Origin of the sequence: Pseudomonas paralactis (assembly GCF_001439735.1) — a bacterium.
GTDB lineage: Bacteria > Pseudomonadota > Gammaproteobacteria > Pseudomonadales > Pseudomonadaceae > Aquipseudomonas > Aquipseudomonas paralactis.
Genome location: NZ_JYLN01000012.1, coordinates 1 through 103,705, shown reverse-complemented (window position 1 = coordinate 103,705; position 103,705 = coordinate 1). Strand labels below are relative to the sequence as shown.

Annotated in this window: 87 protein-coding genes, 1 rRNA gene and 6 pseudogenes; 43 read left to right on the top strand and 51 right to left on the bottom strand. The window is 60.2% G+C overall.

The genetic code is table 11. The annotated features are described in order from the left end of the window. Positions 1–78: 78 nt before the first annotated feature. Together rrf and mrdA are read left to right on the top strand one after the other, a co-directional pair. Positions 79–194: ribosomal RNA gene (gene rrf / locus TX23_RS24195) — 5S ribosomal RNA — on the top strand. Positions 195–415: 221 nt separating this feature from the next. Then, the gene (gene mrdA, locus TX23_RS24190; RefSeq protein ID WP_057704377.1) at positions 416–2,308 is read left to right on the top strand and encodes a penicillin-binding protein 2; all 1,893 of its coding nucleotides are present in this window, start codon (positions 416–418) and stop codon (positions 2,306–2,308) included. 1 nt (position 2,309) lies between these two features. Here mrdA and TX23_RS24185 read toward each other — a convergent pair whose 3' ends face one another. Next, positions 2,310–2,711, bottom strand: coding sequence for a GFA family protein (locus TX23_RS24185; RefSeq protein WP_057704376.1), 402 nt, complete (start codon positions 2,709–2,711; stop codon positions 2,310–2,312). Positions 2,712–2,810: 99 nt separating this feature from the next. Here TX23_RS24185 and TX23_RS24180 point away from each other — a divergent pair, with 99 nt between their 5' ends. After that, the gene (locus TX23_RS24180) at positions 2,811–3,278 is read left to right on the top strand and encodes an SRPBCC family protein (protein WP_003190189.1); all 468 of its coding nucleotides are present in this window, start codon (positions 2,811–2,813) and stop codon (positions 3,276–3,278) included. Positions 3,279–3,546: 268 nt separating this feature from the next. On the opposite strand, the pseudogene TX23_RS28890 reads toward TX23_RS24180, so the two are convergent. Next, positions 3,547–4,179 (bottom strand): annotated as a pseudogene (locus TX23_RS28890) (TonB-dependent receptor plug domain-containing protein); the annotation flags it as partial. Positions 4,180–4,200: 21 nt separating this feature from the next. Here TX23_RS28890 and TX23_RS24170 point away from each other — a divergent pair. From TX23_RS24170 to TX23_RS24160, 3 genes are all read left to right on the top strand, one after another. Further along, entirely contained in the window at positions 4,201–6,558 is a 2,358-nt protein-coding gene (locus TX23_RS24170; RefSeq protein ID WP_057704375.1) for a DNA polymerase II, read from the top strand. A gap of 47 nt (positions 6,559–6,605) precedes the next feature. Beyond that, on the top strand, positions 6,606–7,238 hold the full coding sequence (locus tag TX23_RS24165) for a glutathione S-transferase N-terminal domain-containing protein (protein WP_057704374.1): 633 nt from the start codon (positions 6,606–6,608) through the stop codon (positions 7,236–7,238). A gap of 152 nt (positions 7,239–7,390) precedes the next feature. Further along, positions 7,391–7,966: a DUF4174 domain-containing protein gene (locus TX23_RS24160; RefSeq protein WP_057704373.1), complete on the top strand. Its 576-nt coding sequence runs from the start codon at positions 7,391–7,393 to the stop codon at positions 7,964–7,966. Between the two features lie 59 nt (positions 7,967–8,025). Here TX23_RS24160 and TX23_RS24155 read toward each other — a convergent pair whose 3' ends face one another. The 15 genes from TX23_RS24155 to TX23_RS24085 all read right to left on the bottom strand — a co-directional run bounded on the left by TX23_RS24155 (position 8,026) and on the right by TX23_RS24085 (position 27,709). Next, positions 8,026–9,432 (bottom strand): lipid II flippase MurJ, encoded by a 1,407-nt coding sequence (locus TX23_RS24155; RefSeq protein ID WP_057704372.1) that lies wholly within the window; start codon positions 9,430–9,432, stop codon positions 8,026–8,028. Continuing rightward, the gene (locus TX23_RS24150) at positions 9,432–10,253 is read right to left on the bottom strand and encodes an acyltransferase (RefSeq protein ID WP_057704371.1); all 822 of its coding nucleotides are present in this window, start codon (positions 10,251–10,253) and stop codon (positions 9,432–9,434) included. The genes TX23_RS24155 and TX23_RS24150 overlap by 1 nt, the downstream gene beginning before the upstream one ends. Further along, a complete protein-coding gene (locus TX23_RS24145) occupies positions 10,250–11,653 on the bottom strand; it encodes an O-antigen ligase family protein (protein ID WP_057704370.1) in 1,404 nt (467 codons plus the stop codon). The genes TX23_RS24150 and TX23_RS24145 overlap by 4 nt, the downstream gene beginning before the upstream one ends. Then, entirely contained in the window at positions 11,653–12,756 is a 1,104-nt protein-coding gene (locus TX23_RS24140; RefSeq protein ID WP_057704369.1) for a glycosyltransferase family 4 protein, read from the bottom strand. Before TX23_RS24140 ends, TX23_RS24145 begins: the two co-directional genes overlap by 1 nt. Continuing rightward, positions 12,747–13,961 (bottom strand): glycosyltransferase family 4 protein, encoded by a 1,215-nt coding sequence (locus TX23_RS24135; RefSeq protein WP_057704368.1) that lies wholly within the window; start codon positions 13,959–13,961, stop codon positions 12,747–12,749. Before TX23_RS24135 ends, TX23_RS24140 begins: the two co-directional genes overlap by 10 nt. Before the next feature lie 22 nt (positions 13,962–13,983). Further along, positions 13,984–15,324: a glycoside hydrolase 5 family protein gene (locus TX23_RS24130; RefSeq protein WP_057704367.1), complete on the bottom strand. Its 1,341-nt coding sequence runs from the start codon at positions 15,322–15,324 to the stop codon at positions 13,984–13,986. Next, a complete protein-coding gene (locus TX23_RS24125) occupies positions 15,321–16,502 on the bottom strand; it encodes a glycosyltransferase (protein ID WP_057704366.1) in 1,182 nt (393 codons plus the stop codon). Before TX23_RS24125 ends, TX23_RS24130 begins: the two co-directional genes overlap by 4 nt. Then, a complete protein-coding gene (locus TX23_RS24120) occupies positions 16,502–18,481 on the bottom strand; it encodes a GumC family protein (RefSeq protein ID WP_057704365.1) in 1,980 nt (659 codons plus the stop codon). The genes TX23_RS24125 and TX23_RS24120 overlap by 1 nt, the downstream gene beginning before the upstream one ends. 64 nt (positions 18,482–18,545) lie before the next feature. After that, entirely contained in the window at positions 18,546–19,361 is an 816-nt protein-coding gene (locus tag TX23_RS24115; RefSeq protein ID WP_057704364.1) for a polysaccharide biosynthesis/export family protein, read from the bottom strand. A 6-nt stretch (positions 19,362–19,367) separates the two neighbouring features. Continuing rightward, the gene (locus TX23_RS24110; protein WP_057704363.1) at positions 19,368–20,279 is read right to left on the bottom strand and encodes a glycosyltransferase family 2 protein; all 912 of its coding nucleotides are present in this window, start codon (positions 20,277–20,279) and stop codon (positions 19,368–19,370) included. Continuing rightward, entirely contained in the window at positions 20,279–21,739 is a 1,461-nt protein-coding gene (locus TX23_RS24105) for a mannose-1-phosphate guanylyltransferase/mannose-6-phosphate isomerase (RefSeq protein WP_057704362.1), read from the bottom strand. The genes TX23_RS24110 and TX23_RS24105 overlap by 1 nt, the downstream gene beginning before the upstream one ends. After that, complete coding sequence (locus tag TX23_RS24100; RefSeq protein ID WP_057704361.1) at positions 21,739–23,178, bottom strand: undecaprenyl-phosphate glucose phosphotransferase; 1,440 nt, start codon at positions 23,176–23,178, stop codon at positions 21,739–21,741. The genes TX23_RS24105 and TX23_RS24100 overlap by 1 nt, the downstream gene beginning before the upstream one ends. 486 nt (positions 23,179–23,664) lie before the next feature. Beyond that, a complete protein-coding gene (locus TX23_RS24095; protein ID WP_057704360.1) occupies positions 23,665–26,151 on the bottom strand; it encodes a TonB-dependent siderophore receptor in 2,487 nt (828 codons plus the stop codon). 105 nt (positions 26,152–26,256) lie between these two features. Further along, a complete protein-coding gene (locus TX23_RS24090) occupies positions 26,257–27,207 on the bottom strand; it encodes a FecR domain-containing protein (protein ID WP_057704359.1) in 951 nt (316 codons plus the stop codon). Next, the gene (locus TX23_RS24085; RefSeq protein WP_057704358.1) at positions 27,194–27,709 is read right to left on the bottom strand and encodes a sigma-70 family RNA polymerase sigma factor; all 516 of its coding nucleotides are present in this window, start codon (positions 27,707–27,709) and stop codon (positions 27,194–27,196) included. The genes TX23_RS24090 and TX23_RS24085 overlap by 14 nt, the downstream gene beginning before the upstream one ends. Positions 27,710–27,840: 131 nt before the next feature. Between TX23_RS24085 and TX23_RS24080 the strand changes: the two are divergent. After that, a pseudogene (locus TX23_RS24080) lies at positions 27,841–28,011 on the top strand (LysE family translocator); the annotation flags it as partial. Between the two features lie 922 nt (positions 28,012–28,933). After that, on the top strand, positions 28,934–29,188 hold the full coding sequence (locus tag TX23_RS24075) for a DUF6124 family protein (RefSeq protein WP_057704356.1): 255 nt from the start codon (positions 28,934–28,936) through the stop codon (positions 29,186–29,188). A gap of 183 nt (positions 29,189–29,371) precedes the next feature. On the opposite strand, the gene inhA is transcribed toward TX23_RS24075, so the two are convergent. Then, positions 29,372–30,052 carry an isonitrile hydratase gene (gene inhA, locus TX23_RS24070; RefSeq protein WP_057704355.1) on the bottom strand — a complete coding sequence of 227 codons (681 nt, stop codon included), beginning with the start codon at positions 30,050–30,052 and terminating at the stop codon, positions 29,372–29,374. Positions 30,053–30,140: 88 nt separating this feature from the next. Between inhA and TX23_RS24065 the strand changes: the two genes are divergently transcribed. Then, the gene (locus tag TX23_RS24065) at positions 30,141–31,109 is read left to right on the top strand and encodes a GlxA family transcriptional regulator (RefSeq protein ID WP_057704354.1); all 969 of its coding nucleotides are present in this window, start codon (positions 30,141–30,143) and stop codon (positions 31,107–31,109) included. Here the strand turns inward: TX23_RS24065 and TX23_RS24060 are convergent. The 3 genes from TX23_RS24060 to TX23_RS24050 are packed head-to-tail and all read right to left on the bottom strand — an operon-like array spanning position 31,095 to position 34,613. Then, the gene (locus TX23_RS24060; protein WP_057704353.1) at positions 31,095–32,006 is read right to left on the bottom strand and encodes an alpha/beta fold hydrolase; all 912 of its coding nucleotides are present in this window, start codon (positions 32,004–32,006) and stop codon (positions 31,095–31,097) included. The two genes, TX23_RS24065 and TX23_RS24060, sit on opposite strands and share 15 nt — an antisense overlap. Next, positions 31,994–33,820 (bottom strand): glycoside hydrolase family 15 protein, encoded by a 1,827-nt coding sequence (locus TX23_RS24055; RefSeq protein ID WP_057704352.1) that lies wholly within the window; start codon positions 33,818–33,820, stop codon positions 31,994–31,996. The genes TX23_RS24060 and TX23_RS24055 overlap by 13 nt, the downstream gene beginning before the upstream one ends. After that, a complete protein-coding gene (locus tag TX23_RS24050; protein WP_057704351.1) occupies positions 33,813–34,613 on the bottom strand; it encodes a glucose 1-dehydrogenase in 801 nt (266 codons plus the stop codon). Before TX23_RS24050 ends, TX23_RS24055 begins: the two co-directional genes overlap by 8 nt. A 197-nt stretch (positions 34,614–34,810) precedes the next feature. Here TX23_RS24050 and TX23_RS24045 point away from each other — a divergent pair, with 197 nt between their 5' ends. The 7 genes from TX23_RS24045 to TX23_RS28260 all read left to right on the top strand — a co-directional run bounded on the left by TX23_RS24045 (position 34,811) and on the right by TX23_RS28260 (position 42,046). Next, complete coding sequence (locus TX23_RS24045; protein WP_087149518.1) at positions 34,811–35,185, top strand: c-type cytochrome; 375 nt, start codon at positions 34,811–34,813, stop codon at positions 35,183–35,185. Positions 35,186–35,283: 98 nt separating this feature from the next. After that, positions 35,284–35,781 carry a sigma-70 family RNA polymerase sigma factor gene (locus tag TX23_RS24040; protein ID WP_057704349.1) on the top strand — a complete coding sequence of 166 codons (498 nt, stop codon included), beginning with the start codon at positions 35,284–35,286 and terminating at the stop codon, positions 35,779–35,781. 26 nt (positions 35,782–35,807) lie between these two features. Next, a complete protein-coding gene (locus TX23_RS24035; RefSeq protein ID WP_057704348.1) occupies positions 35,808–36,758 on the top strand; it encodes a FecR family protein in 951 nt (316 codons plus the stop codon). Positions 36,759–36,855: 97 nt separating this feature from the next. After that, positions 36,856–39,261 (top strand): TonB-dependent siderophore receptor, encoded by a 2,406-nt coding sequence (locus TX23_RS24030; protein WP_057704347.1) that lies wholly within the window; start codon positions 36,856–36,858, stop codon positions 39,259–39,261. A 161-nt stretch (positions 39,262–39,422) separates the two neighbouring features. Next, positions 39,423–40,505, top strand: coding sequence for a type III secretion effector protein (locus TX23_RS28265; RefSeq protein ID WP_244885983.1), 1,083 nt, complete (start codon positions 39,423–39,425; stop codon positions 40,503–40,505). A 140-nt stretch (positions 40,506–40,645) separates the two neighbouring features. Then, complete coding sequence (locus tag TX23_RS24020) at positions 40,646–40,963, top strand: hypothetical protein (RefSeq protein WP_057704345.1); 318 nt, start codon at positions 40,646–40,648, stop codon at positions 40,961–40,963. Between the two features lie 177 nt (positions 40,964–41,140). Then, positions 41,141–42,046, top strand: a complete 906-nt coding sequence (locus TX23_RS28260) for a type III secretion protein (protein ID WP_186562008.1) — start codon at positions 41,141–41,143, stop codon at positions 42,044–42,046. Between the two features lie 9 nt (positions 42,047–42,055). Here the strand turns inward: TX23_RS28260 and TX23_RS24010 are convergent, their stop codons facing one another. Further along, a complete protein-coding gene (locus TX23_RS24010) occupies positions 42,056–43,207 on the bottom strand; it encodes an MFS transporter (protein WP_057704344.1) in 1,152 nt (383 codons plus the stop codon). Positions 43,208–43,569: 362 nt separating this feature from the next. Here TX23_RS24010 and TX23_RS24005 point away from each other — a divergent pair, with 362 nt between their 5' ends. The 5 genes from TX23_RS24005 (at position 43,570) to TX23_RS23985 (ending at position 50,638) form a co-directional block, all read left to right on the top strand. Continuing rightward, positions 43,570–44,556 carry a hypothetical protein gene (locus tag TX23_RS24005; protein WP_057704343.1) on the top strand — a complete coding sequence of 329 codons (987 nt, stop codon included), beginning with the start codon at positions 43,570–43,572 and terminating at the stop codon, positions 44,554–44,556. Positions 44,557–44,855: 299 nt separating this feature from the next. Then, positions 44,856–46,871, top strand: coding sequence for a type VI secretion system tip protein TssI/VgrG (gene tssI / locus TX23_RS24000; RefSeq protein WP_057704342.1), 2,016 nt, complete (start codon positions 44,856–44,858; stop codon positions 46,869–46,871). Next, positions 46,871–47,707: a DUF4123 domain-containing protein gene (locus TX23_RS23995; protein ID WP_057704341.1), complete on the top strand. Its 837-nt coding sequence runs from the start codon at positions 46,871–46,873 to the stop codon at positions 47,705–47,707. Before tssI ends, TX23_RS23995 begins: the two co-directional genes overlap by 1 nt. Positions 47,708–47,711: 4 nt before the next feature. After that, positions 47,712–48,479 carry a hypothetical protein gene (locus tag TX23_RS23990; RefSeq protein ID WP_244885982.1) on the top strand — a complete coding sequence of 256 codons (768 nt, stop codon included), beginning with the start codon at positions 47,712–47,714 and terminating at the stop codon, positions 48,477–48,479. Between the two features lie 14 nt (positions 48,480–48,493). Further along, on the top strand, positions 48,494–50,638 hold the full coding sequence (locus TX23_RS23985; RefSeq protein ID WP_057704339.1) for a lipase family protein: 2,145 nt from the start codon (positions 48,494–48,496) through the stop codon (positions 50,636–50,638). Positions 50,639–50,646: 8 nt separating this feature from the next. On the opposite strand, the gene codA is transcribed toward TX23_RS23985, so the two are convergent. From codA to TX23_RS23965, 4 genes are all read right to left on the bottom strand, one after another. Next, positions 50,647–51,882 (bottom strand): cytosine deaminase, encoded by a 1,236-nt coding sequence (gene codA / locus TX23_RS23980; RefSeq protein WP_057704338.1) that lies wholly within the window; start codon positions 51,880–51,882, stop codon positions 50,647–50,649. A gap of 50 nt (positions 51,883–51,932) precedes the next feature. Next, on the bottom strand, positions 51,933–53,201 hold the full coding sequence (codB, locus tag TX23_RS23975; RefSeq protein WP_057704337.1) for a cytosine permease: 1,269 nt from the start codon (positions 53,199–53,201) through the stop codon (positions 51,933–51,935). Between the two features lie 209 nt (positions 53,202–53,410). Further along, the gene (queD, locus tag TX23_RS23970; RefSeq protein WP_003190259.1) at positions 53,411–53,767 is read right to left on the bottom strand and encodes a 6-carboxytetrahydropterin synthase QueD; all 357 of its coding nucleotides are present in this window, start codon (positions 53,765–53,767) and stop codon (positions 53,411–53,413) included. Positions 53,768–53,877: 110 nt separating this feature from the next. Next, a complete protein-coding gene (locus TX23_RS23965) occupies positions 53,878–54,957 on the bottom strand; it encodes a patatin-like phospholipase domain-containing protein (RefSeq protein ID WP_057704336.1) in 1,080 nt (359 codons plus the stop codon). 159 nt (positions 54,958–55,116) lie between these two features. On the opposite strand from TX23_RS23965, the gene TX23_RS23960 reads away from it, so the two are divergent. Genes TX23_RS23960 through TX23_RS23945 form a run of 4 tightly spaced genes read left to right on the top strand, consistent with a single transcriptional unit; the run spans position 55,117 to position 57,708 of the window. Beyond that, positions 55,117–55,419 (top strand): PepSY domain-containing protein, encoded by a 303-nt coding sequence (locus TX23_RS23960; RefSeq protein ID WP_057704335.1) that lies wholly within the window; start codon positions 55,117–55,119, stop codon positions 55,417–55,419. Continuing rightward, the gene (locus tag TX23_RS23955) at positions 55,419–55,730 is read left to right on the top strand and encodes a PepSY domain-containing protein (RefSeq protein ID WP_057704334.1); all 312 of its coding nucleotides are present in this window, start codon (positions 55,419–55,421) and stop codon (positions 55,728–55,730) included. Before TX23_RS23960 ends, TX23_RS23955 begins: the two co-directional genes overlap by 1 nt. Continuing rightward, positions 55,730–56,398 (top strand): response regulator transcription factor, encoded by a 669-nt coding sequence (locus TX23_RS23950; protein ID WP_057704333.1) that lies wholly within the window; start codon positions 55,730–55,732, stop codon positions 56,396–56,398. The genes TX23_RS23955 and TX23_RS23950 overlap by 1 nt, the downstream gene beginning before the upstream one ends. Next, positions 56,395–57,708, top strand: a complete 1,314-nt coding sequence (locus tag TX23_RS23945; protein ID WP_057704332.1) for a sensor histidine kinase — start codon at positions 56,395–56,397, stop codon at positions 57,706–57,708. The genes TX23_RS23950 and TX23_RS23945 overlap by 4 nt, the downstream gene beginning before the upstream one ends. Positions 57,709–57,836: 128 nt before the next feature. On the opposite strand, the pseudogene TX23_RS28885 reads toward TX23_RS23945, so the two are convergent. Further along, positions 57,837–58,352, bottom strand: a pseudogene (locus tag TX23_RS28885) (methyl-accepting chemotaxis protein); the annotation flags it as partial. Positions 58,353–58,694: 342 nt separating this feature from the next. Next, positions 58,695–59,765: pseudogene (locus TX23_RS28880) on the bottom strand (HAMP domain-containing protein); the annotation flags it as partial. Positions 59,766–60,212: 447 nt separating this feature from the next. Here TX23_RS28880 and TX23_RS23935 point away from each other — a divergent pair. The 4 genes and pseudogenes from TX23_RS23935 to TX23_RS28870 all read left to right on the top strand — a co-directional run bounded on the left by TX23_RS23935 (position 60,213) and on the right by TX23_RS28870 (position 63,378). Then, positions 60,213–61,532, top strand: coding sequence for a Na+/H+ antiporter family protein (locus TX23_RS23935; RefSeq protein WP_167346953.1), 1,320 nt, complete (start codon positions 60,213–60,215; stop codon positions 61,530–61,532). A gap of 22 nt (positions 61,533–61,554) precedes the next feature. Continuing rightward, a pseudogene (locus tag TX23_RS28555) lies at positions 61,555–61,644 on the top strand (outer membrane lipoprotein carrier protein LolA); the annotation flags it as partial. Positions 61,645–61,698: 54 nt separating this feature from the next. Further along, positions 61,699–62,520: pseudogene (locus TX23_RS28875) on the top strand (cache domain-containing protein); the annotation flags it as partial. Positions 62,521–62,556: 36 nt separating this feature from the next. Then, the gene (locus TX23_RS28870) at positions 62,557–63,378 is read left to right on the top strand and encodes a methyl-accepting chemotaxis protein (RefSeq protein WP_407071393.1); all 822 of its coding nucleotides are present in this window, start codon (positions 62,557–62,559) and stop codon (positions 63,376–63,378) included. Here TX23_RS28870 and trhP read toward each other — a convergent pair. Next, the gene (gene trhP, locus TX23_RS23925; RefSeq protein WP_057704328.1) at positions 63,368–64,699 is read right to left on the bottom strand and encodes a prephenate-dependent tRNA uridine(34) hydroxylase TrhP; all 1,332 of its coding nucleotides are present in this window, start codon (positions 64,697–64,699) and stop codon (positions 63,368–63,370) included. The two genes, TX23_RS28870 and trhP, sit on opposite strands and share 11 nt — an antisense overlap. 171 nt (positions 64,700–64,870) lie before the next feature. Between trhP and TX23_RS23920 the strand changes: the two genes are divergently transcribed. After that, positions 64,871–65,938 (top strand): AI-2E family transporter, encoded by a 1,068-nt coding sequence (locus TX23_RS23920; RefSeq protein WP_057704327.1) that lies wholly within the window; start codon positions 64,871–64,873, stop codon positions 65,936–65,938. On the opposite strand, the gene TX23_RS23915 is transcribed toward TX23_RS23920, so the two are convergent. The 3 genes from TX23_RS23915 to TX23_RS23905 form a co-directional block, all read right to left on the bottom strand. Further along, on the bottom strand, positions 65,935–66,117 hold the full coding sequence (locus tag TX23_RS23915; protein ID WP_057704326.1) for a hypothetical protein: 183 nt from the start codon (positions 66,115–66,117) through the stop codon (positions 65,935–65,937). The two genes, TX23_RS23920 and TX23_RS23915, sit on opposite strands and share 4 nt — an antisense overlap. A gap of 91 nt (positions 66,118–66,208) precedes the next feature. Then, positions 66,209–66,403, bottom strand: coding sequence for a hypothetical protein (locus tag TX23_RS23910; RefSeq protein WP_003190284.1), 195 nt, complete (start codon positions 66,401–66,403; stop codon positions 66,209–66,211). Between the two features lie 219 nt (positions 66,404–66,622). Continuing rightward, positions 66,623–66,997 carry a hypothetical protein gene (locus tag TX23_RS23905; protein WP_078820851.1) on the bottom strand — a complete coding sequence of 125 codons (375 nt, stop codon included), beginning with the start codon at positions 66,995–66,997 and terminating at the stop codon, positions 66,623–66,625. A 156-nt stretch (positions 66,998–67,153) separates the two neighbouring features. Between TX23_RS23905 and TX23_RS23900 the strand changes: the two genes are divergently transcribed. Continuing rightward, positions 67,154–67,972 carry a shikimate 5-dehydrogenase gene (locus tag TX23_RS23900; RefSeq protein ID WP_057704325.1) on the top strand — a complete coding sequence of 273 codons (819 nt, stop codon included), beginning with the start codon at positions 67,154–67,156 and terminating at the stop codon, positions 67,970–67,972. Positions 67,973–68,115: 143 nt separating this feature from the next. Here TX23_RS23900 and TX23_RS23895 read toward each other — a convergent pair whose 3' ends face one another. After that, positions 68,116–68,766 carry a YceH family protein gene (locus TX23_RS23895; protein WP_057704324.1) on the bottom strand — a complete coding sequence of 217 codons (651 nt, stop codon included), beginning with the start codon at positions 68,764–68,766 and terminating at the stop codon, positions 68,116–68,118. A 116-nt stretch (positions 68,767–68,882) separates the two neighbouring features. Between TX23_RS23895 and TX23_RS23890 the strand changes: the two genes are divergently transcribed. Further along, positions 68,883–69,392, top strand: coding sequence for a DUF1993 domain-containing protein (locus TX23_RS23890; RefSeq protein WP_044273114.1), 510 nt, complete (start codon positions 68,883–68,885; stop codon positions 69,390–69,392). Positions 69,393–69,460: 68 nt separating this feature from the next. On the opposite strand, the gene sstT is transcribed toward TX23_RS23890, so the two are convergent. Further along, positions 69,461–70,681 carry a serine/threonine transporter SstT gene (gene sstT / locus TX23_RS23885; RefSeq protein ID WP_057704323.1) on the bottom strand — a complete coding sequence of 407 codons (1,221 nt, stop codon included), beginning with the start codon at positions 70,679–70,681 and terminating at the stop codon, positions 69,461–69,463. A 242-nt stretch (positions 70,682–70,923) separates the two neighbouring features. Between sstT and TX23_RS23880 the strand changes: the two genes are divergently transcribed. Further along, positions 70,924–72,078 carry an MFS transporter gene (locus tag TX23_RS23880; protein WP_057704322.1) on the top strand — a complete coding sequence of 385 codons (1,155 nt, stop codon included), beginning with the start codon at positions 70,924–70,926 and terminating at the stop codon, positions 72,076–72,078. Between the two features lie 25 nt (positions 72,079–72,103). Here the strand turns inward: TX23_RS23880 and nhaR are convergent, their stop codons facing one another. Beyond that, complete coding sequence (gene nhaR, locus TX23_RS23875; RefSeq protein WP_057704321.1) at positions 72,104–73,006, bottom strand: transcriptional activator NhaR; 903 nt, start codon at positions 73,004–73,006, stop codon at positions 72,104–72,106. 134 nt (positions 73,007–73,140) lie between these two features. Here nhaR and TX23_RS23870 point away from each other — a divergent pair, with 134 nt between their 5' ends. The 4 genes from TX23_RS23870 (at position 73,141) to mnmH (ending at position 76,405) form a co-directional block, all read left to right on the top strand. Further along, positions 73,141–73,392 (top strand): hypothetical protein, encoded by a 252-nt coding sequence (locus TX23_RS23870; protein WP_057704320.1) that lies wholly within the window; start codon positions 73,141–73,143, stop codon positions 73,390–73,392. Positions 73,393–73,423: 31 nt separating this feature from the next. Then, positions 73,424–74,173: a TerC family protein gene (locus TX23_RS23865; protein WP_057704319.1), complete on the top strand. Its 750-nt coding sequence runs from the start codon at positions 73,424–73,426 to the stop codon at positions 74,171–74,173. A 94-nt stretch (positions 74,174–74,267) separates the two neighbouring features. Beyond that, positions 74,268–75,302, top strand: coding sequence for a selenide, water dikinase SelD (selD, locus tag TX23_RS23860; protein WP_057704318.1), 1,035 nt, complete (start codon positions 74,268–74,270; stop codon positions 75,300–75,302). Next, entirely contained in the window at positions 75,302–76,405 is a 1,104-nt protein-coding gene (gene mnmH, locus TX23_RS23855; RefSeq protein ID WP_057704317.1) for a tRNA 2-selenouridine(34) synthase MnmH, read from the top strand. Before selD ends, mnmH begins: the two co-directional genes overlap by 1 nt. A 427-nt stretch (positions 76,406–76,832) precedes the next feature. Here the strand turns inward: mnmH and TX23_RS23850 are convergent, their stop codons facing one another. After that, positions 76,833–77,888, bottom strand: a complete 1,056-nt coding sequence (locus TX23_RS23850) for a permease (RefSeq protein ID WP_057704316.1) — start codon at positions 77,886–77,888, stop codon at positions 76,833–76,835. 58 nt (positions 77,889–77,946) lie between these two features. Next, positions 77,947–78,648 carry a hypothetical protein gene (locus TX23_RS23845; RefSeq protein WP_057704315.1) on the bottom strand — a complete coding sequence of 234 codons (702 nt, stop codon included), beginning with the start codon at positions 78,646–78,648 and terminating at the stop codon, positions 77,947–77,949. Positions 78,649–78,900: 252 nt separating this feature from the next. Between TX23_RS23845 and TX23_RS23840 the strand changes: the two genes are divergently transcribed. From TX23_RS23840 to hemB, 3 genes are all read left to right on the top strand, one after another. Beyond that, positions 78,901–79,599 carry a glutathione S-transferase N-terminal domain-containing protein gene (locus tag TX23_RS23840; protein WP_057704314.1) on the top strand — a complete coding sequence of 233 codons (699 nt, stop codon included), beginning with the start codon at positions 78,901–78,903 and terminating at the stop codon, positions 79,597–79,599. Between the two features lie 3 nt (positions 79,600–79,602). Then, a complete protein-coding gene (locus tag TX23_RS23835; protein ID WP_057704313.1) occupies positions 79,603–80,445 on the top strand; it encodes a PhzF family phenazine biosynthesis protein in 843 nt (280 codons plus the stop codon). A 116-nt stretch (positions 80,446–80,561) separates the two neighbouring features. Then, entirely contained in the window at positions 80,562–81,536 is a 975-nt protein-coding gene (hemB, locus tag TX23_RS23830) for a porphobilinogen synthase (protein ID WP_016977356.1), read from the top strand. Between the two features lie 49 nt (positions 81,537–81,585). Here the strand turns inward: hemB and TX23_RS23825 are convergent, their stop codons facing one another. The 4 genes from TX23_RS23825 to TX23_RS23810 form a co-directional block, all read right to left on the bottom strand. Further along, positions 81,586–81,972: a hypothetical protein gene (locus TX23_RS23825; protein WP_057704312.1), complete on the bottom strand. Its 387-nt coding sequence runs from the start codon at positions 81,970–81,972 to the stop codon at positions 81,586–81,588. Positions 81,973–82,269: 297 nt separating this feature from the next. Further along, the gene (locus TX23_RS23820) at positions 82,270–82,680 is read right to left on the bottom strand and encodes a hypothetical protein (RefSeq protein WP_057704311.1); all 411 of its coding nucleotides are present in this window, start codon (positions 82,678–82,680) and stop codon (positions 82,270–82,272) included. Between the two features lie 48 nt (positions 82,681–82,728). Then, on the bottom strand, positions 82,729–83,172 hold the full coding sequence (locus TX23_RS23815; protein WP_057704310.1) for a hypothetical protein: 444 nt from the start codon (positions 83,170–83,172) through the stop codon (positions 82,729–82,731). Further along, positions 83,169–87,911: an RHS repeat-associated core domain-containing protein gene (locus TX23_RS23810; RefSeq protein ID WP_057704309.1), complete on the bottom strand. Its 4,743-nt coding sequence runs from the start codon at positions 87,909–87,911 to the stop codon at positions 83,169–83,171. The genes TX23_RS23815 and TX23_RS23810 overlap by 4 nt, the downstream gene beginning before the upstream one ends. 273 nt (positions 87,912–88,184) lie before the next feature. Here TX23_RS23810 and TX23_RS23805 point away from each other — a divergent pair, with 273 nt between their 5' ends. Further along, entirely contained in the window at positions 88,185–89,270 is a 1,086-nt protein-coding gene (locus tag TX23_RS23805; RefSeq protein WP_057704308.1) for a DUF1615 domain-containing protein, read from the top strand. On the opposite strand, the gene TX23_RS23800 is transcribed toward TX23_RS23805, so the two are convergent. From TX23_RS23800 to TX23_RS23785, 4 genes are all read right to left on the bottom strand, one after another. Continuing rightward, positions 89,271–90,065, bottom strand: a complete 795-nt coding sequence (locus TX23_RS23800; RefSeq protein ID WP_057704307.1) for a DUF4349 domain-containing protein — start codon at positions 90,063–90,065, stop codon at positions 89,271–89,273. Positions 90,066–90,498: 433 nt separating this feature from the next. After that, the gene (locus TX23_RS23795; protein WP_057704306.1) at positions 90,499–91,680 is read right to left on the bottom strand and encodes an acetyl-CoA C-acetyltransferase; all 1,182 of its coding nucleotides are present in this window, start codon (positions 91,678–91,680) and stop codon (positions 90,499–90,501) included. Between the two features lie 11 nt (positions 91,681–91,691). Continuing rightward, a complete protein-coding gene (locus TX23_RS23790; RefSeq protein ID WP_057704305.1) occupies positions 91,692–92,351 on the bottom strand; it encodes a CoA transferase subunit B in 660 nt (219 codons plus the stop codon). A gap of 31 nt (positions 92,352–92,382) precedes the next feature. Then, positions 92,383–93,081, bottom strand: a complete 699-nt coding sequence (locus TX23_RS23785; RefSeq protein ID WP_010211319.1) for a CoA transferase subunit A — start codon at positions 93,079–93,081, stop codon at positions 92,383–92,385. Positions 93,082–93,214: 133 nt separating this feature from the next. Here TX23_RS23785 and TX23_RS23780 point away from each other — a divergent pair, with 133 nt between their 5' ends. Next, positions 93,215–94,117, top strand: coding sequence for a LysR family transcriptional regulator (locus TX23_RS23780; protein WP_057704304.1), 903 nt, complete (start codon positions 93,215–93,217; stop codon positions 94,115–94,117). 55 nt (positions 94,118–94,172) lie between these two features. Here the strand turns inward: TX23_RS23780 and TX23_RS23775 are convergent, their stop codons facing one another. From TX23_RS23775 to TX23_RS23750, 6 genes are all read right to left on the bottom strand, one after another. Continuing rightward, positions 94,173–94,502, bottom strand: a complete 330-nt coding sequence (locus tag TX23_RS23775; RefSeq protein WP_003190335.1) for a hypothetical protein — start codon at positions 94,500–94,502, stop codon at positions 94,173–94,175. Positions 94,503–95,077: 575 nt separating this feature from the next. Next, positions 95,078–95,929: an NAD-dependent protein deacetylase gene (locus TX23_RS23770; RefSeq protein ID WP_057704303.1), complete on the bottom strand. Its 852-nt coding sequence runs from the start codon at positions 95,927–95,929 to the stop codon at positions 95,078–95,080. Between the two features lie 8 nt (positions 95,930–95,937). Further along, the gene (locus TX23_RS23765; protein WP_057704302.1) at positions 95,938–96,378 is read right to left on the bottom strand and encodes a CBS domain-containing protein; all 441 of its coding nucleotides are present in this window, start codon (positions 96,376–96,378) and stop codon (positions 95,938–95,940) included. Between the two features lie 121 nt (positions 96,379–96,499). After that, positions 96,500–98,458 (bottom strand): DNA topoisomerase III, encoded by a 1,959-nt coding sequence (locus tag TX23_RS23760; RefSeq protein WP_057704378.1) that lies wholly within the window; start codon positions 98,456–98,458, stop codon positions 96,500–96,502. A 217-nt stretch (positions 98,459–98,675) separates the two neighbouring features. Further along, positions 98,676–100,298, bottom strand: coding sequence for an MFS transporter (locus TX23_RS23755; protein ID WP_057704301.1), 1,623 nt, complete (start codon positions 100,296–100,298; stop codon positions 98,676–98,678). Positions 100,299–100,389: 91 nt separating this feature from the next. Continuing rightward, on the bottom strand, positions 100,390–102,057 hold the full coding sequence (locus tag TX23_RS23750) for a GMC family oxidoreductase (RefSeq protein WP_057704300.1): 1,668 nt from the start codon (positions 102,055–102,057) through the stop codon (positions 100,390–100,392). A 128-nt stretch (positions 102,058–102,185) separates the two neighbouring features. Here TX23_RS23750 and TX23_RS23745 point away from each other — a divergent pair, with 128 nt between their 5' ends. Next, positions 102,186–103,079, top strand: a complete 894-nt coding sequence (locus TX23_RS23745) for a LysR family transcriptional regulator (RefSeq protein WP_057704299.1) — start codon at positions 102,186–102,188, stop codon at positions 103,077–103,079. The last annotated feature ends 626 nt before the right edge of the window (positions 103,080–103,705 follow it).

Sequence of the window (103,705 nt, the reverse complement as noted above, 5' to 3'; positions counted from 1 at the left end):
CTCACAAAACACCGAAAGCTATCACATACCCAATTTGCTGAAGCGAGACCAACTGGTCACGACTCAGTACCCGAATTTCTTGACGACCATAGAGCATTGGAACCACCTGATCCCATCCCGAACTCAGCAGTGAAACGATGCATCGCCGATGGTAGTGTGGGGTTTCCCCATGTGAGAGTAGGTCATCGTCAAGATTAAATTCCAAAACCCCTGTTTGCTAACGCAAACAGGGGTTTTGTTTTGGGCGGTCGAAAAGCTGGCAACCTCTGGCACTCTCGCCTAAATCGGCGTGCCGCTGGGGAAATCAATGCAAAGTGTTTCTGCATTTTTTTGGTATGGTGCAGCACATTTTCATAAGGACTGATCGTTACCCGCAGGAGGCGGCGTCGCCATTTTCCAACGAGATGCTGTAGAAATGCCTGAACCGATACCTATCAAAGATCATGAAAAAGAAAACCGCCTGGTCAACAAGCGCTTGCTGGCCTGTGCGCTATTAGTGGTAGGCATCACCTGTGCCCTGGTGGGGCGTATGTATTTTTTGCAAGTGGTGCAGTATGACTACCACTCCACTATCTCGGAAAACAACCGGGTCCATGTATTGCCTATCACGCCGACTCGCGGCTTGATCTATGACCGTAACGGCGTGGTCCTGGCTGATAACCGTCCGAGCTACAACCTGACTATTACTCGTGAACGCACCACCGATCTCAAGGGTGAGCTGGACGCAATCGTCAGTCTGCTGCATTTGCCTGCCGAAGACCGTGCCATGTTCGATAAGGCACTCAAGCAGGCCCGTCACCCGTTTGTTCCGGTCACGTTGTTCTACGAGCTGAACGAAGAACAGATCGCCGTTTTGGCCGTCAACGAGTTCCGTTTACCAGGGGTGGACGTCGAGCCGCAATTTGTACGCCACTATCCGCTGGGTGCGCACTTTGCCCACTCCATTGGCTACGTCGGCCGCATCAATGAAAAAGAATCCAAGACCCTTGATTCCGTGGAGTACCGCGGTACCCAATCCATCGGCAAAACCGGGATTGAGCGTTTTTACGAGGCCGAGCTGCACGGCCATGTCGGTTATGAGGAGGTTGAGACCAATGCCCAGGGCCGCGTATTGCGCGTGCTCAAGCACACCGATCCGATCCCCGGCAAAAATATCGTCCTGAGTCTCGACGTCAAGCTCCAGGAAGCCGCCGAAGAGGCCCTGGGCGACCGGCGCGGTTCGGTCGTGGCTCTGGACCCGCAAACCGGCGAAGTGCTGGCCATGGTCAGCAAACCGAGTTTCGATCCGAACCTGTTCGTCACCGGTATCAGCTTCAAGGAGTACGCCGCGCTGCACGATTCGATTGATCGGCCGCTGTTCAACCGCGTGCTACGTGGGCTCTATGCGCCTGGCTCAACCATCAAGCCGGAAGTGGCCATCGCCGGTCTCGACAGTGGCGTTGTGACCCCCCAAACCCGTGTGTTCGACCCCGGCTATTACCAACTGCCGGACTTTGACCACAAATACCGCAACTGGAACCACAGTGGCGACGGTTGGGTGGACATGGACGCCGCCATCATGCGTTCCAACGACACGTACTTCTACGACCTGGCCCACAAGCTGGGCATCGATCGCCTGCATGACTACCTCGCCGAGTTCGGCCTCGGTCAGAAGGTATCACTGGACATGTTCGAAGAGTCCGCGGGGCTCATGCCCTCTCAGGCCTGGAAGCGTGCGACCCGTCGCCAGCCCTGGTTCCCAGGCGAAACCGTGATCCTCGGCATCGGCCAGGGCTATATGCAAGTGACGCCGCTGCAACTGGCCCAAGCCACCGCATTGATCGCCAACAAAGGCATATGGAACCGTCCGCACCTGGCCAAGACCATCAATGGCGTGCCTCCCGTGGACGAGAACCCCATGCCTAACGTGGTGCTAAAAAATCCGCGTGATTGGGAGCAGGTCAACCACGGTATGCAACTGGTGATGCACGACCCACGCGGTATCGCCCGGGCGGCAGCGCAAGGTGCCCAATACCGCATCGCCGGCAAGAGTGGTACCGCCCAGGTGGTGGCGATCAAGCAGGGTGAGCGCTACAACCGTAACAAGACGTTGGAGCGTCATCGCGATAACGCCTTGTTCGTCGGTTTTGCGCCGGCCGAACATCCGAAGATCGTGATTTCCGTCATGATCGAAAACGGTGAGGCCGGTGGTCGTGTGGCCGGGCCGGTTGTGCGGCAGATCATGGATGCCTGGTTGCTTGACCAGGAAGGTCATCTCAAGCCGCAGTATGCGACACCTGCCAAAGCGCCAGGTGACCCACGCGTCTGACTCAGACCTGCCACTCGGCCCAGCGCTCTACGCCGTCATAGGCCAGCCATGGCACCTCATGGGCCATCCAGATATGCGAGGTGGGCCTGACGCCGGGATCATCGTCCAGCGTCGCCACCCGCACGATCACGTGGGGCTGATGCCCCCGTTCGGCAATCAGATGTGAGCCGCAGCGCGAGCAGAAGCGTCGGAGTTTCCCCGGCGAGGATTCAAAGGATGCCAAAAGCTCTTCACCGTGCGTCCAGCGAAAATGCTCGCGCATCACCCCGGCAGTGGCAACAAACGCAGCTGCGTGTGCCTTGCGACAGCTGTCGCAATGGCAGTGGCTGATGGGCATGTCCAGGCTGTCCACCTGATAGCGCACGGCTTTGCACAAGCAACTTCCATTCAATGGGTCAGTCATAACCTATGGCCAGGTCAAGGAGGGGGTCATCATCATCGCGCACAACGCAAGGTTGCGCATTGGTCGATGTCGCCTACTGTTCAAAGAAGGAGGTGACTCATGCACGTATTAGATCGAATCGAACGCAAAGTCCTGCTCAATGCATCGCGTAAACAGGTTTGGGAGGCTCTCACGGATGCCGAGCAATTTGGCAGCTGGTTCGGTATCGCGCTCAAGGGCAAAACCTTTGTAGCCGGGCAAACTATCGAAGCGCCAATTACTTACCCAGGCTACGAACATGTAGTCTGGAAGGCCAGGATCGAACGCGTCCTGCCGCAAACGCTGTTCTCTTTCTGGTGGCACCCCTTCGCGGTAGAGGAGGGCGTCGACTACGACAACGAAACACCGACCCTGGTGGAGTTCACCATCGAGGATCGCGCCCCAGGTATCCTGCTGCGGGTTGTCGAATCCGGTTTCGACCAGGTTCCCGAAGCGCGGCGCCAGAAGGCGTTCAAGATGAACTCCCGTGGTTGGGATGAGCAGATGGGCAATATCGAAACCTATCTGAGCGAAACCCGACCAGTATGATGGTGGGCAAGGGGGGAGATCAGCCCCCCAACGTAATCACGTTCTAGAAATCAATCGACGCCGACAACTTCGCCGCTCGCGGATCCCCCTGGCTCAGGAACCCGCCCTGGGCCGACTCCCAGTATTTCTGGTTGGCGACGTTCTCTACCGTGGCACCCAATGTCACCTCGCGCTTGTCCACGGCGAAGGTGTAGCGCGCACCCAAGTCGAAGCGGTTCCAGGCCGGCAGGCTCAGGTTGTTGGCCGCGTCGGCGTACTGCCCGCCGGTGCGCAGCATCCCCAACGTGTCTTCAAGGTTGGTACTGCTCCAGCTTGGCGCGTAGTTGGTGCCTGCCGACGGCGCATCCGGTACCTGGGTGATGGTGCCAAGGAACACCGAGTTACGCCCACCGTTGATACGCTGCTTCTGATACACAAAATCACCGGACAGCCGCAACGCATCGCCGCGGTAATCAAGGCCGACGGCAAACAGCTTCGAACGCTGGTTTTCATCATCAATCCCGGTATCGCCTTCGCGCTGGGACAGGTTGACCCGTGCGCCAAACCGGTTGTCTTCGCCGAAGCGCTGGCCAATATCCAGGTGCTCGCCAATCCGGCCATCACTGCTGATGTCGGTGCTGAAACGACGCAGCGGCACATCATCGGCGCGCTTGGGTTGCAGGTTCACACCGCCACCAATACCCGAACCGGTGGGAGTGACGCCATTGATGAAAGCATTGGGGCCCTTGAACACTTCCACTCGCTCCAGGGCATCGGTGGAGATGATCTGGCGAGGCAGGACGCCGTACAAACCGTTATAGGAAATGTCGTCGCCATTCAGCGGCAAGCCACGGATTGCGCTCCGCGTGCGCGTTAACCTGCCGCGTTTGTACGGATGCCGAGTAGAATCACGCCCTGAAAGCGATTCCTGAGGTGCGGTACGGTGGATTTACAGCAGGGTTTTGTCCTGACCCGGCATTGGCGCGATACCCCGGCGGGCACGGAGGTCAGTTTCTGGCTGGCCACCGACCATGGGCCTCGGTGTATTCGACTACCCGTGCAAACTTCGGTGATGTTCATTCCCGAGGTCCATCGAAAGCCGCTTGATTGGCTGCTCAAGGGCGAGCGCGATCTGGAGTTGCGTGCGCTGCAACTGTGCGACTTCCACCATCGCCCGGTCCTTGGCCTCTATGCCCGTCAGCACCGCCAGTTGATGGACATCGAAAAGCGCCTGCGCAGCGCCGGGGTGGATGTCTACGAAGGCGACGTACGACCGCCCGAGCGCTACATGATGGAACGCTTTATCACCGCCCCGGTGTGGTTCGGCGGCACGGCGGATGCCGGCGGTGTCTTGCTTGACGCGCAGATGAAGCCCGCGCCCGACTACCGCCCGCGATTGAAATTGGTGTCGCTGGACATCGAGACCACCGCCCAGGGTGATCTGTATTCCATCGCTCTCGAAGGCTGCGGCGAGCGCCAGGTGTACATGCTCGGCCCGCCAAATAAAACCGACGCCGTGGACTTCAAGCTCGACTATTGCGACACCCGCGCACAATTGCTCGAACGCCTCAACCAATGGCTGGCCACCTTTGATCCCGACGCGATCATCGGCTGGAATGTGGTGCAGTTCGATCTGCGCGTCCTGCATGAACACGCCCAGCGCCTGAACGTGCCACTGTTGCTGGGGCGTGGCGGTGAAGCCATGACCTGGCGCGAGCACGGCAGCCGCAATCATTACTTCGCAGCGGCGGCGGGGCGCTTGATCATCGATGGGATCGAAGCGCTGCGCTCGGCGACCTGGAGCTTTGAATCCTTCAGCCTGGAAAACGTCGCGCAAACCCTGCTCGGCGAAGGCAAAGACATCTGCACCCCATATCAACGCATGGATGAGATCAACCGCATGTTCGCCGAGGACAAGCCCGCCCTGGCGCGCTACAACCTCAAGGACTGCGAGCTGGTCACGCGGATTTTCGAAAAGACCGAGCTACTCAAATTCCTGCTCGAACGCGCCAGCGTCACCGGTTTGCCGGCCGACCGTAACGGCGGCTCGGTGGCCGCCTTCACCCACCTGTACATGCCGTTGATGCACCGCCAGGGTTTCGTCGCGCCGAACCTGGGCGACAAACCGCCCCAGGCCAGCCCTGGCGGGTTTGTCATGGACTCCCGCCCGGGCCTCTACGAATCGGTGCTGGTGCTGGACTACAAAAGCCTTTACCCGTCGATCATCCGCAGTTTCCTGATCGACCCGGTGGGCTTGATCGAAGGCCTCAAGCATCCCGACGACAGCGACTCGGTAGAGGGCTTTCGCGGCGCGCGTTTCTCCCGCACCCGGCACTGCCTGCCGTCCATCGTCACGCGCGTATCCGAAGGCCGTGAAGAGGCCAAGCGCGAGCACAATGCGCCGCTGTCCCAAGCCCTGAAAATCATCATGAATGCTTTCTACGGCGTGCTCGGCTCCAGTGGCTGCCGGTTCTTCGATACGCGGTTGGCATCGTCAATCACCCTGCGTGGGCACCAGATCATGCGCCAGACCCGCGAGCTGGTGGAGGCCCAGGGCTACGAAGTGATCTACGGCGACACCGACTCCACCTTCGTCTGGCTCGGCAGCGCCCATTCCCCGCAGGACGCCAATCGTATCGGCCTGGCGCTGGTGCAGCACGTCAACGACTGGTGGCGCACGCACCTGAGCACTGAATACGGCCTGCAAAGTGCACTGGAGCTGCAATACGAAACCCACTTCAGCCGCTTCCTGATGCCGACCATCCGTGGCGCGGAGGAGGGCAGCAAGAAGCGCTACGCCGGTTTGGTCGTACGCGACGATGGCAGCGAAGAGATGATCTACAAGGGCCTGGAAACCGTGCGCAGCGACTGGTCGCCCCTGGCCCGGCAATTTCAGCAGGAACTCTACCAGCGCATCTTCCATCGTCAGCCCCATCAGGACTACATACGCGATTACGTGCGCCGTACCCTGAGCGGCGAATTCGACGAGTTGCTGATCTACCGCAAGCGCCTGCGCCGGCCCTTGCACGACTACGAACGCAACGTGCCGCCCCATGTACGCGCGGCACGCCTGGCGGACGAATACAACGACCGCCTGGGGCGCCCGCGCCAGTACCAGCGCGGTGGCTGGATCAGCTATGTGATCAGCGTCAATGGCCCCGAACCCCTGGAAGTGCGGCAAGCGCCCATCGACTACGACCACTACGTGACTCGCCAACTGCAGCCCGTTGCAGACGCCATACTGCCATTCGTCAATGATGATTTCGGCACCCTGGTGGGCGGGCAGATGGGGCTATTCTAGGTTCTGGACCACTGTCCCTATCGCCCATCGCTCAGGAGGAAACGCCCATGTACACACTTTATGGCACCGACGAATCCGGTTCCTGCATGATCGAAATCGCGCTGCAGCGCTGCGCAGTGCCATGGCATCGCGTGGACGCCAGTTCCTGGCAGGACGGCGAGGGCAGCGACGCCCTTGCACGTATCAATCCACTCAAGCAGATCCCCACCCTGGTCACCCCCAATGGCCAGGTACTGACCGAAAGCGCCGCGATCCTGATCCACCTGGGCCTGGAGTATCCCAAGGCCCAGTTACTGGCCGGCGATCGTGCGCAGATCCTGCGCGGCTTGTTGTACATCGCCGCCAATTGCTATTCGGCGATCGGCATCATCGACTACCCGCAACGCTGGTTGGGGAATGCCGATGAAGCGCAGCAAGCGCAACTGGTCAGCGGCACACGGCGCTACCTGCACCAGGCTTGGGTCGTGTTTGCCGATCAGTTTGCCGGCCAGCTGTTTACCCCGAGCAACGCGCCGAATGCACTGGGCATCATGGCGGCGGCAGTGTCGCGTTGGGATGAGGCGCGCGAGGTGCTCGGCAACCTGGCGCCGGGCTTTGCGCAGAGCCTGGAGCAGGTAGACGCTGACCCTGTCGTGGCCCCCGTATTTGCCCGGCATTGGCCGCAGTGGAAGGTCTCGTAACCGGAAGAAACAATGGCCAGGCGACTGTCCAAGCCCTTGCGTAGCGGGCGTCCTGACCTACTCTTCTCAAAGTGATGTAGGAATCATCCTTGAATTTGACTGTCGCAGACATGAAACTCAAGAACCCTGCATGGAATTCAAAGGAGGTGCGCATGCTCATCCGGTCGCTGACCCTGGCTACCTTGATGGCTTTTACGGGGCCGTTGTTGGCCGCTGATGATATCAACCCGCTCAAGCAAGACCTGGGCAAGGCCCGGCCGCTGGTCGTGGTGGAGCTGGACTCCGGCAACGACACCTTGGCGACCGTCAAGAAGCAGTTGGACGAGCCGGCCACCAAACAGTCCTTTGAAGAACGCAGCATGGTGTTCTACACCGTGAAGTTCGGCAGCATCGGCGCCGAAGGGGAGAAGTTCGCCAAGGACCCCAAGGACAACAAGAAGCTCACGCCACCGGAAACCAACGCGCTGATCCGTGCCCTCAAACTTGGAGCGGGCAGCGGCACCAAGGTGATTCTGATCGGCAAGGATGGCGATAAAAAACTGGAGAAAACCGTACCGCCGGATACCCTCGATCTGAAGGAGTTTTTCAGCGCCATTGACCAGATGCCGATGGCCGAGAAAGAAGCGGCGGCGCCGGTTGCGCCAGAACCTGTACCTGCTCCGGGCAAGAACGCTCCCAAAGCGGGTAAGGCAGCCAAACCGGCGGCGCCGCAAACGCTGGATGACTGAGTCTGTGCAGGAGCTGGCTTACCAGCTCCTGCGCAGGCCGTTGCGGCGCGGGCTCCAGTTCACTGTTTCCACGGTTTGAACCATCCAGCCAACCCTCCCAATACCAGGGCCGCCGTCACGGTACTCAAGCCCAGTTGCCAGCCGTCGTTTTGCAGTGGGTGCAAGATAACGGCTGCAAAGCCCAGTGATACCGCACTCAGCCCCCATTGCAGCGGCCAGCCCAGTTGGCCAAGCAATTGCTGGCGTTGCATCAGCAGCAGGTTGGTGACGATAACCCCGCCCAGCGCCGCCAGGGCGATACCGGGCAAACCCAAAAAGTACGGCAGCAGCACCAGCAGCAAAGCGTTGACCCCGCTGCCCAGCAGTTCGCAGCGCAAGGGCAGGCGCGTGTCGCCGCTGGCATAGGCGTAGCGGGCGAGCATGGCGTTCCAGGCGCCGAACACCAAGGGCGTTGCGAACCAGGCCAGCAGCGCGGGCAATGGGCCGTCGGCGCTTTGGGTGGGCATCAGCAGATGAATCAGTACCGGGCTGGCGCCGATCAGGCCGAGGGCGGCGGGCAGGCTGAGCAGGGTCGCCGCATCCAGGCCCCGACGCAGCAGGGCCAGGCGTTGCTGGCCTTGTTCGCCGCTCATCATGCCCAGCAGGACCTGGTTAAGGCTCATCAGCGCGATCAATGGCAGGTTGATCAACTTGCGGGCGAGGTTGACCCAAGTGACGGCGCCTTCCCCCAGATAACTGGCGATCAAACGTTCGAGCAGCGCCAGACCCTGGCTGGCGACATTGCTGGCCAACAACGGCCCGATGCGCCCCAGCAGTTCGCGGCCCGCCAGCTTGTCGCCAGTGACTTGCCATGGCCGCCAGCCGAACGACCACACCGGCGCCAGCAGCGGCAGGCACATCAAGACACTGCCGGCAAAAAAGCTCATGGCCAGCTCGCCGCTGTCGCTTGCGCTGCCACGGATGAAAAGGTACAGCACCGGCGGCAGGTTAAAAAGCAAAGAGCCCAGCCCTGGCAGCACAAAACGTTGACGTGCCTGCAAGGGAATACTGAACAACCCATGCATCACCAGGCCCGGCGCGCAGGCCGCCAGCCAGCGCAAGTTGGCCGCGGCTTCGGCATGGGCCGCAGCGTCCAGGCCAGGGCCGATCAGGCGCACCCACAGCGGCGCGCCCAGTGCCAGGATGGCAAACAGGGCCAGGCCCACCCCCAGCAGGCGTGGGGACAAGCTGGCCAGCCAGGCTTGCTGGCGTTGTGGGTCGCGTTGTTGATACAGGGGCAGGGCCGCCGCCGCGAGCAACCCGGCGGCCAGGGTCATGCGCAACGCTTCGGGCAGAAACACCGCCACCAGAAACCCGTCGCTGCGACTGCCCGCGCCCCAGGCCGCTACCAACAACCATTCGCGGGCAAAACCGGCGACCAGCCCGGCAAGCGTCGCTACGGTCAGCCACAGTGTGCTGCCGAACATCAGTGGAACAGGGTGAACAAGCCTTTGCCACCCACCTTATAGTTCAGATCATGGCAACGCTCGCCCATGATTTTGGCCCCGGAACCGCCAATGATTTTGTAGGGGGCTACTGCCTTGGCCACCACGGTATTGGCGCTGATCACCGAACCATGGCCCAGGTGCGTGCCGTAGCCGATCAACGCTCGGCTGCCGATCCACACGTAGTCGTCGATGTAGATTGGCCCGGAAATCGACCAGAACTCCGGCGCCTGCAAATCATGACTGCCGGCAATGATCAGCACATGGGAGGCAATCGCCACGTGGTTGCCGATCACCAGCCCGGCGCGGGCATCCACCTGGCAATGCCAGCCGATCACCGTATCGTCACCGACTCTCAAATTGTGGATGCCCAACACTTCGGTGTTGCGCCACAAGCTGGAGCCTTTACCGATCTTCGCGCCGCCCAGGCGCAGCCAGGCGATGCGCACATGGTGGCTGGGGATCTTGTTGATCAGAATGTTGTAGGCCATGTCCCAGGCGTTGCGCCAGCGATCCTTGATCGTTGCCCAGTTTTTGCCGTAGCGCGGCAACAGCTGGCCCGGCAGGTCCTGTTTCATACGACGGAACAAAAGGCGGGCCACCGGCTGCTCAAGGACAGGTTCCAGGTCAATGGAATTTATCCAGAAACGCTTGTTGTCTCCTTCGCCCTCTTCAAACACCACGTCGTTGGCCAGGCACCAGTCCAGCGCCGCTTCCAGGTCCGGCAGGCTCACGCCTATTTCAGCGGCCAGTGTGGGGAGGCGGTCGCGCAAATCGGTGGAGTGAATCATCCGGTGCTTCATGGTTGGTTATCCTTTGGCGCAATAGCAGCAACAGGAGCGGTAATGGAGGGGCGCAGACGCACCTGTTGCAGGCTCATGCCCATCAACAGCCAGAACAGCGCGATCAGTACAAAGGTGAAGCTGAAATAGTGGTCGAAAATCCCGGTCAGCAGCGCCGCCATCACGCCGCAGATGCACCCCAGCCACAGGGCGTTGTCGGCGGTGACCTTGCGCACCTGGCCCAGGGGCCGCACTTCGCGCCACCACAACAGGGTGACGGTGATAAACAGCAGCATCCCCGGAATGCCGACCTTGTAGATGAAGTTCAGCCACAAGTTGGAGATGCCCAACAGGTTGGTGCCGGGCACCGGCGGGTCGATCTTGAAGCCGATCCCCAGGGGGTACGTCGACATCGCTTCGGGGAATCTTGCGTACTCATCGAAGCGGATTTCGGTACTGGCGTTGGTGGACGAGAAGATGGTCAGCAAGCGCTCCTGCAACGGTGGATAGAACATCACCAGCGCAACCCCAAATGCCACGCCGATCCCGATGATGCGCCCGCTGTTGGGCACGCGCTTGTAGGTCAGCCAGATCAGCACCAGCGCCAGGGCCACGATGGCGCCACGGGAAATACTCAGCAGCAGGCCGGCACAACCCAGCACCGCCACCGCCAGGCCCAGCGCCCGCCGCCAGCCGCTGCGGGTCCAGCCGTAGAACAGCGCCAGGGGGATAAACAGCACCAGCACGCCACCGGTCAGGTTGGGGTGTACCCAGGGCGAGGCCATACGCGTGTAGTTGGCGGAGAAAATATCCTTCACCGCTTCGGGGTGGGCGTACTTGAGGTCGGTAAGCACCTGGATCATCGACATCGCATTGCGCGTCTTCAGGAACATGAAGATCGACAGCAGCAGCATTGCCAGGTTGCCCAGCAGCAGGGCGACCACCACCTTGTCGCGGTCGGCGTCGGTGCGCAGCAGCAACGGCACGATAAACAGCAACGACAGGTTCATCAGCCAGCGTACCCAGTTCACCGGCCCGTTGCCTTCGGCATGGATGATGACCATGCCCCAGATAAACGGAATAGCGCTGAACAGCATCAGCCACATCAGCGCGCGCTCGGTCGGACGCCACAGGATCAAGCCGCGGGTCTTGCCGATAAACGATTGCCAGAACACCCCGACCCAGGTCAGCCCCAACACCGCTTCGCTGATGGTGGTGCGGACCCCCAGCTCCAGCGTGGTGTAGGGAATGCTGGTGGCCAACACCGCGAAAATCAGCAAGCCCCACAGGGGAAAGCGGATCAGGGTCAAGGCCACAGCTGCGCCGACCACGACCAGCAAGGCCTTGATCGGCGACAGGGCCAGCAGCAAAATGCCGAAGACCAGACCCAGGAGCAGGCTGATGAATTTTCCTGGCAGCATTAGCGGTCCAATTCCTTGAGCAAAGTATCCAGGCGCGAGCGATAGGCCGGTTCGGCAAATTGCCGGGCCCAGGCGCGCTGCGTTTCGGCGTCTGCCGGGGTCTTCGCGGCAGCCAGTTGCTGCATGACGGTCTGCAATTGCCTGGCGTCGTGTGGGTCGAAGCGCGGGGCGTCGGGCGGCGCGACTTCGTCCAGGGCGGAACCGTATGCCACCGCCACTGGGGTGCCGACACTCAAGGCTTCCACCACCGGCAACCCAAAGCCCTCGGCAAAAGACGGCTGCCACAGGCAGGCGGCATGACGGTAGAGGGCTTGCAGTTGGCCGTCGGATAAACCGCTGCACCAATGCAGGCCCGGCAGTTCGCCAAGGGCTGGCGGCACATCGCTGGCGTGGCCTACCAGCACCAGGTCCGGTACCTCAGGGTTCGCCGCACGGCAGGCCTGCCATTGGCGCAGGAAAAACACCATGTTCTTGCGCGGCTCCCGTGTGCCCACCACCAGCCAGTAACGCGCCGGCAGGTTGTCTGGCAGCGGCTCTGGCGCGGCATTCAATTCTGGTACCAGGTTGCTCAATACCCGGAACTTGGCCCGCGCCCAGGGGAATACGCGGGCGGCTTCGTTGCAAGAAAACTGCGAAGGGCACCACACTCGGTCAGCCTGCCACACCGACCAGGCAATCGAGGCGCCGTCGATCAAGCGATAGGCCAGGGCCTTGAGCCGGGAGCGATGGAAGTTACGCTGAGTCAGCTGAAACAGGTCATGCAGCACCAGGACATAGCGGGTGCCGGCGGGTTTGCGGCACAGTGGCAAGCCCATATTGGCCGTGGCGATGTGCAGGTCGATCTGCTGCTCGTGCAAGGCTCTGGGCAAAAACTTGCGCTCAAATCGAAAGCGCACCTGCGGCCGCTGCAGGCCATCGAGCGGGCTGGCCCAGGGTGGGCAAGTGGCGGTCGTGCGTTGCAGGTGGTCCAGGGGCGCTTCAGTGAACAGCACCACCTCGGTGTTGCCTCGTGCGCGCAGGGCATCTTCCAGCGCCAGGACCTGGCGGGCGATGCCCGACGAGGGCGCAACCGTGGCGGGGCGATAGTCCAGGGCTACGCGCATGGCTGAGACTCCTTGGAAGTGAGCAAGGTGTGGTAGATGTGCTCCAGTTCGTCACCGGCCACCGCCCAGTCGTGATAGTGCCGCGCATAGTCGCGTGCTGCATCGGCCAGTTGCCGGGCCAGCGGCGGTTCATCCAGCAGGCGCACGATGGCGTCGGCCAGGGCCTCAGCGCTTTCGCCCGCCAGGTAATGCGCCTGTGGCTGCACCGCCAACCCGGAAACTCCCTGGGCCGTGCTGACCAGCGGCAAGCCGGCGGCCATCGCCTCCAATACCTTGAGCTTGGAGCCGCCGCCATGGCGCAACGCGGCGACAAAACCGGTGCAGCGCCGTTGCAGGTCGCACAGATCGGGAACAAACCCCAGCCACTCGACACGTTCATCCGGCCAGCGGTCGCGCCAGTGTTCGGGCAAGCCGTAACCGGCCACCGCCAGGCGCGCGGTCGGGCACCGCAGCCAGACTCGGGGGAAGATCTCTTCAAGCAGCCACTGCACGGCGTCCAGGTTGGGGGCGTATTCGTAGTTGCCGACAAACAACAGACGCTGGCTTAGCGCATCGGCACTGACCTGGGCGAAGGCACGGCTGTCGACCCCATTGACCACCACGCTCACCGGCGTTGCAGACAACGGTCGCATGGCCTGGGCATCGGCCTCGGTCACCGCGATCACATGGGCGGCGGCATCGAACGCCTTGCGCTCCCATTGCCGGCAGCGCCATTGGTCATACTGCACAAAAGGCGCGGCCCACCTGGGAAAACGGTCATAAGTGGCGCCGCCCAAGCTCGATTCCAGGTTGTGCTCGGTCAGCACAAACGCGCGCTGGCGTTGCTGCAAGGTGCGCAGAAACGGTTGCAGGCTGTAGCTGTGTTCCACTTGAATCACGTCCCAGTGTTCGTTCAACAGTTGCGCAAATTGGGCCTGCAACGGCGCCGACAGGCCATTGACCGTGGTCAACAGCGGCCAGGGTGCGAATACGCCCGCGAGCAGAGTCATCGGGTGTTTCAGTGGCCGGCGCGGCACCACGATCAGGCGTTCGAGCAACGGTTCAAGGGCGGCGTACACCGCGTCATCGGCCGGTGTCTTCGATTGCGCCAGCAGCGTGATGCGATGTCCGCGTTCACTCAAGGTGCGCAGCAAATGGTACTGGCGGGTCTTGCCGCCGCTGGTGGTTGGCCACGGCAGGTAGGGCACAATCCATAGGATTCTCATGTACAGCTCTCCATACCCGGGGCTACCACACCAGTATCTGCAAACTCGGCTTCACCGCTGGGCGAATACCGTTGTCGTCGCTCAGGGTTTGCCGGGCTCCGGTCAGCGGGTCCAGCAGTTCTGCGCGCTTGATGTTCGGCAGGCTGATGGTGTTGCCTTTGGCACTCCAATACATCAGCAGGTGTTTTCCGTCAGAGCGGGTCCAGGCCACGCTGTAGAAACTGTCCGGCACATCCTCAAGCTGCGGCGTGGTGCCGGGTTTAAGGGAGGGGCCGGTGATGTCCAGGAAGCGGGCGAGGGCGGTGTACACCGGCTTCGGTTCGCCGTCCAGGTTCAGCAGGCCGTAGTGCTGGTCGCGTGGCGAGGCGCGTTGGTCGAGGTCGGACAGCGCGAACAGGAAAATCTTCTGATAGTCCTGGGACGCCATCAACGCCAGGCGGCGCAAGGTGTAGTCGGCCTGCCCGTCGATACCGATCAGGTCCTGCATTTCCTTGGGGCCGGCGTAGCTGGACCAGCCCCACTCGGTGGCCCATACGTTCTTGATCCCGGCGCCGTGCAGCATTGAGTTGAGTTGATCACCGCGCAGCAGCACTTCGTTCTTGCCCGGCTCATCGGTTTCCGGGGTCATCGAATAAGGGTGATAGGCCGCGACCATGCCCAGGTTTTGCACACCCAGCGCGCCGAGTGCTTCGAACATCAGGGTTTTGCCACGCGGCGGCATTTGGCTGTAGTACGCCATGCCGCCCATGACCTGCAGTTTGCCGGGCGCGGCAAGGTTCAGGGCCTGGTGACTGGCCAATAACAATTGCCCGTACTCCTTGGCGTCGACTTTGGGGCGCCAGTTGTTCGGCAGGTTCTGCTCGTTCCACACCTGCCAGGCATCAATATTGGGGTAGCGCTTGGCCAGGAGTGCCAGGCGCAGCGCGTAGATTTCGGGGTCCCGCGGGCGATACTGGTCCTGGAACTTCGCGCCCTTGGGGGCGGTGGTGATAAAGGGCGCCGAGCCCACCAGGTAAAACACCGAGCGAATTTTTTCAGCGGTCAGGGTGCGCTCCAGTTCATCGAAGGTGCTGAGCTGATAACCGTCTTCTTCGGGCTCCAGGCGATCCCAGTGCAGGTCGACCCGCACCCATTGCAACCCAAGCTTCTTGTATTGCTTGATCTGCTGGCGGTACTGCTCGGGCGTGAACCACAGAAAGTGCGCGTTCACGCCAAGGAAATCCTTCCAGACTACGCCGCGCTCCGGGGCCAGGTTCACCGGCTGTGCATCGACTTTTTCACTCGACAGCAGAGCGCCACCGACGGCGATTGCCAGCACCAGCGGCAGATAGCGCCACATCGGGCGAACAGATGAAATACTCATCGCAACGGCTCCTCACAAGCATCCCGAAATAATTCGGCAAAACGTTGGGCCGTAGTGGCCCACTGGCGTTGGTGGCCGATTTCCCCGGCCCGTGCAGCCCATTGCCGGGCCTGTTGCGGGTCGAGAATCAAGCGGTTCAAGGCGCTGCTCAAGGAATCGATGTCGCCCTGCTGATAGGTGATGCCATTGCCGCCGGCCACCTCTTCAGCAAAGGCACGGGCATTGGAGGTAATCACCCCGCGCCCGCAAGCATTGGCCCACGACAGCGCGCCGCTGGTGCCCCGCATCTGTCCCAGGAAACCGAGTTTTTTCGACTCGCGGTAGGGCAGCACCATCACATGGTGCCCCTGGATCGTCGCGGCGATCTGCGCCGAGGGCAGGTCCAGCTGCCAGTCCACCACATCCTCCAGGTGCAGCGCGCTGATCTGCTGGCGCAGGCCGTCGAGGTAGTTGCCGGCCGGGTCGAAGGTCATTTCCGGGGCGGTGCCACCGGCCAGGGTCAGGCGCACCTGGCCTCGGCATTGCGGGTGGGCGGCCAGTGACTGGGCCAGGGCCTGGAGCAGGTCCTCAATGCCCTTGCCGCGATAGATAAAACCGAAATACAGCAGACGCAGCGGCGCAAGCGGCGGCATGTCCTGGGGGGCGATGGGCAGGTTGCCGTGGGCAATCACCGCCACTTGTTGCGGGCGCAGACCCATGCGTTGGCGCAGGCAGTCGCCGCCCAGGCGGGTGAGGGTGATCAGCCGGCGCATACCTTTGGCCAGGCGCCGTTCTTCGTGCAAGGTCAGCGGGTCGGCCAACAGCGCGGCAGCCTGCGGCAGCGGGTGGGGCAGGCGTTCGAGCAGGGTCAAGGGGAAAAACAGCTTGGCCCGGCGCCAGATCAAGCGTTCCGGGTCATGCACGGTGGCGGTCAAAGGCAGTTGCGGTTGCGCTCGACGCAGGTAGTTGAGCGCCTGGAACTCACCGAAGCGCCCACCCCCCAGTTCGGCATGGACCAGGTCCACACTGCGCCAGTCAAAGGCTTGCAAGCGTTGCAACTGTTCAGCCAGGTCCTGGCAGCCCGCGAGGGGGGTCACCACCTCAAGGCCCAGTTCGATCAGCGCGTTGCGCAGATGCGCGGCGTAATCGGCGATCCCGGTCTGTTCCGGCGGCAGGGGAGCCAGCAATGCAATACGCATCAGGCCGCACCGCGCCAGCTGTTGATTCGCGCCAGGACCTTGGCCGGTACTTCGAAGCGGCGACGGTTGAGGATCATGCCGTCGACCTTGCCGAAGGCGGTGGTCAGCAGCGACACCGCGTTTTCGATGGTCGGTACGGTGCTGGTGCGAGCTTCGATCACCAGCACGATCTGGTCGGCACGGCGCAGCGTCAAGAAGGCCTGCGGGTTGGACGACAAGGCCGAGGCGTCCAGCAACAGCACTTCACCCGCCGTGGGCGCGTTTACCCCATCGACCGAGACGCGATGGCCACGCTCTTCCAGCAGGCGCTTGAGCTGCTCGATGATAAACGTCACGCCCTCGCCATGCCGCGCCGAGGTCAGGCCCAGGGCAAAGCCTTCACTGGCGATGCGCTCCAGGGGCAGCAGGCTGTACAGGCGATAGAGGCTGGCGGTGACGGCGGCCGGCGTGGCGTCTTGCACATCGGGGATGCTGCTCCACAGCGGCACCTGGAACATCTCCTGCAATCGTGTGCCGTCGTGGATGCGCTGGTCCAGCAGGTACAGGACATAGATGGTCAAAAAGCCCACGGCCACGCCGGCGGGAATGGCGAACAGCAGAATCAGCAGGCTCTTGGGAAACACACGTGACGGGTTCAGGGTGGCGTGTTCGATCAGGGCGATGTTGCTGATCTGGCTGTTGTCCAGTTCGTGATCGATACGCGCCTGTTCCAGATTGTCCGAGTACAAGGCGTAGCTTTTTTCGGCGGCGCGCAGTTGCTGGCTCAGCTTGTTGAGTTCCGGCTCATCGGTCATCGCCTTGTCACGCTGGTCGCGCAGCTCGGCGAGGGTCTTGTCGTAGTTCTCGATTTCCCCGGCCAGTTTGCGCTCTTGCAATTGGGCGTCGATCACTTGCTGTTTGACGTTGATCACCAGGCTGTTGGGCGCGGTGTTTTGCGAGCGTTCCAGGCGCGTGGCTTCCTGAGCGCTGAGCGCTTCCAGGTCGCGGATGTTCTGCTCGATCTGATTGACCTGCGGTGTGCCGGGCAGGTAGGTGCGCAACAGGCGTGCGCGTTCCACTTGCAGCGTATTGAGCTGGCGCTTGAGATCCAGTTGAGTGGGGTTGAGGCTGGTTTCGCGCATCGTCACCACATCTGCCGGCTGGCTCTTGATCTGCTGGCTGGCGTTGGCCAGGAGGCTGCGAATCCCCGAGATCTGGTTCTGGGCGCTGACCTTGGCATCGGTGACACGGTCGATCTGGCTGGTGAGGTTTTTCAGGCGCGCATCGACGCTGATCGAATCGATCTGCTTCAAGCGGCCTTGCAGCTGGTCCTTCAAGCTTTGGATATTTTCCGCCACCTTGGCGCGTTCGGTTTCATAAAAGGTATGCAGGCTCTTGCGCCCAAGAATCCGGGCACGCTCTTCAAGGTAGGCGTTGACCCATTCCTCGACGATTTTTTGCGCCACCGCCGGGTCGTCCCAGGTGAAGGAAATCTCGATCACTGAAGAGCCTGGCTCGTGACCGGCTTTGAAGTTCTTCTCCAGCGAGGTCGCCAGGCGTTCCAGCGGGCTTTGTTTCTCGGCAAGGCCCACAGCCTGCAGCACACTGCGTATGCCATTGATGACTTCGCCAAGGCCCTTCTTGATGTAGAACTTGGTGACCTTCCAGAAGCCTTGCGGCGGTTCGGAGGTCATCGCCATATAGCGCTCGGCGACGATATGCACGATGGGCCGGCCGGTGAGCATTTTTTCTTCGTCGACAATCGGGTCGTGCTGGGTACTCGGGGCAATCAGCGTCTGGCGGTTGGCGGCTTCGATCGGCAAGGTGGTGTTGTCCCGCCCCGGCTTGACCAGCAAGCGCGCGTCGGACTCGTAGCGAGCCGGCAGCAGGAAGGCACCCAGCACCGCGACGACGATCGTGGTGATCACTGCCAGTTTGAATTCGCGGCGGTAGATGAAAAACAGCCGCAGCAGGTCGCGAAGAGAGCGGATTTCGATCACAGGATCACTCCATGGATGGGGAGGTGAAAGCTTCTATTTGTTGGAAGGGTGTGATCATTAATGACTAAAAACATGTACCACCCCGACAGTCGACGTTGTTGCCGCTATTTTTCACGTCACTCTGGTTTAGGTCGTAGTTCAAGCCCACACCAATCCCTTTATTGATCGGAAACAGCTTGGTGAAGTACATATCCACAGCCTCCACCGTCGCGCCGATGCCCGACTGCGGCACAAAGATCAAGTCGCCGCGCTGCAGGGCCACCCGCGGGTGATTGGGGTTGGTCAACATGCTCTCCAGGCTGATGAAGTACGTCCTGTACTTGCCATCCGGCCCGGTGCGCAGCAAGGCTACGTTGGAGGCATCCGCCGAGGGCAATACACCACCGGAACTGAGCAGCGCCTGCTCGACGCTGACGTTGCCGGCCAGGTCAAAAAACGCCGGGTTGGACACCGCACCGCCGATAAACACCTTGTTGCTCGGTGCGCTGGCGATGTTCACCGTCACCGCAGGTTCGCGGTAGATGCGCTTGTACTTCTCGGTGATTTCCTTGCCCAGGTCTTCGGGCGTGCGCAAGGCGGCCTTGACCCGGCCAATATTGGGCAGCGAGATCACGCCGTCGGGGCGCACCACGAACACGGTCATGTCATCGGCCGCCGCCGGTTCCTGGGCATCGCGCACGATCCGCAGCGAGTCGCCGCTCTGGATCAGCACCTGCGGCGGTGGCAGGTCGGCCAGGGTCAGCGCCGCTTGATGGCCGGCCTTGAGCGTATTGTTGTCAGGAAGCGGCACCCGTGCGGGGGTCGAGCAACCCGCCAGCCAGATTGAGGCACTCAAGAGGCTGAGCAGGGTAAGACGGGAACGTCGGTTGATAGTCTTCATGACGGCTCAAGTCCAGTAGGTGGAAAACATGCCCAGGCGCCGTTTAAGCGAGTTGGGCAAGTGGCGTTCAAGGTGGCCGAGGCGATAACCCAGCAATTTAAAGGCACTGCGCACCACCACTTCCGGCGCACGGTGCAGCGCGTTGGCCTCGCGCAATGCGCGCAGTTCGGCCAGCACATAACGTTTCCCTTCGCCGCCGGCGTCGCCGAACGCCTGGCGAATCCACGGCTCGCGGCCGTAGAACACACCGATATCGAAGTAACGCTTGAACTCTTCCAGCAAGCGGTAATCGTGGGAGTGATACACCTGCGCGCTGGCGGCGTAGCGCACCTGGTAGCCGGCCAGCACCATGCGGGCGGCGACATAGGCGTCTTCGCTGCCAATCACATCCTGGGGGAAACCGCCCACCGCCTGCAGGGCGCTGCGCCGGTACACCGAAAACGAGTCGGAGCTGAAGCAGGTCTTGATGCCCAAGTGCGGTGCATCGGCCAGGCTTTTGCTGCGGCTGGTCGCCGGGTAATTGAAGTGCCGCGACTGCGCCCCCAGCACCCCGGCGCCGGGGTGCGGCAGTTGCCGTCCATAGGCCACACCATTGAGCGGCTCCAGTTGCAGCTCGCTGATCAGGTTGGCGAAGGTTTCGGCCGTGGCCGGGATCGCGTCCTGGGTCATGACGATCAAGGCGTCGCCGCCCACCTGCTCACTGGCCCAGCGCCGAGTGCCGCCGTGGTTGAAGTCGCGGGCATCAATCACCTCCACCCGTGCGCCAAACTCGCGAAAGCGCGCTACGGTGTCATCGCTCGATGCGCTGTCGACCACCAGCATTTCGTCCGGTTGCAGGGTTTGCATGCGCAGCGCCGGCAGCAGGCGGTCCAGATGGCTCGCCGCGTTGCGGGTGGGGATGATCAGGGACGTGCGCATCAGGGTTTCTCTTCCACCGGCGCGCGGCCGTAGATGTCGTCATAACGCACGATGTCGTCTTCACCCAGGTACTCACCGCTCTGTACCTCGATCATCACCAGGTCGATGATGCCGGGGTTGGTCAGGCGGTGTTTGTGCCCGGCGGGAATGTAGGTGGACTCGTTCATATTGAGCAGGATCTCGCGCTCGCCATTGGTGATCATCGCTGCGCCGCTGACCACTACCCAATGCTCGCTGCGGTGATGGTGCATTTGCAGAGACAGCGAGCCTTTGGGCTTGACCACGATGCGCTTGATTTTGAAACGTGTGCTTTCTTCCAGCACGGTGTAGGTGCCCCAGGGCCGGGTGACGGTGCGATGCAGGCTGAAGGCCGGGTGATTCTGGCGCTTGAGTTCGGCGACGATATGGCGCACGTCCTGGCTGCGATGCGCGTCGGCGATCAACAGGGCGTCCGGGGTGTCGACGATGATCAGGTCACGCACGCCCACGGCGCCGAGTACGCGCTTGGGCGAGTCGATGTAGCAGTTATGCACGTCGTGCAAGATCGCCTCGCCATTGATCTGGTTGCCATTGTCATCACTGGGGGTGAGTTGGCGCAGCGCTTCCCAGGAGCCGATATCGCTCCAGCCGATATTGCAGGGCACGACCGCGACCTTTGCGGATTTTTCCATCAGGGCCACGTCGATGGAGATGTCCGGCGCGGTACCGAAGCCTTCCGGGCTCAGCTCACGCTGGCGACTGCTGCTGTTGTGCAGGCTCTGGCTGTGCTCCAGCGCGGCCTTGGCGGCGTCCAGGACTGCCGGGGCGTGGCTGGCCAATTCTTCCAACAGGCTGGCCGCCTTGAAGCAGAACATGCCGGCGTTCCACAGGTGCTTGCCGCCATCCAGATAGCCTTGGGCGGTGGCCAGGTCGGGCTTTTCGACAAAGCGCCGGACCTGAAACCCTGCACCCAACGCTGCGCCTTGTTCGATGTAGCCAAAGCCGGTTTCGGCACGGTCAGGCTGGATGCCGAAGGTCACCAGGTACCCGGCCTCGGCCAGCGCACGGGCTTTTTCCACCGCTTGGGCAAAGGCCGTCTCATCAAGGATCAGGTGATCGGCGGGCATCACCAGCAACTGCGCCTCAGCGCCGAAATGCTCCTGCACATGCAAGGCGGCCACGGCAATGGCGGCGGCGGTGTTGCGGCCAAACGGCTCCAGCAGCAGTTCAAGGGCCAGTCGCTGGATGTTCACCGCGCGGTAGTCGTCGAGGGTGCGAAACAGCAGGTCGCGGTTGGTCACCGTCAGAATGCTCTGCACCCCGGGCAAGCGGCTGGCGCGCAGGAAGGTCTTTTGCAGCAGGCTTTGGTCGTCGCGCATACGCATAAAGGGCTTGGGCATGTTCTGCCGCGAAACCGGCCACAGCCGCGTGCCCGAACCACCGGAGATGATGCAGGGAATCAATCCGTTAAGAGGGTTCATCAATAGACTTCCTTGGTGGAAAGGACGGCCGGGACCGTCATGAAAACGATGTACAGATCCAGCCACACCGACCATTTGGCGATGTATTCCAGGTCGTATTCGACACGCTTCTGGATTTTGAACAGGGTGTCGGTCTCGCCGCGGTAGCCATTGATCTGCGCCCAGCCGGTAATGCCTGGCTTGACCCGGTGGCGGGAGCTGTATTCGCTGACCGCTTGCTCGAACGGAATCCCGGCGGCCTTGGTGGCTGTGGCGTGGGGGCGCGGGCCGACCATCGACATATTGCCCAGCAGCACGTTGAATAGTTGTGGCAGCTCATCGATGCTGGTCTTGCGGATGATCCTGCCTACCCTGGTGATGCGCGGGTCCTGGCGCGTGGTCTGGTTTTCGGCGTTGAGGTCGGTCTGTTCGACGTACATCGAGCGGAACTTGAACACCCGGATCAGGTTGTCGTTGTAGCCAAAGCGCTTCTGGCGAAACAGCACCGGGCCCTTGGAATCGAGTTTGATCGCGATGGCCGTCACCAGCATCACCGGTGACAGCAGCAACAGGCCGAGGCTGGCCAGCAGCAGGTCTTCGCAACGCTTGATAAAGGGCGACCAGCCGCGCAGGGGCAACTGCGAGGTGTTGAACATCAGAATGCCGCCCACATCGGTGATGCGGTTATGGCCGTAGCGCAGGGCGGCCATGTCCGGCACCAGCATGACGTTTACCGACATCTGCCGCAGGCGCTTGACCAGCCCATTGATACGCTGCTCGGCGGCCCAGGGCAGGGTGATCATCACCTGGTTGACCTGTTCGGAGCGGATCAACTTTTCCAGGTCGCGGGTATTGCCCAGCAAGGGCAGGCGGCTCAATTCCTTGGGGATGCGCTCGGTACGGTCGTCGATAAAGCCGATCAGGCCGGACCGGATATCGCTGTTGCGCGACAGGTGTTCAGCCACATGCACTGCTGTTTCGGTAAAGCCCAGGATCACCGTGCGCTGCAAGAACTTGCCGTTCTTCATCAAATGGCGATACAGGCGCAGCATCAATATCCGCTCCACGCCAAACAGCACCAGGCTCATGGAAAACCAGGCCGCCAGGTTGCGTGGGCTCAACTGTGGGAACAGCAGCAGGATCTGGTACATGAACAACAGGATGCAAAACGCCGAGACCCAGGCCACCAGCATCACGCGAAAACGCAGGCGGTTACTGAACAGATCCTCGGAGTACACCCCCAGGGCCTGGAACAGAATGATGGTCAAGAGCGCAAAGAACACCAGCAGGCCCAGGTAGTGGTTGCGCATGTGCTCGGCGACTGGGTCCGGGTAGAACAACAGAATAATTGCCGGCACCACAGCCGTGAGGCCGTGGATCAGTTTCACGAAAACGACAAAAAACTCAACGAAACCGGGACGAGTCAAAAACAGGCTATCGACCGACGATTTACCGCGCATACATCAGATCCTCAATACACCACCAGAACGTTCCTATTCGTTTGCTCATCCATAAGGCAGCTTTGCTTTACAAGTGGTGCAAATCGAACAACTGCTGTTGCTGGGTAATACGTAATGCCTGTTCAGACGCAGGAATTTACGGAGTGATGGCTAAATAGTGGCTCTCTTGAGGATCCGTGTCAATGTTTTGGCTTTTTCGCCTTTGCCGTCAATGGCTCTCATAAGGCCCCCATGATATGACGATTAATTGACATGGGAGGGGCGCTTTCAGAAAAATCGAGAATTGATGCTGGCTTTTTGGAGTGTAGGAACAAACGTGCGGATTTGCCTGCCAGCGAAAAAAAGCTTTCTGACGATGGCAGGAGGGGGAAGTTGTAGGAGCGAGATTGCTCGCGAAAAACGTCAACGATAACGCGTGCTTCCTGGATAAACGCGGCGTCTGTGAGTTTTTCGCGAGCAAGCTCGCTCCTACAGGAGGGGCAGTGCCTAGAACTTGCCTTTAAGGCTCAGGGTCAGGTTGCGCGGCTCTCCATAGAGATTACCCCAGCCTGAGGTGCCCACGGTCTGGTAGTAGTTTTTATCGAACAAGTTGTTGCCATTGAGCGCCACGGTCCAGGTGTCATCCACCTGATACGCCAGGCGCGCATTCCACAACGCATACCCGGCCTGTTCCAGTTTGATGGTTTGCAGCCGGTAGTTGCTGCTTTGGGCGTTGACCCCTGCGCCGACTGTCCATTTCGACAGCGCACCGTCCAACTGGTAGTCGCCCCACAAGCGCAGCATATGCCGTGGCACATAGGTGTTGGACACTGCGCCTTCGGCTGCGCTGTCGATGTTCTTCAGGTTCTTGGTTTGCGTGTAGGTATAGCCGCCAAACACTTGCAGGCGTTCAAGCAATTCGCCGCTCAACTCGGCCTCGACCCCTTGGGCGCGCACTTTGCCCGTGTCGGTGTAGCAGTAGCCGTCGGAGGAGCTGCCGCAGCGGGTCTCGAAATCGGTTTGGGCAGCGTTTTTTTCGATGGCGCGAAACAATGCCAGGGAGCTGTTCAGACGCCCGTCAAACCATTCGCCCTTGATGCCCAACTCATAGTTCTCGCCCATTTTCGGCTTCAGGGCCGAACCGCTGACCGTAGCGTAGGAGCTTTGCGGCTGGAAGATATCGGCGTAGCTGGCGTACACCGAGAGGTTGTCATTGAGGTCGTAGATCAGCGCGGCAAACGGCGTGACCACCCCGGTTTCCTTGGTGCGTGCATCCTGGTCGGCCCACTCGCCCCAGGCCAGGTTCAAGGACTCACGGCGGTTTTCATACCAACTGACGCGACTGCCGAGCACCAGCATCAACGGTTCGGCCAGACGCAGACGCAAGGTGGCGTAGGCACCGTATTGGGTGGCGGTTTCCTTGACCGTGCCGCCACGGTACATGTTGGGCCAGAAGGTATCGTCGGCAGGTTCCGGGAAGTGGTGGTTGGGGTTGAAAACGCTTTGGCGCTGGGGCAGGTTGCGGATCGCATAGACATCGTCCTGGGTGCCACGACTGCCGTTGGCACCGAGGATCAGCTCATGTTGCAGGCCAAAGGCTTCAAACTGACCGTCGATGTAGGCATCCAGGCCGTAGTCCTTGTGATCGTAGTCCAGCAAGGCTGCGTAGCTGGTGAGGGTAGGGGCCGGGTTGCCATAGTCCACGGTGCTTTCGCTGGCGGCGTATTTGATGTCTTGCAGGTTACGGCTGTGTACGGCGTTGACTTTGAGTTTCCAGTTGTCATTGAAGTGATGGGTTAGATCGGCGAACAGCGTGGTGCGCTGGCTTTGCCAATCATTCCAGGCCTGTCCCAGGCAGGTGGAGCGGCTCAGGCCGAGGCTTTTGCCGTCGCGGTAGCGGGGCAGGCCGCTCCAGCACGGCGTGGCGTCCACATCTTCGTAGCTGGCGCCGAAGCCCAGGGTGGTGTCAGGGCTGACATCCATGTCCAGTGCCGCATAAAACGCCTGGTCCTGGCGCTTGGCAAGGTCCATGTAGGAGCCGCGATTCTGTTGGCTGACCGATGCACGGCCACGCACTGTGCCGCTGTCATTCAACGGGCCGCCGGTGTCGAGTTCGGCGTGGTAGTTATCCCAGGTGCCTGCCGACAGCCCGAGGCTGGTGGTGGGCGTGGCCTGGGGCCGCTTGCGCACGAAGTTCACTGCGCCGCTGGCGGTGCCGGCGCCCTTGAGCATACCGGCGGCGCCTTTGAGCACCTCCACCCGGTCATAAATCGCCATGTTCGCGCTGAAACTGTCGGCCTGTATGTAGTCCTTGCCGATGTCCAGCGGCACGCCGTCGAACTGGTACTGGCCGAGCATCTTGAAGCCCCGGGAGTAAAAATACTTGCCGCCCATGGGCGACTCGTAGCTGGTGATCCCTGGTGTGCGCTCCAGCAATTGGTCGATGGTGGTGATGTTCTGGTCATCCATCAGCTTGCGGGTCATCACGCTCACCGATTGCGGCGTGCGTCGCAGGCTGTGTTCGCCCTTGCCGATGGTCACCGCGCCAGTGGTGTAGGAGCCGCTGCCTTCGGTGGTGGCGCCCAAACGATCGCCGGTGATGGTGGTGGCGCCCAGGTTCAGCGCCGAGCCGTCTTGCTGCTGGGGTAAGAGCAACCAAGCGTTCTGGCCCTGGCTTTGAGCCTGCAAGCCCTGGCCCTGAAGCAACCGAGTCAGGGCCTGCTGCGGGGCCAGGCTGCCGCTCAGCCCTGGGCTGCTCTTGCCGGCCACGCTACCTGCGTCATACGACAGGCTGATACCGGCCTGCCGCGCAAACTGATCAAGGGCGCCCGCCAAAGGGCCAGGGGCAATATTCCAGGTGCGGGCCTGGCGCTCGCTGCCGGCGTCCTGGGCACTGGCGGTAGACGGCAAGGCGCCGGCCGCTACGCATGCGCCAAGCAGGGTGGCATTGATGGCGTGTCTGAGGGGTGAACGTTTGGAGGGGAACGCTTGCATGACCGCGGGATGCTCCTGAAGGAAGTGGACAACACCGGCCTGTTGATCGGCCTTTCCTTACAGGTCGAATGGCAATGAGAATTCACCTCATTTATTTTCGGCCACTCAAACCCGAGCGGAGACGGTCACCCAGTAGCGGCTGCGGTAGGTCACATTGATCGACAACGATTGCGCCACCAACTTGAGCACCTGATCGGTGTCCTCCAGCTGATAAGTGCCCGAAACCCGCAGCCCGGCAACGGCTTCGCTGCAACGCAGCAAGCCGTTGCGGTAGCGGCTCAGTTCGGCCAGGAAGTCGTCCAGGCGCATATTGTGTGCGCTGATCACGCCGTCGCTCCAGGCCCAGGGATCCAGGCCATGGGTGGGAGAAGGGCGAATGCCGCTACGGTTAAACAGCACCTGTTCGCCCGGGTTGATCAGTTGACGTGCACTGGCGTCATGGCTGCCGGCATACACCGCGACCGTGCCCTGTTGCACCGCCAGCAACGTGCCCTGGGGTTCTTCGCGTACCAGCAAGCGCGTGCCCAGAGTGCGCAGGTAACCATCGCGGGTGTGTACCCAAAACGGGCGGGTGTCGGCGCCGGTATTGACCAGCACTTCACCCTGGAGCAGGTTCACCAGCCGCCGCTCGGTGTTCAGCGTGATATCAATGGCACTGGCGCTGTTAAGCTGGACCTTGCTGCCATCGTTCAACGCCACCCATCGCCGTTCCCCGGTGGCCGTGCGGTAATCGGCCATCAGCGCGGGCAGCGGCGTGTAGTCGCGACCCAGCCAGGTCAGCCCGGCGGCACCGGCAAACAACCCCAGCAACTTCAAGCCTTCACGCCGACTGATACGTTGGCGTGCGCCATTGAGGGCATGGCGACTGACATGCGCCGGCAGTTGGGTGAAGTCATCATTCATTGTCGCCACGCGCTGCCACGCCAGTTCATGAGCGGCGCTGGTGTGCAGCCACTGTTCGAAAGCCGCCGTGCTGGCGTCGTCAGCGGTGTTGAAGCGCAGCTTGATCATCCATTGGATGGCCTGGTCTACCAGGCGCGGATCAGCATTCGGCATAACGCAACCGGTAGCAGGCGTGCAGCGCCTTGGACAGGTCACGCTCCACCGTGGCCTTGGATACGCCCAGGCGCAGGGCGATTTGCGGGCAGGTCAGGCCGTCCAGTTGCGCCAATAGAAACGCCTCCCGCACTCGCGGCTTGAGCTGGTCGAGTAAACGGTCAATGCGTTCCAGGCTGTCGAGGATCAACACCCGGGTTTCTTCGCTCGGCACCTCGACTTGCGCAAAGTGCGCAAGGCTCTCCAGGTAGGCCCGTTCCAGCTCGCGGCGTCGGTATTGGTCGATCATCAGACTGCGTGCAATGCTGCTCAAATAAGCACGCGGCTGCTGCAAGGTTTGTTGCTTGCGCGCGTTGAGCAGGCGCACGAAGGTGTCCTGCGCGAGGTCAGCGGCGCGCTCATGGCAACCCGTGCGCCGGCTCAACCAGCCGCGCAGCCAGGAGTGGTGGGCTTGGTAAAGCTGGCCGATGGCGGCATGGTCCAGTGGGTGATCGCTCGACATGGTCATCCTGGCGCAGCAGGCTTAATTGATAATGTTTCGCATTCTAGACGTTGGTTGTGGCATTCAGCAATCACTGGTTTGCTGCGTCAGTAATGTATCCAGCACAATTTTTTGTAGAGCCTGCAAGCACCGTGCTGACGCTGATCGCGAGTGTGTTTCACGTGTTGCTGGGCATGTTTGGCGGGGTGCTCAGCCGCTTCTTCGCCAAACGCGCCAAAAGCGCCTGGCTGCAGAAGTGGGGGTTGGCGGCGGTGCTGATGGCGTTGGCCGTGCGCTTGGCGGTGATGTCGCGTCCTGCCTGACGACACGCGGGAAGCCAAGCAGGTTTCTGTGTGGTGAGGGAGCTTGCTCCCGTAACGGTCTGCCAGTCGATGCTCATTTACCTGACACCTCACAATCCAATTGTGGGAGCTGGCTTGCCTGCGATGACGGCCTGACAGGCGACACTTATCTACCTGACACCGCCACGATCCAATTGTGGGAGCTGGCTTGCCTGCGATGACGGCCTGACAGGCGACACTTATCTACCTGACACCGCCACGATCCAATTGTGGGAGCTGGCTTGCCTGCGATGGCGGCCTGACAGGCGATGCTTATCTACCTGACACCGCCACGATCCAATTGTGGGAGCTGGCTTGCCTGCGATGGCGGCCTGACAGCCGGCACAGTCATACCGAGAGCATATCCATTCCTGCGGTAACGGCTACTTAGGGTTCCGCCCTGACGGCGGCTCACTTTGCAAAAGCGGCAAAGTAAGCAAAACGCTCTTGCCCCACCACTCGGCACCTCGCCTGGGCTCGGTGTGCCCGTAATCCGCCAGTGATTTGGGGGGCCGCCGCCACGCGCCATCCATGGCGCGGGGCGGCTAAACCGGCATCCCTGCCGGTTTACCCCCCAAATCCCTGTCGAATTCCGGCCAGCGTGGTTTAACGGGGCGCCTAAGATCAAAAGCAGATCAAGATCAAGAGCGGCTCGCTTCGCATCGTGGTTACTGTCGGCTACAACCGAACAGGCCGTTTACCCCCGAAAGAATCAAAAGAAGTTTCGTACAGCAGCCTAGGACTCACCTTGCGTCCAGGCGCTGAAGCCGGTTTTTTCCCACACCCCTTTAAGGTTGCTGCTAGGAATGGTCATCACTAGTCTTGCCCAGTCGCTGCCAATTCAGCGACCGGACGTGAGAAATCCGAATTACTCCAGTAGTCCATTACTCTCAGGAACTACACCATGATCAAAGACAGCCCCAATCTTCCTTCAGATTCAAACCTGCTCTTCACCCTCCGTCCCAACCTCGACACAGAAACCCTGCTGGTCAATGCCTCCCAGGATCTGGACTCCATCAATGCCATTGCGGCGCACCTGGCCTTTGAGGTTGAAGGTTCGCAACGCAGTGTGGTGTTGGGGATTTGCCGGATGGTAGAAGGCGTTCAGTTGCTGGTTGATCGGGTAGTAGAGGGAGGCTGCGAGACGCGAGCGCAGTAATGGTGTTGCCCTCAAGGAGGACTCTTCGTGGGCTTGCCCCGATGCCAGTCATTTAAGATCAGCGCTGTACTGTGGCGAGGGAGCTTGCTCCCGCTGGACCGCGTAGCAGTCCCATTCTTCTGAACCAAGAACGGGGCCGCTTCGCGCCCCAGCGGGAGCAAGCTCCCTCGCCACGATGAACATTCACCCCAACCGCGCAGCTGCCCGCGCAACAATCTCCCCGCGCACTCTGCGTGACTCCACCGTGCGCTTGTTGGCTTCCTCCAGTACATGCCTGGGCGCCGTCTCCGGGCGGCCTGAGTCAAACGGAGGGGCCGGCGCATATTCGATCTGCAACTGCACCAGTTGCGCCGCCGCTTCGCTATACAACTCGGCCGCCAGGGTCAGCGCAAAGTCGATTCCTGCCGTGATGCCTCCGCCGGTAAACAGGTTGCCGTCACGCACCACGCGTTCCTGCACGGGGATGGCGCCGAGCGGCGCGAGCAGGTCGTGGTAAGCCCAGTGGGTGGTGGCCTTGCGACCGCGCAGCAACCCTGCCGCGCCCAATACCAGTGAGCCGGTGCACACCGAGGTCATGTAGCGCACTGTCTGTGCCTGGGCCTTGAGAAAATCCAGGGTTTGCGGGTCTTCCATCAATGGGCCTACACCGGCGCCGCCGGGTACGCAAAGCACATCCAGGTTCGGGCAGTCGGCGTAGGTCATGGTCGGCGTGAATACCAGGCCAGTGCTGGAGGTGATCGGCGCGAGGTCTTTCCACACCAGGTGCAGCTTCACGTCTGGCAGCGAACCGAGGACATCATAGGGGCCGGTAAGGTCCAGTTGCTGGATGCCGGGGAACAACAGAAAGCCGATCTGCAAGGTCATGAATCAAGCTCCGAAAAGGAATGGACGACCTCACTGTAGAAGCCTAGGCTTTGGCGAGTACGCCATTGAGCCCACGAATCACGCCAATATGCCCAGAATTATCCACGTACTCGCCTTTGACAATGCCCAGGTGCTCGATGTGACCGGGCCCCTGCAAGTGTTCGCGTCGGCCAATGACCTGGCGCGCCAGCGTGGCTTGCCGTTGCCCTACACCGCAAGTGTGATTGCAGCGCAGGCTGGGCCGGTGATGACGTCTTCCGGGTTGGCGCTACTGGCCGAGCCGCTGCCAGCGATCGATACACCGTGTGACACGCTGGTAATCGCCGGAGGCTGGGGCGTGTACGGCGCTGCCGACGAGCCGGCGCTGGTGCACTGGGTGCGGGAAAAATCCCGGCACGCCCGGCGCATGGCTTCGGTCTGCACCGGGGCGTTTCTGCTGGCCGCCAGTGGCCTGCTCGACGGCTGCCGCGTGGCCACGCACTGGACGCGTTGTGAAGAACTGGCGCGTAAATATCCGGCGCTGACGGTGGAGTCCAATCCGATTTTCATCCAGCAAGGCGCGGTGTGGACCTCGGCCGGTGTGACTGCCGGGATCGACCTGTGCCTGGCCCTGGTAGAAGAGGACCTGGGACGCGCCTTCGCCCTGGAAGTGGCGCGGCACTTGGTGGTCTTCCTCAAGCGCCCTGGCGGGCAGTCGCAATTCAGCGTGACGTTATCGTTGCAAAAGAGCGACAGCCGCTTTGCCGAATTGCACGCCTGGATCGCCGAAAACCTGACGCTGGACCTTAACATCGCCACCTTGGCGGCCCAGGCCGGTATGAGTGAGCGCAGCTTCGTGCGCCACTATCGCGCCGAGACCGGCCAAACCCCGGCGCGTGCGGTTGAACTGATCCGACTCGAAAGTGCCCGCCGGCAATTGGCAGACGGCACCACTTCGATCAAACGCATTGCTATGCATTGCGGCTTTGGCTGTGAAGAAACATTGCGCCGCAGTTTCCTGCGGACCTTGTCGGTGACGCCTCAGGCATATCGGGAGCGTTTTTCAGCGGTCGAGTAATTCCAGCAGTGCTGCCAGCGTGACATGGGGCGCCTCCTGGAACACATTATGGCCAACACATGGCAGCACTTGCCGTCGATAAAAACCGCGGAAGTGCTCCACATCGTCATCCTCTTGCGAAGGCGGGCCCACGCCATCATCGGCGCCGCACAATGAAATGCTGGGCACCGTTATCGCCGGTGGCTGCACCAATGCCTGCTCAATGGGTTCCAGCGCGGGATCACCCGGTGCATACATGAATCGATGCCGATAGGAGTGAATCACCACCGCGACAAAATCCGGGTTATCAAACGATGGCGCCGTCTTGCCATACAGACTCGGCCCTTCATGCCAGGTCGGCGACCAAAGCCGCCATAGCAACTCACACAGCTCACGTCGGTTGGCGGTCAAACCGTCAACCCCACGCTGGGTGTGAAAGTAATACTGGTACCACAATCGATGCTCGGTTTCCGGCGCCCGAGGCTTGAGGGACTTGGCGATGTCCTGGATGTTGTAACCATCCCCCGTCACCAGGCCGCGCACCCGCTCGGGCCACAGCGCGGCAACAATACACGCCGCGCGCCCACCCCAGTCATACCCGGCGAGAGTGGCTTGCCTGATGGACAGCGCATCCATGAAATCCAGCAGGTCCTTGGCTAACGCCGCTTGCTGGCCGGAGCGCATGATTTGGTCGTTGATAAACCGCGTCGGGCCATACCCGCGCAAATACGGGACCAACACCCGATAGCCTTGCTCGGCCAGCACCGGCGCGATGTCGTCATAGCCGCGAGGGTCATAAGGGAAGCCATGCAGCAGGATCACCGGCTCGCCCGCGATGGGGCCGTGCGTCTCGTAAGCCACGTCTAGCATGGACGTGCGTACATACAACAGCGCGGCCGGGGAGGTCAGGGTTGCCATACAGTCTTCTCCCCGCTGAGTTTGCGGTCCAGGAACGTTGCCGCACTGATCAAGGCCAGATGGCTCAACGCCTGGGGTGTGTTGCCCAAGTGCCGAGCCTGGCTGTCGAACTCTTCGGCGTACAACCCCAGCGGGTTGGCGTAGCGCAGCAGCTGTTCGAATTCCAGATGGGCTTTTTCCACCTGCCCGGCGCGGGCCAGGCATTCGACGTACCAGAACGAGCAGGCGGCGAACGCGCCTTCGGTGCCTTGCAGCCCGTCGATCTGGCTGTCGTCATTGCGGTAGCGGTAGACCATGCCGTCGCGCACCAGGCTTTTCTGGATTGCTTCCAGCGTCGCCAGCCAACGCGGGTCGGTGGCGGCAACGAAGCGCACCAGCGGCATCAACAACATCGAGCCGTCCAGCGCCGTGCTGCCGATATGCTGTACGAAATGCCCGCGCTCTTCGTTCCAGAAGTTGCTCCAGATATCGGCGTAGATTGCCTGACGCGTCTGGTCCCAGCGTGCAAACGGGGCGGGCAGTGAGCGTTTGGAGGCCAGGCGAATGGCACGATCCAGGGCCACCCAGCACATCAGGCGCGAGTGCAGAAAGTGATGCTGCTCGCCGCGCATTTCCCAGATGCCCACGTCTTTGCGGTTCCAGATCTCACACACTTGATCGACCACTTCCACCGTATGTTTCCAGCCTTCGTGGGAAATGGCTTCGCCGTACTTGTTGACCAGGTAAACGGCGTCCATCAGTTCGCCGTAGATATCCAGCTGGATCTGGTCGAACGCTTCATTGCCCACACGCACCGGTTGTGCGCCGCCGTGGCCGCTCAAATGATCGAGGGTGGTTTCCGGCAACTCCTGGCGACCGTCGATGCCATAGAGGATGTTGATCTTGGTGGGCTGGCCGCAGCAGTCGCTGACTCGGCCCTTGAGCCAGCGCATATAGGCGTTGGCTTCCTCGACAAAGCCCAGGCGCATAAACGCGTAGACGGTGAATGAGGCATCGCGGATCCAGGTGTAGCGGTAATCCCAGTTGCGCTCGCCGCCGGGGCTTTCCGGCAGGCCGAAAGTCGCCGCGGCGATGATTGCGCCGTGCTTGCGTGAGGTCAAAAGCTTAAGCGCCAAGGCCGAACGATTGACCATTTCGCGCCAGCGTCCACGGTAATTGGACTGTCCGATCCAGCCGCGCCAGAACGCCAGGGTGCGCTCCAGATAAAGATTGGTGCAGTCGTTGATCACCCGCGGATCGTCCTGGCCGCCGAGCACAAATTCGGCGCCTTCGTCCTGGGCCAGGGTGAAGCGAGTGACGGCCGCATCCGCGTCGAGGGTCAGCGGCTGGCTGCCCACCAGGCGCAGGCCGGGCTGGCCGTCGGCGCGGAACACTACACCGCCATCGTCCGCTGTAGCGTGAGTCTTGGCGCGGGCATAGTCATGGCGCACGGTGCAGCGCAGATGCATAGTTGCCTGGCCACTGACCACGCGCACTCGGCGAATCAGCAGCGGCAAATCGTCAACGTCTTCGCTGACGACCAGCAGATCGGTGATTTCCACCACCGCCTCGTCACTCAGCCAGCGGGTTTGCAGTACGTTGGTGTCAGGCAGGTAGATCTGCTCGCGGCGGGCGTTGGGCAGGTCCGGGGTGAGTTGGAAGGTGCCGGCATCGGGCGTGTCGAGCAGCGCGCAGAAGATCGACGGGCTGTCGAATTCCGGCCAACAGAAAAAGTCGATGCTGCCCCGGTCATTTACCAGTGCGGCACTGCGCATGTCGCCGATGATGCCATGGGCATCGATGGCGCTCTGGGGCTCTTTCTTCAAATCAACCATTGCCGCGAAACTCCGGATAAAGGCTCATGCCGCCATCAATGAACAGCGTACTGCCGACCACATAATCAGAAGCATCACTGGCCAACCACACCACCGCATTGGCCACATCTTCCACATCACCGACGCGGCCATAAGGAATCAATTTAAGCAGCTCTTTTTCCGCCGCGCCTTCAGTGGCGGCGCGGTTGATCGCCGTACGAATCGCTCCCGGCGCAATGCCATTGATGCGGATGCGTTGCTCGCTGACTTCCTGGGCGAGAGTGCGCATCAGCATCTCCACGCCACCCTTGGACGCCGCATAGTTCACATGCCCGGCCCAAGGGATGACTTGATGCACCGAACTCATATGGATGATTTTGCCGGCGGCCCGTGACACGCCCTCACGCACCCCCTGACGATTGAAGATACGCACCGCCGCGCGGGCGCAGAGGAACTGCCCGGTGAGGTTGACACCGATCACGGTGTTCCAGTCCTCAAGGGTCATGTCGACCAGGTTGGCGTCTTTTTGCAGCCCGGAGTTGGCTACCAGAATATCCAGGCTGCCAAAGGCATCGAGGGTCTGAGCGAACAGGCGCTCGACGTCGGCCTCCTTGGACACATCGCCGCCGATGGCAAGCGCTCGGCCGCCGTTGGCATTGATCTGCGCCGCAAGGGCCTCGGCGGGTGCCGCCTGGGAGTTGTAGTTAAGCACCACCGCCGCGCCAGCGTCGGCCAGCGCTTTAGCCGCGCCCGCACCAATGCCGGAACTGGCACCGGTGACCAGGGCCACTTGTTGCTGCAAGGAAATCCGCATCGCCCACCCACTGTGTTTATGAGAGTCCTTTCAGCTGACTGGCGGCGGGGAGTGGAAGTTCATCGCATGGCTTGTACGCCCAGGCCGGGGCCGTTGGCGTAGCGCCGGGGCGCAAGGCGCAGGTTTATCGTAATATGCTGAAAACAAAAGATAAGGGATGGAGCAAAGGAATGCGCATGTCGACAGGCACCCCAACAATGAAACCCTTAGTCATAGGCTTAACAGTTGTTTTATCACTGCTTCAAGTGTCATTGGCCGTAGCGGAAAACAGCAATGGCAAAACGCTCTATCTCCAACGGTGCGCTGTGTGCCATGGACCGGATATAAAGGCCAGCGGGCCATTGGCTAAAAAAAGCAATCCGCCCACGCCTGACCTTACTACCGCCGCATTCAAGCAGCGGCTGCATGATTATCCTGGGGTGATCGTCTCGTCGATCATACTTCGCCCAAATGGCAACCTGATTCCAAAGACCTTGAAGGACAACGGTGTAAAAATAGCGCCGCACGCGTGGAGCGTTCAGGATTTTCGCGATCTGCATCAATACATGAGCAGCGTGATTTCAAAAAGTTGAGGGTTTTGAATGCGGCGGGCGTACCGCTGATGTACAGCAATTGCTCCGCTTAATAGGAAGCATTACTATTCACGCCCCGCCTCCTCAGTGCCTTCGCGATGATTCCTCAGCCGCCCCGCAGAACAGGCTTTTTCGAGCACTACGAAGAGTTGATCGGAACCTGGACCCGCCGCTTGAGGAACCGTCAACAAGCCGAGGATCTGACCCACGATACTTTTGTGCGAGTGCTTGAGTCCCACGCCAGCGAGGTTGCGCAACCACGCGCCTACCTGCATCAAACCGCCCGCAATATCGCGGTGGACGGCTACCGCCGCGACGAACGCCGCGAGGCGTTGACGTTGCAGGCCGTGGATCAGGCGCCCCATAACGGCGACCCGGAGCATTACATGCACGCGATTCAGTTGGCCGACTCCATCGAGCGGGCCCTGGCCGAGTTGCCGCTCAACTGCCGCAAGATTTTTATCTGGCAGAAAATCGAGGGGCTCACCCAGCAGGAAATCGCCGCGCGCCTGGGGCTGTCTAAAAACATGGTGGAAAAGTATATGATCCGCACCCTGCGGCATCTGCGTGACCGCCTGGATGCAATGGCGCCATGACCCGCTTAGGAACAGGATCTTCCCCGATGGATAAGCGTGCCCGTGACGAGGCGGCGCAATGGTTTGTGCGCCTGCAAGACGGCCCGTTGAATGCCGAAGAGCGTCAACGTTTCGACGCCTGGCGTGCCGAGCAGCCCGAACACCAATATGAATTCGATGTGCTGCAAGGGCTGTGGAGCGCCACGGATCTGCTTTCCCAACCCCGTTTGCAGGCCCTGTGCGACGCGCCGGCTGAGCGCCCCAGGCGTGCTGCGGTGTTGCGCTATGCGGTAGCGGCCAGTGTGGTTGCCATTGCGGTGGGCCTGGGTTTGGTCAGCGGGCTGGGCCAGCCAAAGCCCTACAGCGCCGAGTTCAGTACCCGAGTGGGCGAGCAGCGCCAGGTGGCTCTGCCCGACGGTTCTGTGATGGACCTCAACAGCCGCAGCGTGGTTGCGGTTCACTACGAAAAAGGCCGGCGAGGCATTGAACTCAAGCAGGGCGAGGCGATGTTCAGCGTCGAGCACGACGCCAGTCGCCCCTTTGTGGTCGCCGCCGGCGCAGGGCAGGTGACGGTCACCGGCACGCGCTTCGATGTGCGGCGCGATGATGAGCAGACCCGCGTGGTGGTCGAAGCCGGCACGGTCAAGGTGCAGGGGCAGGCATCGACCCAAATCGTGACGCTCACCGCCGGCCGGGGCACTCACGTCGATACTCAGGGCCAGGTGGCCGCAGCCTACGCGGTGAACCCTGAAGAACTGACGGCATGGCGCACCGGTAAACTGGTGTTCAACAACGCCACCCTGGCCGAGGTGGCGCGGGAAGTATCGCGTTACCGCGAGCAACCGTTGCGCGTCAGCACGCCAGCGGTGGGTAACCTGCGCCTGACCAGCGTGTTCAACGCCAACGACACCGACGCTTTGCTCAAAGCCCTGCCGCATATCCTGCCGGTTGCCTTGCGCGCCTTGCCGGACGGTACTCAGGAAATTATTTCACGCTGACATTCAGGTTTTTTTCGAGTTGTTCGTCTTCTCCTGCAACTGCAACTGGTTTGCATTAACGGCCGCACACTCTTGCGATCACAGGATTAGGTTCGACGTGAAAAAATTCGCCCTCTACAACAATAAAATCTCCCGCTGGGCGCCGCTCGCCCTGTCCATTGCTGTCAGCATCGCGCTGCCTGTCGCCCAGGCCGGCGATGGCATTCATATTCGCGCCCAGCCCCTGGGCGCAGCCTTGAGCCAACTGGGCCAGCAAACTTCGCTGCAAGTGTTCTTCAGCCCCGATATGGTCGCCGGCAAGCAAGCCCCCGCGGTGGATGGCAATCTCTCGCCTGAACAAGCCCTGCGCCAATTGCTGCAAGGCAGTGGGCTGGATTACCAGATCGACGCAGGTTCGGTGACCTTGCGCACGTTGAGCGCCGGCACCGGCGAGGCCGGCTCGCCACTGGAACTGGGCGTCACCGACATCAAGGTGGTGGGCGACTGGCTCGGCGATGCCGATGCCGCCGTGGTGCAAAACCATGCGGGAGCACGCACTGTGGTGCGCCGCGAAGCCATGGTGGAGCAGGGCGCAATGAACGTTGGTGACGTATTGCGCCGCGTGCCTGGTGTGCAGGTGCAGGAATCCAATGGCACCGGTGGCAGCGATATTTCCCTCAACGTCGGCGTACGCGGCTTGACCTCACGCCTGTCGCCACGCTCCACCGTGCTGATTGATGGTGTACCGGCAGCCTTCGCCCCGTACGGCCAGCCGCAACTGTCGATGGCCCCCATTTCCGCCGGTAACCTGGACAGCATCGACGTCGTGCGCGGCGCCGGCTCCGTGCGCTATGGCCCACAAAACGTCGGCGGCGTGATCAACTTCGTGACCCGCGCCATCCCGGAAAAATTCTCCGGTGAAGTCGGTACCACCCTGCAAACGTCCGCCCACGGTGGATGGAAGCACGTGGAGAATGCGTTTATCGGCGGCACCGCCGACAACGGCATCGGCGCCGCGTTGCTGTACTCCGGCGTCAATGGCAACGGCTACCGCAACAGCAACAATTCCAACGACATTGACGACGTGATCTTCAAGACCCACTGGGCGCCGACTGATCAAGACGACTTCTCGCTCAACTTCCACTATTACGATGCCAGCGCCGACATGCCCGGTGGTCTGACCCAGAAGCAATTTGACGCCAACCCTTACCAGTCGGTGCGCGACTGGGACAACTTCAGCGGCCGCCGCAAGGACGTGTCCTTCAAGTACATCCGCCAGATCGACGACCGTACCCAGGCAGAAGTACTGACCTACTACTCCGACAGCTTTCGAGGCAGCAACATCGCCAACCGCGATCTGAAAACCCTCAGTTCCTACCCCCGCACCTACTACACCTTCGGCATCGAACCGCGGGTGTCCCATGTGTTCGACGTGGGCCCGAGCACGCAGGAAGTCAGCGTTGGCTACCGCTACTTGAAGGAAGGCATGCACGAACAAGCCACGAGCCTGAACCTGGTCAACAACGTGCCCACGCCAGGTGGGCAGAACGACGGCCACGTTTATCAAGACCGCACCGGCGGCACCGAAGCCAACGCTTTCTACATCGACAACAAAATCGACATCGGCCAATGGACGATCACCCCGGGCATCCGCTTTGAAGACATCCGCACCGAATGGCATGACCGCCCGGTCGTGGCCCTGAACGGCAAGCGTACCGAGGAAAAGCGCCGCGAGATCCACAACAATGAACCGCTACCGGCCCTGAGCGTGATGTACCACGTCAGCGACGCATGGAAACTGTTCGCCAACTACGAAACCTCCTTCGGCAGCTTGCAGTATTTCCAGTTGGGGCAGGGCGGTACCGGCAACCAGACCGCCAATGGCCTGAACCCGGAAAAAGCCAAGACCTACGAGATCGGGACGCGCTACAACGACAGCATCTGGGGCGGCGAAGTGACGCTGTTCTACATCGACTTTGCCGATGAACTGCAATACGTCAGCAACGACGTGGGCTGGACCAACCTCGGCGCCACCAAGCACGCCGGTATCGAAGCGTCGGCTCACTACGACTTGTCCAATCTTGACCCGCGCCTCGACGGCCTGACCGCCAACGCCGGCTTTACCTATACCAAGGCCACCTCCGAGGGTGACGTGCCGTTCAAGGGCCGCGATCTGCCGCTGTATTCCCGTGAAGTGGCGACCCTGGGCCTGCGCTACGATGTCAACCACTGGACCCACAACCTGGACATCTATGCCCAGTCTGGCCAACGTGCGCCAGGCACCGGCACCACCTACATCACTCAAGGCACCGCTGACGGCCAGTACGGTGATATTCCGGGCTATGTGTCGGTCAACCTGCGCAGCGGTTATGACTTTGGCGCGCAACTGTCGAACCTGAAGCTTGGCGTGGGGGTGAAAAACCTCTTCGACCAGCAACATTACACGCGCTCCAGTGACAACAATGCCGGGATATACCTGGGCGAGCCGCGCACGTTCTTTGTACAGGCAAGCGTAGGGTTCTGATCTTCGATTGTTGGCAAACATCGCAGCCCAGGGGCTGCGATTTTTTTTACCTGTGCCAGACGTAACGCGACCCTGCCTGATCTGTTTCCTACACCGTCAAAGCACATATTGTTGCTGGATCAGGAACTGTTTCCGACACAAAACCACACATGGGAAAGCTGATGGGCTTCGACACTGCGTTGGAGCGACAAGCTGAAATCGCGCCCACTGTAATGGAGAAACCTATGTCGGTATCGATGGATACGTCCGTCTCTGCTTCACCAACGCCAGACCTTTCGCAAGCCACTGCCAAGGCCGTCGTCAAGCACACCCGCGAGGCACCTGCTGCGCCTTCTTTCAATGATCAGAGTGCTGCCCATGTGAGCTTCCCGTCCGCGCAAAACAAGGCCGGGCCGGTGTTCGATCAACATCAGCCGGCAACCACTGTTGCTGATGTGCTTGGCCATCACCACAACCCTTCCGGGCTGCGTCACTTACTGAGCCAACTCAAGCGCTGGCTCAGTCATTGGTTCTTGGGGCATCGGCCGCCCATGCATCCCGGCTGTGGGCAGCCACCAAGACCTGATCCAGGCTGTAGCAACCCGCCGCCAAGGCCCAACCCAGGGGCAAGCAATCCACCTTTGCGCCCCGACCCTACCGCAGGGGGGAGGCCATATCCGGTCGCACCCGGCAGGCCCGACCCGCAATATTCATTGAAGAGCAACGAAGAGTTGGCGCAGCAATTGCGCGACAGCTTCAATGCCTTTAGAGACCCAAACAACCCTGGGTCTATCAGTGTTGACAGCATTCTTGCAATGGCGAAAAGAGGATGGTCGCCCAATCCGGTCATGAGGGAAAACACCCGCTTGGCCAACGAGTTGCTGCGGCGGCCGGAACTGATGGCGGCGCTTGACCGGGACGGTCAAACCGGTGCGTTGAATGATCTTATTGATTGGAAAAGTCTGAACGCGGTTATCCAGGGGGATAACTACTTCAAGTACAAGACTGACAAAGAGTTGGCCGCTGAAATGCTTGAGCATTTCGATGAGCTCAAAGCGGGAAGCGGCGGGCCTAACCTTAAATTCAGAGACTTGAAGAAACTCGCAAGTCAGGCGCTCACGGGCGATGCCGCCAAGGATCACCTGATCCAATTGGCCCAGGCAGTCATGAAACGAGGTGATCTGCTCAAACTGATGGATAACCTCGTCAGTGCCGACGGTGACGGAAAGATCCGTCGCAAAGCATTGGCCCTACTGGCCCAATAACCCACCTTCAGGCGCTGTGCTGCGAGAACGGCGCCTGATTCCGTTATTTAAGGAACGGCTTACGCTTATTTGCCACATAGGTGATAGCTGCGGTGGTGCATAGGCCCGCCACTTTTCACATTTTGTCCGAGGGAAAACACATGACTTCAACTTCGTTTAATTCCTCCCAACCTTGCCGCCTTGAACTTTTGCAAAACCCCCAGCAAGCAAATCCTGCCATATCCGAGAAGGGCGGTGTGTCAGAAGGTATCCCCACCGCTGCGCAGGAATATGTGGCCCAAGCCCGGCGCATGAAAGCGTTTGCCAGCGAGCGGAAGTTTCAGGCACCCGTTGCAGATGATTTTTCCCGGGGCATGCTGGCGGACCGCCAGGTTCCAGTGGCCCACGCCGACTCACTGAAACGCACCGGGCTGATCAATAGTCTGGCGACGTGGTGGCGTAGTCGAAAGTCAGGTTGATCGTGCCTTGCCTGGGCTTTTACATATTGTCATTGGTATTCGTTGCTCATCCGGAACTGCCGTCTCCCTCCAACCACATATGAGGTGCTTGTCCGAGTGGAATCCATTCGTTGATCTGGGTCATTCCGGCACAGGTCACCAAGCGGATATGCATCTGAACAGAGTTGGAGAAAATCCATGAAAATCGAGGGTGTACTACCTCCCGGCCGGCCTCTTGCCCTTGGCGGATCAGCCGCGCAAGCAACGACGCTACCACCGGTCACCTGGCAGGAAGCTTCTTGCACGCCTGAGCGAGGCATCTCTGGCAAGCCCATTCTTTCGCGCGGAACGTTATCCGTTCTAAGTCATCGAGACCTGCAGAACTTCCCCACTGAACGGGCGAGCGGGTCCGTGCCAGGTGCAACTTCAACGGACAAGCAATTGGCAAAGGCTCTTGAAAAAGCCTTTGGTCTGCTGCACCCCTTCCTTAATGAGGGGCGCTTGACCTGGATGTCATTGCAGCGGATCGCGGCTCAACCCTTGGGTGAAACCGAGGCACTGGATGGTGCCATTCAGGTCGTCAGGGAAATTCTCAAGCGTCCGCGGTTAAGTGACACCATCTTCAGCCGCGACGGCGATATCACGCGTGACAGTCTCAGCACGGCAGCCCAGGCGTTGCATGGCAACAGCTCGGCGAGCGTATTCAGCCAGGATCCGTTTCATACCCAAGGCAACGCGCAAGTGGTGCAAGCGCTGCAAAGCCAGTTTGAACACTTGAGAGACAAGACGATGGATCGCACCTTCCTGTTCGAACAACATCAGTACGTTGAGATTGCCAAGCTCAAGGCGGTCATGCAGGACCCGTACGAAGTTGATCAGCAGGGCAGCACTGTACTGGACCCATCTACCGGCATGCCCAGGCCCCAGTACAGTGAATGGTGTGTCTACACGGCGAAAAACGTTATAGAGCGCCCTGGTTTGCTGCCTTCCTTGGAACGTGCCAATGGCACGCGACTGTTTGGCCCCACTTACAAAGAGGGTTGGCTGAGCAACAAAAGCCTCGAGCGCTGGCGGGAGCAGGACGATGCTCGCAAAGCGCGCTGACTGCCGCGCCTATACCTTGAGGATTTTGCCGCTGATGGCCACGGCCGCCAGCAACACCGCAATCAATACAAAGGCGGTACTCAGGCTGCTGCCATGGGCGATAAAGCCGATCACCGCAGGGCCGGCGAGAATACCGGCGTAACCGAGCGTGGTGATGGCCGGTACCGCAATATGTTCCGGCATGACCTTCTGTTTGCCGACGGCGGTGTACAGCACCGGCACGATATTTGAACAGCCGGCACCCACCAATGCGTACCCCAGTAATGCAGTTTGCCAGGCCGGCAATAGCGTCGCGATGAGCAGGCCGACGCACGCCAAGGTGCCCCCGATCACGATCACGCGCGTAGTCCCCAGGCGTCGGACAATGGCATCACCGGTCAAACGCCCCGCGGTCATGGTCAAGGCAAATGCCGCGTAGCCAAGGCCTGCGTACGCTTCATCCAGGCCGCGTTCAGCGCTGAGGAATACAGCACTCCAATCCAGCACCGCACCTTCGGCCAGGAATACGATGAAACACAGGCACCCAATAAACAACACCACACCATGGGGCACCGCAAACGCCGGGCCGGAGCTTTCGCTGCCATAAGGCAAAAGGTGCGGTGCGGCCTTGAGCAATGCCGCAACCATGATAACCACCACTACCAGCGTCGCCTGCAGTGGCGACAGGCCCAGGCCCAGCAAACCGGCAACCCCCGCTGCGCCAACGATCCCTCCCAGGCTGAATAAACCATGGAAGCCCGACATCATGGTTTTGCCACTGGCGCGCTCGACAATCACCGCTTGCAGATTGACGGTAGAGTCCACGGTGCCCAGGCCCGCGCCAAACAGGAACAAGCCAGCGATCAACAACGGGATCGAGCTGACCGTGGCCAGCATCGGCAGGGCCAGGCAGATCATGAGCGTCCCTGCGGTGAGTACGCGACGGCAGCCGTAGCGCGATGCCAGGGCGCCGGCTGCCGGCATCGCGAGGATCGAGCCGACGCCCAGGCACAACAGCAGCAGGCCAAGCGTGCCTTCATTCAGATCTGCGCGCGCTTTGGCATAGGGCACCAGGGGCGCCCAGGCGGCGATACCAAAGCCTGCGATAAAGAAAGCGATGCGCGTCGACATCTGCTCCAGCCGCCCGGGGATCACGGGCGCAGGGGTGGGGATGGCAGTCATGAGAAATCCTTGGTTTTGCGTTTATCGAGCGATGTCCAGCGCGACATCCTTGCACATCAGGCCCTTTGGAGCGAGCCGGGTTCCCTTCGCGTGCAGGATTGGAAGTACCGATGGCGACAATTGTTTTTCACAAAGCCGGAACGCTTTGGCGGCTGATAACCACACACGAGTGATCGAACCTGTAGGAGGTGGTCTGGAAGGTGCGTAATCTTCGTGAGAGTGGCTGAACCCCAGGTTTCTTGCGGCGGATTACCACCTTCCAGACCACTTCCCACAGGTTGGCGGTTCTGTAATACGCTGCCGGTCTGGTAAGCAGGTAACTGAACGGACGGGCCGATGAAAAATTTCAGGCGGGTGTGGTGATGACCCGATTTTACGATGCGCGGGGCAATATCTATGGGGTAGTTAGCCCCACCTATTTACGTGAACTGGGCATTGATGTGCCCGACAATGCCTGCACGGCGGCGATTACGCGCAAAGTGTGGGCGGCGTCGGCCGTTGCCTCCGAATGCGGCTGGGGTTCACTGCCTCGTCCGGCCAATGCAAAGGCGCACCGCTGCGATGGTTTGTTGGTCGGGCCTTTTCAGGACCAGTCACCGTTTGATCTGCTGATTATCAATACCGATGGTTCTCTGGCCGAACGCAGCGGTAATGGCCTGACTATTTTTGCCCAGGCATTGAGCGACCAGGGCTTGATGGTCCAGAGCACTGAGTTGCGGGTATATCACGACAAGCCTGATGCAGTATCGCCCGTAGCCACTTATGTCGAGCCGGCGGTGCATGAACGGGAGTCAGGTTTCTGGTTGACCTTGGGGCGACCTGATTTTGGCCTCCTGGCGGTGGGTGCGGTTGGCGTAAGCTCCGTGTCCGTGGGGAGTCACCAATTCAGCCGCCTGGCGGCACTGACGTCGATCGATTCGCAATGGGGAGTTAGCCAGTTCGTCCGGGTGGGCAATCCTCATTGTGTGACGCTGGTCGAGCAAGTATCGGCATTGCCAGACAATGACACGATGCATCAGTCGGCACTGTTCAATCAGTTGAAGACTATCGCTTTTGCGCCGCCAGCAGGTGCCGGCCAACCCTGTGCCGGTGGGGTCAATCTCCAGTGGGCGGCTCGGGACGTTGGTAATCGGGTACTAGCGCGGGTATTTGAGCGAGGTGAGGGGCCCACGGCGTCCTCGGGTACCAGCGCCAGCGCCGTGGCGTGCGCGGCATGGCAAGCGGGTTGGGTTGAGGGGGGAAACGTCGCTGTGGTCATGCCTGGTGGCACGGCACCAGTGCGTTTGCAGACCGAGTCTGGACAGTTGCTGGGAGTCAGTCTTTTTGGGACGGCGCGACTCATACGCTGAATGAGGAAGTCGACTGCCAGCTTGCATAGTTGTCAGCTGTTTCCTTGGAACTTAGCGATGCAGATATAAACTCGCGTAAGAATTTTCTTGTTGTTCTTAGATACCTTATTGGCTGTATGTCCTGCTTGATAAGCGACACTTCCATCCTCGATGTACGAAACTTCTGTTTTATTTGGAAAAGGCCGAAAAGCGCATGAAATCGCTAAGCTTTAGCGTGTTCAGGTGCTTTTTTTCGCAATCCACCCGGTATTGGCGAGGGAGAGTCGTTCAGTTGAAAAATTGATTGCGGGTAACAAGGGATGGTTAACGCGTTTGTTTCGTCACGTTTCAAATTAGTTCTTCCAGGCATAATCACAGACTTTCAGGTAGTGGCATTCAAAGGCACTGAAGCCCTTGATCAGCCTTACTTCATACATGTGCAATTGGTCAGCGAAGACCCTTCTTTCGATTTGGAGACGCTGCTTCATCAACCCGCCTATCTGGACTTTGGCGAAGCGGATCAGGGCCTGCATGGGCAGGTCTACGCCATCGGTCGAGATGATCCCGGCGTGCGGCTCACCCGTTATCACCTGACCCTCGCCCCGCGCCTGGCCTGTCTTGCCCATCGTCGCGACCAGCGGATATTCCAGCAACGCAGCGTGCCGCAGATCATTGCAACAGTCCTTGAGCACCACGGGATCCTCGCCGATGCCTATGCCTTCGAACTCGGCCCCGTGGTGTACCCGCCGCGAGTTTTTTGCGTGCAGTACATGGAATCGGACCTGCACTTTATCCAGCGGCTGTGTGAGGAAGAGGGTATTCACTACCACTTTCGCCACAGCGTGGATAACCATTTGTTGGTATTCGGTGATGATCAAACAGTATTTCGACGGCTGGCGGTGCAGCGTTATTGTTCGTCGGCTGATCCGGTGCTCGAGGCCCGGGTGGTCCAGCGCTTCGACCGGCGTTTGCAAACACGCAGTCAGCGAACCGTACGTCGAGACTATGACTTTGAGCATCCTTCGTTTCGCCTGCAAGAACAGGCCGGTGCTGAAGCGGCAGAGCCCTGGGACGACTATGAATACCCCGGTGGTTTCACTGGCCGTGCCCGGGGAGCGCAACTGGCGCGACGTGGCCTGGAGCGCCATCAGCGTGATCGTCATCGGGTGTTGGGCAAAAGCGATCAACCCGCGTTACGCAGTGGTCATTTTCTTGAACTGTGCGGGCACCCGGATCCAGCCTGCAATGACTTATGGCTGCTGACATCGGTGCGTCATGAGGGCTACCAGCCGCAGGTATTGGAGGAGTCGGCATTCGAAGCCGCCGGGTTTCAGGGCTATCGCAACCGATTCACTGCAACGCCTTGGCGCGCAGTGCATCGCCCCGCTCTCAAGCACCCCAAACCGACGATCAGTAGCAGCCAGACCGCAACGGTAACCGGGCCCGCTGGTGAGGATGTGCATTGCGATGTCTATGGCCGGGTGAAGGTGCGCTTTCACTGGGATCGCCTGGACAAAAACGACGATACGAGCAGCTGTTGGCTGCGGGTAGCGTCGGGTTGGGCCGGTGACGGGTTTGGCGCCCTGATCATTCCCCGGGTAGGCATGGAAGTGCTGGTGAGCTTTCTGGAAGGCGACCCGGACCAACCTTTGGTCAACGGCTGCCTGCCCAATGCGTTGCACTTGCCGGCCTACCCTTTGCCGCAACACAAGACACGCACCGTACTGCGCAGCCGCAGCTCCCCAGGCGGTGGCGGTGGGAACGAGCTGCACCTTGAAGACCGCCGTGGCGAAGAACTCATCTATCTGCGTGCCCAGCGTGATCTGGAACAACAGGTGGGGCATGACAGCCGCCTGGAAGTGGCAGGGGAACGGCATGAAGTCATTCGTGGAGCCAGTACGGTTCGCTTGGAAAGTGAGGAGCGTCGCCACGTTCTCGGTGCTCGCAAGGTAGTGCTGGAGGCGCACGACCACCTCGACGTACAGGGCGATAGCCTCACCCGTGTTGCTCAGACCCTGGTGATCGAAGCCGGGCAACAGGTTCATCTCAAGGCGGGTGCCAACCTGGTGATCGATGCGGGTGCGCAACTGAGCCTGAAGGCGGGCGGAGAGCACCTGCTGATTCAGGCCAGCGGTATTTTCAGCAGCCGGCCCATCACCCTGGGCGGTGCACCTTGCGCAATGCGCTCGACAACGCCCTCGCCAGTTGCCGACGCGCAAATATCTGCAGCGCAAGGCGTCATCATGGATTTGGCTAAAAAACTGGGTGCGGACTTTTTCCCCCTGTGCGAATGCTGCCGTGAAGGTCAGTGCGATATGGCGGGGAGGGCGGCTTGATGGACAGCCTGGTCACTCGATGGATGGCCCAACAGCAGCAACGCGGCTATCACCTGTGCCTGATGCTTGAGGGGCGTCATGAGGCTAGCCAACCGCTGCTGGCAGAACGCGATCTGTCGCGTTATTGCAACCTCTACAGCGAGACCGCTGCGGCGCAGTTGGCGAGTTCCGGCCCGCTGATCCTATTGCTGGAGCAAGCGAATGAGCCCGCGCTGATTGATCTGCTGCGACACCCCGAATCGAACTGGGGATGGCTCTTTAGCCTATCTGCTGCCGACTTGACGGGAGTGGCGCGTCATTGGCGCGACAGGCTGCTGGTGGGGCCAGCGGGGCGGCAGACGCTCCATCGTATTCACGACAACCGCACCCTGGCCCGCGCCTTGCTCCATCTATCCAAGGAGCACTGGCCGGTCTATCTCGGGCCGCTGAACAGTGTGTGTTATTGGCATGAAGGCCGCTGGCATCAAAGCGAAAACCCTGCTCCGGGCCACTATTCTGCACCGGAGCCAGCCCCCTGGCTCAACACACCCAACCCACAAGCCGACGCCATTTTGCACGCCAATATCCTCCGTTACCTGCTCGCGGAACACAGTGAGGACCTGGCGGCACTGGTCGAATTCCAGGACCCCAGGGTCTGGCTCACCCAAGTACTGGAACAGGCTCGGACCTGGCAATGGCGCAGCCCCGAGCAGTTGGCGTTCCTGGTGGTGCGCCGGTTGGACGAGGCGATCCGAAGCAGCGTTATTCATTGGCCGCCTCGGGGCGGGGAGGCGCCTGAAGCGCATTTTGAGCGGGTCGTGGAGCAATGGCGCAGGGAGGTGAAAAGCGGTGAATAGGTGGATGGCAGTGGTGTTGCTTGTTCTTGGGGGCGTGGCGCTTTCGGGCTGCGCGGGGCGGGGGGTGGATGGTTTTACGTTGGAGGTAGATTTGCCGGCGCAATTCAGCCTTGTTGGCGATGCGTCATACACACCAGCATCGGGAAAAATGTGCGAACTGACCCGACTAGGCGGTAAACGTGCGGGTCTGAAAATACTCAAGGCTCCCAGCAAGTCAGTGGCTAATAGAGTGAGTTTTGATGTGCCGTTAACACAACAGCTTGAAGGCTGCTCGCTTGTTCTACGCAAAGTTGTGTTTGCGATTAATGCGACGTGGGGCACGCGCTGGTCTGATATCGGGCGGGATTATGCCGCTATCGATTTTCTGGATAGGCCAGCGCCTGGCCTATTTTCAGTGCTTGATATTCGGCCTCAAGAGCTCCCAGGGCAATGCCAATGGTTATTTCGTACTGTTGGCCCTGAGCATGCTCTTATCAAGGTGCTTCGATGTAACTCGTTGAGTGCCAGTGGACAACCCACGAAGGCCCGGGCCGGCGGAAATGTGGCCCGTAACGGATTGCCCGGGAAGACATTGAGAATGGTGCTTGCATTAACGCAAGAGGAGGTGCCAGCCGTGGAGGATAACTGGGTAAAAGTGGAGGGTGGCTGGAAGCGCTGCAAGGGCGAAAGTCAGGAGGACATATTTGCGTTTTGTCGTGGCAATGTCTCTGACTTCAAAGCTTTCAAAATGCCAGATGGGCGCTTTTGCAGGATTTATCCAACCTGTGATTAATAAGGAGAAAACTCATGGAACAGGATGCATGGAAGCAACAGTTCTTCAACGACAGGTTGCCTGCTTGCCCATTGAAAGGGCATTGGTTGACGTTTTGCTTAGTGGATGAGACAGGGAGTGGAAAGAGTTATGGGGGGCTGCCTTACACTCTCTATGATAGTGCCGGTCAACAGCACAGAGGCCGGTTGAACGGAGATGGTTTTGCCAGCGTAGCGGATTTTTTTTGTGGCCCCGTAATCCTTGTGATGGAGGAGCGCTATACGGGACAGGAGGCGCTCTATCAATCGCTGATGACGCGTCCCTTTTACGCTTTGCCTATCACTGAGCTTCAAGTCCGTGCAGAGCAAACACACTTTCTTGTTAACCACGATCAGCATGGCGAACACAATCCTGCGCGGCAAAATGCAGATCATTTTTATCAAGTTGAAGTGAGTGATCTGGTTCGGCATAGCGCTCACCTGCCGCCACGATCGTCGCGAACTCATCCCCCAACGCGGCAGGTGCAAAAAATGATGGCAGACCTTGGGTTTGGGCCTCCAGAATTCTCCTCCCATGGATTGGTACTGTTTCCCAAGAAGTTTACGGTATTGGAGGTTCGTCCTCTACGAGCCTTACGCCCCGCCATTTCAATACATGATCAATTTTGTGCGCTAAATCTGTACCAACTGGCGTTAATGGCTACGTTAAGTTATTGCGACTTTGGCCAAGAACCCTCGACAGCGCCTGAGGATAAGGTCAGCTTTCCACTGGATCCAAGTATCGGAAATTTATTTGTCGAATACCTGTCTTGCTACAGGGAAGCGTGGAGATTCGACTCCGAGCAAGCACAGCGTTTTTATCCAGTGTACGAAGAGGTGGCATATTCTCGTCGATTTGAGATTTTGCCTTTTGATCCCGAGTTGTACGGGCAGGGTGACACCGTTGGTAGTCTTGAGCACCCAGAGCGACTTCATTTTTTTAACGATGTTGAGTCTGGTACAGATACTCAAGCATTTATCTGTCATCACACTGAGGTTGTTCTCATCGCTGTGCGCGGCACGGCTAGTGGCGCCGACATCTTGCGTGATGCAGATGCTCATCAGGTCTCGTTCGTTGAGGGCATTGGAAAAGCTCATCTCGGGTTTTACCAGGCGTTTCGGGCGATGCAAAATTTCATACTCGGTTATCTTGCTCGGTTTCACACCGGCCAACGCATTATCATTTGCGGCCACAGCCTCGGTGGTGCCATTGCATTGCTGCTTGCCGAAGGGCTGCGCCGAATGCCGGACGCCCACTACAACATCCTCCTTTACACCTACGGCGCGCCCCGCGCCGCAGACTCCGAATTCACTGTCGGCGCTTCGTCACTGGTTCACCACCGCATCGTCAATCACAACGACCCCGTGCCCAGTGTTCCCGCCCCGTGGATGAACACCACCGCCAAACTCTGGATACCCGGGGCCATCACCTTATTCAGTGCGCCTGCACCCGGCGGCCTGTTATTCGCCGCAGGGTTGGTGCGCATGGGTGGCAACCCCTACCAACATCATGGTGAGCAACATCACTTCATGCCGATCATGCTCCCGGACGGCACCCATTCTTCGGTGTTATGGAAGCCAGGCTGTGAGTCCATCCAAGAAGCGGGTTGTAATCGCGCGTTGCAACTGCAGGGCGACATGCCCGACCGCGACACTCTATTGAGGCAGCTTTTTCAGGCCGGTCAACACTTCATGACCGCCAGCTACATCCCCGCGGCCTGGGCTACATTGCGACGCTGGCAACAAACCCTGGATAGCCAAGGCACCCTGGTGACCGCAAGGGAGTTTGATCTGCTTGACCAGGCTCTTGAGGACATGCGCGCGCAACTGCGGGCCAAACGGCGTGAACTCGCCCGTCGGCGCCCGGCCAATGATCGCAGCCATGAAACCAACGATCCTTTGAACGCCGAGATCGACCGTTTGCACGCCAGCCGCGAGCGCCTGGCCAGCCTGCGCTGGCGTCGCATTGAAGCCCGCGATGTCTACGGCAGTCATGCGGGGGCTGCGCATCTGCAAGCCAGCCTCAAACGCTGGTTCAGCCACCGTGAAAACCGTGAGGCTGCTCAATTTGCCAGCATCCCCACGCCTTCCCACAATGATCTGGCAAGGCCGCAAACACTGGATATCGACTCGATCGTCTAGCCGCCAGGTCACATAAACTCCACCTGTGCCGGTTGCCGCTTCATCAGCACCTTGCCGTTGCGGATCGAGTACAGCGGCAGGCCCTGGCTACGAATGACTTCGTAGTCGCTGTCGGCCGACAGGATCAGCAGGTTGGCCGGGCGGCCCGCTTCCAGACCGTAGCGGTCACCCAGGGCCATGGCCTTGGCGCTGTTGTCGGTGACCAGGTCCAGCGCGCTTTGCAGGTTGCGGTAGCCGAGCATATGGCAGATGTGCAGGCCGGCTTCCAGCACGCGCAGGATGTTACCGTTACCCAGCGGGTACCAGGGATCGACGATGGAGTCCTGGCCGAAACACACGTTCATGCCAGCCTCAAGCAGCTCGTTGACACGGGTGACGCCGCGGCGTTTCGGGAAGCTGTCGAAGCGGCCTTGCAGGTGGATGCTTTCGGTGGGGCAAGACACAAAGCTGATGCCGGAATGCCCCAGCAGGCGAAACAGTTTGGCGCAGTACGCGTTGTCGTAAGAGCCCATGGCCGTGGTGTGGCTGGCGGTGACGCGGGTACCCATGTCGCGGCTGCGGGCTTCTTCGGCAAGCACTTCGAGAAAGCGTGAGTGTGGGTCATCGGTTTCGTCACAGTGCACGTCCACCAGGCAACCTGTGCGTTCGGCCAGGTCCATGAGGAACTTCACCGAACTGACCCCTTGATCGCGGGTGTATTCGAAGTGGGGGATGCCGCCGATCACATCGGCGCCCAAGCGAATGGCTTCCTCCATCAACTCGCGGCCATTGCGGAACGACTCAATGCCTTCCTGGGGAAAGGCGACAATTTGCAGATCGATCAGGTGTGCGCTTTCTTCTCGCACTTGCAGCATGGCCTTGAGCGCGGTGAGGTCCGGGTCGGTGACGTCGACATGGGTGCGCACATGCTGGATGCCATGGGCGGCGAGGGCTTGAATGGTTTTTTTGGCTCGGGCCTTGGTGTCTTCCTGGGTAATGGTGGCCTTGCGTTCACCCCAGCACTCGATCCCTTCGAACAGCGTACCGCTCATGTTCCAGCGCGGTTCGCCGGCAGTGAGCGTGGCATCGAGGTGGATGTGGGGCTCGACGAAGGGCGGTATCACCAGGTTACCGGCGGCATCCAAATCGCCGGCCCCGAGCGTGGGCACCCTTGTTTGCGCAGTAATACTGGCGATCCGGCCGTGTTCCAGGTGCAGATCATGCAAGCCTTCACGGTTGCGCAGGCGGGCATTGATGATGTGCATGGTCAAGTTCCTCTTGGCTAAAAACAATCAGGCAGGCAGCCGCCGGATCCTCAGGACGATACCGATGCCCCGGCGGTCATGCTGCGTAGTATGGCGCTGAGCAACACGTAGGTCAGCGATGCGGCAACAATTCCCACCAGCGGCGCGACCCATGGCGAATTGAACGCCAGCACGGTACCCACCCCATACGCTACCAGACCCGGCCAGTTGAATGCCGGCAGGCGAACATCCGCCAGGCGCGGGTACTGGCCGCGATAACGATAGAAGAAGTCCGCCATGATCACCCCGCCAATCGGCGGGATCACGGTGCCCAGCAGGATCAGGTACGGTACCAGCAGGTCGTACATACCAAGCAAGGCGAGCAGGGTGCCGATCACGGCACCGGCCAGAGTCACCGTCTTGCGGCGTTGGGTGCGCAGCAGGTTGCAACCGGCGACGGCGAAGTTGTAGATGGTATTGTCCTGAGTGCTCCAGATATTGAGCAGCAACATCGCCATCGCGGCCATGGCGAAACCTTGCAGCAGCAAAACCTCCACCACATCCGGTTGTTGATAGACGATGGCGCCGTAGGCGCCGATCAGCACCATCAGGCCATTGCCGATAAAAAAGCCGATCAGGCTGGCCAGCACTGCGACCCTGGCCGAGCGCGAAAAGCGCGTCCAGTTGGTGGCCTGGGTCGCACCGCTGACGAAGGTGCCAAACACCAGGGTGATCGCCGTGGACAGGTCCAACTCGGCGGTCGGCACCACCGCCAGCAGCCCCGGCAGTCCACCGACCTTCACCGTGGCAACCCACATCGACAGAATCAGCAATAAGCCCATGGCCGGCACTGCGATCCAGGACAGGATTTCCAGCCCGCGATACCCCACGTAGGCGGTAGCGCAGAACAATAAGCCAAACACCATCATCAACCCCAGCACACTGCCTGGGCTCAGTTGGAAATACTTGCCCAATACTACGGCTGCCGTGGCCGTGCCCCAGGCATACCAACCGATCTGGGTAAAACCGAGGATCAAGTCACTGAGCTTGCTGCCCACTTCGCCAAAGCAGAAACGCCCCATCAACACCGAATTCAAGCCGCTCTTGAACGCGATGTAACCCAGGCCTGCGGCATAGATACCCAACAAGAGGTTACCCAGGGCCACGACCCCGAGCATGTCGATGAAACTGAACGCCACCCCCAGCTTGCCACCGGCAAACATGGTTGCAGTAAAAAAGGTAAACCCCAGCAGCACCATGGCCGTAGAGGCCAAGCCTTTGCGTGCATGCAGGGGAACTTCGCTAAGGGGGTAATCGTTGCCAGGTGGTTGCTGCGTCATGGGTGCTGCTCCCTGAGTAGTGACGCAGCTCGTTTGCATCGTGCGTGCCAACGCAGAGGTAGAGACATCAGCCAACGGGAGCAGGCCCTATGGAGTTGCCCCAGCCCAATCCAGTGCCAAAGCGGTGCAGCGCTGAGCCAAACTGGCTCAGGCGAATTCAGTTTGCAAAAAAAACCACCCGCGCAGGTGGTTTTTCGACAGGTTATCGCTTACTCGCCGCGATAAATGCAGCCACTCGTGCAGGTCTCATGAATGCGAATCGCACTGAGCTCGGGCAGCAGCGGTTTCAATTCATTCCAGATCCACTTGGCCAGCACTTCGCTGGTAGGGTTTTCCAAACCGGGGATGTCATTGAGGTAGTTGTGGTCGAGTCGCTCATACAGCGGCTTGAAAATCGCCTTGATCTCCGAGAAATCGCGAATCCAGCCGGTATGGGGATCCAGATCGCCGCTCAGGTGAATAGCCACCTTGAACGAATGCCCATGCAGGCGCCCGCATTTATGGCCTTCCGGTACGTGGGGCAGGCGGTGGGCGGATTCGAAGGTAAATTCTTTGAAGATTTCCACAGTGTTTTCAGCTCGGTCAGGTGTCTGGCAGGCGGCGAGTTTAACAGTTTGATCAACCTCTGCGCATACCGCCCCTCATGTCGCAGGAGCGAGCAAGCTCGCGCCTACCCTCAGAGGGCTGACAGTCGGTCGCCCAGCTTGCCGTTATCCGCCAATGCCAAAAACTCATCCCCCAGCCGCTGGCTTTCGCTCATCGCGGTTTGCCAATACTTATTGCGGCTTGGGTCGTCGCCCATAAAGCGCTTGAAGTCACTGCGGTCTGGCAGTTTGCCGTGGGGCAGGCGGGCCAGGTAGTCCCTGGATGGCGCCAGCAACAGCACATCCTGCAAGCCTTGCGGGTTGCTGCGTCGCCACGGCAGGCCCTTGTCAAACCAGCCGGGGATGACACGGTCGGTGAAGTGCGGGTACAGCACGATGTCATCGCCGTGATAGGGCAGGTCGAGGTGGTAGTCCAGCAGGCCACCGTCGCGGTAGGTGCCCGCCCCGGCGCCGGGCAGGTCGCGCACGCCTTGCATGACCATGGGGATTGAGCCGGACGCCAGTAGCGCCTGGCGCAGGTTGCCCAGTTCCAGGTTAATGAAGCGCGAGGCAAAGTCTTTGAGCGGATGTACCGGTGGCGCCTGGCGCGGGTCGTGGATGATCAGCCGCTCGAAATGCCGCGACAGCCGGGCGCGGCCCCGCAGGTTATCGGCAATCACCGACGACAAGCCCAGCCCCAGCCGCCCACGGTGGTCATCGGCAAGCAGCCCGTGGCTCTTGACCACCATGATGTTGAGCCGGTAGTCGGGGTTGCTCAGCACTTGCGCATCACGACCGGCCAGCAGGTCATCGAGCATCCGTTGGCAGCTCTGACTGACTTCGGCCATGGTCACGCCCTTGGCAAAGCGCTGCTCGTTGTACAAACGGCCCAGGTCCAGTATGCCCTGCACCGGGTCGGGCAGGCAGGCGCTGGCAAAGCGCCACGAACCAATGGACGCGCCGATCAGGGCGCGCTCCCTTGGTGAGCGCGGCAACCAGTCACCGAACAGCGCCAAGTCCAGCCCCTGAATGCCCAGGGCCTTGGGGCCACCGGCCGCACCGGGGAGGATGCCCACGTCGGCAGGCGCAAGGCCCTGTTCGCGAATACGGCTGAACGCGCGTTTGCCTGCCTTGAGGGTCAAGGCAGGGAACTTGATATGGATGGCTGTCATACCGGTCTCTGTTGAGGCGAGCGGGGGATTATAGAAAATCTCGCTGGCAGTGGGAAAAACGGTCCGCTCGTAAATTGCCATGGTGGCAATTCAGTTTCAGTTAAGTTGCGACAGGTACCGTGACCGGCGTAGGAAAACATCATGTAACGGAGACTTATCATGAAGCGCCTCACTGTTTTGGGCGCCGCCGCTATCATCATCGTAACGGCGACCCCGGCCGCCGCCGCGGACCCCGACAAGCCACTGATCGTGCCCGCCACTGTTACTATTGTCGCTTTCGATCAATTGGAAGCCACGGCCCTGGCCCTTCACCCCGGTTCGACGCTCCTGGACACCGACCTGGATGAGGAATACGGCAAATACGTCTACGAAGTCGAGCTGCAAGACGCCGACGGCATTGAATGGGATGTTGAATTGAACGCGCTCACCGGGCAGGTTCTCAAGAATCATCAGGATACGTAATGAAGGTAAATTTACGCGTCGGCAGTCGAGTGGCGCTGGTGCTCATGATTTTTTGCTCCAGCCTGGCGGCCCGCGACCTCAACCAGGATGAAGCCCTGGCCCTGCGCCAGCAGGGCGTGATTCTGCCGCTGGAGCAGTTGTTGCAGCAGGCCATGACGCGTCATCCCGGCTCACGGCTGCTGGAGGCCGAGCTGGAAAAGAAACACGGGCAATACGCCTATGAAGTGGAATTGGTGACCACCGAAGGCGTGGTACGCGAGATCAAGCTGGACGCGACCAATGGTGTGCTGATCAAAGATGAGGAAGACTGATGCGCCTGCTTCTGGTGGAAGACAACGTACCGCTGGCCGACGAACTGCTGGCCGGCCTGCAGCGCCAGGGCTATGCGGTCGACTGGCTGGCCGATGGCCGCGACGCCGCGTATCAAGGGCGCAGCGAACCCTATGACCTGATCATCCTCGACCTTGGCCTGCCTGGCTTGCCCGGGCTTGAGGTGCTGGCGCAATGGCGCGCCGCCGCGCTGGCCATTCCGGTGCTGATCCTCACCGCCCGCGATTCCTGGGCCGAGCGCATCGAAGGGCTCAAGGCCGGGGCCGATGACTACCTGAGCAAACCCTTTCACCCCGAAGAACTCTACCTGCGCATCCAGGCGCTGTTGCGCCGCTCTCACGGCCAAGCCAATCAGCCAACGCTGCAAGCCGCCGGCCTGCATTTGGATGAAGGGCGCCAGTGTGTACTGCGCGAGGGGGCCGAGATCCAACTGACGGCTGCTGAGTTTCGCTTGTTGCGTTATTTCATGCTGCACCCCGAACAGATTCTGTCCAAAAGCCATCTGGCCGAGCATTTATATGACGGCGAGACCGAGCGGGACTCCAATGTGCTGGAGGTCCACGTCAACCATCTGCGCCGCAAACTGGGGCGCAGCGTGATCGAAACCCGGCGCGGCCAGGGCTACCGGTTTGGCGCCACTCCGGCATGAAGTCGATCCAGCGGCACCTGAGCCTGGGGTTGATCAGCGTGATGGTGGTGGTCGGTGTGGTGCTGGCGCAAACCAGCCTCTGGCTGTTCGAAGCAGGCTTGCAGCGCTATCTGGAGGCGGGTTTGCGCAACGACAGCGAGAACCTGCTGGTGGCGCTGGTGCGCGGGCCCAATGGCGTCCAGTTGGATGAACAGCGCTTGTCGCCGGCTTATCAGCGGCCGTTCTCCGGGCATTATTTTCGTATCGACTTTGCCGATGTCCATTGGCGCTCCCGTTCACTGTGGGATCAGGAGCTGCCCAGACTCCCCGAGGCGGGGCTCAAGGGCAACCTGCAATTGGGGCCGGAAGGTCAGCAGTTGCTGGTGTTGCGCTCGGACTACAAGCGCTTCGGCACGATGATTTCCATCAGCGTGGCGCAGGACTACACGCCCGTGCGGGAAAGCTTTCGTCTGATGCGTCAGGTTGGCCTGGTGGTGGGGGTGGCGGCGCTGTTGCTGGTGCTGGTGCTGCAACGGGTCACCGTGCGTCGCGCCCTGCGCCCGCTGGAGACGGCGCGCAACCAGATCGCCCAGCTGCAGCAAGGCCAGCGCTCCCAACTCGACACCCAGGTGCCGCAGGAACTGGAACCGCTGGTGGCGCAAATCAACCATTTGCTGGCCCACACTGAAGACAGCCTCAAGCGCTCACGCAATGCCCTCGGCAACCTGGGCCATGCGCTGAAAACCCCGATGGCGGTGCTGTTGAGCGCAGCCTCCAGTGATGCGCTCAAGGATCATCCGCAGTTGAGCCAGTTACTGCGCGAGCAACTGGAACAGGTGCAGCAGCGTCTAAATCGCGAACTCAACCGTGCGCGCCTGGCGGGCGATGCGCTGCCGGGTGCGCTGTTTGACTGTGAAAAAGAACTGCCCGGTTTGTTGGCCACCCTGCGCATGATCCATGGCGAACACCTGGACCTTAGCTATCACGTCGTGCCGGGCCTGCATTTGCCCTGGGACCGTGAAGACCTGTTGGAACTGCTCGGCAATCTGTTGGACAACGCCTGTAAATGGGCGGATGCCGAGGTCCGCTTGAGCGTCAGCGACACGCCCAGCGGCTACCTGCTGGCGGTGGAAGACGACGGTCCCGGCATTCCCCAGTCCCAGCGCGACCAGGTGTTCAGCCGCGGCACACGCCTGGATGAGCAGAGGGTCGGCCATGGCCTGGGATTGGGAATCGTGCGGGACATCGTTGAGGTGTGGGGCGGGGTGTTGCAGTTGCAGGAAAGTGAGCTGGGTGGGCTCAAGGTATTGATCGAGCTACCACGCCGCTAGCACTGACCCACCCCAGTTCAAAATGTGGGAGCTGGCTTGCCTGCGATAGCATCGACTCGGCTTGCCTGAAATACCGAGGTGTTTGCATCGCGGGCAAGCCCGGCTCCCACAGAAAAGCCTTGCTACATTCAGACCCGAAACTGATCCATCAACCCCTGCTGCTGGTTGGCCAGGCTGTTCAACGCCTGGCTGACCCGCGCCGATTCATTGGCCTGTTCCGACAGCGACTCGGTCACATCGCGAATGGTCGCCACGTTGTTGTTGATCTCTTCGGCCACCGCGCTTTGCTCTTCGGCGGCGCTGGCGATTTGCAGGTTCATGTCGCTGATGACCGTGACCGCGTCGCCAATCTGGCGCAAGGCCGTGACGGCCTGGCCGACTTGTTCGACGCTGCCCTGGGCTTGGCGATAGCTGTTGCCCATGGAGCCGACCACGTCGGTGGTGCCGTTTTGCAACTGTTCGATCACCAGGCGGGTTTCTTCCACCGATTCCTGGGTGCGCCGTGCCAGGTTGCGCACTTCGTCGGCGACCACGGCAAAACCGCGCCCGGCCTCACCGGCACGGGCGGCTTCGATGGCGGCGTTAAGCGCCAGCAGGTTGGTCTGCTCGGCGATGCCACGAATCACTTCGAGCACCGTGCCGATTTTCTCGCTGTTGGCGGCCAAGCCTTCCACCTGGGTCATGGCGGTGCTCATATCGGCGGCCAGGTCGCCAATGTTGGCGGTGGTGCGGTCAATGACGGTCAAGCCTTCGCGCGTTGCCTGATCGGCATCCTTCGCCGCCTGGGCTGCCTGAGCGGCACTGCGGGCGACGTCCTGGGCGGTGGCGCTCATTTCATGGGACGCGGTGGCCACCTGATCCACCTGGCGATACTGCTGTTCCATGCCGGCGCTGGTTTGCGTGGCAATCTCGGCGGACTGGTCGGCGGTGCCACGGGCGTCCTGCACCGAGCGTTTAACCTCGGCAATGATCGGTTGCAGCTTGTCGAGGAAACGGTTGAACCAGCCAGCCAATTGGCCCAGTTCGTCCTGTTTGCTGTAAGCCAGGCGCCGGGTCAGGTCGCCTTCGCCGCTGGCGATGTCTTCGAGCATATGCGCCACGCCAAGAATCGGCCGAGTCACGCTGCGCGCCATCAGCCACACCAGCACCAGGCCCACCACCGCGGCCAGCAGGCCCAGGCCCAGTTCCAGCAGGGTGCCCTTGGCATTGTCAGCATCCAACTGGGTTTTCAGCGCCTCGGCGGGGGCTACCAGAACTTTTCCAGGTACATCCAGCAACACCCCCCAGGCCTTGCCCCCGGGGATCGGCGCAAACGGCGCGAGCACCTTGAGTTGATGGTCGGTGCGCAGGCTGTGGGTCTGGGTGCTGTTGGCCAAGGCACTGACCAACTGCGCGCCGTTGGCCGTGTCGACCTGCTCCAGACGCTGGCTGAGTTTGCTCGCGTCCGGGCTGTAGCCGGCCAGCAAACCGGTGGGGCTGAGGATGCTGACCTGAGTCTGGCCGTCGTACAGCTTTTGGCTGGCCTGTTGGCTCACGGCCTGCAAACTGTTGAGGTTGATGTCCACCGACAGTGACGCAATGACTTTGCCATTGACCATCAGCGGGAACACGATGCTGGTCATCAGCACGTTCTGCCCGTCGATCACATAGAAGTAGGGCTCGATCACACACGGCTTGAGGGTCGTGCGCGGGCAGGTGAACCAGGCGTTGGCTTTTTCGCCGCTGGGGCCGATGGAGGTGTCGGCCATGTCGCTTTCAGGCAGGGCCATTGACGTGATTTTGCCGGGTGTCGGCTGCGACCAGTAAAGGGCGAACCTGCCCTTGTCATTGCTGCCCAGCTCCGCCTGGTTGGCGAACAGCTCGTCCTTGCCATCCAGCGCATTGGCTTCAAATACCAGGGACAAACCCAGCAGGTCGGGGTTGGCCTGTAGCGCGGCTTTTACTTGGCGAGTCAGGTCTTCACGGGTATCAAAGGCATCGAGAAAGCGTTTTTCCGCCTGCTCGCGCAAAAACAGCACTTGGCGGGAAAACCCATGGCCGTATTGGTAGGCATCCATGAACTGCTGGCGAATGCCCAGCGCCTGCACTTCACCCTGGGCCTCGATGCGCGCCTGGGCGGCTTCGTCGAGCATCTGCATACTGGACGCCTTGACCTGCTCCGAGCTCTGCGCCATGCGATACAGCGACAGACCCACCAGCAGGGTCACGATCCCCAGCAGGCACAAACCCGCCAGCAGGGTGATTTTCCATTGAATGGAGAGCTGCCTGAGCGACATCGGGACATCCTTACCTGAAAACACATTGAGTCAGGCTATCGGCAGCGCGCAGGGTTTCTTTATGTTGTGGTGCGGGTGCTTGCCACAGCTTTTTTGACATGAGCGCCTGCCTGCTGCAAAGTGCGCGCCCTCTAATAAGACCTCTTTCACGCCTGCACGCCGGCAGCTGTTCCCATGGGCCGTGCGCGGGCCTGCCTGTCTTTTATGTTTCTGCTTGAGGTAACCATGATTAACGCAGTCATCGCCGCGGTCGGCACCATGCTGGTGCTCAGCTTGTCCCGCGTGCATGTAGTCATCGCCATTATCGTCGGCGCCCTGGTGGGCGGTTTGACCGGTGGCCTGGGCATCGAGGCCACGCTCAAGGCCTTCAACGGCGGGCTGGGCGGCGGCGCGACCGTGGCCTTGTCCTACGCATTGCTCGGGGCTTTCGCCGTGGCGATTGCCAAGTCCGGGCTGGCCCATGCGCTGGCAGACAAAGCCTTGCTGCTGGTGGATCGCCAGGACGCCAGCGGTGGCAACCACGTCAAATGGCTGCTGATCGGCTTGTTGTGGGTGGTGGCGATTGCTTCGCAGAACATCCTGCCGATCCATATTGCGTTCATTCCGTTGCTGGTACCGCCGCTGTTGTACGTGCTGACCAAGCTGCAACTGGACCGCCGCCTGATCGCCTGCGTGATGACCTTCGGCTTGATCACGCCGTACATGTTCCTGCCGGTGGGTTTCGGCAATATCTTCCTCAACCAGATCCTGCTGGCCAACGTGGCCAAGAGCGGCGTGGATATCAGCCAGGTCAACGTCACGCACGCCATGGGCCTGCCGGCACTGGGCATGGTGGTCGGCCTGCTGGTGGCGGTGTTTGTCAGCTACCGCAAAAAACGCGTGTACGACCTGGAAAAAATCGAGCGCGTCGAGCAAGTGGCGGTGCAGTACAACCCGCTGACCCTGCTGGTGGCCGGGCTGGCGATTGCTGCCGCGTTCATCATTCAGCTGTGGCTGGACTCGATGATCATCGGCGCCCTGGCCGGCTTTTTGATCTTCTCGGTGTCGGGCATCGTGCGCTGGCGCGACACCGATGACCTGTTCACCGAAGGCATGAAGATGATGGCGATGATCGGCTTCATCATGATCGCCTCGTCGGGCTTTGCCGAAGTGCTCAAGGCCACCGGTGACGTGAATTCGCTGGTGCAAACCTCGGCGGCGTTCATCGGCCATAGCCGGGGCGTCGGCGCGTTGTTGATGCTGCTGGTGGGGTTGTTGGTAACCATGGGCATCGGCTCGTCGTTTTCCACGGTGCCGATCCTCGCGGCGATTTTCGTGCCGCTGTGTGTGCAACTGGGCTTCAGCCCGTTGGCCATTGTGTGCATCGTCGGTACCGCCGGTGCCTTGGGCGATGCCGGCTCGCCCGCGTCGGATTCTACCCTCGGCCCCACCTCCGGCCTGAATATCGACGGCCAGCACCACCATATCTGGGACACCGTGGTGCCGACCTTCCTGCACTACAACCTGCCGCTGCTGGCGTTCGGCTGGCTGGCCGCGATGACGCTCTGACGAGGTTCCTGTAGGAGCGAGCTTGCTCGCGAAAAGCGTCAACGATAACGCGGGCAACCTGGCACCCCTCAGTGCTCTCAGGTTCTTCGCGAGCAAGCTCGCTCCTACAGTAATCGCTCACATGGCCGTTAACCTCTCAAGTCGCCACTAACAAGAGAGAAAAGCCATGCGTCTGAGTTTGAAGGCCAAAGTCCTGGCCCTTGCCGTCGTGCCGGTGTTGTTGTTTGCCGTGGTCATCAGCTTGACCACCGTGTGGATTCTGCAGGGCCAGGCCCGCAACGAAGTGGATGAAACCCGCCAGCGCCTGCTCAACGATGCCAAGGCGACCTTGCAAGGCTATGTCGAAGTGGCCATGACCACCATCAAGCCGCTCTACGACGCAGCCGCGCCCGGGGATAACGCGGCGCGAGCGCAGGTGGTCAAGTTGCTCTCCAACACTAGCTACGGCAAAGACGGCTATTTCTTCGGCTACGACTCCGAGACGATCCGCCTGTTCAAGGGCAACAGCCCGGATGGCGTGGGCAAAAGCTTCAAGGACAACCGTGACCCCAACGGTGTCTACGTCAATCGCGACCTGGTCAAGGTCGGCAAGGACGGCACCCACTACCTGCAATACAGTTCAACCCAACCCGGCCAGACCGAACTGGTGCCCAAGCTCGGCTACACCGAATACCTGCCCAAGTGGGACATGGTGATCGGCACCTCGGTGAACCTGGACGGTATCGAGGCCCAGGTGGCGGTAGTCCAGGATAAGGTCGAACAACGTATGCAAGGCGTGCTGTTGAGCATCCTGGGCGTGGCGGTGGTGGTGTTGCTGGTGATTGCGGCGGTGGGCATGTTAGTCGCCAACACCATCCTGCGCCCGCTGAACCTGATGAAAGCCAACCTGGACGACATCGCCGCCGGTGAAGGCGACCTGACTCGCCGCCTGGCCATTACCAGCCAGGATGAGCTGGGCGAACTGGCCGGCGCGTTCAATCGCTTTGTCGATAAAATCCACGGCCTGGTGCGCCAGATCACCGACATGACTGCCCAACTCACCGGGCTGGTGAGCCAAGTGTCCGACCAGGCCCAGCGCTCCGAGCAGGCCATGGAACGCCAGCGCCACGAAACCGATCAGGTGGCCACCGCGATCAATCAGATGTCGTCCGCAGCCCATGAAGTGGCGCGCAGTGCCCAGGGCGCCGCTGTCGCCGCGCAACAGACCGATGCCGAAGGCCAGGCCGCTAAACGCGTGGTAGACGGCAGCATCGCGCAGATTCACGCGCTGGTAAGTGATATTCGCAGCAGCGGTGTGTCCCTGGACAGCCTGCAGCAGGATGTGTCGTCGATTGTCAGTGTGCTCGGTGTGATCCGCTCGATTGCCGAACAAACCAACCTGCTGGCGCTCAATGCGGCCATCGAGGCTGCGCGGGCCGGGGAGGCTGGCCGTGGCTTTGCCGTGGTCGCCGATGAAGTGCGCGCCCTGGCCAGCCGCACGCAAACCAGCACCCAGGAAATCCAGGGCATGATCGACCGCCTGCAAAAAGGCACTGAAGCCGCCGTAGACGCGATGCGTCGCTCCAGCGATGCGGGCGAAGGTACCTCGGCTCAGGCCAACGAAGCCGGCGCGTCCCTCGATACCATGGCCCAGTTGATCGGTACCATCAACTCAATGAACGCACAGATTGCCAGCGCTGCCGAAGAGCAGACCGCTGTGGCCGAAGAGATCAACCGCAGCGTGCATCAGATTGCCGTGGCGGTGGACAGCGTTGCGGATGAAACCCAGCTCGGCGCCCAGACCTCCCGCAGCCTCGCGGACCTGGGCCAGCGTTTGGGGCAGTTGGTCGGCCAGTTCAGGATTTGACCCCGACCACAACGTCGCGCATCAGCAGGCCAAAACCCAGGTCCATCTCGGCCGGCAAGGGCACATACACCGTGTGCCCATCCCCCGGCGCCACCTCCATGGCTTGCCCCTTGGCGTTGTGCAAGGTGGCCAAGTCAAAGTGAAAATTGCCGGCGGGCGTCATCAACTCCAGGTGATCGTCCACGGCAAAGCGATTCTTCACCTTGACCTCGGCCAATTCCCCGCGACGTTCGCCGGTCAATTCCCCCACAAACTGCTGGCGCTCGGACACCGAACTGCCGTTCTGGTAGTTCTGGTATTCGTCGTGCACATGCCGGCGCAAGAAACCTTCGGTGTAACCGCGCTGGGCCAGAGATTCCAGGTTGGTCATCAAGCCGCGATCAAACGCGCGCCCGGCCACTGCGTCATCGATCGCCTGGCGATACACCTGGGTGGTGCGTGCGCAATAGAAATGGGATTTGGTGCGGCCCTCGATCTTCAATGAGTGCACGCCCATCTGCGCCAGGCGCTCCACATGCTGCACGGCGCGCAAGTCCTTGGCGTTCATGATGTAGGTGCCATGCTCATCTTCAAAGGCGGGCATTTGCTCATCGGGGCGGTTGGCTTCCTGTAACAGGAATACTTGATCGGTGGGTGTACCGAGCCCCAGCGTCGGCTGATGGTGCTGGACGATGTCGCCGGTCGCGTTCTCCACTGCCGGCGTGGCCTGGTATTTCCAACGGCAGGCGTTGGTGCAGGTGCCCTGGTTGGCGTCGCGCTTATTCATGTAGCCCGACAGCAGGCAGCGCCCGGAATAGGCCATGCACAAGGCGCCATGTACAAACACCTCCAGCTCCATGGTCGGTACGTGCTGGCGGATCTCGCCGATTTCTTCCAGGGACAGCTCTCGCGACAGGATCACCCGGCCAATGCCTTGTTGTTGCCAGAACTCCACGCTGGCCCAGTTCACCGTATTGGCCTGTACCGACAGATGAATCGGCATCTGCGCGAAATGCTGGCGCACCAGCATGATCAGCCCGGGATCGGACATGATCAGCGCATCCGGGCCCATGGCGATCACCGGGGCCAGGTCCTTGAGGAACGTCTTGAGCTTGGCGTTGTGCGGCGCGATGTTCACCACCACGTAAAAACGCTTGCCCTGGGCATGGGCTTCCTGGATACCGAGGGCTAGGTTGGCGTGGTCGAATTCGTTGTTGCGCACGCGCAGGCTGTAGCGCGGCTGGCCGGCGTATACCGCGTCGGCGCCGTAGGCAAAGGCATAGCGCATGTTTTTCAAGGTGCCGGCGGGGGCGAGCAGTTCGGGGACGATTATCGGGGGCATGGGCGTGGGTCGCAAAAAGGCGCGAGGGTAGTGCAGGGGCGCCCATCGTTCATTGACCCAGGTCTAAACAAGCCGATCTATGCTTGTTCGATAAACAAGGGCACTCCCAGGTTTCGCCGCGGACTAAGCAACAGGGCCGACACCGGCCCGGCTTTCTCATATGGACCGGACATGAATCAAACCAACCTGCAATTTAAAACCCTGCTGCTGTTGCTGGCGCTGGTGACCATCGCCTTTATCTGGATATTGCTGCCGTTCTACGGCGCGGTGTTCTGGGCGGTGATCCTGGGCATCATCTTTGCACCGATGCAACGCCGCCTGCAGCAGCGTTTTGCCTGGAACCGCAACCTGACCTCCCTGACTACCTTGATGGTGTGTCTGGTGATCGCGATTCTGCCTGTGATCATCACCAGTGCATTGTTGGTGCAAGAAGGCGCCACGCTGTATAAAAACGTCGAAAGCGGCAAGCTGGACGTGGCCGGTTATATCGAACAGTTCAAGAACTTCCTGCCGCCGTATTTCCAGCAACTGCTCGACCGCTTCGGCATGGGCAACCTGGAGGGGCTGAGTGAAAAGGTAGCCAAGGGCGCGATGCAGGGCAGTCAGTTTTTTGCCTCCCAGGCATTCAGTTTTGGCCAGGGCACCTTTGATTTCCTGGTGAGCTTTTTCATCATGCTGTACCTGCTGTTTTTCCTGCTCCGTGATGGCCCCGAGCTGGTACGCAAGGTGCGCACGGCGGTGCCGCTGGCCGAGCCGCAAAAGCGCCGCCTGCAACTCAAGTTCAACCGGGTGGTGCGGGCAACGGTCAAGGGCAATGTATTGGTGGCGGTCACTCAGGGGGCGCTGGGTGGCCTGATCTTTTGGTTCCTGGACATACCCAGTGCGTTGCTCTGGGCAGTATTGATGGCGTTTCTGTCCCTGCTGCCAGCGGTGGGCGCAGGGATTGTCTGGGCGCCTGTGGCTATATATTTCCTGCTGAGCGGTGCCATCTGGCAGGGCGTGGTGCTGGGGCTTTTTGGCGTATTCGTGATCGGCCTGGTAGACAACGTGCTGCGCCCGGTGTTGGTGGGCAAGGACACCAAGATGCCGGACTACCTGATCCTGATCTCGACCCTGGGAGGCTTGTCGGTGTTTGGCCTCAACGGCTTCGTGATCGGGCCGCTGGTGGCGGCCTTGTTCATGTCGTGCTGGGCGTTGTTCGTTGAAACCAAACCGCGGGTCAAGTTGCCGTTGCCCTAGGCTTGAAGCATGAAGTCCGATACCCGCCGGCGCTGTGCCTCGGCGTCGGATAACGACGTGAGCGGGCCGCTGATAGGCTCGCCATCGCGTACCACGTACCAGCAGGCGAGCAAGCCGAGCTTGCGCAGAGGGGTGGGAACGGCGCTACCGATGACAGACATGATTTGAACAGTGGGCATAAGTACCTCCAATCGCTATGGAGGTCACCTTAAGGTGTGTCGCTATCCGGGAAAAATCACCTGGCTCGATAGTCGACATCAACGCCAGGCGTTAATCCACCACCTGGTCGAGCATGTTCACCACTTCGTGTTCACTGAGCAGCCCCTTGCGCACCAGGTTTTCCGCCAGCAGCGCCAGGAATTTTGCGCTGCGATGGCCTTCAAGGTGCTTGAGCTCGGTCAAGGCGCTGTAGACCTTGCTGGACGTGCAGAGGCCGGCGGTGCGGTGCGGATTCTGGGTGGGCATGTTCGTTCGTCCTTAATTGTTATTGGTGGACCGGGTCGATAGTGAGACTGTTTTATGACGCAACCATGACAGCGCACGCCTGGGCCGATCAAGAGGATATGCGACTCTTGTACTGTGGGATTGTCGTCATAGCGACATTGGCAGGATAAAACCGGACGTTCCAGGCAAAAAAAGGCCCCGCATGTGGGCGAGGCCTGTTCAAGTCAACTCCATTGATACTTACCAACCGTGGCGGTAGTAGCCGTGGGGAGGGCCGTAGTAGCCGCGAGGCGGGCCATAATAGCCACGGGGAGGCCCGTAGTAGACCGGCGCCGGGCGGTAGTAAACCTGCTGCTGCACATACACCGGTGGCGGCGGCGCGTAATAGACCGGCGGTGGGGCGGCATACACTGGCTGCGGTTGGACATACACCGGCTGTTGCACATAGACCTCACGAGGCTGACTGGCAACCACGGAGCCAACGACAGCCGCACCGACAAGCGCGCCCAACACTGCCGGGCCACCCCAACCACCACCGTGGGCGGAGGCTTGGCCGGCCATCGCAAGTGCGCCGATAAGCAAGGCGATTCTGGGGATTTTACGCATCATGGTCATTCCTCGGTTAGCCCCTGCGCTTGTGGTCTGCAATCAATAGACTCAAGGATTGTCGCGGGGATACTTTTAAGACAACGTATTTCAAAAAAACAGCACGGCCAGTAGGTAAAGGTTGTGTAAGGTCTGTACCGATTTGCTTACTTCAAGGAGTTACCCATGCAGATGCATCCCAACAAGGACACCCAGCTGTGCATGTCACTGTCGGCGCGCCCTGGGAACTTTGGCCTGCGTTTTCATAACCATCTGTACGAACAACTGGGGCTGAATTTCTACTATAAAGCCTTCAGCAGCCAGGATTTACCCGGCGCGATCGGCGGCATTCGAGCCTTGGGCGTGCGGGGCTGCGGGGTTTCCATGCCGTTCAAGGAGGCCGCCATCGCCCTGGTGGATGAACTCGACGATTCGGTTCAAGCCATTGATTCGCTGAACACCATCGTCAACACCAATGGCCATCTCAAGGCTTACAACACCGACTACATCGCTATCGAGCAACTGCTGAAAAAGCACGCCGTGCCCAAAGACTCCACCTTTGCCCTGCGCGGCAGCGGCGGCATGGCCAAGGCAGTGGCCAGCGCCTTGCGTGATGGCGGTTATGCCAGCGGTGTGATCGTCGCGCGCAATGAGGTGGCGGGCCGGGCATTGGCCAGCAATCTGGGGTATGAGTGGCAGGCGGACCTGGGCGACCTGCGCCCAAAAATGCTGATCAACGTGACGCCCATCGGTATGACCGGCGGGGCCGAGGCGGAGGCATTGGCGTTCGATGCCGATGCGATTGATCAGGCAGAGACGGTCTTTGATGTGGTGGCGATCCCGGCGGAAACGCCCCTGATCGTGCATGGGCGCGCCAAGGGCAAGCGGGTGATTACTGGGTTGGAAGTCATCGCGATCCAGGCGTTGGAGCAGTTTGTGCTTTATACAAGCGTGCGCCCAACACAGGAGCAGTTCCAGGCGGCAGTGGCCTTCGCCCGAAGCTAGCTGGCTGCACATGCCCCATGTGGAAAGGGACAAGGCCCTTTTGTAGGAGCGAGCTTGCTCGCGAAAAACCCATAGACGCCGCGTTCATTCAGCAAGCACGCGTTATCGTTGACGTTTTTCGCGAGCAAGCTCGCTCCTACAGATCAGGCCTGTTCCAGTTGCGCCAACCGTTCTTCCAGTGCGGCAATTCGCGCTTCCAGCTCTTCAATCCGCTCCACCGAAACAGCCCCCGCGCTACGCTCTACCGGATTCCCCCGCGCGGTCATAATCGCTTCAATATCCGCCGGGTCTCCCAGCGCATGGGTGTACCGGTCTTCACGCTGCCCCGCCTGGCGCGGCACCAATAGCGCCAGTCCTCGGGCAATCAGGCGTTCCAACTGGTGAACGACCTGCTCGGCATCTTCGAAATCATGCATACGCCCGCTGCGGGTCAGCAACTCGTTGACTGTCTGCGGCCCGCGCAGAAACAGCAAACCAGTCAAGATCACCTGGGCCGGCACCAGTTCCAGCGCCTTTTCCACGCGGTGTTCCCAGCGATCGGCACGGCTGCCCATGACCAGGCGGGTGAAACCCTGGCCCTCCAGCGCACGCAGGCTTTGGCCGACCTGGCCCTGGCTGAGGTTCATCACCGGCTCACGGCTGGTTTTCTGATTGCAGGCCAGCACCAAAGCGTTGAGCGTCAGGGGATAGGTTTCCGGGTTGGTCGCCTGTTTTTCGATCAAGCAGCCGAGGATGCGGATTTGCGTGCTGTTCAGGCGCGGCTCAGGGGTGTCGGTATCATGTTCGGCGGTCATCGCGCGTTCCCTATGCAGTGAAGGTCACCAGCGTAATCCTCAAAAAATAAAAGACAAGCGCCGGGCATGGCTATAATCGCCGCTGGTTCCAACCCTGCCATTATCGTGAGACTGACATGACTATTTCCCTGTACGCCGCTTCTATCCCAGTCTTCAAGCAAATGCTCAACGCGTTGAGCGATGTGCTGAACAAAGCCGAAGCCCACGCTAGCGCCAAGAACATCGAGCCCAATGCCCTGCTGCAAGCGCGCCTGTTCCCGGACATGTTCCCACTGGTGCGCCAGGTACAGATCGCCGTCGACTTTGCCAAGGGCGTGTCGGCACGCCTGGCCGAGATCGAAGTGCCGAAGTACGAAGACAGCGAAGTCACCTTCGCCGACCTGCAAGCGCTGATCGCCAAAGTCCTGGCGTTTGTCGACACCATCAAGCCCGAGCAGATCGACGGCAAGGAAGGCATCGAGATCGTCACCCGCCCAGGCACTCCTAAAGAGAAGCGCTTCAGCGGCCAGTCCTACCTGCTGACCTACGGCCTGCCGCAGTTCTTCTTCCACGTCACCACCACTTACGCCTTGCTGCGTCATAACGGTGTGGAAGTGGGCAAGCGTGATTACATGGGCGCGTTCTAAACCGGCAAGCATAAAAAAGCCCGGTGTCGTTCGTGAATGAACGGCACCGGGCTTTTTTTGCGAGGCGTTTAAGCTGGCTGTTCTTCCTTGCCCAAACAAGCCGCCGCCGTAAACAACACATCGGTAGACGAATTCAGCGCCGTTTCCGCCGAATCCTGCAGCACGCCGATGATGAAACCAACAGCCACGACCTGCATGGCGATTTCACTTGGGATGCCAAACAGGCTGCACGCCAGCGGGATCAACAGCAGCGAGCCGCCTGCTACACCCGAAGCCCCACAGGCGCAAATGGCCGCGACTACACTGAGCAGCACGGCGGTCGGCAGGTCCACGACGATCCCGAGGGTATGCACGGCGGCCAGGGTCAGCACGGTGATAGTGATTGCGGCACCGGCCATATTGATGGTGGCACCGAGCGGGATCGACACCGAGTAGGTATCTTCATGCAGGCCCAGGCGTTTGCTCAACGCCAGGTTGACCGGAATGTTCGCCGCCGAGCTGCGAGTGAAGAAGGCGGTGATGCCGCTTTCACGCAGGCACATCAGCACCAGCGGGTAAGGGTTGCGACGCAGTTTCCAGAACACAATGGCGGGGTTGATCACCAGCGCCACGAACACCATGCAGCCGATCAGCACCACCAGCAGGTGCGCATAGCCGAGCAGGGCGCCGAAGCCGGAGGTGGCCAGGGTCGAGGCCACCAGGCCGAAGATGCCCAGCGGTGCGAAACGGATGACCACGCGTACGATCAGGGTGACGCCGTTGGACAGGTCGTCCAGGACCGTGCGGGTGGTTTCACCGGCATGGCGAATGGCAACGCCCATGCCGATGGCCCAGGCCAGGATACCGATGAAGTTGGCATTCATCAGCGCGCTGACCGGGTTATCCACCACGCTGAGCAACAGGCTTTGCAGCACCTCGCCGATACCGCCGGGGGCGCTTACCGTGGCGTCATGGGTGGCCAGTACCAGGGCAGACGGGAACAACATGCTGGCGACCACTGCAACCACGGCGGCGGAAAAGGTGCCGAGCAGGTAAAGAAACAGGATCGGGCGGATATGGGTTTCCTGGCCATGCTTATGGTTGGCAATCGAGGCCATGACCAGCACAAACACCAGGATCGGCGCGACGGCCTTCAGCGCGGTCACAAACACCTTGCCGATAAAACCAGCGGCGCGCGCGGCCTCGGGGAACAGCAAGGCCAACACGATCCCGGCGATCAGGCCGATGACAATTTGGGTGACCAGGCTGACGCGCATTAAACGTTGCAACAGGGAAGGGGCAGCAGTCATAAAGAGTTGTCTCTAGTTTTTTTAATAGGGCACAGCATTGCAGGCAGAAAGTACTGTAGGAAGCAGGCGCGAAGTCTAGCATGCTGTAGGACGCGTCTCGTTCGCTGCGGCATTCCGTCACCCGCTTACGTAGGATTTGGTCAAGTCCGGACATGTTCTGTTAAGATTCACCCCCTCTCATCTTTCCTCTCAATCAGCGAGCCCTTCGGGCTGTCGTTGATGTCGCTGTTTCTGGAGTTTGCATGTTGTTCCCTATCTTGCTGCTGTCGGCTGCCGGTTTTACCGTGCTGACCACAGAATTCGTGATCGTCGGCTTGTTGCCCTCGATCGCCCGGGACTTGAATGTCAGTGTGTCCCAGGCCGGGCTGCTGGTGACGCTGTTCGCGTTTACCGTGGCAGCGTTCGGGCCCTTCCTGACCGCGTATTGCGCACGGTTCCAGCGCAAGCGTCTGTTTATCAGCATTCTGATCATGTTCGCGGCGGCTAATACCGTGGCGGCATTGGCGCCCAATATTTGGGTCATGTCCCTGGCTCGCTTGATACCTGCCTTGGGGCTGCCGGTGTTTTGGGCCTTGGCCAGCGAAACGGCGGTGGACATTGTCGGCCCTGAATTCGCCGGGCGAGCCATTGAAAAAATCGGCTTCGGCATCGTCTGCGCTACCGTGTTCGGGATTCCGGTGGGCACGCTGATTTCCGATATGTTCGGCTGGCGTACCGCGTTTGCAGTGCTCGCAGTGATTGCCCTGGCCAAGGCGTTGTTGCTGTTCATCTACCTGCCGGTGACCCAGGCAAAGAACGCCCAGACCACACTGCGCTCGCAATTCAAGATCCTGCGCAGCCCGGTGATGCAGGGCCATATCCTGTTGTCGATCCTGGTCTTCAGCGGCATGTTCACCGCCTATACCTACCTGGCGGACATCCTTGAGCGCCTGGCCGGGTTCGACGGCACGCTGGTGGGTTGGTGCCTGATGGGCTTTGGCGCGGTCGGGCTGATCGGCAATTCCCTCGGCGGGCGCGCGGTGGATCGTCACCCCTTGATTGCGTCTATGGTGTTTTGCGGCTTCATGATCGCGGGCATGGTGGCACTGGTGCCGGCGATTCATTCGACCATCGGCCTGGCGGCGGCGATGGCGGTATGGGGCGTGACCCAGGCGGCGATGTTCCTGGTCAGCCATGTGCGATTGATGAAGGCGGCGCCCCACGCACCGGCGTTTGCCGCCTCGCTGAATATTGCCGGGGCCAATCTCGGCATCGGCCTGGGTGCGATGGTCGGTGGGCATGTGATTGACACCCTGGGCCTGGGCAGCCTGGGGTTTGCCGCTTCGGGGTTTATCCTGGTGTCGATTCTGCTCGCACTGTGGCTGATGACCGCCAAACCTTCTGCGGCCAACGCCTGATTAAAAGGGCGTACTGCCACATTTTTCAGGGCAGGGCGGTAAACAACTCCCGCCTTGCCCCTTCGGTAATCGCCACGATCCCAGGATGCTTGACCTTGCGCTCCACCGAAATCGCGTAGAACGACTCGGTCACCGCGTCGGTCTGGCCGATCAGCGCCACGCCGTACTGGCGCACCACCTCGTCGGCAATCACGCTGGGGGCGATGAAGATGCCGCTGCCGGATTGCCCAAACGCTTGCATCAACGCACTGTCGTCGAACTCACCGATGATCCGCGGTTGAATCTGCTGCTCGGCAAACCAGCGCTGCAAGCGGCTGCGTACCACGGTTTCTGCGCCAGGAATCAACAACGGCGCACCGTGCAAACACTGTGGGAAATCGCCGCCATGCTGGTCAGCCAACGCCTGGGTGGCGAAAAAGCTGATACCACATTCCCCCAGTTTTTGGCTGTAGCCCTTGATGTCCAGATGCGTGGGCATGGGGCTGTCGGAAATCACCAGGTCCAGGCGCTGGATCGCCAGGTCGGCGAGCAAACGTTCGAGTTTGTCTTCACGGCAGGTGATGCGCAGCGGTTCGCTCAGCTCCATGGTCGGCGCGATCAGCCGGTAGACGATGGATTTGGGCACCACATCTGCCACGCCGACCCTGAACGGGATCTGTTGCTCATCGGGCTGGGCGCGCAACATTGCCTCCAGCTCATTACCCGTCTGGAACATCTGCTCGGCGTAGGGCAGCGCCTGACGCCCGGCTTCGGTCAGTTCCAGCTGACGTCCCACCCGCTGAAACAGGGCAATGCCGAAGGTTTGTTCCAACAGGCTGATCTGCCCGCTGATGGTCTGGGGCGTGAGATTCAGTTGTTCGCAGGCGCGCACGATGCTGCCGGTCTTGGCCACCACCCAGAAGTAATGCAGTTGTCGATAATTGAGCATCGTGGTCTACACTTCGTAAAAAACGAAGTATACGCGAGAAAAATACGAATTTTCCTGAACTGTTCGCCTGCATAGAATGCCTCGCTATCGCGGGGCCACTATTTGGACCCAATGGTTCTAATGAGGAATACAGCATGAAACTCAATTCTCTGGGCGTGGCGTCGCTGCTTGCGCTTTCATTGGTGATGATCAGCGGTTGTGACCAGGTCGAGAAAAGCGCGCAGCAAGTGCTGGGCAAAGCCAGTGAAACGGCCAAACAAGCGATTGATGACACCCAGAAGGCCGCCGAACAGGCATTGAGCGAAGCGACCCAAGGCTTGATCAATCCGCAGAACAAGGATGATCAGGAAGAAAAAGACGCTGAATCGAACACCCAAGAAACCTAATTTCCCAGCACTACCACGTCAGGACTGACCTATGGATTACCTTTTACAACTGGCCGCCAGCCCCACCGCCTGGGTCGCACTGGCTACCTTGATCGTCATGGAAATCGTGCTGGGCATTGATAACCTGATCTTTATCTCGATCCTCACCAACAAATTACCCGAGCAGCACCGGGCCAAGGCGCGGCGCATCGGTATCAGCATGGCGCTGATATTGCGTCTGGGCCTGTTGAGCACCATCGCTTTTATCGTGCAGTTGACGGCGCCGGTGTTCGAAGTGCTCGGCCAGGCGTTCTCGTGGAAGGACATGATTCTGATCGCCGGTGGCCTGTTCCTGGTGTGGAAGGCAACTACCGAAATCCATCACAGCATGGATCCGGAGCCTGAAGAGAAAGCAACAGTGGGCAACACTGTGGCCATCGGCTTCGCGGCGGCCATCGGGCAGATCCTGTTGCTTGACCTGGTGTTCTCCATCGACAGCATCATCACTGCTGTGGGCATGACCGAGCATTTGCCGATCATGATCATTGCTGTCGTGACCTCGGTGATCGTGATGCTGGTGGCGGCCGAACCGTTGGCCAAGTTCATCAACGACAACCCGACCGTGGTGATGCTGGCCCTGGGCTTTTTGATCATGATCGGCATGACGCTGATCGCCGAAGGCTTCGGCGCCCATGTGCCAAAAGGCTACGTGTATGCGGCCATGGCGTTCTCGGCGGCTATCGAGTGCCTGAACATTGCGCGGCGTAATCGCCACAAGCGTTTGCTCGCTGCCCGCCAGTAACCGCTGACCCAAACAGGCCGGCTGCGCTCACAAGAGCCCAGCCGGCCTTTTGCTGTCTGCTAGAATCGGCCCACTTGATAGCTTGAGGTCACCCATGAACGAGCCGATTCGCCTTACCCAGTACAGCCACGGCGCGGGTTGCGGCTGCAAGATTTCGCCCCAGGTGTTGGAGGTTATCCTTGCCGGCAGTGGCGCACAGAACCTGGACCCTAACCTGTGGGTGGGCAACGCTTCACGCGATGATGCGGCGGTGTACGCCATCGACGACGAGCGCGGCGTGGTCTCCACCACTGACTTTTTCATGCCGATAGTCGACGATCCTTTCGACTTCGGCCGCATCGCCGCCACCAATGCCATCAGCGACATCTACGCCATGGGCGGCGACCCCTTGATGGCCATCGCCATTCTCGGCTGGCCAGTCAATGTGCTGGCGCCGGAGATTGCCCGTGAAGTGATCCGCGGGGGCCGTTCGGTGTGTGACGCCGCCGGCATCCCGCTGGCAGGTGGGCATTCGATCGACGCGCCGGAGCCGATCTTCGGCCTGGCCGTTACCGGGATCGTGCAAAAGCGCCACATGAAGCGCAACGACACCGCCACCGCCGGGTGCAAGCTGTACCTGACCAAGCCTTTGGGTATCGGCATCCTCACCACCGCCGAAAAGAAGGGCAAATTGCGCGAGGCCGATATTGGCCTGGCCCGTGACTGGATGTGTACTCTCAACAAGCCCGGCAGCCGCTTCGGCAAGTTGGCCGGTGTGACCGCGATGACAGACGTCACCGGTTTCGGCCTGCTCGGCCATCTGGTGGAAATGGCCGACGGCAGTGGCCTGACGGCCCGCATCGAATATGCAAAAGTCCCACGCCTGCCAGGGGTTGAGTATTACCTGGACCAGGGTTGCGTACCGGGCGGTACCTTGCGTAACTTCGAGAGCTACGCCAGCAAGCTGGGGCGCGTGCAGGAGCTGCACAAGCGCGTGCTGTGCGATCCACAAACCAGCGGTGGCCTGCTGATCGCCGTTACCCCCGAAGGCGATGCCGAGTTTCATGCGGTAGCCGCTGAGCTGGGCCTGAGCCTTGAACCTATCGGCGAACTGCTTGAGCGACAGAGCAACGCGGTAGAGGTGATTTGATGGCAACTGACATCACCGATTACCGCGACATCTTCCTCAACGACCGGCCGATGATGGATACCCGCGCGCCGGTGGAATTCACCAAGGGCGCGTTCCCCGGTGTGGTCAACCTGCCGCTGATGACCGACGACGAGCGTCAGCGGGTGGGCACCTGCTATAAGCAGCAAGGCCAGCAAGCCGCAATCGTCCTGGGCCATGAGCTGGTCTCTGGCGCGATCAAGGCCGAGCGCATCGAGCAGTGGGCGCAGTTTGCTCAGGCTAACCCCGATGGCTATCTGTATTGCTTTCGCGGTGGGCTGCGCTCGCAGATCGTGCAGCAATGGTTGAAAACCGAGGCGGGCATTGACTACCCGCGTGTCGGCGGTGGCTACAAGGCCATGCGTACGTTCCTGTTGGAGACCCTGGAACAGACGACCGCCGAGTGCGATTTCGTACTGCTTGGCGGTATGACCGGCACGGGCAAGACCGAAGTATTGGGCCAATTGCACAATGCCCTGGACCTGGAAGGTCATGCCAACCATCGCGGTTCCAGTTTCGGCAAGCGCGCCACGGCGCAACCCTCCAATATCGACTTCGAAAATCGCCTGGCGGTGGACCTGTTGAAGAAGCGCGCGGCGGGCATTGGCCAGTTCGTGGTCGAGGACGAGAGCCGCATGATCGGCAGTTGTGCGCTGCCGCTGCCGTTGCACAAGAGCATGCAGAGCTTCCCTATGGTGTGGCTGGAAGACAGCGTCGAAGGCCGCGTCGAGCGCATCCTGAAAGATTACGTGGTGGACCTATGCGCTGAGTTCATTGGCGTGTTTGGGGAAACCGGCCAGCGATTATTTGCCGAACGCCTGACTCAGAGCCTGGCCAATATTCACAAGCGCCTGGGCGGTGAGCGTTTCCAACGGCTGCAGGCGGTGTTGCAGGAGGCCCTGGCCGAACAGGCACGCAGCGGCGCGGTGGACCTGCACCGGGTATGGATCGAAGGCTTGTTGCGCGAGTATTACGACCCGATGTATGCGTTCCAGCGCGAGAGCAAGGGCGCGCGTATCGAGTTTGCCGGGGAGCAGGGGGCGGTGGTGGAGTATTTGCGCGAGCGAGCAGCTCGGGTGGGGTGACCTTTCGGACGCCATCGCAGGCAAGCCAGCTCCCACCTTTGTATGTATTCACACTTCAAAAGGTAGGGGCTGGCTTGCCGTATCTACACAACTTCGGCGCGACGCTGGACCTGTGGCGAGGGAGCTTGCTCCCGTGACGGCCTGGCAGCCGACGCTGATCGAGCTGACGCACCGCGATCCAACTGTGGGAGCTGGCTTGCCTGCGAAGACGGCCTGACAGTCAACACAGTTGGACCGTGTACATATCCATTCCTGCGGTAACGGCCACCTGAATTCCGGCCAGCGTGGTTTAACGGGGCGCCTAAGATCAAAAGCAGATCAAGATCAAGAGCGGCTCGCTTCGCATCGTGGTTACCGGCGGCTGCGGCGAACTGCACAGTTGTGTAGATACCTATGCTGCGATGAGGCCATCAGCCCCACTGAAACTCTAAAGAATTACCGCCCCAATCAACCCACACACCACCCCCACCAGCATGGTCAAGCCGGCCACCGTCACCAGCACCCGTGCATCGAAATCCTTGCGCAGCATCAGCAGCGACGGCAGGCTCACGCTCGGCAGGGTCATCAGCAAGGCCACTGCCGGGCCGGTACCCATGCCCAGGGTCATCATGGTTTGTACGATGGGAATCTCTGCCGCCGTAGGAATCACAAACAGCGTACCGACGATCGCCAGCGGCACCAGCCACACCAGGCTGTTGGCCATTGCGCCGTCCACGTGTGGGAACAGCCACACCCGCGCCGCGCCGAGGACCAGCACCGCCAGGATGTACACAGGGATGGTGCTCCAGAACAGTTGCCACAAGGTGCGCAACCAGCGGCCCAGGAAGGGTTGCGACTCGACGGTGCTGACTTCGGCGACAGCCTCCAGCGCCGCTTCCGGCACTTGATCAGGGCGCGCAATACGCTGCGCCACCAGGGACACCCCCACCACCAGCACAATCCCAGCCACCAGCCGCAGCGCGGTAAAATCCCAGCCCAGCACAAACCCCATGAACACCAGCGTGGCCGGGTTCAACACCGGGTTGGCGATCCAGAACGCCAACGCCGCGCCCACCGACACCTGCTGACGGCGCATACCCGCTGCCACTGGCGCCGCACAGCAACTGCACATCATCCCCGGCAAGGCGAACAGCCCGCCGCGCAGGGTCGAGCCCAGCCCGGCACGGCCGAACAGGCGCAGCAGCCAGTCGCGAGGGATCAATACCTGTAGCAAGGAACCGAGGATTACCGCCAGCACCGCGGCTTTCCAGATCGCCAGGAAATACACCTGGGCGTAGGCCAGCGCCGCCGCCAGGGGCGAGCTTTGCTGATCATTGAGAATCGAGGCGCCAATGCTGTGGTTGTCGGCCGCTACAAACGCCTTGAGGTAGTAGGGCGACCACTTCACATAGTAGAGGCCGATGCAGGCCACCAGGAGAAACAGTGCAGGCTTGTACCAGAACGACCAGCCCCGACGGGGCTGGGTGGAAGCGAGATTGGACATGAAGAGGATCCGCAGGTGAGTCGATAGCCCGGCATCATACGCCCCTGCGGCTCAACCTTCAGGAATCGGCACTCAACTGAGTCGGGTCCGGGCAGCTTTCGTCACCATTGTTGAGCCCCTGCTTGTAATTGCGACTGAGCAGTGACGCCTTGCCGTTGTGCCAGGTCAATGTCAGCACGTACAGCGAGTCATAGTCATTGCCGGACCAGTCTTCGGTAATAGTGTGCTTCTCGCCGGCTGCTTCGCTGGCGACTTTGTTGATCAGCTCCGGCAAGTAACCATGGGACCAGGCCGTGTAGATTATCGCGTTGCGATACTTGTCCTCGACCAGTTCTTCGGCAAGGGCACTGGTGTCATTCGCTGAAAACTCGATGTTCACCGGTAGGCCGAGCTTGATCGCGCTGGGGCTGATGGTGATTAGTGGGCGAATGTAGCTGTAGGAATTATCCAGCTCGCCTTCTTCAACATTGCGCGTCGGGTTGGCGGCAAATACGTAGTTGGCCTTGCCGAATTTTTCCGGCAACACGCTCGCCAGGTTCATGGCGCGGTTCAGGCCCTGACAGTTGAGTTGGCCCAGGCCGCCGGCAGGTTTCTCGCCATGGCGCAGGAAAACCAGGGTTTGCACGCCATCGACCGGTTGCGCACGGCTTTCACGCGCGTCCAGGGCGGTGACGGCGGCGGCGCTGACCAGCAGCAGCGGCAACATCATGTATGAATAACGTTTGAATCGTTGCACAAGGCGCAGAGGCTTGATCTTCATTATAGGTTCGAGTCTTCGTGCGTCGGGTTAAGGCGGACAGGCCCGGCCCCAGTGACGCGTGGAGCGTCCTGCGGTATTCCCTGTCGATATAGCAAGGTGCCTCCATTCACCCTTCGGGCGCTCTTAAGAGTGCAAACGGGCGTTTTGGTTCGCCCACGGGGGATACTAGCCGGAAAATGTTGCGCAACGATGACCCATGCACGACAACGGGTAGATGACTATCATGGGGACTTTCCGTCCAGGGGGTTCTCGATGAACGCACTCGCCGCTTTCCCGATCAACAGCAAATGGCCCGCCCAGCACCCGGAACGCTTGCAGTTGTATTCGTTGCCCACGCCCAACGGCGTCAAGGTGTCGATCATGCTTGAAGAACTGGGCCTGCCCTATGAGGCGCACAAGGTCAGTTTCGACACCCAGGACCAGTTGTCCCCAGAGTTCATGTCCCTGAACCCCAACAACAAAATTCCCGCCATTATTGATCCCAACGGCCCGAGCGGGCAGCCGCTGGCGCTGTTCGAGTCCGGTGCGATCCTGATCTACCTGGCGGAAAAGACCAGCCAGTTGCTGCCCGAAGACCCGGCCACCCGCTATGAAACCCTGCAATGGCTGATGTTCCAGATGGCCGGCATCGGCCCGATGTTCGGCCAGGTGGGATTCTTCAACAAGTTCGCCGGCAAGGCTTACGAAGACAAGCGCCCGCGTGACCGCTACGCCGCCGAAGCCCGACGCTTGCTCGGTGTTCTGGAGAAGCGTCTGCTGGGCCGCACCTGGATCATGGGCGATGACTACAGCATTGCCGACATCGCCACCTTCCCCTGGATTCGCAACCTGATCGGCTTCTACGAATCCGGCGACCTGGTGGGCATTGCCGATTTCCCTAATGTACTGCGCGCATTGGACGGCTTTGTCGCACGCCCGGCGGTGATTCGTGGCCTGAACATTCCGAGCTGAAACATGCCGACTTTCGATTTCCAGCAACTGGATGTATTCAGCCGCGTACCGCTCAAGGGCAATCCGCTGGCCGTGGTGCTCGGCGCCGACAGCTTGACCGAGCAGCAGATGGCGGACTTTGCCAATTGGACCAATCTCAGCGAGACCACGTTTTTGCTGACACCCAGGGATCCACGAGCCGACTACCGCGTACGCATTTTCACCACCCTCACGGAACTGCCGTTTGCCGGCCACCCGACCTTGGGCAGTTGCCACGCCTGGCTGCAGGCCGGTGGTGTGCCCCGAGGCGAGGAGATCATCCAGGAGTGCGAAATCGGTCTGGTGCGCATTCGCCGCCAGGGTGAGCAACTGGCGTTTATCGCGCCGCCGTTGCTGCGTGCGGGAGCGGTGGAGGCGCCATTGCTGGAGCGCGTGCGCCTGGCATTGGGGCTGGCGCCCGAGGCGATTGTGCGCAGTCAGTGGGTCGACAATGGTGCGGGTTGGCTGGCGGTGATGCTGGCTGATCGTGACGCGGTGCTCGCGTTGCAACCGGACTATTCGCAACTGCTGGGCCTGGCCGTGGGGGTGATCGCCCCCTGTGATCCGCTGCGTGACGCGGTAGACGCGCAGTTTGAAGTGCGCGCCTTTATCGCTGGCGACGGCGCCCCGGAAGACCCGGCCACCGGCAGTTTGAACGCCGGTGTGGCCCAATGGCTGCTCGCCGAGGGGCTGGCGCCCAGCCGTTATGTGGTCAGCCAGGGCACGGCGATAGGGCGCGCGGGGCGTATTCACATCGAACGTGAGGGCGATGAGATCTGGGTCGGCGGTGCCGTGGCGCTGCGTATTCAGGGGCGTCTACAGCTCTAGATCAATAAATTGTTACGCGCCCGGCAATACACTATTGGCCCCTTGGCGTTTGTGTTGCCGGGACTTGGGGGCATAAGCTTTGGCCCCAAAGATTTCAGCCATTTTTCAGGAAAGCCATGACCAGTCAGTTCCCCCAAGCCCGCCCACGTCGCCTGCGCCGCTCCCCGGAGCTGCGTGGCTTGTTCCAGGAAAGCGAATTCACTCTTAACGACCTGGTGTTGCCGATCTTCGTTGAAGAAGAAATTGACGATTTCGTGCCGATTACCAGTATGCCGGGCGTGCTGCGCATCCCGGAGAAGAAACTGGCCGGCGAGATTGAACGTTACGCCCGTGCCGGCATCAAGTCGGTGATGACCTTCGGCGTGTCTCACCACCTCGACGCCAGCGGCAGCGATACCTGGAAAGAGCGCGGCCTGGTTTCGCGTATGTCCTCGATCATCAAGGACGCGGTGCCGGAAATGATCGTGATGTCCGACACCTGCTTCTGCGAATACACCGACCACGGCCACTGCGGCGTGATGCACGGTGCCCATGTCGACAACGATGCAACCCTGGTCAACCTCGGCAAACAAGCCGTGGCCGCTGCCCGCGCCGGCGCCGACGTGATCGCCCCGTCAGCCGCGATGGACGGCCAGGTCCAGGCCATCCGCCGTGCCCTCGACGACGCCGGTTTCACCCACATTCCGATCATGGCTTACTCGACCAAATTCGCTTCGGCCCTCTACGGCCCGTTCCGCGAAGCGGGCGGCAGCGCCCTCAAGGGCGACCGCAAAAGCTACCAGATGAACCCGATGAACCGCCGCGAAGCCGTGCGCGAATCGCTGCTGGACGAACAGGAAGGCGCTGATGCGCTGATGGTCAAGCCAGCCGGTGCCTACCTCGACATCATCCGCGACATCCGTGAGGCCTCACGCCTACCGGTCGCGGCCTACCAGGTGAGCGGTGAGTACGCGATGATCAAGTTCGGCGCACAGGCCGGAGCGATTGATGAAGACCGGGTGGTGCGCGAGACGTTGGGATCGATCAAGCGGGCGGGGGCGGATTTGATCTTTACCTACTTTGCGATGGATTTGGCGTTGGCGGGGATCTAAAGGCATCTTTTCTCCCCTGTGGTGAGCAGGCTTATCACAGGGGGGCGAATTATATCAGCAGTGATTCGGCCCATTTTTTTCGATAAGCAAATTGTTCGTTGATGTCGTTTGTGAGTTCGTTCTCTTCATAATCGAATATGCGGACGAGCTTTGCGTGCGGGTCACCTATTTGAGTTTCGTACGCTACGACCCCACTAGACATATTTGATGCCATGGCCGAAGGATATACATTTATCTTGGAGCCCTTGCACAGAAATCGAATGTCGCTGAACTCTCTTCTCAATAAACCAAATCCTATATAAATATCTACTTCGATATAGGTTTTTCTTACTCCGTCAGCGAATATGATCGAAAGGGTTGCGGTTCTCGCGTCACATTCGAGTATCGCTTTTTCTTGGTTGGAGTTTTTAATTATGGATATTTCTAATTTTTTCATTTTTATATTGTGGGGGTAGGGTTGATGTAATGATGTGAGTTATTGCGAGTTTAAAATAAGGTTGTCCCCTTGTGTCGTAATAATAAAGGTGAGAACTGTGTGGGGGGGGTTATCTGCTGCTCCGATTTCATAATGAGTTAGGCGCTCAAACAATATCGAGTGTTCTATCGAGAAAATATTTGTGGTGAGTCGGTTTGGGCTAGGTCGGGCTACGATGTAGCTTCAGAACTACGTGGGTAATGCATAAGTCGCCGGAATAACGAGTGGAGTGTCCTGTTGTACTTGTTCAGACAAAACCTATCCGAACTTTTCATAATCTACTGCGCCCAATGAAGCCAACCATTTCTTAAAAAAATCGATTTGTTCTTGAGGGTTGTTTGTTAGATTTTTCTCTTCGTAATCGAATATCTGGACTAGGTCCTCGTCGGTGGCTTGTTTTCCTAAAGTCATTTCGTATGCGACAAGGCCTGCGCTCATTTGAGATGTCATTCTGGACGGCTTAACATTTGTTTTTGCACCTTTGCATAAGAATGTGATATGCGAAAAATCGGTTCTAATTTTTGCTAGGCAAACGTAAAGGTCCTTCCCTTCGTAAATCTTAATGAAATTATCCTCTGAAAATCTCATTATAAGTTTTACGGCGTTGTATCTTACCGTTATTTCTCTTTCTTCGTTATTGATTAGGGTCTTTATTTTTTGAGTTTTCATTTGTTTCTCGTTCAGGCGGGTAGTTGAATAGCCTACATATTTTGAGCATCATTTTAAATCATCAGTCGTTGCTTTGCTGGGGGAGGGAGGTTCAGCTTGGCTCGCACCTATTGAAGTTAGCCACTCCTTGTAGAATTGGTATTGTTCTTGTGGATCATTAGTAAGATTATGTTCTTCATGATCAAATATATGAACTAGATCTTCTCGTGTCGGGCGCTTTCCAAGAGTTAATTCATATGCAACCAAACCACCGCTCATTTGTGAGGCCATGCTAGAGGGGCGTACATTTATTTTGGCACCTTTGCAAAGGAACTGGATGTGGGGGAAGTCTTTTCTGACATCGATAAGGCAGTTATAAATATCTTCAGCTATATAGACTTTTGCAAAGTTTTCTGCCTCTGAGAATTTTAGTTTTGTGTGGCGAGAGTCATATTTGAACGTAACATATCTCTCGGCGTTGTTTATTATGGCTTTGATTTTTTTTGTTCTCATTTTATGTTCCTGTTTGGGTTCGGGATCGAATATCCTACGTAGGTTCCATCTCGCTTCATCGGTGTTGCACCCAAGATGTCTCCTGTTTTGATTTTACCCTGTATTGCGATTTCTGCCTCATTGTCAAAAGGTGCTAGTTTTCCTAGTTCTTTGTTCACGTCCCGACCAGGGATTTTTTTCAAGGTATAGAGGAAGCCTTTTCGGGTCCCATATTGAGTGGCGAAATCGATTCCGACTAGCTTAGAGGGAGATGTGCTTATGAAATTGCTGGGTGGGTTATTGCTGTCGAGCGCGTGCAAGTATAGATCGTTGCTGTCGCCCTTGCTTTTGAATCCATTTTTAAAAATCTGGTCAGGTGTTTTGTCATCACCGCGATAAAGGTACTCGTTGCTAGTATTGGTTGGCGGGCTAGGCTCGCCCTTATTAACAGTTACCGTTTTCGGGGGATTTGCTACTTCAGCTTTTGACCTACAGGCGTCTCCACTTGGGCAGGTAGTCAACCCCAGTGGATCTACCCACCCCGTCGGATTGGGCACATACCGGTACCCATTGATCCCACCCGCCAACTTCACTGGGTCCGGTGTCAGGTAGCGACCAATATCCGGATTGTAGTAGCGATGGCGGTTGTAGTGCAGCCCGCTTTCCCGATCGAAATATTGACCCTGAAAGCGCAGCGGATTATCAATTTTGCCTACGTCGAGCCGGGCGATCTGGCCGTAGGCACGGTAGTGGGCGGACCAGACGATTTCGCCTTCGGTGTCGGTCAGTTCTTGCGGCGTGCCGAGGTGGTCCAACTGGTAGTGGTAGGGCTGGGTTTCTTCTGGGCCGAAACCTTCCAACAGTGCCAGTGGGCGGAAGCTGTTGGGTTCGTAGAGGTAACTGCGATGACAGTCCGCATGGTGTTCGGCAATTAGCTTGTCGCCTTGCCAGAAAAACTCCGTGGTCTTGCCATCCACGGTCTTGCTGACACGCCGCCCAAACGGGTCATACCGATAACGGGCGGTTTCGCCGTTGGGCATGATGACGCTGATCAACCGATGCTGGCAGTCGTAGCGATATTCCGTGACGAGTTGCTGGCCCTTGCCGCGCCGTTCGCGGATGAGGTTGCCGAAGGCGTCGTAGTCGTAATGGCGGTCGCCCTGGATCATCAGGCGGTTGCCGGCGACGATGTCCGGGCCGGGGCGGTCTTGCATCAGCAGGTTGCCCGCCGGGTCGTGGGCGAAGCGTTCCTGCACGTCCTGGGAATGATCGGCGCGGGTCAGGCGATTCAGTGGGTCGTAGCGGTAAAGGTGTTCGCCTTTGCGGGTGTCGAGCAGGCGGTTGAGGGTGCCGCTTTTGTCGTAGTCGTATTGGCGTTGGTAAAGATGGTTTTGCTGTTGGGTTACTGCGTGAGCGTGCAGGCGGTTCTGGTCGTCGTAGTGGTAGTGGCTGAGCAGTTGACCTTGTTGGCGCTGGTGTTCGCGACCGCTCTTGAATAGATGTGAGGTGAGCACGTCACCGTTGAGTTCGACGGTGGCGAGGTGGCCGCCCTTGTCGCGGTTGAAGGTGAGACGGTTGTTGTCCGGCAGGCGCAGGTGTTGAAGCTGGCCGCAGGCGTCGTAGCCGTAGCGCAGGGTCCCCCAGCCCTGGTGTTCGGCGGTGAGGCGGTTTTGGCGGTTGTACTCGTAGGCCAATGCCCAGTGGCCGTCATCGACGCTCAGGAGATTGCCTTGGCGGTCGTAGGCATAAGCAATAACGCTGTCATCGGGCAGGGTTTTTCGTACGAGACGCCCGGCGTGGTCGCGCTCGTAGCGGGTGATTAGCTGACTGTTATCGTCGCCGTATTCGGTCTTCTCCAGCAGGTTGCCGTTGAGGTCGTAGGCGTAAGCGGTGCGTTGGCCGTCGAAGCCGGTTTCCTGTTGGATCAGGCCGTTGGGGTGATAGTCGAGTTGGTAGGTTTCGCCGACTTCGTTTTCGATTTCTGTCAGCAGCAGCCGGGCGTTGTCGTAACGGTATTTGACCTGGGTGCCGTCGGCGTTGATGCGGCGGCTGATCAGGTGCAGGCCGTCGGCGTATTCGTAGCGGGTGACGTGGCCGAGTTCATCGCGTTCGGCGATGATTTTGCCGTAGGGGTTGTAGCTGAATTCCCGAGTGGCGCCGCCTGGCAAGACGATGCGAATCAGCCTACCGACGCTGTCCCATTCATAAATGGTCTGCGCGCCGTGCTCACCCTCGCGGGCAACTTGCCGCCCCATATCGTCATAGCGATAACGCTGGATGCCGCCATTGGGCAATTGCTCCTCCAGCAACTGCCCACGCTCATTCCACACCAGCCGATGGCAGCTGTGATCCGGGTACCAAACCCCGGTCAGTTGCCCGTGTTTGTTGTAGCTGTAGTCAGTCGAATGACCATCCGGATCAGTTTTGCGGATGACATCGCCTTGCTCATTACGCTCGTATTTCCAGACCGCCTCCCCACGCCTGACAACCCGAACAAAACCGTTGTCATGTTCGTAGGACGTCGGCTCATCATCCCCCGGAAACAACGTCACCAAGCGTCCGGCGTCGTCGTACTGATAGGCCGTCACCGCGCCCATGGGGTCTTGCTCGACGGTCAGCCGGCCCTTGGCATCGTAGGATTTGAAATGCTGCGCGCCGTCCGGATCGATGCGCTGCACCAAGCGCGCGCGGTCGTCATGGACATACACTTCCTGGCTGCCATCGACGTTATGCACGGTGACGTGGCCGTCATCGCCCCAGGCATAGCGCGTGTCCATCTGCGAAAAACTCGCCCAATGCCGCACGCAACGCGCCGCCTTGCCAGCGCCTTCCCACTCCCAGAAGAAACTCGCCCCACCGGCTAACTGCCGCTCAACAATGACGTGCTGATCGTCGTACCGATAACGCTCGCTTTCACCGACGGCATTGGTCGCACACACCAGTCGTCCAGCTTCGTCATAGGCGTAGGAAACGATGTTCTGCTCGGTTTCCCAGACGTAAGGTGCACGCCCTTCGGCGCGATGCACCTGGTAGTCCACCGCGACGATGCGGTCCAGCTCATAGCGCAGCAGTAGCGAACGACCAGCACCGTTATCCAGCCGCTCAATCCGCCCAGAACGATCACGGCAAATGCGTAGACGGTTGTCATACGCATCGCTGATGGAAACCAACACACCGTTACGAAAGTGATAAAACCGCGACGCCTGGGCCAGCACCAGCTCATCAGGCGCCGAGCCCAGGTAGATCGCCGCTTCCGCCAGGCTGTTGGTAATCGCGGGTCGAGCAGAAGTCGGCAAGGGCAGGGTAGTCGAGCGATTCTCATGATCGGTCCACACCACCGAATCGCCCGACACCGCAAGCCGGTGGGCCAGCCCATGACTCCAGCCAAACCCCAACCCGCAATCCAGCTCCACCGCACTGGTGCGATAAAGCCGGGTCCACGCAAACGGCAAAACCCCGTCCAGTGCGCCGTCGGTGAGGGTCAGCAATTCCTCGCCGGTGACCATCGACACCGGGCAGCCATGCGTGACCGTCTTGTCCGCTGGCGCTGCCGCATCCCCCTTCGGATTCGACGCCACGGCAGGCGCATCATCCACCGATTCCTGCCGGACCAACGTGGTGCGCTGGGTCTTGCTGCGCACCACCGGCACCGGGTTCGAAACCAGCGTTTCGCCCGCTTTCAACGGCACCACCGGCACGGCCTTGACCGGCACCGCTGCGCTATTGAGCAACACAGGTTTGGCGGCCTCAACATGCGTGTCCAACCGAGGCCCCGAGACTTGCTTGGCCAGCAATTCCAGCAACGCCCGTGCTTGCCCGGACTTGACGCCACTGAGTACCCGAGACCCCAACCGCACCGCGATACCCATCGCCCCCAAGGCATAAATCAGCAGCAGGTTGATCAGCACCTCACCGGTGATTTCTCCCCACAGTTCAGTCATCTGCGGCGGCGGCAACATGCGCATCCAACTGACCAGCGCCGACACATGGATGAACAGCAGCGGCTCATCGCTGAGCACTAACAACCCCTTGGCGATGGAGTCATTACCCAGTGCCAGCAGCTCGTCGAGTTCAGTGTGTGAGAGGTACTGCAGCAGCTTGTCGCTGTTGGGCTTGAGGTTCGCGAGCAGCTCATACAGCTGTGTGACGTTGTCCCAGAGGTCGTAAAGCGCCTTGCCCATTCCGCTGAGAAACGCCGTTTCCAGCAGTCGGCGCCGGTCAAGCGGGCTGATGTCTGTGTAGTTTTTCCACTGGGCCTCGAAGGTGCCGGTCCATTCGTTGCGCAGCCGACCTTCCAACCCTGCGATCACCGACTGGTAGGACGCATACAGCGCCTTGACGTGTTCGCGGGAAACGTTGGGGTAAAAGCTCACCCGATATTGCTGGTTGCGATCACACTCGGTGATCTCAAGGATGCCGCTCGGGCCGATGGTCTTGTGGATGGGCTCGCCCAACGGGCCGCCGTTTGGATCAACGCGTTGCAACAGCACCGCCGTGTTGCCGATCGGCACGAACCGCGTGCTCTGGAACATATGCACCAGGGTCAACGTACCGTTGGCCTGGCAAGTGGCGACGGTGCTGCCGGGAAACAGGGAGCGATTGATCGGGGCAACGAGCGCTACCTCGTCGCCGACCTTGAACACCTGCTCAAGCGCCAGCGCCGAGAAGCTCCAGAAGCTTTCAGCCCAATCGTCAAAGGTGTTCAGGCAATCGCGAAAATCACGGAAGACGCCTTCAACGTCGACCGTTTTCACGTCCATTGGTGTCAGGGCGAGCCTGCCAATGGCCGGGTTCAAGTGGCTGTCCCTGGGGGCAAAGCATTAACGGAGCAGTACATCGGCGGTCCCTCGCACTCAATGATCAGGCGAGGGACTTTGCAGCGGTTCGCAGGGCAGGGGAGTAGAGCTTATCCGGCAGTTATGTCGGATGTTTCAGCTAGGGGCAGGCATCCGCTTCGGTTCACCGACGAACCCCGGTTAGACTTACCTGTCGATATCTGCACTGCCCGGCCCGTCGTTAACCAAGGAAGCCTCATGTATCCAAGTCGTCTGCTCTTTTGCCTCATGCCTTTGCTGGTACTGGCCGGTTGCTCCACCTCCCGTGGCCCGCAGCAGCCCGAACGCAGTGAGGCCGAGGTGAAGGCGCAGATCGTGCGCCTGTTGCCCGCCAAGGTTTCGGACCGCAATGGTTGGGCTCAGGACATCTACACCGCCTTCGACACCCAGAAGATCTACCCCAGCACCGAAAACATCTGCGCCGTGCTGGCGGTGACCGAGCAGGAGTCTACCTATCAGGTCGACCCACCCGTGCCCGGCATGGGCAAGATCGCTCAGGACGAAATCCTGCGCCGCGCCGGCAAGGTGCATGTGCCGGCCTTCGTGGTACGCAGTGCCCTGCAATTGCGTTCGCCCACCGGCAAAACCTACGCCGACCGCCTGACTGCCGCACGCACGGAGAAGGACTTGAGCGCGATCTTCGACGACTTCATCAGCATGGTGCCCCTGGGCAATACCTTGTTCGGCGGCTTCAACCCGGTGCACACCGCAGGCCCGATGCAGGTCAGTATCGACTTTGCGCAGAAGCAGGCACGCGGTTATCCCTACACGGTCGACGGTACGATTCGCCGCGAAGTGTTCACCCGTCGCGGTGGCATGTACTTTGGTATCGCCCATTTGCTCGGCTACCCGGTGAGCTATGACCAGCCGCTGTACCGCTTTGCCGACTTCAATGCCGGTTGGTACGCCAGCCGCAATGCTGCGTTTCAGGCTGCAGTCAGTCGTGTTTCAGGCAAAGAGCTGGCGCTGGATGGGGATTTGATCCGCTATGGCTCATTGCTGCCCGGCACCACCGAGTTGGCGGTGCGTTCACTGGGGGCGAAGTTGGATATGCGCAACCCGAGCATCCGCAGTCAACTGGAGCAGGGCGAGCAGTTGGATTTCGAGGACACCACCTTGTACAAGCGCGTTTTCAGCCTGGCCGACCAGGCGGCCGGCAAGCCGCTGCCACGGGCGATCCTGCCGGGTATTGTGCTCAAGAGCCCGAAGATCACCCGCAACCTGACCACGGCCTGGTTTGCCAAGCGCGTGGATGAGCGTTACCAGCGCTGCATGAAGCGCTGATCAACCGCGACGCTTGACGAACCGGCGCCACAAGCCCACCCACAACCACACCACCGGGAACGCCAGGATCACGAAGGGCAGCACATAGCTGGCACGTTCCAGGGCGTCTGCGGTGCCGTTCACCAGGTTGTCTGCCAGGTTGCTGAACATCCGGGTGAACCTTGACACCTGGTTGGCGCCGTCGGAGGAACGGAAGTTCAAGGTCACGCGGTTGGTGTCGAGGCGGCGTTGCTGGCCGGCGGCAACCTGGGCCAATTCCTGCAGCTCGTTTTCAATGCCGGCTTGCTCTTTGCTCAGGACGATCAGGTCGCTGACGGTGATGTCCTTGCGCTTGGCCAGTTCGTCGAGGCGTTGCTGCTGGGCTTGCAGGCGCTCCTGGCGGCGGCGCACATCGGCGACCGCATCGGCCAGGTCTTCAGCGGTCGTGATGCGCTGGCCGAGTTTGCCGCCTTCAGCCGCGAGGGCGACCATGGGTTCCACACCCGTGGGTGCAATCCGCAGGATAATCTGGCCACCCTCGCCGTCTTCGGTAATACCCAGAATATTGCAGGCACCCAGGCGTGCGGTTTCACACGCCTCACGGGTGGCCTGCATACGCGGCGCGAGCAGGGCACCGGGCAGGGCCAGGGTCAGTTCATGCTCATAGGCCAGTTGCGCCCCGGCCTTGCCTTGCTCGCCATTGATGACCGTGGCGCGAGAGTGGTCCTTGGGGGAACAACCGGCCAAGGCCAGGCCGGCGAGCAAGATCAACAGCGGCGCGCGAAGCGGGTGGGAGTTGCCGTCCAGGTGGCGCATGGCGTTTCCTTGAAATGTGCAGAAGAAATTGGCCGAGATTAAAGCGGGTCTGGCCCATTAACGCAAAGCATTGCCCGGGATTTGTCCGGCTGATGGCGTTTGCCACGCTGAGTTTGCAGGTGCAGGTGCAGGAGCGTGTGGTGCTGCGGGCGAGCGCGGTGTTCGCGGTGCCGCACGCTGACAGGCAGTGAGATCAAATGTGGGAGCTGGCTTGCCTGCGATAGCGGTGTGTCAGTTAGCAATGATCTGACTGATAGACCGCTATCGCAGGCAAGCCAGCTCCCACATTTTGACCGAGTTCATTCAGGGGTATCGATAAAAGAAAAGGCCTGGCTTTTCGTGGAGCCGGGCCTTTTCTGTGTTGCTCTTATTGGCATGGGGCTGCTACGCAGCCCAACGGGAGCAAGCTCCCTCGCCACAATAGCGATTCGATTCAGTTGCGTTCGAGCGCCAGGGCGACGCCTTGGCCGCCGCCGATGCACAGCGTCGCCAAACCTTTCTTGGCGTCGCGCTTGATCATTTCATGCAGCAGAGTCACCAGCACGCGGCAGCCTGAGGCGCCAATCGGGTGGCCGATGGCGATCGCACCGCCGTTGACGTTGACTTTGTCCGCGTCCCATTCCAGCTCTTTGCCCACTGCCAAAGATTGCGCAGCGAAAGCTTCGTTAGCCTCGATCAGGTCCAGGTCAGCCAGTTGCCAGCCGGCCTTGTCCAGGCAGCGGCGGGTGGCCGAGACCGGGCCGATGCCCATGATGGCCGGGTCGACGCCCGCGTTGGCGTAGCTGGCGATACGCGCCAGTACGGGCAGGCCGAGAGCCTTGGCTTTGTCGGCGCTCATCAGTAGCACGGCCGCAGCGCCGTCGTTCAGGCTGGAGGCGTTGCCGGCGGTGACGCTGCCATCTTTCTTGAACGCAGGCTTGAGCTTGGCCAGGGAATCGGCGGTGGTACCGGCGCGGGGTTGTTCGTCCACCGCGAAAGCCACCGGGTCGCCTTTGCGCTGAGGAATCAGGATTGGGGTGATCTCATCGGCAAAACGCCCGGCTTCAATGGCTGCGGCGGCTTTTTGCTGGGAGGCTGCGGCGAACGCATCCTGGGCTTCACGGCTGATGCCGTATTTGTCCACCAGGTTCTCGGCGGTGATGCCCATGTGGTAGTCGTTGAACGCGTCCCACAGGCCATCGGTGATCATGCTGTCGATCATCTTCGCGTGGCCCATGCGCAAACCGGTGCGCGCGGCGGGTAATACGTAGGGGGCCAGACTCATGTTTTCCATGCCACCGGCGATGATCACCTCGGCGTCGCCGCAACGGATGGCCTGTGCGCCCAGATGCAAAGCCTTGAGGCCCGAGCCGCAGACCTTGTTCAGGGTCAGGCTGGGCACCGCGTGGGGCAGGCCGGCGAGGATCGAAGCCTGGCGCGCCGGGTTCTGGCCGCTGCCTGCAGTGAGCACCTGGCCGAGGATCACTTCATCGACCTGGGCCGGGTCCAGGCCGGTCTGCTCCAGCAGGCGACGGATCACGGCGGCACCCAGTTCCGGGGCCGGAATGTTCGCCAGCGAACCTTGGAAGCTGCCCACGGCGGTGCGGGTGGCAGCAACAATCACGACGTCTTGCATGGAATCTGTCCTCACTGGAAGTGCATTTCTGGAACGTGGTCCGGGACGATCAGTTTACCGGCGGTCTTGCTCACAATCTCTTCAACACTGACGCCAGGTGCGCGTTCCTTGAGGACAAAAGCGCCATTTTCGATTTCCAGGTACGCCAGGTCCGTCAGTACACGCTTGATGCAGTTGGCGCCGGTCAGCGGCAGGCTGCAGTGGCTGAGCAACTTGGACTCACCGTCCTTGGACGCATGGGTCATGATCACGATGATGTTTTCCGCACCGGCCACCAGGTCCATGGCGCCGCCCATGCCCTTGACCAGCTTGCCGGGGATCATCCACGAAGCGATGTTGCCTTGCACGTCCACTTCGAATGCGCCCAGTACGGTGAGGTCGACATGCCCACCGCGAATCATCGCGAACGACTCGGCGGAGGAGAAGATCGAGGCGCCGATGCGTGCGGTGACGGTCTGCTTGCCGGCGTTGATCATGTCGGCATCAATGGTGTCTTCAGTCGGAAACGGGCCCATGCCGAGCAGGCCGTTTTCCGATTGCAGCATCACTTCCATGCCGTTGGGGATGTAGTTGGCCACCAGGGTCGGAATGCCGATGCCCAGGTTCACGTAGTAACCGTCCTGCATTTCGCGGGCGACGCGTTGAGCCATTTGTTCGCGGGTAAGAGCCATGGTTGTTTCCTCTTATTGTTCTGGACGTGGATTACTTGCGGACGGTGCGCTGTTCGATGCGCTTCTCAAAGGTGCCGCAGATGATCCGGTCGACGTAGATGCCAGGGGTGTGGATCTGCGCCGGGTCCAGTTCGCCCGGTTCGACGATTTCCTCGACTTCGACCACGGTGATCTTGCCTGCGGTGGCGGCCAGTGGGTTGAAGTTCTGGGCGGTGTGGCGGTAGATGACGTTGCCGAAGTGGTCGGCTTTCCAGCCTTTGACGATGGCGAAATCGCCGGTGATCGATTCTTCCATCAAATACGGGCGGCCATTGAATTCGCGGGTCTCCTTGCCTTCGGCAACCGGAGTGCCGACGCCGGTAGCGGTGAAGAAGGCCGGAATGCCGGCCCCGCCTGCGCGCATTTTTTCTGCCAGGGTGCCCTGGGGGGTGAGGACTACTTCGATTTCGCCACTGAGCAGTTGCTTCTCGAACAAGGCGTTTTCACCCACGTAGGAGGCGATCACCTTGCTGATCTGTTTTTCTTCAAGCAACACACCCAGGCCGAAGCCATCGACGCCGCAGTTGTTGGAAACCACCGTCAGGTCACGGGTGCCTTTGCGCTTGATCTCGGCAATGAGGTTTTCCGGAATGCCGCACAGGCCAAAACCGCCGGAGAGTACGGTCATGCCGTCTTCCAGGCCTGCCAGCGCTTCTTCATAGGACGCCACGCGTTTATCGAAACCTGCCATATGCACCTCTTTTATTGTGTGTGGTCCAGCCAGTGAGTTGAGTGTTGCGCCAGTGGATTGATTTGTTAAGTTGTTTTTTAAGGTTGATTGATTTAGAAAACAGCATAGTCCAACCGCTGTCTGGAGCTGCCTTATGACCGTCAAACAGATGCGTGCCTTTCTCGCCGTTGCGCAAAGCCTGAGTTTTGCGGCTGCCTGTGAGCGCCTGCACCTTTCCCAGTCGGCATTAAGCTTGACCATCAAAGGCTTGGAAGAGGGCTTGGGCGGGCGCCTGTTCAGCCGCAATACCCGTAACGTCGCGCTGACCCCTGAAGGCGAATCGCTGTTGCCTCTGGCGCGACGGTTGATTGCCGACTGGGACAACGCCGAGGACGAACTGCGTCAGCGTTTTACCCTGCAACGTGGGCGCGTGACGGTGGCGGCCATGCCGTCGTTTGCCGGTAACCTGTTGCCGCCGATCCTGAAGATATTTCGCGCGCGTTACCCTCAGGTGAATGTGACAGTGCATGACTTGATCAACGAACAGGTGCTGGAGATGGTGCGCGACCGTCAGGTGGAGTTGGGCGTGGCGTTCGAGCCGTCCGAAGGGTCGTCGTTGGCGTTTACGCCGTTGTACCTGGACCGCTTTATCGCCGTGGTGCCAGGGGATTCGTCGTTGGCTCAGCGTGCCGAAATTGATTGGAAAACCTTGCTGGAGCAGCCGTTTATTACGTTGCAACGGCCCTCTACGGTGCGGGTGATGCTGGAAGAACACCTCGGCGCCTTGCAGATGAAACTACCGGTAGCGTTGGAGAGCCATCAACTGGCGACTGTCGGCAAGATGGTCGCCAGCGGGCTGGGCGTCAGCGCCGTGCCCGCGTTATGCGCTCGGCAGATGGAGGAGGCGGGTGCCCGTTGCATTACTTTGACCGGCCCGGTGATCGAGCGCCCGATTGGGGTGCTGACCAAACCGGGGCATGAGTTGTCGGCGGCGGCGCAAGTGTTGTTCGATATTTTTCGCGATGAGGCGGGGAAGGGCAGGTTTCCAACGTTCTAACGCTATAAAAAATGCGGAAACTGGCAAGCCAGCTTCCGCATTGATGGAGTAATACTTAGTAGTAACGGTCGATCACTTTAACTTGCGAGCTGTCTTTGAAAGATGCCCAGGCATTGTTGAGTGTATCGAACACCTGCTCGATAAAGTTGCGATCAGCTGCAGCCTTCTTGCCGACATAACCCTGGCCACGACGGTACATCTTCAGGCGCGCCGCCAGTTCACGGTTATTGCGGTCGAACTCGGCTTCTTCGGTATGGGGCGCCAGGCAGTCAATTTGCACTTCGCCCGATTTGCCAATCCACAGGATATGGTCGTCGAGTGTGTCTTTCTGCGCTGCGAACATCTCAGCCAATTCATCGATAGTTGGTTGGTTGTTCAGATTCATGTGTAAGCCCCTTGACCAGTTGGCGATCTATCAATTGATTCGTTAAAACTGCTTAGTTGTCTCCGGTTCCGAAAACCGGGCGTCAGTCACGGTCTGCCGAATACGGGCAGGGTCTTGAACCTGATGCATGTAGTCTTGCTGATGAACTGCTACGCAACGCTTTCATAACGAAGACAAGCAGCGTTTTAGCTCCTTGTACCGGACCCTTTCGGGACTGGTCAGCTTCATCAATCTGCCTTGTGGGCAGTGCACATCCGGAAAAACAGCTCGGCGGTCAGACGAGCCTGTTCAAAACGCTTGTTACCAACGCTCCCGATCCGGGAGACGTCTAGATCATGCAAGGACAAAAAGGTTACGTCAACGATTATGTAGTGATTATTTTTTAGCACTACATAATTTGTTGTGGGGACGGGGGAATGCGAGAAAACGTGACTTGGGCGTCATTTTTTGGCGGTGCAGGTCGGGCGTTTAACCCGCCCTGCAGGAGCGAGCTTGCTCGCGAAAAACCTGAGCGCACCGCAAGGGTGTCAGGTGTTCCGAGTCATCGTTGACGATTTTCGCGAGCAAGCTCGCTCCTACAGAGGGTGGAGCCGGTCGACTAACAATGGCAGTAGCTGCTCGCAGGATGCCTGGATTTTAACCTGCAGCAGCTCATCCCCCCGAGTCTTGCCCAGGTTGATCGCAATCACCGGCTTACCCTGTTCGACCATGGCTTTGCACAAGCGGAACGCCGAATAGGCCATCAGCGACGAACCCACTACCAGCAGGCCGTCAGCATGGTCTACCGCAGTCATGGCTTTAAGCGCCGTCGCCGGTGCGACGTTCTCGCCAAAGAACACCACGTCAGGTTTGAGCCGCTCGCCATTGCAATGGGGGCAGCGGGGCACCTGGAAGCGCTGTTCAAACGCAGGATCGAGCAAGGTGTCGCCATCCGGTGCCTGCACAGCATGGACTTGCGCCATATGCGGGTTATCGACTTCCATCTGCCGCTGGATCACATCGCGCTCGCTGCGCAGTTGGCAATCCAGGCACAGCACCCGATGCAAGCTGCCGTGCAACTCGATCACGTCATGGCTGCCGGCCTGGTCATGCAGGGTGTCGACGTTCTGCGTGATCAGCCCGCTGATATGGCCACGGTGTTGCAGTGTCGCCAGTGCCAGGTGAGCCTTGCTCGGCTGCGCAATGCGCACACGCGGCCAACCCAGCATCGCCCGTGCCCAGTAACGGCGTCGCGCATCGGGGGTGGCAAGAAATTCCTGGTACATCATCGGTGCTTTGCCCCGGCGTACACCTTCACTGTCGCGGTAATCCGGGATGCCCGACGAGGTGCTGATGCCTGCGCCGGTCAAGACTAAAAAGCGTCGTTCAGCCATAGCCCGGTGCAGGATTTCGAGGTGGTCCGCCTGATGTTCCAGCGTGTCGAGCATGGTCTCTCCTATTCGCCGCGGATGTATTGCTCCAGCTGTTTGATCAGATCAGCCTGTTCGGCGATGGCTTCCTTCACCAAGTCGCCGATGGACAGCAGGCCCAACAGTTTGCCGTCTTCGACCACCGGCAGGTGGCGCAGGTGACTGTCGGTCATGATGTTCATGCATTCTTCGACACGTTTATGGGTGTCGACGGTGATGACGGGAGAGCTCATAACATCGTCGACCCGAGTGGTCACCGACGACAGGCCTTTGAGAATGAGTTTACGTGCGTAATCACGCTCGCTGATGATCCCTACGACCACACCTTCCTTGACGACTGGCAAGGCTCCGACGTTTTTCTCCGACATCCGCACCAGCGCTTCGAACACCGTGTGGTCCCATTGAATGGTGTGGACGTCCTGGTTTTTCTGATCCTTGGCTTTGAGCAATTGTGCGACGGTTTTCATGGCGGCCACTCCGGTGTTGTTCTTAGGTAGTCAGGGTCCCCTAAAGAATCCTAGACGGCCTGCGGCAGGGCAAGACCCAAAGCGGCGTTAAACCTGTCGAAAAACGTCATTTGCCGGATTTTTACGCGTTCCAGCCCGCCGTTGTCGGTTTCTTTGTGCGCTTTGGACTGGCCGCAGCCTTGCGTGGAGCGCTCTTGCGTTTCTTCTTCCAGGGCGTGGCGCCTCGACCGGCAGGGCTGGCGGGGCCGGTGATGGTCATGCGCATACCGTTACAGCGCGCCACTTGCTTGCTCATCCACGCCGCTTGCTTGGCGACGAATTCTTCCAGGCTCATTTCGCCGCTTTGCACCATGTCCAGCGCTTGTTCCCAGATAGCGGTGGTGCCGGGGTCGGCAATGGCGCGGGGTACCGCGTCGATCAGGCTGAACGCCGCCGGGGTTGCAGACAGGGCCTTGCCGTTTTTCACCAGGTAACCGCGGTCCAGCAAGCCCTGGATGATCCCGGCGCGAGTGGCCTCGGTGCCGATGCCGGTGGTGTCCTTGAGCTTCTGCTTGAGCAGCGGGTCTTGCACCAGTTTGGCGACGTTTTTCATCGCCTTGATCAGGTCGCCCTCGGTAAAGGGTTTGGGCGGTTGGGTCCACAGGTCCTTTAGGTTGACCTTGGCCACGGCATAGTCCCGGCCCTGTACCAGCGTCGGCAAGGCCTGGGGGGCGGGGGCTTCTCGGCCTTTGCTGGGCGCCAGTGCTTCAGGCAATGCGCGTTTCCAGCCCGCTTCGATGATGACTTTGCCCACCGCACGCAACGCCTGCCCGGCACAGTCGAAATCCGCCTGGGTGCGGTCGTATTCATGGTTGGGCAGGAACTGCGCCAGGTAGCGCGCACGTATCAGGGTGTACACCGCACGGTGTTTGCCGGTCAGTTGGCTGACATCCTTGCCGGCCCCGGTGGGGATGATGCCGTGGTGGGCACTGACTTTGGCATCGTTCCAGGCCGGCGAGCGGCGTTGGGGGTCAATGTGCGGCATCAGTTCGTTGACCGCCGCATCTGCACGGCCCAGCGCCGCGAGGATCTTCGGCGCCTCACTGTGCTGGCTCAGCGGCAGGTAGCCGCAATCGCTGCGCGGGTAGGTGATGGCCTTGTGGGTTTCATAAAGGGATTGGGCAATATCCAGAGTTTCCTGGGCGCCCAGGCCTAGCTTTTTCGAACAGATTTCCTGCAATGTGCCGAGGTCGAAGGGCAGGGGGGCTACCTCGCGCATGCGTTCGGTACGCAGTTTAACCAGCCGCGCGGTGTTCGCGTTGCCCATGGCGTTGGCCGCGTCCCGCGCCAGTTGCGGGTTGAGGCAACGGCCCTGGTCATCGCAGGCATCTTCGTTGGCGCGCCACTGGGCGGTGAAGGTCATGCCTTCGTGACGCAAGTCGACATCAATGGCCCAGTACGCCACCGGCACGAAGTCGGCGATGCTGCGATCACGGTCTACCACCAGGCGCAGGGTCGGGGTTTGCACACGGCCTACCGGCAATACGCCCTGATAACCGGATTGGCGCCCCAGCAAGGTAAACAGACGGCTCATGTTCATGCCGATCAGCCAGTCGGCGCGGGAACGGCCCAGGGCGGAGTGGTACAGGCTGAAGGTTTCGGCGCCCGGTTTGAGTGCCGCAAGAGCCTTGCGAATGGAGGCATCGTCGAGTGCCGATAGCCACAGCCGCTGGATCGGCCCGCGATAGCGGCAATGCTCCACCAGTTCACGGGCAATCATTTCGCCCTCACGGTCGGCGTCGGTGGCGATCACCAATTCATGGGCTTCCCCCAGCAAGCGCTTGACGGCCTTGTATTGGCTGGCGGTCTTGGGCTTGACCAGCATCTTCCATTTTTGCGGGACGATCGGCAGATCGGCCAGCACCCAGCGTTTGTATTTGGCGTCGTAGGCGTCGGGCGGGGCGGTTTCCAGCAGGTGGCCGATGCACCAGGTGACGGTAACCCCGTTGCCCACCCAGCAGCCGTCGCCGCGGCGGCTGGCGCCGAGCACGGCCGCGATATCCTTGGCCTGGGAGGGTTTTTCACAGAGGTACAGCCGCATGGTCATCACATCAGATCGGGTTGATGCCTTGCAGGATGCTTAGTCAGAAGGATTTGAGCAACCATTATCTGTATGGATGTACAGCAATTTGTGTGTGCCAGCCCACTGTAGGAGCGAGCTTGCTCGCGAACATCGTTAACGATAACGCGGGGAACCTGTTGCCCCGCGTCGCTCTCAGGTTCTTCGCGAGCAAGCTCGCTCCTACAGGGAAGAGGTATCAGTTGTTGTCGATGTCCACATGTCGGGTTTCTTTAAGGCAGAACAACCCTACGATCAGGCTCACCCCGGTCACCACCACCGGGTACCACAAGCCATAGAAGATATCGCCGGTGTACACCACCAGGGCGAACGATACGGTCGGCAGGAAGCCGCCGAACCAGCCGTTGCCGATATGGTAGGGCAGGGACATCGAGGTGTAGCGAATACGCGTCGGAAACAGCTCCACCATCAACGCCGCCAATGGCCCGTAGCACATGGCCGCGATCAGGATCAGCACAACGATCAGCACCACCACCATGACCTTGTTGACCTGTGCCACGTCCGCCGAAGACGGGTAGCCGGCCAGGGTCACGGCGCCACGCAGTGCCGCTTCATCAAAGCCGTCGATGCGCACATCGCCTACGCTCACCTGCACCGGGCTGCCTGCCGGGGCGGCGGCGCTGCTGTAGGGCAGGCCCTGCTTGACCAGGAAGGTCTTGACCTTGTCGCATGGGCTGTCAAAACGCGCCTTGCCCACCGGGTCGAACTGAAAGGTGCAGGTGGCCGGGTCGGCCATCACGGTGATCGGCGCCTGCTGGCTGGCCTGGTCCATCGCCGGGTTGGTGTAGTGGGCCAGGCCCTTGAAGATCGGGAAGTACAGCGCGGTCGCCAGCAGCAGGCCGAGCATCAGCACCGGCTTGCGCCCGACCTTGTCCGACAGCCAGCCAAACAGGATAAAGAACGGCGCGCCAATCACCACGCTGATGATCAGCAGCATATTGGCCAGTGCCGGGTCCATGCGCAGGAACTGGGTGAGGAAGAACAGCACATAGAACTGCGCCGCGTAAAAGGTCACGGCCTGCCCGCCGTTGATGCTGAACAGGGCGATCAGTACGACCTTGAGGTTTTCCCATTGACCGAACGACTCACGGATCGGCGCCTTGCAGGCCTTGCCTTCCTCTTTCATTTTCAGGAAAGACGGCGACTCATGCAGGCTCATGCGGATCCAGGTCGAGATGCCCAGCAGCACGATGGAAAACAGGAACGGAATGCGCCAGCCCCACACTTCGAACTGATCGCCGGTGAAGTAACGGCAGGCCAGCACCACCAGCAGCGACAGCAGCAGGCCGAGGGTGGCGGTGGATTGAATCCAGCTGGTATGCAGCCCGCGCTTGCCTGGCGGCGCATGTTCGGCCACATAGGTGGCCGCGCCGCCGTACTCGCCGCCCAGGGCCAGGCCCTGCAACATGCGCAGCACGATCAGGATGATCGGTGCGGCGATGCCGATGCTGGCGTAGGTCGGCAGCAGCCCGACGCAGAAGGTCGCCACGCCCATCAAGATGATGGTGACGAGGAAGGTGTACTTGCGCCCGATCATGTCGCCCAGGCGGCCGAACACCAGCGCACCGAATGGCCGCACTACAAAGCCTGCGGCGAAGGCCATCAGGGCAAAGATAAACGCCGTGGTGTCGTTGACCCCGGCAAAGAACTGCTTGCTGATCACCGCCGCCAGCGCGCCGTAGAGGAAAAAGTCATACCACTCGAACACCGTCCCAAGGGAGGAGGCGAAGATGACTTTTCTTGATTCGTTGGCAGTGCTTGCACTGGCCGCCGAGCCCAGGGGTTGAGCATGTTCTGACATTGGGTGTCCCTCACAGTGATTATTTATTGTTGTTCCACTGTCGGCGCCAATCTCGGCGCCGGTGTTTTTCAACTTCATAGTGCGTTAATGATTACGCGGGGTGCCCTGTGGTGCGCGGTGCTGGTGGGTTTTTCGCGAGCAAGCTCGCTCCTGCAGTGTTGGGTGACAGGATTAGCTGCGCGGCCTTCTCCGCGATCATCAGCGTGGGTGAGCAGGTATTACCGGAGGTGATGCGCGGCATGATCGACGCATCGGCAATGCGCAGGCCGGGGATGCCGTGTACGCGCAGTTGGCTGTCGACCACGGCGTCTTTGTCATCGCCCATGCGGCAGGTGCCCACCGGATGGAAAATCGTGGTGCCGATCCGTGCGGCGGCCTCGTGCAGTTGTTCTTCAGTTTGCAGGTCTTGGCCGGGCAGGTATTCCACGGGTTTGAACTGGCTCAAGGCGGGCGCGGCGACGATGCGCCGGGTCAGGCGGATGGCGTCGGCGGCCACACGCAAGTCCTCGGGGTGGCTGAGATAGTTGGGTTGTATCAGCGGGGCATCTGCCGGGTTGGCCGAGCGAATATCCACGCGTCCGCGGCTTTGCGGGCGCAGGTCGCAGACCGATGCAGTAAAAGCCGGGAAGCCGTGCAACGGTTCGCCAAAACGCTCCAGGGACAGCGGCTGTACATGGTATTCAAGGTTGGCCGAGGTCTGTTCCGGGCCGGATCGGGCAAATGCGCCTAATTGGCTCGGCGCCATCGACAGCGGGCCGCTGCGGTCGTACAGGTAGCGCAGGCCCATGCCCATTTTGCCCCATAGCGTGCCGGCGATCTGGTTGAGGGTGCGAGCGTTTTCCAGTTTGTAGATCAGGCGCAGTTGCAGGTGATCCTGCAGGTTGCCGCCTACGCCTGGCAGTTCATGCACCACATCAATGCCCAACGGCTTGAGCACGTTGGCGGGGCCGATCCCGGACCGCTGCAGAATGCCCGGCGAGCCCACGGCGCCGGCGCACAAAATGATCTCCTTGCGCGCGTTCCAGTTGAGCTGCTGGCCGTGTTGACGTCCGACAACCTGGGAAGCGCGGCCGTTTTCCAGTAGCACGCGGTCGACCTCCACCTCGGTCAACACGGTCAGGTTGGGGCGCTGGCGGATCGGCTTGAGAAACGCCTTTGCCGCATTCCAGCGCACGCCGGCCTTCTGGTTGACCTGGAAGTAGCCGCAACCCTCGTTATCGCCCTGGTTGAAATCATTGATGTTGGCGATGCCGCTCTGGGCTGCCGCCTCACGAAACGCATCGAGGATCGGCCACGACAGGCGCTGCTGCTCGACCCGCCACTCGCCACCGTCGCTATGGAATTGTGAGCCGCCGGCGAAGTGGTTTTCGCTTTGTTTGAACAACGGCAGCACATCGTTCCAGGCCCAGCCCGGGTTACCCTGCGCCGCCCAGCCGTCATAGTCCTGGGCCTGGCCGCGCATGTAGATCATGCCGTTGATGGACGAGCAGCCGCCGAGCACTTTGCCCCGTGGGTAACTCAGGGCGCGACCTTGCAGGCCGGCCTGCGCCTCGGTTTTGAAGCACCAGTCGGTGCGCGGGTTACCGATGCAAAACAGGTAGCCGACGGGGATATGGATCCAGGGGTAATTGTCGCGGCCACCGGCTTCCAGCAGCAGGACGCGGTGGGCCGGGTTGGCGGACAACCGATTGGCCAGCAGGCAACCGGCGGGGCCGGCGCCGACCACGATGTAATCGTATTCAGCAGTTGCGATGGTCATCTGGGGCTCGCTTGTTTTTCTTATTGGCCCCATCCTAGTTGTTAGTTTTCGTCTTAAAAATGTTAGTTTTTACCCAGCTGCTGTGCGTTTTTAAACAGCGCGGTCCGGGCCGAGGCAATGGAGGCGATATGTTCGACTGGAATGACCTGCGGTTTTTTCTCGAGTTGCAGCGCAGTGGCCGCCTGCTCACCGCTGCGCAACGCTTGAAAACCACGCATGCCACCGTGGCCCGGCATATCGAGGCCATCGAGAAAAGCCTCGGCACTGCATTGTTCGTGCAACACGCTCAAGGCTATGAACTGACGCCCTCAGGCGAGGCGCTGCTCAAACATGCTGAAGCCATGGAGAACGTCGCGCTGCTGGCCGAAGACGAACTCACCCACTCAGCCGCGCCCTTGGGCAAGATCCGTTTGGGGGTGGCCGAAGGCCTGGGCGTGATGTTCCTCGCCGGTCGCATGGGGGGGCTGTTCGAGCGTTACCCTGGGTTGGAAGTGGAACTGGTGGCGGTGCCGCGTTTTGTCAGCATTCTCAATCGCGAAGCGGAGATCAGCATCCACCTGGAACGCCCCAGCGTCGACCAACTGGTGACACGCAAACTCACCGATTACCGCCTGGCGCTGTATGCCAGCCGCGCTTATCTTGCGCGCCACCCGCCGATCGAAAAACGCGAAGACCTCGCCGGCCACGCCTGGATCGATTACGTCGACGACCTGCTGTTCAGCCAGGAACTGAAGTTCCTTCACAGCTTCTGTCGCAACCCCAAGGTGGTGTTCCACAGCACCAGCGTGATCGCCCAGCACCAGGCGGCGCGTTCGGGGTTGGGCATTGCCGTGTTGCCATGCTTTATGGCGGCGGGTGATCAGGATTTGGTGACGTTGCTGCCGGCGGAGAGTATCCAGCGCAGCTACTGGATCAGCTCGCGTCGCGAGCTGCACAAGTCGGTGCGGTTGCGGGTGTTGTGGGATTATGTGGTGGAGTTGTGTGCACGCGAGCAGAGTTTGCTACTCGGCGAATCCCGCTGACACACACGGACTAAAAGGTGGGAGCTGGCTTGCTCGCGAAGACGGCCTGCCAGCCGACACTTTTCTACCTGACACCCCACAATCCAATTGTGGGAGCTGGCTTGCCTGCGATGGCGGCCTACCAGCCGACACTTTTCTACCTGACACCCCACAATCCAATTGTGGGAGCTGGCTTGCTCGCGAAGACGGCCTGCCAGCCGACACTTTTCTACCTGACACCCCACAATCCAATTGTGGGAGCTGGCTTGCCTGCGATGGCGGCCTACCAGCCGACACTTCTCTACCTGATACCCACCATCCAACTGTGGGAGCGGGCTTGCTCGCGAAGGCGGCCTGACAGTCGACACAGTTGGATTGCGTACATATCCATTGCTGCGGTAACGGCCACTTAGGGTTCCGCCCTGACGGCGGCTCACTTTTGAAAAGCCGGAATACCGGCCCAGACAAAAGTAAGCAAAACGCTCTTGCCCCACCACTCGGCACCTCGCCTGGGCTCGGTGTGCCCGTAATCCGCCAGTGATTTGGGGGGCCGCCGCCACGCGCCATCCATGGCGCGGGGCGGCTAAACCGGCATCCCTGCCGGTTTACCCCCCCAAATCCCTGTCGAATTCCTGCCAGCGTGGTTT

Coding starts and splice junctions, on each gene's coding strand:
- mrdA (WP_057704377.1), top strand. CDS start 416: ATGCCTGAACCGATACCTATCAAAGATCATGAAAAAGAAAACCGCCTG.
- TX23_RS24185 (WP_057704376.1), bottom strand. CDS start 2,711: ATGACTGACCCATTGAATGGAAGTTGCTTGTGCAAAGCCGTGCGCTAT.
- TX23_RS24180 (WP_003190189.1), top strand. CDS start 2,811: ATGCACGTATTAGATCGAATCGAACGCAAAGTCCTGCTCAATGCATCG.
- TX23_RS24165 (WP_057704374.1), top strand. CDS start 6,606: ATGTACACACTTTATGGCACCGACGAATCCGGTTCCTGCATGATCGAA.
- TX23_RS24160 (WP_057704373.1), top strand. CDS start 7,391: ATGCTCATCCGGTCGCTGACCCTGGCTACCTTGATGGCTTTTACGGGG.
- TX23_RS24155 (WP_057704372.1), bottom strand. CDS start 9,432: ATGTTCGGCAGCACACTGTGGCTGACCGTAGCGACGCTTGCCGGGCTG.
- TX23_RS24150 (WP_057704371.1), bottom strand. CDS start 10,253: ATGAAGCACCGGATGATTCACTCCACCGATTTGCGCGACCGCCTCCCC.
- TX23_RS24145 (WP_057704370.1), bottom strand. CDS start 11,653: ATGCTGCCAGGAAAATTCATCAGCCTGCTCCTGGGTCTGGTCTTCGGC.
- TX23_RS24140 (WP_057704369.1), bottom strand. CDS start 12,756: ATGCGCGTAGCCCTGGACTATCGCCCCGCCACGGTTGCGCCCTCGTCG.
- TX23_RS24135 (WP_057704368.1), bottom strand. CDS start 13,961: ATGAGAATCCTATGGATTGTGCCCTACCTGCCGTGGCCAACCACCAGC.
- TX23_RS24130 (WP_057704367.1), bottom strand. CDS start 15,324: ATGAGTATTTCATCTGTTCGCCCGATGTGGCGCTATCTGCCGCTGGTG.
- TX23_RS24125 (WP_057704366.1), bottom strand. CDS start 16,502: ATGCGTATTGCATTGCTGGCTCCCCTGCCGCCGGAACAGACCGGGATC.
- TX23_RS24115 (WP_057704364.1), bottom strand. CDS start 19,361: ATGAAGACTATCAACCGACGTTCCCGTCTTACCCTGCTCAGCCTCTTG.
- TX23_RS24110 (WP_057704363.1), bottom strand. CDS start 20,279: ATGCGCACGTCCCTGATCATCCCCACCCGCAACGCGGCGAGCCATCTG.
- TX23_RS24105 (WP_057704362.1), bottom strand. CDS start 21,739: ATGAACCCTCTTAACGGATTGATTCCCTGCATCATCTCCGGTGGTTCG.
- TX23_RS24100 (WP_057704361.1), bottom strand. CDS start 23,178: ATGCGCGGTAAATCGTCGGTCGATAGCCTGTTTTTGACTCGTCCCGGT.
- TX23_RS24095 (WP_057704360.1), bottom strand. CDS start 26,151: ATGCAAGCGTTCCCCTCCAAACGTTCACCCCTCAGACACGCCATCAAT.
- TX23_RS24090 (WP_057704359.1), bottom strand. CDS start 27,207: ATGCCGAATGCTGATCCGCGCCTGGTAGACCAGGCCATCCAATGGATG.
- TX23_RS24085 (WP_057704358.1), bottom strand. CDS start 27,709: ATGTCGAGCGATCACCCACTGGACCATGCCGCCATCGGCCAGCTTTAC.
- TX23_RS24075 (WP_057704356.1), top strand. CDS start 28,934: ATGATCAAAGACAGCCCCAATCTTCCTTCAGATTCAAACCTGCTCTTC.
- inhA (WP_057704355.1), bottom strand. CDS start 30,052: ATGACCTTGCAGATCGGCTTTCTGTTGTTCCCCGGCATCCAGCAACTG.
- TX23_RS24065 (WP_057704354.1), top strand. CDS start 30,141: ATGCCCAGAATTATCCACGTACTCGCCTTTGACAATGCCCAGGTGCTC.
- TX23_RS24060 (WP_057704353.1), bottom strand. CDS start 32,006: ATGGCAACCCTGACCTCCCCGGCCGCGCTGTTGTATGTACGCACGTCC.
- TX23_RS24055 (WP_057704352.1), bottom strand. CDS start 33,820: ATGGTTGATTTGAAGAAAGAGCCCCAGAGCGCCATCGATGCCCATGGC.
- TX23_RS24050 (WP_057704351.1), bottom strand. CDS start 34,613: ATGCGGATTTCCTTGCAGCAACAAGTGGCCCTGGTCACCGGTGCCAGT.
- TX23_RS24045 (WP_087149518.1), top strand. CDS start 34,811: ATGAAACCCTTAGTCATAGGCTTAACAGTTGTTTTATCACTGCTTCAA.
- TX23_RS24040 (WP_057704349.1), top strand. CDS start 35,284: ATGATTCCTCAGCCGCCCCGCAGAACAGGCTTTTTCGAGCACTACGAA.
- TX23_RS24035 (WP_057704348.1), top strand. CDS start 35,808: ATGGATAAGCGTGCCCGTGACGAGGCGGCGCAATGGTTTGTGCGCCTG.
- TX23_RS28265 (WP_244885983.1), top strand. CDS start 39,423: ATGGGCTTCGACACTGCGTTGGAGCGACAAGCTGAAATCGCGCCCACT.
- TX23_RS24020 (WP_057704345.1), top strand. CDS start 40,646: ATGACTTCAACTTCGTTTAATTCCTCCCAACCTTGCCGCCTTGAACTT.
- TX23_RS28260 (WP_186562008.1), top strand. CDS start 41,141: ATGAAAATCGAGGGTGTACTACCTCCCGGCCGGCCTCTTGCCCTTGGC.
- TX23_RS24010 (WP_057704344.1), bottom strand. CDS start 43,207: ATGACTGCCATCCCCACCCCTGCGCCCGTGATCCCCGGGCGGCTGGAG.
- TX23_RS24005 (WP_057704343.1), top strand. CDS start 43,570: ATGACCCGATTTTACGATGCGCGGGGCAATATCTATGGGGTAGTTAGC.
- tssI (WP_057704342.1), top strand. CDS start 44,856: ATGGTTAACGCGTTTGTTTCGTCACGTTTCAAATTAGTTCTTCCAGGC.
- TX23_RS23995 (WP_057704341.1), top strand. CDS start 46,871: ATGGACAGCCTGGTCACTCGATGGATGGCCCAACAGCAGCAACGCGGC.
- TX23_RS23990 (WP_244885982.1), top strand. CDS start 47,712: ATGGCAGTGGTGTTGCTTGTTCTTGGGGGCGTGGCGCTTTCGGGCTGC.
- TX23_RS23985 (WP_057704339.1), top strand. CDS start 48,494: ATGGAACAGGATGCATGGAAGCAACAGTTCTTCAACGACAGGTTGCCT.
- codA (WP_057704338.1), bottom strand. CDS start 51,882: ATGCACATCATCAATGCCCGCCTGCGCAACCGTGAAGGCTTGCATGAT.
- codB (WP_057704337.1), bottom strand. CDS start 53,201: ATGACGCAGCAACCACCTGGCAACGATTACCCCCTTAGCGAAGTTCCC.
- TX23_RS23965 (WP_057704336.1), bottom strand. CDS start 54,957: ATGACAGCCATCCATATCAAGTTCCCTGCCTTGACCCTCAAGGCAGGC.
- TX23_RS23960 (WP_057704335.1), top strand. CDS start 55,117: ATGAAGCGCCTCACTGTTTTGGGCGCCGCCGCTATCATCATCGTAACG.
- TX23_RS23955 (WP_057704334.1), top strand. CDS start 55,419: ATGAAGGTAAATTTACGCGTCGGCAGTCGAGTGGCGCTGGTGCTCATG.
- TX23_RS23950 (WP_057704333.1), top strand. CDS start 55,730: ATGCGCCTGCTTCTGGTGGAAGACAACGTACCGCTGGCCGACGAACTG.
- TX23_RS23945 (WP_057704332.1), top strand. CDS start 56,395: ATGAAGTCGATCCAGCGGCACCTGAGCCTGGGGTTGATCAGCGTGATG.
- TX23_RS28870 (WP_407071393.1), top strand. CDS start 62,557: ATGACTGCCCAACTCACCGGGCTGGTGAGCCAAGTGTCCGACCAGGCC.
- trhP (WP_057704328.1), bottom strand. CDS start 64,699: ATGCCCCCGATAATCGTCCCCGAACTGCTCGCCCCCGCCGGCACCTTG.
- TX23_RS23920 (WP_057704327.1), top strand. CDS start 64,871: ATGAATCAAACCAACCTGCAATTTAAAACCCTGCTGCTGTTGCTGGCG.
- TX23_RS23915 (WP_057704326.1), bottom strand. CDS start 66,117: ATGCCCACTGTTCAAATCATGTCTGTCATCGGTAGCGCCGTTCCCACC.
- TX23_RS23910 (WP_003190284.1), bottom strand. CDS start 66,403: ATGCCCACCCAGAATCCGCACCGCACCGCCGGCCTCTGCACGTCCAGC.
- TX23_RS23905 (WP_078820851.1), bottom strand. CDS start 66,997: ATGACCATGATGCGTAAAATCCCCAGAATCGCCTTGCTTATCGGCGCA.
- TX23_RS23900 (WP_057704325.1), top strand. CDS start 67,154: ATGCAGATGCATCCCAACAAGGACACCCAGCTGTGCATGTCACTGTCG.
- TX23_RS23895 (WP_057704324.1), bottom strand. CDS start 68,766: ATGACCGCCGAACATGATACCGACACCCCTGAGCCGCGCCTGAACAGC.
- TX23_RS23890 (WP_044273114.1), top strand. CDS start 68,883: ATGACTATTTCCCTGTACGCCGCTTCTATCCCAGTCTTCAAGCAAATG.
- sstT (WP_057704323.1), bottom strand. CDS start 70,681: ATGACTGCTGCCCCTTCCCTGTTGCAACGTTTAATGCGCGTCAGCCTG.
- TX23_RS23880 (WP_057704322.1), top strand. CDS start 70,924: ATGTTGTTCCCTATCTTGCTGCTGTCGGCTGCCGGTTTTACCGTGCTG.
- nhaR (WP_057704321.1), bottom strand. CDS start 73,006: ATGCTCAATTATCGACAACTGCATTACTTCTGGGTGGTGGCCAAGACC.
- TX23_RS23870 (WP_057704320.1), top strand. CDS start 73,141: ATGAAACTCAATTCTCTGGGCGTGGCGTCGCTGCTTGCGCTTTCATTG.
- TX23_RS23865 (WP_057704319.1), top strand. CDS start 73,424: ATGGATTACCTTTTACAACTGGCCGCCAGCCCCACCGCCTGGGTCGCA.
- selD (WP_057704318.1), top strand. CDS start 74,268: ATGAACGAGCCGATTCGCCTTACCCAGTACAGCCACGGCGCGGGTTGC.
- mnmH (WP_057704317.1), top strand. CDS start 75,302: ATGGCAACTGACATCACCGATTACCGCGACATCTTCCTCAACGACCGG.
- TX23_RS23850 (WP_057704316.1), bottom strand. CDS start 77,888: ATGTCCAATCTCGCTTCCACCCAGCCCCGTCGGGGCTGGTCGTTCTGG.
- TX23_RS23845 (WP_057704315.1), bottom strand. CDS start 78,648: ATGAAGATCAAGCCTCTGCGCCTTGTGCAACGATTCAAACGTTATTCA.
- TX23_RS23840 (WP_057704314.1), top strand. CDS start 78,901: ATGAACGCACTCGCCGCTTTCCCGATCAACAGCAAATGGCCCGCCCAG.
- TX23_RS23835 (WP_057704313.1), top strand. CDS start 79,603: ATGCCGACTTTCGATTTCCAGCAACTGGATGTATTCAGCCGCGTACCG.
- hemB (WP_016977356.1), top strand. CDS start 80,562: ATGACCAGTCAGTTCCCCCAAGCCCGCCCACGTCGCCTGCGCCGCTCC.
- TX23_RS23825 (WP_057704312.1), bottom strand. CDS start 81,972: ATGAAAAAATTAGAAATATCCATAATTAAAAACTCCAACCAAGAAAAA.
- TX23_RS23820 (WP_057704311.1), bottom strand. CDS start 82,680: ATGAAAACTCAAAAAATAAAGACCCTAATCAATAACGAAGAAAGAGAA.
- TX23_RS23815 (WP_057704310.1), bottom strand. CDS start 83,172: ATGAGAACAAAAAAAATCAAAGCCATAATAAACAACGCCGAGAGATAT.
- TX23_RS23810 (WP_057704309.1), bottom strand. CDS start 87,911: ATGGACGTGAAAACGGTCGACGTTGAAGGCGTCTTCCGTGATTTTCGC.
- TX23_RS23805 (WP_057704308.1), top strand. CDS start 88,185: ATGTATCCAAGTCGTCTGCTCTTTTGCCTCATGCCTTTGCTGGTACTG.
- TX23_RS23800 (WP_057704307.1), bottom strand. CDS start 90,065: ATGCGCCACCTGGACGGCAACTCCCACCCGCTTCGCGCGCCGCTGTTG.
- TX23_RS23795 (WP_057704306.1), bottom strand. CDS start 91,680: ATGCAAGACGTCGTGATTGTTGCTGCCACCCGCACCGCCGTGGGCAGC.
- TX23_RS23790 (WP_057704305.1), bottom strand. CDS start 92,351: ATGGCTCTTACCCGCGAACAAATGGCTCAACGCGTCGCCCGCGAAATG.
- TX23_RS23785 (WP_010211319.1), bottom strand. CDS start 93,081: ATGGCAGGTTTCGATAAACGCGTGGCGTCCTATGAAGAAGCGCTGGCA.
- TX23_RS23780 (WP_057704304.1), top strand. CDS start 93,215: ATGACCGTCAAACAGATGCGTGCCTTTCTCGCCGTTGCGCAAAGCCTG.
- TX23_RS23775 (WP_003190335.1), bottom strand. CDS start 94,502: ATGAATCTGAACAACCAACCAACTATCGATGAATTGGCTGAGATGTTC.
- TX23_RS23770 (WP_057704303.1), bottom strand. CDS start 95,929: ATGCTCGACACGCTGGAACATCAGGCGGACCACCTCGAAATCCTGCAC.
- TX23_RS23765 (WP_057704302.1), bottom strand. CDS start 96,378: ATGAAAACCGTCGCACAATTGCTCAAAGCCAAGGATCAGAAAAACCAG.
- TX23_RS23760 (WP_057704378.1), bottom strand. CDS start 98,458: ATGCGGCTGTACCTCTGTGAAAAACCCTCCCAGGCCAAGGATATCGCG.
- TX23_RS23755 (WP_057704301.1), bottom strand. CDS start 100,298: ATGTCAGAACATGCTCAACCCCTGGGCTCGGCGGCCAGTGCAAGCACT.
- TX23_RS23750 (WP_057704300.1), bottom strand. CDS start 102,057: ATGACCATCGCAACTGCTGAATACGATTACATCGTGGTCGGCGCCGGC.
- TX23_RS23745 (WP_057704299.1), top strand. CDS start 102,186: ATGTTCGACTGGAATGACCTGCGGTTTTTTCTCGAGTTGCAGCGCAGT.